Origin of the sequence: Streptomyces sp. NPDC001714 (assembly GCF_042892755.1) — a bacterium.
Lineage (GTDB): Bacteria > Actinomycetota > Actinomycetes > Streptomycetales > Streptomycetaceae > Streptomyces.
Window position 1 is genome coordinate 1 of record NZ_JBIAUL010000008.1, and the last position, 113566, is coordinate 113566.

A 113566-nucleotide genomic window follows, 5' to 3' on the forward strand; every position below is an offset into this window, starting at 1 on the left:
ACCCACACACCAACCGGCGAGCGGAAACCCACCACGACCCGGCCCCCACCGATGACATGCCCGCAACCGGTCCAGGGCGACCGGCACGACGAGGGTGCGGGCGAGTGGCGTGGAGGGGAGCTGGCTGATGATCTGGTTCAGCTCTCCGCCGGAGACGGCGCCGCCCAGGGTGGTCAGGACCGCGCTGGCGTCCCACTCCGCGGTGCGCGGCCGGGCGCCGGTGCGCTCGGCGACTCGGCGGTAGAACTCCTCGATGCCGAAACTCTCCGCCTGCGCCTGCTTGGCCTGGGCCAGTGCCTGTCCGAGCGGAGCGGGCAGCTGGGGAGGCAAGGTCGTCGACCTCACCCGGGCTGATGCGCTGGGCGAGCACGCTCAGCACCGCGTTGGTGACCTTCGCGGCTTCGTCCTGGCTGGCGTATTCGCCGAGCTCGCGTACGCGAGCGAGGATGTCGAAGGCGATGCCCTCTTCCCCGGTACCCAGATGGGGGGGGCAAGCCTGTCAGTTCCGCATGACAGGCAACGGCGGCTCGTCTGGGCGTGCGGATGGCCCCCGTCCGCCGCACTCCGGCGCCGGTGCGCTCCTCACGGGCGGGGCCGGCCCGGTGACCTCCACAGTCGCCGGGCGCAGCAGGTTCTCGCCCAGCCGGTAGCCGGGACGCAGGACCGCCGAGCACACCAGGCGGTCCGCGGCGGCGCAGACGTGGTGGGTGAGGGCGTCGTGGCAGGCGGGATCGAACGGATCGCCCACCTCACCGAACGAGGTGACGCCCAGCGAGCCGAGCTGCTCCTCGAGGCTGTCGGCGATGTCCTTCAGACCGGGCGTGAGCGGTTCGTTGGCGCACGCCCGGTCGACGGCGTCCAGCACCGGCAGCAGCGCCCTGAGCACGTTGGCTGCGGCGATCTCGCGCACGGCCAGGCGGTCCCGCCGCACCCGCTTGCGGTAGTTGTCGTACTCTGCCTTGACCCGCTGCAGGTCGGCGGTCCGCTCCTGGACCAGGCGCCGCAGCTGGTCCAGCTCGGTGCTGTGCGGGCCGCTCCTGGTCATCGTCAGCCAGCCTCCGGCTTGTCGTCATCAACGATCTCGGCGTCCACCACGTCGTCCTCGGCCGGATCACCGCTCCTGCCACCCGCGGAGGCTCCGGTCGGCTGCTCGGCCCGGGACTGCTGATACATGGCGGTGCCGATCTTCTGCGCGGCCTGGGCGGTGCGGTCGATGGCCTGCCGGATCGCGGCGGTGTCCTCGCCCCGCAGCTTCTCCTTCAGGTCGGCCAGCGCCGACTCGGTCTCGCTCTTCGCGTCCGCCGGGATCTTGTCGGGGTTGTCCTTCAGGAGCTTCTCGGTGGCGTAGACGAGCTGTTCACCCTGGTTGCGGGTCTCCGCCCCCTCACGCCGCTTGCGGTCTTCCTCGGCGTGCTGCTCCGCTTCCCGGACCATGCGGTCGATGTCGTCCTTGGGCAGCGCGGAGCCACCGGTGACGGTCATCTTCTGCTCCTTGCCGGTGCCCAGGTCCTTGGCGGAGACGTGCATGATTCCGTTGGCGTCGATGTCGAAGGTGACCTCGATCTGCGGCACGCCGCGCGGAGCGGGGGCGATGCCGGTCAGCTCGAACATGCCGAGCTTCTTGTTGTAGGCGGCGATCTCCCGTTCGCCCTGGTAGACCTGCACGGTCACCGAGGGCTGGTTGTCCTCGGCGGTGGTGAAGATCTCCGAGCGCTTCGTCGGGATGGTGGTGTTGCGCTCGATCAGCTTGGTCATGATGCCGCCCTTGGTCTCGATGCCCAGGGACAGCGGGGTGACGTCGAGCAGCAGGACGTCCTTGACCTCACCCTTGAGGACACCGGCCTGCAGGGAGGCGCCGACGGCGACGACCTCGTCGGGGTTGACGCCCTTGTGGGGGTCCTTGCCGGTCAGTTCCTTCACCAGCTCGGTGACGGCCGGCATCCGGGTCGAGCCGCCCACCAGGACCACGTGGTCGATGTCGGACACCTGGATCCCGGCGTCCTTGATCGCGTTGTGGAACGGCGCCTTGCATCGCTCCAGCAGATCGGCGGTCAGCTGCTGGAACTGGGCGCGGGTCAGCTTCTCGTCCAGGTGCAGCGGGCCCTCCGAGGAGGCCGTGATGTAGGGCAGGTTGATGGTCGTCTCGGTGGACGACGACAGCTCGACCTTCGCCTTCTCCGCCGCCTCCCGCAGCCGCTGCACGGCCATCTTGTCCTTGGACAGGTCCACGCCGTAGTGGTTCTTGAACTGCGTGACCAGGTGGTCGACGATCCGCTGATCCCAGTCGTCACCGCCCAGACGGGTGTCACCATTGGTGGCCTTGACCTCGATGACGCCCTCACCCATCTCCAGCAGCGACACGTCGAAGGTGCCGCCGCCCAGGTCGAAGACGAGGACCGTCTGGTCGTTCTCCTTGTCCAGGCCGTACGCCAGCGCCGCCGCCGTCGGCTCGTTGATGATCCGCAGGACGTTCAGGCCCGCGATCTCCCCGGCCTCCTTGGTGGCCTGCCGCTGGGCGTCGTCGAAGTACGCCGGCACGGTGACGACGGCGTCGGTGACGTCCTCGCCCAGGTACGCCTCCGCGTCCCGCTTCAGCTTCTGCAGCACGCGCGCGGAGATCTCCTGCGCGGTGTACCGCTTGCCGTCGATGTCTCCGTGCTCGGGGAACCGCCAGGCGTGGTCGCCCATGTGCCGCTTGACCGAGCGCGCGGTGCGCTCCACGTTCGTCACGGCCTGCCGCTTGGCCACCTCACCGACCAGCACCTCAGCGCTCTTGGCGAAGGCCACCACCGACGGGGTCGTCCGCGCGCCCTCGGTGTTGGTGATCACGGTGGGCTCGCCGCCCTCCAGGACCGAGACCACCGAGTTCGTCGTACCCAGGTCGATACCAACCGCACGTGCCATCTGAGCTCTCCTCCTCGTCCTCACCTCGTTCTTCGTCTCACCGGCCGGGAATCCACCGGACCGGCCCCGCACGGAGCGGCGGCTCGGGACGCACGTCCCCGAGCACCACCGCGTACCGCCGTACGGGCCGCGCCGGCACGGTAGGGGCAGCACCTCGATCGGGCGACGGCAGCATGCGCTCCAGGCGCTGGTCGTAGGCCGCCCGCAGGAGGGGATCGCGCAGCGTCTCGTACGCCGCCCGAACCTGGCCGAACCGTGCGGTGGTGTCCGCGTCCACTCGGGTGTCGGGGCGCAGTTCCCATACCCGCGCGCGGAAGGCCGAGGTGATCGCCGCGGCCGACGCCGAGGGCTGCACCCCCAGCAGCGCGTACAGGTCCGATTCTGGCTCCGGCGCCTGCACCTCCGGCCACCTCCTTGTCCATGCTGAGCCGCTTTTCCCTACTCTCTTGCCTACCTTTATGGGATAAAACTTGAGTCTTGCATTGTCAAGTCTGGGCGAGGTATGGGGGAGGTGGGGTCCGCTGCACTCCGGGACTGCGGAACGCTGAGCGGTGCAGTGGGCGAAGGAGTGGAAACAGAGATCAGGGCCCGTGGTTCGCCGGGGGGCTCGGGCAGGCACCGGGAAGCGGACAGCGGGGTACCTGGCCCATACCGAGGCCGACGGCCTCGACGCTCTGATGTCCGTGCGGACGCTGCTGGACCAGGACCAGGGGGAGCTACGCCTGGTATGCCCGCACAGGCGGACGGAGCGGCTGCTGCGCGGCGGCGGCGCTGCTTCCGACCTTCCCGTGTATCCCTCTCTCGACGCGGCTCTGTGGGCACCCCGGACCGTTCCCGCACACCGGATGGGAGGTGCAGTGCAGTGATCACCGAACTCGCGGTCGAACGTGTGGAGTTCACCTGCGGCTCGTGCCGGAACCGCTGGAGCGTCGACTACGACGTCCAGCGCTACCGAGACGCTCTCGACGCCGAGTGGGAGGTCTTCTATCGCGACAACACCGCCGTCGTCTCCCCGTACACGCCGCAGGGCGCACCGCCCTGCGAGCACTGCGGCCGCCGCCGGGTCGGACGCCTGGTGGCGCGCCGGCCCGTGCCGCTGCCCGGTGGCGCCGAGGCGCCCCGCAGCCGCGTCCCGGCCGCGGGCGGCCATCGCCCCGAGCGGCACACCGCACCGATGCTGCACGCCACCGGCCACCCGCAGCCGCAACCCGGCGCACGAGCAGCCCAGCCGTCCACGAAGCCGTCCAGGTGATCCGGACAGTGCGCACCTGTCCCGTGACGGCGGGCGCGCACTGTTGGTGGCAGGGACCTCGTACGGCGACCTCCTGGGCCCTTCGGCGGCCCGAAGGGCGGCACGATCGGCGCTCCCGTGTGAGCTGCGGCATTGCCGGTCCACGCGGTCGACCTCCACGATGACCGGACCAGACGAGGTCAAGGAGGGCAGCTCCTCATGGGTGATCATGTGCACGTGCGGCTCAGCCAGGGGCTGAGCGTGTCGGCCGAGGGGGAACTGATCGAGCACTCCCGCTGCCGGTGCGGGGCCACCTTCACCAAGGTGTTCGACGCGGACGGCGGGAATTCCGAGGGCCCGGCCCCGTCCTGATGCGCTCCCAGCGCCGCAGGCAGGTGGCCGGCAAGTGAGCCATGACTGCCTCCCCCGGTCTTCCGGGGCCGGCACGTGCCGTGCCCGTGGGAGCCAGGGACGGCGTCAGGGCCCCGGACTGGTGCCCGAGGCCCTTGAAGAGGGGAGTTGCGGTGGCGTCAGCTGCCCAGTTCCTTGCGGTCGCTGCCGCCGCTGATGGCGATCTTGCGGGGCTTGGCCTGCTCGGCGACCGGGATCCGCAGGCTCAGCACACCGGCCTCGTAGACGGCTTCGATCTTGTCGGCGTCGAGGGTCTCGCCGAGGAACAGCTGCCGGCTGAACGTCCCTGCGGGCCGCTCGGTGACCACCGTTTCGGTGTTCTCGCCGTACGCCGGCTTGCGTTCGGCCCTCACCGTCAGGACGTTGCGCTCGACATCGAGATCGATCGACTCCGCGTCCACGCCCGGCAGGTCCAGCTCCACGAAGAACGTGTCACCCTCACGCCAGGCGTCCAGCGGCATGCCCGCCGGGTGCGCGGCCGTACCCCAGACCCGCTCGACGAGCCGGTCAAGCTCGCGGAAGGGATCCGTACGCATCAGCATCTGTCATCCCTCCTTCACATCGTTCCTGTGTCCAATTCGCTCTGCTACTTCTGATATAGCACCACGCCGGAAAATTGCCAACCATCGGCTCAACTTTTCGGGCCGTTCTGAGCGGTGACCTGCCGCAGCCAGGCCGCGTCACCCTCCGGGTCGGCGGTGGACACGGCCAGGCGGGTATACGGGGCGTCGTGGGAGAAGGCCGTCACCACGAGCACCGGGCCCCGGGCGCGCAGGGCGGCGAAGTCCCGGCCTCGGACGCCGCAACCCCGGCCTGCCCGACCACGACACCTGGGAAGACCTCGACCGCTACCAGCGACTGCGGAGCGTCCTGAGCACCGACGACCACGCCACCGCGGCGTGAGTCGGGTGAGCGCGAGGCCGCGAGACACATCCTCAGCGCGGGCGAGGTTGCGGGGTGTCCCTCCACCCATCGCTGAGCTCCGCGCGGCTGCCCCGTCAAGACCGGACCCGGCGGCCGTGAAGATCAGCCGGCCCCGTCGTCAGTGGCTGCTTCGCAGCCCCGCACCGGTGTGCTCCTGCGGACTGGTGTCGCCGCCCGGGTGCCATTCGGCCAGGACGATGGTGGCATCGTCCTGCAGCCGGCCGTGGTGGTGGTCGAGGATGGCGTGGATCAGGCGGCGCAGGGCTTCGGGAGCGGGTTCGCCCGCGGCGAGCGCACGGGTGACGAAGTCGACGAGCTGATCCTCGCCGAAAGGCCGGCCGTCGGCGGATCGCGCCTCGGTGACGCCATCGGTGTGGATCAGGACGCGGTCGCCGGGCGCCAGCTGGGCCTGGCGCACGGTCCGCGAGGGCTGATAGCCCGGGCCCAGGCCGAGCGGCAGCTCGCCGTGGGCCTCCAGCGCTCCGGGCACGACGTGCCGGGCGCGGATCAGGAGCGGCGGCGGGTGACCGGCGTTGATCCAGGCCAGCCTCCCGGTATCGAGGTCCAGGTGTGCGAAGACGCCGGTCAGCAGGCCACCGGGCCGCCATCGGTGCAGGTCTGCGTCGATCCGGTCGGCGATGTCACTCAGGGTGCCGCCTGCGCGGCGGGTGGACCGGCAGCCGGCCAGAGCGACGGCGGAGGCCAGTCCCGCGGCCAGGTCGTGGCCCATGGCGTCGACCACGGTCAGGTGCAGACGCCCGTCGTCCAGCCCGTGGTCGAACGCGTCCCCGCCGACCTCGTAGGCGGGCTCCAGCGCCGCACTGGAGGTGACCCTGTCGGTGCCCAGGGTGCGCGGCGGCAAGAACGCCCAGACCATCTCCGCCGCGGTGGTCATCGGGCGCTGGCGGGAGATGCGGCTGAACAGGTCACTGAACCCGCTCTTGGAGACAACGGTCAGCGCCGCCACCGCGGCCAGCTGCCTGGCACCGTCCAGCAGAGCGGGGGTGAGCTCATCGGCGGTGACACGCAGTACGCCGATCCGTGCGATGCCGTCGACCAGAGGCAGCCACACCACCAGCGGCTGCCGCCGCGACAGCCGCAGCGACATGGTCCGGTACGCCCACCCGGCCACCGTCCCCTCGACCGACAGAGCGGTCCCCTCCTGGTCGTCGGGGCCGGGCAGGGGCACCAGCTGGTCCTCCTGCACATCCGCCAGGTAGACGACGGCCGACACCATCCCCAGCCGCTGGGCCACCTCGTCGACCAGCTGCGCAACCTGCAGCGGGGAGACGGTGTGCGAGCGCTCCAGAAACAGAGCCAACGCGGCCCCCGGTTCCTCCGCCATCACCCACCCGCCCTCTCGATCGCCGTCTCGGCCCCCTTGTCAAGTCTGAGACCGGTCGGCTCCGCGCGCCGCCCGCCCGAGTACGGCTTCGCCCATCTGCTCGACGTGTGCACCGCCCTCGCGCCCGATGCACTCCTCCAGGCATCCCCGTCCTGCTTCTGCAGCTGTGCTCCGTACGAAGCCTCCGCCACCAATGCCCACCGGGACCACGGCCTCGGCTGTCCGGCCCCCTTGCGAAGGAGCCGCATGACGACCACGACTGCCACCGCCGACTACTGGGAGCCGCTCTGGACCTCCCCTCCCCCGCCGGAACGCCGAGATCGATCACCTGCCGGCGACGGGTGCGGAACGGTTCTGGATCATTGTCCGGACCTCGCCGCCGTCATCAGCCGTCGGTGACATCCATGCGCGGCCGTCGGTAGGGCCGCACCGCGCGGCGCGCTATGGCGAAACGGTGCGTCTCCGACGGCCCGTCGTAGATCCGGAACGGCCGCACCTCCCTGAACAGACGGGCCAGCGGGGCGTCTGCGGCCGAGACGCCGAGGGCTCCGCAGATCTGCACCGCCCGGTCGACCACCCGGTTCACCGCCTCCGCCACGAAGGTCTTGGACACCGAGGTGAGCTGCGAAGCGTTGACGGAGCCGGTGTCCAACTCCCAGGCGGTGCGCAGGATCAGGGCGCGGCTGGCCTCGATGTCGATCTCGGAGTCGGCCAGCATCTGCTGGACCATGCCGAGGTCTCCCAGCGCCGAGCCGAACGCCATCCGGCTCCCCGCCCGCTCCAGCGCGACGTCCTGGGCGCGGCGGGCCGCTCCGAGCCAACGCATGCAGTGGGTCGTCCGGGCGGGTCCGAGCCGGACCTGGGCGCCTTCGAAACCGTGGTCCACCGCGCCCAGCACCTGCTCCTCCCCCACCACGCACCCGTCGAGGACGATCTCGCTGTGCCCGGCGAAGAGCGACTCGTCCAGGGTCTCGATGGTCCGGACGAGACGCATGCCGGGGGTGCCGGCGTCGACCAGGAACATGGTGGCGCCGCCCGGGTCGCCGGGGCTGCCGGAGGTCCGGGCCATCACGATGGCGAAGCCGGCGCCCCGGGCACCGGTGATGAACCACTTGCGCCCGTCGAGACGCCAGCCGCCGGGAACCCGTGTCGCGGTGGTCCGCAGGGAGCGGGGGTCGGCACCCGCTCCCGGAGCCGGTTCGGTCATGGCGAAGCAGGACCGTGTCGCGCCCGCGGCGAGCGGACGCAGATACGCCTCCTTCTGTTCTTCGGTGGCCACCTTCTCCAGCAGGTGCATGTTGCCCTCGTCCGGGGCCGCGCAGTTCAACGCCAGTGGTCCCAGCAGCGAGTAGCCCGCCGCTTCGAACACCACCGCCTGCCCGCGCAGGTCGAGCCCGTGTCCGCCCCAGCGCGTCGGTACGTGCGGAGCGAACACGCCCGCGTCACGGGCGGCCTTCTGCAGGCTCTCCCGCAGGGCCTCGGGGGCGTCGTGCACGGAACCGCCGCACTCGCGCTCAGCCGGAACGACCACGTCGTGCACGAACTCGGCGGTGGACTCGGCAAGTTGGGCGACATTCGGATCGACATCGAACTGGATGGGCACGAGACCTCCCGCCGACGGGCGTACGGGCATCGGCTCCCGTCGCGTCCTAGAAACTGTATAGCGTCTTCAGTATCTTGCCGGGAAGCACCCAGCGACGGGAAGCACCCGACCGACGGGAAGACGACGGGAGAAGCACCCATGAGCCCGACCGCGAGCACCGGCCCGTTCCGGATCGTCCGCCACCCCGACGGAGTCGTCGAGCTGAGGCTGGACGATCCGGGGCGGGGCAACGCCCTGGACCTGCGGACGGCCGAGGCACTGCGGGACACGGCCCGCGAGGTGGCCGGGGACCCGGGCGGCGCGGTCCTGCTGCGAGCGGCGGGCGGCACCTTCTGCGTAGGCGGTGACCTGCGAGCATTCGTCGGTCGCGGCGAGGAGACCGGCACCTACGTGCATGCCGTGGCGAGCGCGGCGCACGCCGCGGTGCTGACCCTGCACGAACTGCCCGTGCCGTTGGTCACCGCGGTGCGCGGCGCGGTCGCGGGCGGCGGAATCGGTCTCGCCCTCGTGGGCGACATCGTCCTGGCGGCCCGGTCCGCGCGGTTCCGGCTGGCGTACACGGCGATCGGGCTCACGCCGGACTGCGGGGCGTCCTGGTTCCTGCCACGCCTGGTCGGACCCCGCAGGGCGGCGGAGCTGATCCTGACCAATCGGGTCCTCACCGGCGACGACGCCGAACAGTGGGGCCTGGTCTCCAGATCCGTCGACGACCAGGAGCTGGACGACACGGCACACCGGACCGCGGCCGGTCTGGCCGCCGGCGCCACGGGCGCGCTGCGCGCCGCGAAGGGCCTGCTGCGGACCGACGCCGGCGACGAGCTGCGCCGCCACCTCGCCGAAGAGGCGGGGTCGATCGCCGCCCTGGCGGACGGCCGGGAGGCACAGGACCGCATGGCGTCGTTCCTCGCCGCGCGGGGCCGCCCGACGGCGGGCACCGGCCGCACCGAAGCCAGGGAATCGGAAAGTGTTTCTTGATTCCCTCTTCACTAACCTGCGCGCCGGGGCGTAACCTCCGGGCAACACAGAACCGAGGTACCGGTCACCACAGACCCAGGGAAAAGGTATGGCGATGCAATCTGCTGCCGTGGACCTTCCGGACGCGTCCGACGAACCCCTCACCGAAGCCGTCGTCGACCTCGTTCTGCGTGGCATGTGGCGCGGTAGGCCGGAGTCCGAGCACCGTCCGCTGGTCGACGCCGGGCTGGCGATGGTGAAGGGGCCGGTGGTGCTGCCGACCGAGCGGGCCAAGGCGGCCGCCGCGCAGGTCCTGCGGGTCCCCGCCGGCTCCGAGCAGGAGGAGCGGATCACCGCGGCGTACGAGGCGTTCCTGCCGGTCAACCGGAAGATCCGCGACGTGTGCACAGCATGGCAGTGCCGCCCGGACGGCACCGCCAACGACCACTCCGACGACGTCTACGACGCCGGGGTGCGGGAGTCGCTGGAGGACGTGCACGAGGCCATCCAGCCCGTGCTGCGCCGGCTGGACCGGGTACTCGCGGGCAGCGGACGGTATCTGACCGCCCTGGAGGACGCCCTCGACCGCTTCGACGAGGGCGCGGTGGAGTGGCTGGCCTCGCCACTGTGCGACTCGTACCACACCGTGTGGATGCGGCTGCACCAGGAGTTGCTGCTCGTGCTGGGGATCAGCCGGGCCGAGGACGAGGCCCGTGAAGAGGAACTGGTCACGGGGAGCCGGGGTTGAGCGTCACCGACCGCGGGGCGGGCCCGCTCGGACAGTCCGAGGCGTCCCTCGCACCCGCCGGGAACCCCGGCCGGATCCTGGTGCCCTACGGGCAGGGACGGATCCGGGGCCTTGATGCCGATGCTCTCGGCGCGCACGGCGCTGCGATGGACCGGCTGGTAGCCCTCGGCCTGCCGGTCGTGCCGGGGCTCACCGTGCCGGCCGGCGCCGCCACGTCGCTGTGCGAGGCCGACACCGCCGAAGCCGCCGTGGAGCTGGTCGAACAGCTCTCGGGACGGCGGATCGGGGACGCGGCCCGGCCGCTGCTGCTGCGCCTGTCGGCGAGCGCGCCGACCGAGATCGCCGGCCTGCCGCCCGACCTGGCCTGTCTCGGCATCGCCCCCGACCGTGCCGACGACCTGTGCGCCGTCATCGGTCGTGCGGACGCGCTGTACGAGGTGTGGGCCGCCACCGTGCGGATGATCGCCGAGTACGCCCTCGACGTGCCCGGAACGGTTCTCGACGACGCCCTCCTGGACACGCCCGGGCCGCGGGCGCGGGCGGAGCTGCTGCTGTCCCTGGTGGCGGAGCACGGCTCCCGGCCCTTCCCCGACGACCCGGCGCGGCAACTCGCGCTGGCCGCCCGGGCCCTCCTCGCCCGGTGGGACTCGCCGCGGGCGAGAAGGTCCCGCCGGACCCAGCACCTCCCCGCCGATCTGGCGCTCGCCCTGCATGTGCAGGCCCTGCGCATCGGCCCGGCCGACCACTCGGGCTACGGCACGGCGGTCAGCCGCGATCCCGAGAGCGGGCGACTCTCCCCCCGGGGATCCTTCTTCCGGGGGGTGCGCCGCAGCGCCCCGCCACCACACTCCGGTGAACCGCTGGACCGGCTCGCGGGCGGCACCGCGCTGCTCGAGCACTCCCTGCTCACCCTGGAGCGTCATCTGCGCGCGCCGGTGTCGGTCGAATTCGAGGTGCGCGACGACGAGATCTCCCTGCTCGCCGCCTCGGCGCAGCTCCGCCCGCCGCTTCGGGCGTCGGTGTGCCTGGCCGCGGACCTGGCCCGGGACGGGGCGCTCGGCCGTGCGGAGGCCGTGCAGCGGATCACTCCGGCGCAGGTGCAGGAACTGCTGCACCCCCGGCTCCGGTTGACCGGCGCGGAGGAACTCCTGGTGAAAGGGCTGCCCGCATCGCCGGGGGCGGCGAGCGGAACGGTCGTGCTGTCCAGTGAACGTGCCCTCGAACTGGCCGCGGACGGTGCTCAGGTCGTGCTCGTGGCTGCCGAGACGACCCCGGCGGACGTCCCCGGGATGCTGGCCTCGGTCGCCGTGCTGACCGGCAGCGGCGGTATCGCCTCGCATGCCGCCGTGGTGGCACGGGGCGCCGGCAAGCCCGCGGTGTGCGGTGCCGAGGGAATGCACGTCGACCCGGCCGAGGGGACGGTCCGCTTCGGGGAGCGGGTGGTGCGCGAGGGTGACCCGGTCTCGCTGGACGGCCGTACCGGCGCCGTCTACGCGGGGACGCTGAGCCTCGGTGTCACCGGACCGCCGGCCGAACTGTCCACCCTGCTGAAGTGGGCGGACGGCATGCGCCGGCTGGGCGTCCGGGTCAACGCCGACACGGCCGCCGAGGTGGAGACCGCCCTCGCCATGGGCGCGGAGGGTGTCGGCCTGTGCCGTACGGAACACCAGTTCCTCGGCGAACGGCTGCCACTGATCCGCCGGGTGCTCCTGGCCGCCGACCCGGCCGCCCGCGACGAGGCGCTGCTGGCGCTGGAGCGCGCCCAGCACGAGGACTTCCGGGCGCTGCTGGCGGCGGTCGGGAACCGCCCGGTGACCGTGCGCCTGCTGGACGCCCCGCTGCACGAGTTCCTGCCCGCTCCCGGGCAGGCCGTGGACCCGGCCGAGGAGCAGCGGGCCGCCACGCTGCGCGAGGCGAACCCGATGCTCGGGCTGCGCGGGGTACGCCTGGCGATGCTGCACGAGAGGCTCTACCCGGCGCAGGCCGAGGCGCTCTTCACCGCCTGGGCCGAGATCGCCGCCACCGGGGTCCGGCCGGAGCTGGAGGTGATGATCCCGCTCGTCAGCCTGCCGGAGGAGCTGGCCGCCGCGGCCGCGTACGTACGCGGTGCCGCCGCCGCGGTCGCCGCCCGCACCGGGGTGGAGGTCCCGTACCGGCTCGGCACGATGATCGAGACTCCGCGAGCCGCGCTGCTGGCCGGCGAACTCGCCGAGCACGCCGAGTTCTTCTCCTTCGGCACCAACGACCTCACTCAGCTCACCTACGGGTTCTCCCGGGACGACGTCGAGCGCCAGGTGCTCGCCTCGTACCAGGATCGCGGGTTCCTGACCGCCAGCCCGTTCGCCCGGCTCGACCCCCACGGGGTGGGTGCCCTGGTCGGCCTCGCCGCCGAGCGGGCAAGGGGCGTACGGCCCGGCATCAAGCTGGGTGTGTGCGGTGAGCACGGCGGGGATCCCGAGTCGATCGCCTTCTGCGACGACCTCGGTCTCGACTACGTCTCCTGTTCCGCACACCGCGTCCCGGTGGCCCGGATGGCGGCCGCGCACAGCGCCCTGCGGCAGCGGCGCGACGAGAGCGGGAGCACACGATGACGGACACCGTGACCGACGGCACGGCCCTGTCGGACACCGAGCTGGAGGACCTGCGCGAGACCGTTCGGTCGGTGTGCGCGGACGCCGGCGGCACCGCCGCGGTACGCCGGCTGTCCGAGCAGGCTCCCGGTATCGACGCTCGGTTGTGGGACGCCCTCGGCCGGCAGGTCGGCCTCGCGGCCCTCGGTCTGCCCGAGTCGGCGGGAGGCGTCGGCGGGCTCGCCGGGATCGCCGTCGTCTGCGAGGAACTGGGCAGGACCCTGGCTCCGGTGCCGCTGCTGTCCTCCACCGTGCTGGCCGGCCAGGTGCTGGCCGGCTGCGGTACGGCCGACAAGGCGCTGGCCGGGCTGGCCGGGGGAACCGTCCATGCCCTGGCGGTGGCCGCGCCCGACGGGACGTGGCGGGCCGACGCCGTGCCGGTGGCCGTCTCCTGGCAGGGCAGCGTCCCGGTTCTGGACGGCACCGCGCCCTTCGTGCTCGACGGCGCCGACGCCGAGACGCTGGTGGTGGCCGCGGCCGGGACCGACGGGGTGGACCTCTTCCTGGCCGACCCGCGCGGGCCGGGGGTCACGGTGCGCCGGGTGCCCACCCTGGATCTCAGCCGGGGCCAGGCGGTGGTCACCTTCCGTGGTGCCCGGGCGCGGGCGCTGACCGCCGGCGGCGAGGGGGCGGACATCGTCCGCCGCGCCCTGGACGTGGCCCTCGTGGCTCTGGCCGCCGAGCAACTGGGCGGCGCGCAGGCCGCCTTGGACATGGCAGTGGCCCATGTGCGCGACCGCACCCAGTTCGGCAGGGCGATCGGCGGTTTCCAGGCGGTCAAGCACGCCTGCGCCGACATGCTGCTGCAGGTCGAGGCCGCGCGGTCGGCCGTGGTGCGAGCGGTGCGGGCGGACGGCTCACCGGAGACGCTGGCCGAGGCGGCGGCAGTGGCCCAGGTGTGGTGCGGCGAGGCGTTCGTCTCCGTCGCCGCGGAGTGCGTACAGCTCCACGGCGGGATGGGCTTCACCTGGGAGCACGACGCGCACCTGTACTTCCGGCGCGCCCAGTCCGACGCGGTCCTGCTGGGCGGCGCCGCACACCATCGGGAACGGCTGGCCGGGCTGCTGGGCTGGTGACATGGAAAGGAGGGCGGAACATGACCACGAGGCTCATAGACGAGTCGCTGTTCGAGAACCGGGGGAAGCGGGCGAAGCGGCCGGACCGGGAGAACCGGGAGTTCGACGGCGGGGATCCACCGCGTCTCGTGGGCGCACGCTGCTCCGGGTGCGCCACCGTCGTCTTCCCCCTGCAGGACTCGTGCCCGCGGTGTTCGGGCGGGGTGATGTCCGCGCGGGTGCTGCCGGTGAGCGGGCGCGTGTGGTCGTGGACGCTCCAGGCGTTCCCGCCGAGACCGCCGTACCGGCCACCCGCCGGTGGCCACCGGCCGTACCTCGTGGGCTATGTGGATCTCGGTGAGGTGCTGGTCGAGACGCGGCTGGCGGTGTCCCGCGCGGAGATCCGGATCGGTCTGCCGGTCCGTCTCACCATGGTGCCCTCGTACCGGGACGAGGACGGCACCGAGGTGGTGACCTTCGCGTTCCGCCCGGAGCGGGAGGGGGAGCGATGAGCCGGCCCGACGACGTGTACGTGGTCGGATGCGGGATGCCTCCCTTCGGCCGCGACGAGAGCGTCAGCGCGATGGACATGGCCGAGCGCGCGGTCCGCGAGGCACTGGCCGACGCCGGTGTCGCCTGGGAGGACATCGGCTACGCGGCCGGCGGCTCCGACGTGTCCGGCAAGCCCGACACGCTGGTGGGCCGTCTGGGCCTGACCGGAGTGCCGTTCGTCAACGTGCAGAACGGCTGCGCCACCGGTGCCTCGACCGTGCTCGCGGTGGCCAACGCGCTGCGCGCGGGTCTGGCCTCCGTGGGCCTTGCGGTGGGGTTCGACAGGCACGAGCGGGGCGCGTTCCACGTCTCCGCGGCCCGCTACGGTCTGGGCGACTGGTACGCCGAGACCGGCATGATGCTCACGACCCAGTTCTTCGCGCTGAAGACCCAGCGGTACCTGTACGAGCACGGGGTCTCGGAGCGGGCGCTGGCGAGGGTCGCCGCGCGCGCCTTCCGCAACGGCTCGCAGCACCCCCTGGCCTGGCGGCGCAAGCCGTTGACCGAGCAGGAGATCCTGGACTCCGCCGAGGTCAGTCCCCCACTCACCCAGTACATGTTCTGTTCGCCCGGACAGGGCGCGGCGGCACTGGTGCTGGCGCTCGGCGACCGCGCGTTCGACCTGTGCGAGCGACCGGTCAGGCTGGCGGCGTCGGCCTTCCGGACCCGTCGGTTCGGTTCGTTCGAGGTGTTCTCGCCCTGGCTGCCGCCGGGACCGCACCGCAGCCCCAGCGTCGACGCCGCGGAGGCGGCCTTCCGCGCGGCGGGGGTGCGGCCCGCGGATGTGCAGGTCGCCCAGTTGCAGGACACGGACAGCGGCTCGGAGCTGATCCACCTGGCGGAGACCGGGCTGTGCGGCCACGGCGAGCAGGAAGAGCTGCTGGCCGCCGGGGCCACCGACCCCACGGGCCGGATACCGGTCAACACCGACGGCGGGTGCCTGGCCGGCGGGGAGCCCGTCGGCGCCTCCGGTCTGCGTCAGTTCCACGAGGTCGTACGGCAGTTGCAGGGCCGGGCGCCCGGTGTGCAGGTGCCGGGCGCTCCCCGGGTGGGCTTCACCCATGTGTACGGGGCGCCAGGGATCAGCGCGTGCTCGGTCCTGACGGTGTGAGAGGCGGCGGGCGAGCGATGAGGCAAGGCGGCAGAACCGCACTGGTGACCGGCGGGGCACGTGGAATCGGCCTGGAGATCGGGCGACAGCTCGCGGCGCGGGGCTGCGGGTCGTGGTCGGGGCGCGGCAACCGGAGGCGGCCGGGGAGGCGTGCCAGGCGCTGACGGACTCCGGCCGCCACCCCGCCTACCGGATCTCCAAGACGGCGCTCAACGACCTGACGCGTTTGCTCGCGGCCGAGCCGGCCGGCGCAGGTGTCCTGGTCAACGCCGCCGACCCCGGCTGGACCCGCAGCGGCACGGGCGGCCCGGCCGCCCCGCGCGAGCCGGAGGAGGGTGCGGACACGCCGGTCTGGCCGGCGACCCTTCCCGAGGGCGACGGGACGACGGGCGGCCTGTTCGCCGACCGCAGGCAACTGCCCCGGTGAACCGCCTCAGGCCGGTGACCCGGCCGACTTCGACGGCGTGGCCGGCTTCTCCGCGGCGACGATGCGCAGCGCCAGCGCCCTGACCGCCTCCAGCACGGACCGGGAAGGCAGCTGGGACAGCGGTCCGCCCTCCGCCCGGAGCGCGGTGACGAGCATGGTCGTGCTGATCAGCGTGCGGACCGCGAGCGCCTGTCCCGCGTGCCGGGCCTTCGCCGCCCGGGGGCTGCGCGTGGTCCCCTCGGGCAGGTAGTCGTAGCCACGCTGGATGTGCCGCTGCTCGAACTCGTCCCGCAGCACCTTGACGTTGCCGTTGGCGGAGGCGACCTGTACCTGGTACAGCCGGGCCTCGTCCGGGTTCTGCTCCACCCACTCCCACACGGCGTCGATGACACGGACCAGGCCCTCCGCGTCACCCGGCTCGGACTCCGGCCGCGCCGCCTCCACGACCGCGTTCAGCTGGTCGAAGACCCGGCGCATGGCGAGTTCGAGCAGCTCCTCCTTGCCGTCGAAGTGGTAGTAGACGGCCGTGGGCACCACCTGCGCCTCGTCCGCGATGTGCTGGATGCTGGTCTCCGCGAATCCGTTGCGCCCGAACACCCGCACGGCGGCGGTGATGATGTGCTGCCGACGAGACGGCCGGTGGGCGGGCTGCTTGCCGTTCTTCGTGGTGGCCATCTGCTCCCTGCCCGCTGCCGTGAGCCCGCGTCGGGGCCCTGATACTGACCACTATATCCAGTAACTCCGACCGCATGCCCGCGTAACTCATGCTGCACGTTGGCTTCCGAGGGGCCTTGGGCCCGGCATACTTGAGAACATGACGACTTCCGGGACCCGCGCCGCTCACCGCCCCTCGCGCAAGCAGTGGGTGATCGAGGCGGCCACGGAGTTGTTCGCCACACAGCCGCCGGACGAGGTGACGGTGGCCGACATCGCCGCCCGTGCGGAGATGACCTCGGCAGCGGTGTACTACCACTTCTCCTCCAAGGACCAGATCCTGGCGGAGGCCATGCGGGCGTTCGCCGCCGCACTGCGCGAGCAGCTGCGGGCGGTCACGGAGGCCCACGAGCCCGGATCGGACACTGGAGCGGCGATCACCGCGCTGCTGGCCTGGATGGGCGAGCACCGGTCGGCCGCCACCGTGTTCTTCGTGTCGTCGGCCGGCATGAGCCAGGACGCGGAGGCGCTGCGGCAGGAGAGCCGCACGGGGTTGCTGGAGGAGCTGGTGCGGTTGATCCGCAAGGCCCGTGAAAACGTCTCCGACGCCGAGGCGGCGGTGGTCGGCCTGGGCCTGCTGGCGCTCCTGGAGACCGCGGCGATCTCGCAGGTCCGGGGCGACGACGTCTACCGGTCGCTGGGGCACCGCTCCTTCGTCCGCGAGGTCGGCGATCTCGCCGAGCGGATCACCGACCCCACCGCATAGGCCTCGGATCACACCAGCAGGCGGAGGGGTTTGGCCAGCACCTCGCCGACCGTGCGCAGGTACTCGGCGGCGGGTGCCCCGTCGACGGCGCGGTGGTCGAAGGTGAGGCTGAGCGTGAGCACCCGTGTCCGCAGCGGCCGGTCGCCCACCCACTCGACACCGTCCCTGAGTCTGCCCACCCCGAGGATCGCGACATTGCCGGGGTTGATCACGGGGGTGAAGAAGTCGACGCCGTATCCGCCGAGCGAGGTGACGGTGAACGTGGCCCCTTCCAGCTGTGCGGGGGAGATCCGCCCCTCACGCGCGGCCTGGGCCAGGGATCTCGACCGGCGGGCGATCTCGGGCAGCGGCAGCGTCACGGCGTTCTCGATGACGGGGACCATGAGGCCGCCCGGCACGGCCACGGCGAAGCCCAGGTGGATGCCGTCGAGCAGATGGATGCCGTCGTCCCGCACCGTCGCATTGAGCAGCGGATGCTCCCGCAGGGCCAGGGCGGCGGCCTTCAGCAGGAAGTCGTTGACGCTGGGCACGGGCAGTTCGCCGTCGGCCCACTCCTCCTTGAGCCGGTCCCGCAGGGACACCACGGCGTCCATCCGCACCTCGTAGCCGTGCGTCAGCTGCGCCATCTCCTGGAGGCTGGCGTGCATCCGGCGGGCGATGGTGCCGCGCATGCCGGTGAGCGGAATGACCTGGCGGGATCGGGCGACGGTGGGTTCGGACGCCGGAGTGGCTCGCTCCAGATCGGCCCTGCGGATCCTGCCGCCCGGCCCGGTGCCGTTGATCCCGGAGAGGTCGATGCCCCGTTCCTTCGCCAGCTTGCGGACCAGCGGCGAGGAAGGGGTGCCGTCCGGCCGGACCGGTGCGGCGGGGTCGCCGGGGTCGCCGGGGTCGCCGGGGTCGCCGGGGTCGCCGGGGAGGGTCGCGAGGAACTCCTCCACGTCCTCGGAGACGATCCGGCCGCCCGGCCCCGTGCCGCGTACGGCGGTGAGGTCGAGGCCGGCGGCCGCGGCGACCCGCCGGGCGTTCGGGGAGGACAGCACCCGCCGGCCGGTGCCGTGCGGAGCAGGCGCCGCGCCGGCGTCGGCCTCGGGTGCGGGTGTCGGCGCACCCGCACCGCCGCCGGGGCCGGGCACGGCAGCCACCTTCGCACCACCACCGCCCGGGCCAGGCCCGGCAGTTGTCTGCGCACCCGCCCGGGACCCGGCGGGTGCCGGCGCGGGCGCCGCCCCCGGTGGCTGCTCGCCCTCGGCCAGCAGCCAGCCGATGAGCGCCCCGGCCGGCACCGTGGCCCCCGCCGGGACCGCCGGGTGGAACAGCCCTCCGGCCTCCGCCTCGACGTCCACGTCCACCTTGTCGGTGGCCAGCCGCAGCAGTGCGTCACCCTCCGCGACGGCCGTGCCGGTGGGCACCAGCCATTCGTCGATCGTGCCTTCCTGCATGGTGAGGCCGATCTTCGGCAGCAGAACCTCGACCGCCACGTCGGTCACGACCTTTCGAGGAGACGCCGGCAGCCCTGGGCGATGCGGGCGTGATCGGGCACGTACGCCTTCTCCAGGACGGGTGAGAAGGGGACCGGGGAGAAGGGGGCGCCGATGCGCAGCACCGGCGCGTCCAGGTAGTCGAAGACGGTGTCCTGGATCTGGGCGGCGATCTCCGCTCCGAGTCCGCCGAAGGTCACGGCCTCGTGCACCACGAGCACCCGGTTCGTGCGGCGGACGGAGGCGAACATCGTCTCGGTGTCCAGCGGCTGCACGGTGCGGGGGTCGATCACCTCGATCTCCACGCCCTCGGCGGCGAGTTCGTCGGCCGCCGCGAGGGCCTCCCCCACCATGCGGCCGAGGGCTATCACGGTGACGTCGGAGCCCTGCCGCGCGGTGTGCGCCTGGCCCAGCGGGATGCCGTAGATCTCCTCGGGCACCTCGCTCCTGCTGCCGAGCAGGACCTTGTTGAGCATCACGACGACCGGGTTGTCGTCGCGGATGGCCGAGACGGTCAGGCCCTTGGCGGTGTACGCGTCGCACGGCATCACCACCTTGAGGCCGGGCACGTGGGCCAGCCAGGCCTCCAGGCTCTGGCTGTGCTGTGCCGCGGCGCCGAGGCCCGCGCCGGAGGCGGTGGTGATGGTGAGCGGCACGGACAGCGCGCCGCCGAACATGTACTTCATCTTCGCCGCCTGGTTGACGATCTGGTCGAGGCAGACGCCGATGAAGTCCATGAACATCAGGTCGACGACGGGGCGCAGACCCCGGGCGGCGGCTCCCACGCCGAGGCCGACCAGAGCGGCCTCGGAGATCGGGGTGTCGATCATGCGGCGGGGGCCGAACTCGTCGAGGAGGTTGTCGAACATGCGGAACACTCCGCCGTATCCGGCCACGTCCTCGCCGGCGACGAAGACGTTCTCGTCCTCGCGCATGGCCTGCGCGAGACCCTCGTTGAAGGCCTTGACGTAGGTGAGTTCGCGCGTGGTGGCGGCCGCGGTGGCGGCCGGCGCTTCGGTGCTGGTGGTCATGGCGGTCATGGCGGTCATGGCGGTCATCCCGAGTAGACGTTGAGCAGCAGGTCGGCGGGGGCGGGCAGCGGGCTCGCCTCGGCGTACGCGATGGCCTCCGCGATCGCCTCGCGCGTGCGCCGCCATACGTCGTCCAGCTCCGCGCGGGTCGCGGTGCCGTCGGAGACCGCCCGGTCCTCGATCAGGTCGATGGGGTCGCGGGACTTCCACTCGGCGACCTCCTCGTCCGAGCGGTAGGGGTGTCGCAGGCCCTTGACGCCCTGATGGTCGAAGTACCGGTAGGTCTTGGCCTCGATCATCATCGGGCCGGCGCCGGACCGGGCCCGTTCGACGGCTTCGGTGGCGGCGCGGTGGACGCCGACCGCGTCCATGCCGTCGACGATCACGCTGGGCATGCCGTAGGCGGCGGCCCGGTCGGCGACATCGGTGAGCAGCATGTGCCCGGACTGCGGGGTGAACTCCGCATAGCCGTTGTTCTCGCAGACGAAGACCACGGGCAGGCCGAGGATCGCGGCCATGTTGGCGCCCTCGTGGAAGGCGCCGATGTTGGTGGCGCCGTCACCGAAGAAGGTCACGGCGACGCTGTCCTCGCCCTTGTAGCGGGCGGCGAAGGCGGCACCCACGGCGATCGGGACGCCGGCCCCGACGATGCCGTTGGCGCCGAGCATGCCGCGGGTGAGGTCGTTGATGTGCATGCTTCCGCCGCGGCCCAGGCAGGCGCCGGTGACCCGGCCGTACAGCTCGGCGTACATCTCGCGGAAGCCGACGCCCTTGGCCACGGCGTGCCCGTGGCCGCGGTGGGTGGAGGTGATCTGGTCGTCGTCGCGCAGAGCCGCCATCACGCCGGCGGCCACGGCTTCCTGGCCGACGTAGAGGTGGAGGAAGCCGGGCAGTCTGCCTGCCTCCATGAGCCTTCCCGCCTCGGTCTCGAACAGCCGGATGCGCACCATGCGCTCGTGCAGGTCCTTGATGACCTGGACGCTGACCTGCGCGGATTTCTTCGACGCCGTTGACGCTCGTTGAGCCATCGTCCGCCCCTTCGCCCGAGGGAGGTTGCCAAGCAATCGGACTTACTTGTACTGGTCTACAGTAACCAGCACGGGGCACCTTACTGAACAGCGTCTCTAATTACTATGCCCCGGAGCCGGGTTGCCGCCCCGCGCGTCCACCAACTCCACGGCATTGCCCTCCGGATCCGCCCAGAAGCTGATCCGCCGACCCCCGGCCCGGACGACGACCGGGTCCGACAAGGGCCGGGCACCCGCGGCCGCCAGCGCCGCCACCACCGGGTCCATGTCATCGAGATGGAAGGTGAGATACGACAGCCCCGGACGCCCCGCCGACCAGGGCGCCACATGCGCCGCCACCGGCTCCGACCGGGGAAGGACCAACTTGACGCACCCCCCGGAGGGCACCCGCAGCCAGACGACGACCAGCTCGCCGCCGAGCCCCGCCGGGCCGCCGACGGACTCCGGTACGCGTGAGCGGTGTTCGGCGCGACAGCCGATGACGTCGCGGTAGAAGCGCTCCATCAGCTCCAGATCCCGGACCACCACCCCCACCTCGAAGGGCCGCGTCATGACCATCACACCCACCCCCACGGGACACCGAGCGGCAACTTCGACACTTTCTATTGACAGAGCACACTAAGTCCTGTTGCAGTTTCGGACACAACCCAGCTGTCGCGTTCCGAAGCCGGTCACCGGCTCGCGGCTGGGAGGATTGTGAGGACATCGTGGTCCAGATCAGTTCGCCGACCTCGGCCCGCCCCGCCGCCCCCTCCGCCCCCGAATACTCGTCGTGGATCAGTCAGGACCGGTCCACCGACGCCGCGTCCGAGACGATGCGGCGGGAGGCGGCCGAACTCGTCGAGCGGGTGGTGACGCACTACCGCGACAACACCACGCACGAGGCCGACGGCCAGTGGACGGAACCCGTCGCCCACTACCTCGACGCCGACCGCTGGCAGCGCGAGACGGACGCCGTCCACCGGAGCGTCCCGCTGCCGCTCGCCATGTCCTGCGAGTTGCCCGGGCCGAACACCTACAAGGCGATCGACGTGCTCGGCATCCCCGTGCTCATCACCCGGGACCGGCAGGGCACCGTGCACGCGATGATCAACGCCTGCCGGCACCGGGGGGCGAAGCTCCTCGAACCCGGTTGCGGGGTGTCGAAGCGGCTCACCTGTCCTTACCACTCCTGGTCCTACGACCTGGCCGGGGAGCTGCGGGGCGTGTACGCCGAGAAGACCTTCGGTGAGGTCGCGCGCGAGGGCCGCAGCCTGGTCCGGCTCCCGGCCGGGGAGCGCGCGGGGATCGTGTTCGTCTCGCTGGACCCGGCGGCCGAGCCCGACCTGGACAGCTGGCTGGGCGATCTGCGGCCTCTGTTGGAGGGCCTCCGGCTGGCCGAGTGCCACCACTACTCCACCGGCGAGCTGACCAGTCCCAACTGGAAGGTCACCCTCGACGGGTATCTGGAGACGTACCACTTCGCCTCGCTGCACCCGAAGACGGTGTTCGAGACGAACCTCTCGAACATGATGGCCCACGACACCTGGGGCCCCCATCAGCGCATCGCACCGGCCCTGCGCCCCATCGCGCAGGCGGTCGACCTGCCGCCGGACCAGCGCGACCCCGGGGACTGCGTCGGCCCCATCTACTGGCTCTTCCCGGGCCTCGCGATCGCCGGCGGCTGGCGCCAGAAGATCGCCGTCTCCCTGGTACTCCCCCGCACGGCGACCGAGTCGGTGACCCAGCAGATCATCCTGCTGCGCGAACCGGCGGTCACCGAGGAGGAGCGCCGCGCCGCCGACCGGTTCGGCGAGTGGTTCCACGAGGTGGTCCGTGACGAGGACTACGCGACCACCTACGGAGTCCAGCAGGGTCTGAAGGCCCTCGACGGGACCGACTTCGTCTTCGGACGCAACGAGCCCGGGCTCCAGCACTTCCACCGCACCGTTCACGAGCACCTGGACCGAAGAGCCGCCAGGTGACGAACCAACAACCCTCGCAGGAGAACAAGATGGTGGCTACGGGCAGCCTCGACGGACGTGTCGCGGTGATCACGGGCAGCACGCGCAGCATCGGCCGCGCCATCGCCGAACAGTTCCTGGCCGACGGCGCCACGGTCGTCGTCAGCGGCCGGTCGGAGATCAAGGGCAAGCAAGCACTGGAGGAGATGGGCGCCGGGGACCGGGCCCTCTTCCACGCCTGCGACGCCGGCAAGCAGGAGGACATCGAGAGCCTCGCCGACTTCGCCGCCGAGCAGTTCGGGCGGCTCGACATCTGGGTCAACAACGCCGGCGGCTCCCAGGGCTTCGCACCGATCCACCAGCTCAGCGACGATGCCTGGAACCACGCCCTGGCCTTCAACCTCAACGCCTACTTCTACGGCACCCGCCGCGCCCTGCCGAAGATGCTCGCGGGCGGCTGGGGCCGGATCATCAACATCTCGTCCGTGGAGGGCAAGCAGGCCAACAAGCCCGCGATCAGCCACTACATCGCCAACAAGCACGCCATCCACGGCCTGACCAAAGCGACCGCCTTCGAGTACGGCACCCAGGGCGTCACCTGCAACGCCATCTGTCCCGGAGCCGTCGACACCGACCTGATGCGTGCCGCCGGGCCGGCCGCCGCCGAAGCCGAGGGCATCACCTACGAGGACTGGCTGGGCCGCTTCGCCGAGCACGCCGCCACGAAGAAGATCACCACCGTGGAGCAGATCGCGGCCGTCGCCTCGCTGCTGGCGAGCGAGGCCGGGGCGGGCATCACCGGCGCGCTGATCAGCGTCGACGGCGGAACGGCGCAGTGGTAGGCGAGAGATGGGCAGGGGCAGGCACGGGTACGGAAAGCAGGAGACCTCGGTCATGAAGAGCTGGATCACGGACTGGCAGCGCAGTGAGCGGCTGCCGCACTACACCCGGGCCAACGCCGGCGAGACCCTGCCGGACCCGGCCAGCCCGCTGGGCTGGACCCTGGTCTGGGGGCGCGGCCTCGTGGGCTGGCGGCACGGCTTCGTCGGGTTCGGCATCTACCGCGAGGAGGAGGTGGCCGGCTCCCGGCCGCCGTTCGTCGGCATGTTCGGCGGCCACTTCTACCTCAACCTGTCCCACATGCGGCTGTTCGGCATCCGGATGGGGCAGACGGCGGACCAGATCGACGCGGCCTTCGTCGGTCAGCGATCCGACACGCCGGTGTACGTCGCCCACCCGGACGACCAGGACGAGGAGCTGACCGGCAAGGCGGGCGCGACGCTCCAGCGGATGCTGGGCCAGGCCACGTTCCCCGAGGCCGATGCCGACCGGGAGCGGCTGCGCGCCCTGCGCCGCTCGCGGCCCGGTCTGACGCAGTTGTCCGACGCAGAACTGGTGGCGCACGCACGGTCGTTGCTGGACGAGGTGGAGACGACCTTCCAGCGGCACGTCGAGTCCTCGCTGCCCGCGTCCGTCGGACCCGCGATCCTCGGCCCGCTGTGCGCGAGCGTGAACCGCCCCGAGGCCATGCTCGACCTGATCGGCGGTCTCGGCGACGTCGACTCCGCCTCCCCCTCGACGGGGCTGTGGACGCTGTCCCGCCAGGTGGCGGCCTCGGCCGAGCTGAGCGCGCTGTTCGACCGGGGGCCGGCCGCGGTGGAGCAGGCGCTCGACACCGCGACCGGGGACGTGAAGGCGTTCCGTGACTCCTTCGAGGAGTTCCTGGCGGAGTCCGGCGACCGCGGCCCCAACGAGTGGGACATCCACGCGCTGTCCTGGGAGGCGGCACCCGTCCAGGCGCTGGCCCTGGTCGACCGGATCCGGCGCAGTCCCGACGACGACTCCCCGGCCGCCCGCCGCAGGCGGCTGACCGAGGGGCGTGAGCGGACGGCGCAGGAGATCCGGGCCGCGCTGCCCGAGGAGACGCGGGCCATGTTCGACGCCGGTGTGCACGCCTCCCAGGTGTGGATACCGGCCCGCGAGCGCACCAAGGCGAACTGCGTCACCGTCGTCAACGAGATCCGCATGGCCGTACGGGAACTCGGTCGCCGCGGTGTCGAAGCGGGACTCTTCGCCCGGCCCGAGGACGTGATGATGCTGCTGGACGCCGAACTCGACGACTATGTCGCCGACCCGGAGTCCTTCGGCCCCGTGATCGCGCGGCGGCTGGAGGAGTACGCGGGCCTGCACGACCTTCAGCCGCCGTTCTTCGTCGCCGACGACGCGCACACCGAGATCGACTCCTGGCCCCGACGCGCCGAGGAGCGGACCCCGGCGGCCGTCGGGGGCGATGTGCTCGGTGGTGTGGGCGGCAGCCACGGCACGTACACCGGCAGGGTGCGGGTGGTCACCGACCCGGCCTCGTGCGAGGCGCTGGAGCCCGGCGAGGTGCTGGTCGCGCCGATCACGGACGCGGCCTGGACCCCGCTGTTCCTGGTCGCCGGAGCGGCCGTCGTGGACGTGGGCGCGCTCAACAGCCACGCCGTGGTGGTCTGCCGTGAGCTGGGCATCCCGGCCGTGATCTCCGTCGAGAGCGGCACCCGACGGCTGCGGGACGGCATGGTGATCACGGTCGACGGCGACCGGGGCACCGTCACCGTGGACAGCGTGCCGGCCGCGCCCGGCGTCTGAGAACGCGTGGGCCCGCCGCTCCCCCTGACGGAGCGGCGGGCCCACGGCCATGACCACGAAAGGAACACGCCATGGCAGACAAGAGCGCAGCGGAAATCATCGTCGCCGGCTGGATGGACTACGAGCCCGGCGACCGCGACAGGATGCTGGAGCATCTGGTCGTCCTGGGACACCGGACCCGTGCGCAGGAGCCGGGCTGCCTGGACTACGCGATGACCGCGGACCCGGACAGTGAACGGCGGATCCGGGTGTACGAGCGGTGGGTCTCCCAGGAAGCCCTCGACGAGCACTTCGCCACCGCGCACATCAAGGACTTCCGGGCGGCGGCGGCCGGGCTGACGCGCGTCGGGGTCTGCTTGCAGGCCCACACCGTGGCCTCGTCACGAGCCATGCGCTGACTCTCCGAGCCGCACCAGCATCTTGCCGACGTTGCCGCCGCCGAGCAGGGACAGCAGCGCCCCCGCGGCGTTCTCCAGGCCGTCCACGACCGTCTCGCGCGCGGTGATCCGGCCCTCGGCGAGCCAGCGGGCGACCCGCTGCTCGAACTCCGGCCGCAGGTCGTCGTGGTCACGGACGATGTAGCCGCGCAGCGTCAGCCGCTTGAGGACCGCCTGGATCAGCTGGTTGATGTCGGTGGACCGCCGGTCGTCGCCGAACTGCGACATCATGCCGCACAGGGCGACCCGGCCTCCGGTGCGCAGCGCGTGCAACGCGGCCGCGAGCTGCTCACCGCCGACGTTGTCGAAGTACACGTCGATGCCTTCGGGGGCCAGGCGGGCCAGCGCGTCGCGCACCGGCTCGGCGCGGTAGTCCGCGGCGGCGTCGTAGCCGAACTCCTTCACCAGCAGGGCGCACTTGTCCGGCCCTCCGGCGGTACCGATGACGCGTCCCGCGCCCAGCAGGCGCGCGAACTGGCCGGCGGCGGTACCGACGGCCCCGGCGGCCGCCGACACGAACACGGTGTCCTCCGGGCTCAGCGCCGCGATCCGGGTCAGGCCCACGTACGCGGTGAACCCGGTCTGGCCGAGCAGGCCCAACCAGGTGGGCAGCGGCGCGAGCCGGGGATCGATACGCCCCGCGCCGTCGGTGCCCGCCGCGTCCAGCACGGCCCGCTCCCGCCAGCCGAGCTGATGGCGTACGTACGTGCCCGGGGGTACGGAGGCACAGCGGCTCTCCTCCACGACCCCGAGGGCACGGCCGTCGAGCGGCGCGCCCGGGGTGAAGTTGTGCGTGTAGTGCTTCTCGGTGCTCTCCAGGCGCCCGCGCATGGACGGGTCGACGCTCATGTAGAGGTTGCGCACGAGCAACTGCCCCTCCCCCAGGGGCGGCAACGGGCGTTCCTCGAGGGTGAAGTCGGCCGGGATCGGTTCGCCGTCGGGCCGGCGCACCAGGCAGACCACCCGGGTGGTACGGGGCGTCACCGGGTCACGCCTCCGGCTGCGGGGACGTACGTCGCTGGGCGAGGCGACCCACCCAGCCGGCCATCTGGAGGTCGGCGTGGCGCAGTTCGCCCGACTGCCACCGGGCCTGGAAGTCGAAGACGCCCTGCGCCCCCGTCGAGGGATCGGTCACCTCGACCAGTCCGTCCTCGGTGAGCCGGTACACGTGCCCGGTAAGGGGGTGGATCACTTGTCTGGCCATGGGGCCTCACTCCTGCACTCGGCGGCGCACGCCGCGCTTGGTCACGGTCACCGGGCCCTCGACCCGAAGCCGGCAGGCGAGCCGGGTCAGGCCGTCCACCGGCCTGCGCAGGGCCTCGATGCCCTCGCGTTCCAGCGGGCCCACCGGGGAACAGTTCTCGGCGCCCTCCTCCACCTGGACGAAGCAGGTACGGCAGGTGCCCTTGCCCCCGCAGACGGTGGGCCAGCGGTAGCCGAGTCGCCGGGCGGCGGTGAACAGGTCCTCGCCGTCGAGGACTTCGAGTTCGACGCCCAGGGGTCTGACGGCGACCCGGTGGGTCACTTCTCCATCCACTGGTCGAGCGTCCGGTTGAAGTGGCGGATGCGGCTCTCCTGGTAGTTGGCCAGGGTGATGCCCGGTTTACGCATCGCCTTCAGACCCTGCTGGACGTAGGGCAGGTTCTCGCAGTCCTGGTCGAAGACGGGTCCGAGCACACCCAGTTCGGGAATGTCGGCGAACAGCATGTCCTGCGGCACCCAGCGGATCTTCGCCGGAGGCGGCGTCTCGCCGGGCTGCTTCGGGGACGACATGAAGATGATCTCGGCGGTGCAGGAGTCGGGGTCGAGGCCGTTGGGCCGGAACCGGTAGATGATGTTCGACTTGGCGCCGCCCCAGGGGTTGAAGTTGGGGAACAGCAAGTAGTTGATGGCATCCAGCAGTTCGGTGTCCGGGGTCTGCGAGAAGTCCTGCTGCGAGGTGGCCGCCAGTTGGGCGCGCATCCGCTCGGCGAGGACCTGGCGGGCGGTGCCGCCGGGCGGGATCGCCGGCAGTTCGTCGCCCTCCTGCCTCACCAGGTCACGGCCCTGGGCGGCGGCGTAGAACGCGCGCGAGTCGTAGAAGGTCTCCAGGACGTCCTCCTCCGTGACGGAGTCCGCCACATGCGGGCTGGGAGCGCCCTGGATGTTGATCATCCGGTTCCAGTTCGGCTGGTCCGCCATGACGTCGTACTGCGAGTTGGCGTCGGCGAGCCACGGCAGCATCTGCGGGTGGGTGGCGATCACGTGGAAGGACTCGATGAACGCGTCCTGCGCGACCTTCCAGTTGCAGGGCAGCACCTTGGCGATGTGCAGCGACTTGTAGCGGTTCTCCAGCGGCCAGATGTAGTAGTCGTCGAAGGTGCCGCGGTAGCTGTCGAAGGACTCGGCGTACGGGTCCATGTTGACGAAGACGAAGCCGCGCCAGGTGGCCACCTGAGCCTCGGGAAGCGCGAACTTCTCCGGGGTGACGTGGGGGAAGTCCCAGGCGCACGGCGGGGTCCGCATGCTGCCGTCCAGGTTCCAGGCGAAGCCGTGGAACGAACAGCGGAACTCGCTGACGTTGCCGCCGCCGGTGCGCAGTTTGCGTCCGCGGTGCAGGCAGACGTTGACGAAGGCACGGATCTCGTCGGGGGCCGTGCGCACGACGATGAGGGAGTCGTCGCCGATCTCGTAGACCTCGTGGTCGCCGATCTCGGGAATCTCGCTCTCCAGGCAGGCGAACTGCCAGACGCGCCGCCAGACCTGCCGCATCTCGCGTTCGGCCCACTCACGGGAGGTGAAGCGGCCGGTGTCGATGTCCTCACTGCCCAGGTGGTCGTTGCGCTCGTACCTCAGGGCGGGGGGAACGGGACGGCTGTCCTGGTCGAGGTAGTCCTGGACGCTGGGCCCGGGGCACCGCGCAGTGGCCGGCTCCGACGTTTCGTCCATCATCTCTCCTCCGGCAGAAACTTTAGAGTGAGTGTAGTTACCGGCTACGGCCGGGAGCAACACTCGCGTCGGCGAACGAGCCCCACACCTTATTTTTTGCGGCGACCCTCTCCCCAAGCCCGCCAAGGCATGTCACACTCCGACCCACTTGAGGCTGTAGTGCGTCATAAGTTTCTCGACAGCTTCCCCTTCCGGACGGCGTCTGTCCGGCCCGGCCCCTGCCCTGCGGCGGTCCCGCCCCGGGGCGACACACCACGGGAGTGCTCAACGATGAGTTCCAGACCCCGTCGCGCGGTCCGCCGCGCCCTCACCGCGATCGTCCCCGTCACCGGCCTGCTCGCCCTGGCGGCGTGCGGCACCGGCACGACCCCGGCCGCCGGTTCCGCCAAGGCGGCGGCTTCGGACTCCCCCGGTCTGACCGCCGCCCGCAAGGCCGTGGAGAAGTACTCCGAGCACCCGGACCGGATCCCGGTCACCGAACCGGTCGGCAAGAAGATCCCCTCGGGCAAGAAGATCGACTTCATTCTGTGCGGGGTGCAGTCCTGCCAGGACCTGGCCGACTTCTTCACCGCGGGTGCCAAACAGCTCGGCTGGCAGGTCCGGCAGATCGCCACGCAGGGCACGCCGGAGTCCGTCCAGGCCGCCTACGAACAGGCGCTGCGCGACAAGCCGGACGCCGTCGTCTCCTCCGGATTCCCGCGCGCGGTGTACGCCAAGCAGCTCGCGCAGCTGAAGGCGGCGGGTGTCCCGGTCATCCAGTCGAACGCCGACGACGTGGTGGGCGACGGCATCTCCCTGCTCAAGAACGGGCCCCACGACGTCGCCGTCCAGGGCGAGATGCTCGCAGCCTGGGCGGTGTCCGACAGCGACGCCCAGGCCGACACCGTCTACTTCGACCTGCCCGCCTACACCATCCTCAAGCCCGTCAAGGACACGTTCGCGGCCAAGTACAGGGAGTGGTGCGAGGGCTGCGGGCTGGACACCGTCGACGTGCCGATCACCTCGATCGGCAAGGACATGCCGGACCGGGTGGTGTCGTACCTCCGCTCGCACCCGAAGGTGACCCACGTCGTCTTCTCACTGGGCCTGCTCAACGTGGGCGTCCCGGCCGCCTTGAAGACCGCCGGCATCACCGGCAAGCACATCGCCGTCAACGTCGGTGACGGGCAGAACTACCAGTACATCAAGAGCGGACTCAGCGACGCCGCGATGGCACTGAACTCGCACGAGGCCGCGTGGCTCCAGGTCGACGCGCTGGCCCGCCACTTCACCGGCCAGTCCATGGACGTGGACCAGAAGGCGGTGCTGCCCAACATGCTGATCACCAAGGACAACATCCCGAAGGCGCTGGGTGACTTCCCGCTCGTCGAGGACTACCAGGCGCAGTTCAAGGCGCTGTGGGGACTGAGTTGACCGGGCCGGTGCTCCGGGTGGCCGCCCTGTCGAAGAGATTCGGCGGCACCCGGGCACTCGAGGACGTCGATCTTGAGGTCTCGCCCGGCGAGATCCACGCCCTGATCGGGCCCAACGGCTCCGGCAAGTCCACCCTGATCAAGATCCTCGCCGGCTACCACCACGCGGAGCCGGGTGCGGTGGCCGAACTCGACGGTGAGCCCTTCGACCTCGGTCAGGTCGCGGCTTCCCGCCATGACCGGCTCCGCTTCGTCCACCAGGAGCTGGGCCTTGTGGGCGAGTTGAGCGCCATCGACAACCTCGCGCTGAGTCACGGCTTCGCCCGTACGGCCTTGGGCAACATCCGCTGGCCGGAAATGGAGCGGCGGACGAGCGCACTCGTCGAACGGTTCGGCCTCGGCATCGATGTGCGCCGGCCGCTGGCGACGGCGACCCCCGTCCAGCGCACGGTGGTGGCCATCGCCGCCGCGCTGCAAGGCTGGGAGGGCCACCGCGGTGTGCTGGTGCTCGACGAGCCCACCGCCGTGCTGCCACCCGGCGAGGTGGCCCGCCTCTTCGACATCGTGCGGGAGATCCGCGACGCCGGTGCCGGCGTGCTGTACGTCTCGCACCGGATGGACGAGATCTTCGCCCTCGCCGACCGGGTCACCGTGATCCGCGGCGGACGCCGGATCGCCACGCGCCCGGTCGCCGAGCTCACTCCCCGTTCGCTGGCGGAGCTGATGGCGGGCGAGGAGCTGGAGACCGGCCACCGTCCCGCGCCGCCTTCCGGCCTCGCCGACCCCGTGCTGGAGGTCCGCGACCTGCGGGCCGGGCCACTGCGGGGAATCGGCTTCGACCTGGCCGGGGGCGAGCGCCTGGGCATCACCGGTCTGGTCGGCTCCGGTCACGAGATCGTGCCGTATGCGGTGTGCGGGGCCCATGCCGGGCGGGTGAGCGGCAGACTGCGGCTGCCGGAACGCTCCGAGCGGTGGACCGAGGCGCGTGACGCCGGCCGTCTGGGCCTTCCCCTGGTCCCGGCGGACCGGGCGGGCGAGGGAGTGATCGGCGATTTCTCGGTCGGCGAGAACCTCACCCTGCCGCTCCTGGACCGGCTGCGCGCCCGGTCCGGGCGGCTGCGCCGACGCCGCGAGTCCGCCCTTGCGGACGACTGGATCCGGCGGGTCGACGTGCGTACGGCCGACCGCCGGCCGGCCGGCGCCAGGATCACCACACTGAGCGGTGGCAACCAGCAGAAGGTCGTCATGGCCCGCTGTCTGGCCCAACGCCCGCCGGTGCTGACCCTGTGCGAACCCACGGCGGGCGTGGACATCGCCACCCGCCTGCAGCTCTACGACCTGATAGCGCGTCAGGCCGAGGACGGCACGGGCGTCATCGTGTCCTCCTCCGACACGCAGGACCTGCTCACGCTGTGCACCCGCGTCCTGGTGGTGCGGGACGGCCGGATCGCACGGGAGATCAGCGGACGGGACATCACCGAGTCCGCGCTCGTGCACGCCATGGAAGGAACCGAGTGACATGAGCACTGGAAGGAACCGAGCGACATGACGTCCATCCCGACCCGGGCGGCCGAGCTCCCGCCGCCCGCACCGGAGAGACCGGCGGTGTCCGCACCGGGTACACCGATCCGACGGGCGGCGGCCGCCCTGTCGTTCCGGAACATCGGCGCCGTGTACGTGTGGCTGGTCATCGTCGTGCTCTTCTCCGTGTGGGCGCCGGACACGTTCCCGACCACCGTCACGGTCAAGCAGGTGCTGAACGGCAACGCCGTGGCAGGCCTGGTCGCACTCAGCGTCGTACCGCCGCTGGCCGCACGTGTCTTCGACCTCTCGATCGCCTACACCATGTCGCTCACCAGCGTGCTGACCGCCCACTTCATGGTCTCCGCCGGACTCGGGCCCGCCGCGGCCATCGCCCTGGCGATGACCGCCGCGCTGCTGATCGGAGTGGTCAACGGCATCGTGGTGGTGGTCCTGCGGGTCGACTCGTTCATCGCCACCCTGGCCACCGGCGCGCTGATCCAGTCGCTGATCACCATGGTCACCAACGACAGCTCGATCACCGGTGTACAGCTGCTCGCCACGCCGTTCGCGAACATCGCCCAGCTGGACGCGGGCGGCATCACCCTGCCCGTGCTGTATCTGCTGCTCGCCGCCCTCGCCATCTGGTTCGTGCTGGAACACACCGCCACCGGGCGCCGGTTGTACGCGACCGGTTTCAACGCCGACGCGGCCCGGCTGCAGGGGGTGCGCACCGACCGGCTGCGCTTTCTGACCCTGCTGGCGTCCGCCCTGCTCGCCGGTTTCGCCGGGGTCGTCTTCGCGTCCTCGGTCGGATCCGGATCGCCCACCGCGGGCACCCCGTACCTGCTGTCCGCCTACGCCGCCGCGTTCGTCGGGGCGACCCAGTTGCGCGCCGGCCGCTTCAACGCCTGGGGCACGGTCCTCGCGGTCCTCCTGCTCGGCACGGGCATCACGGGGCTCGGGCTCGCCACCAGCGCCCAGTGGGCCGCGAGCCTGTTCACCGGCTCGGTGCTCATCGTGGCGCTGGTCCTCACGGGTGGCCGGATCGCCCTGCCCACCGTTCTGCGCCGCCGGACGGTGACCCGTACGGATTCGGCTACCACCAAGGAGGTCCGGGGGTGAAGGCTGTTCAATACCTGCGGGTGGGTCACGCCCCCGAGGTCGTGGAGGTTCCGGTGCCCGAACCAGGCCCGGGGCAGGTGCTGTTGAAGGTGACGGCGGCAGGGCTCTGCCACTCCGATCTGGCCGTGATGGGCTGGCCCGAGGAGCAGTTCCCCTACGCCCTGCCGATGACACTCGGTCATGAGGGTGTCGGGACGGTGGCGGCGGTGGGCACCGGTGTCACCGCCGTGGCGGAGGGCGAGGCGGTGGCGGTGTACGGCCCGTGGGGCTGCGGCCGCTGCCACCAGTGCGCCGCGGGCAAGGAGAACTGCTGTCCGCACGCCGCCGGACTCGGCATCGTCCCGCCGGGGCTCGGCCGGCCCGGCGCCCTGGCGGAGTACATGCTCATCGACTCGCCCCGCCACCTGATTCCGCTGAACGGGGTCGACCCGGTGCAGGCCGCGCCCCTCACGGACGCCGGGCTGACGCCGTACCACGCGATCCGCAGGTCGCTGCCGAAGCTGCTGCCCGGGAGCACGGCGGTGGTGATCGGCGTCGGCGGTCTGGGACATCTGGCGCTGCAGCTGCTGCGGGCGCTCACCCCGGCCCGGGTGGTCGCCCTCGACCGAAGCACGGAGAAGCTGGAGCTGGCAGCCAAGGTGGGCGCACACGAGACGCTGCTCTCCGACGGCGAGGCGGCCGCGAGAATCCGCGAACTCACCGGCGGTACGGGAGCGGAGGTCGTCCTGGACTTCGTCGGAGCGGAGGCCACTTCGGCGGTCGCTTCCGCGTCGGTGGCGGTGGCGGGTGATGTCACGATCGTCGGCCTCGGCGGGGGCACGCTGGCCGTCGGCTTCGGGGGCGGGCTGCCTTTCGAGGTGTCGGCCTCCTTCCCCTACTGGGGCAGCCGGACGGAGCTCATGGAGGTCCTCGCACTCGCACGGCAGGGTGTCGTGTCCTCCCACGTCGAGACCTTCACCCTGGAGCAGACACCCGAGGCGTACGAGCGTCTGCACGCCGGGGAGATCAACGGCCGCGCGGTCGTACTGCCGCACGCCTGAGCCGCGAACCGCGAAGGGCCGGCGCCCGGAGCTCCTCGCTCAGGCGCCGGTCCTCTCCTCCGCCGGGTTGCGCACCCCCACCACCCGCTCGACGCAGCGCCGGAGCACGGTCAGGAACTCCGGCGTCTCCCACGGCCCCACGTCCACGCGCCCGGTGTCGGCCACGCCCAGGTCCTGCATGTCGTAGCGGCCCCGGCAGTGGCCGAGGGTGAAGTAGCAGACCTCGCCGAGGCCGTGCCTCTTGAGGTACAGCACAGGCCGGGGCGCGGTGTCGGAGGCCGCGGTGTCGCCCTCGGCGAAACCACGGCACGGCCCCGTGTACTCGGCGTGCAGCAGCACCTCGGGCTCCCCGTGCACCTCGCACACGTACAGCTCGTCGGTGACCGTGAACGGCGTGATCCCGGCGACCAGCGGATGGCCGGGCCGGGTCACCCGCACCTCGTACGGCTCGATCGGCGGGTGGGCGAGGAACTGACTGCCGAGTACCTGCGCCAGTTCCCCGAGGAGCCGTGGTGTCGTGAACACCCGCGGCCCACCACTCGTCGACGGCTCGATCACCGCGTTGGTGCCGTGCAGGGCGAGCCAGCGCCCGCCCCGCTCGACGAACCGTGCCAGTGCGGCCCGCTGCGCCGGGCGGGGCCGGACGTCGCAGGTGTAGGTGACCAGAAGGTCGGCCTTGTCGAGGGCGGCCACGCAGTCGTAGTCCTGGTACACCGTGGTGCGCACCCGCGGATGCTCGCCGAGCAGTTCCAGCAGCCGCAGCCGCGCGTGGTCGAAGTCGTGCCAGCGGCCGCCGCAGACCAGTACGGCGTCCAGGCGGCCGGCCGGGCCCGCCACGGCTCAGTACTGGACGCGGGTGAGCAGCCCGCCGTCCACCACGAGGTTGACCCCGACGCAGAAGGAGCCGGTCCGGCCAAGCAGGAACGCGACCGCCGCGGCCACGTCCTCCGCGGTGCCGTAGCGGCCGACGGGCAGCTTGGCGAGCACCTCCTCGTACACCTCCGGGCGGCTGGTGCGGATGGTCTCCCAGGCGCCGCCGGGGAAGTCGATCGGGCCGGGCGACACGGTGTTGACGCGGATGCCCTTCGGCGCGAGGGCGTGCGCGAGGGCCGAGGCGTGCTGGACGACGGCCGCCTTGAGCGCGGAGTACGAGTTCGCTCCGGCCGGGCGCGCCGTGTCGGAGGCGTTGGTGGTGCCGATGGCCACGACGGCGGCCCGGTCCGAGGCCTCCAGGTGCGGAAGGGCCGCCTCGACGAGTCCCGCGAACGGGATCAGGTCGCCGCGCAGACTGGCTTCCCACGACTCGGGGCCCTTCACGTTGCCCGCCGACACGTTGGACACCAGCAGGTCCAGGCCGCCGAGTTCACCGGCCGCACGCTCCACGAAGCCCGCGAGGGCGGCCGGGTCGGTGACGTCGACGGGTTCCGCGAACACCGTGGCCCCCTCGGCACGCAGTTCGGCGGCCGCCTTGGCCACCCCTTCCTCGCCCCGGGCGCACAGGGCCAGTGCGCAGCCCTCGGCCGCCAGGGTCGCGGCGATCGCCCGGCCGATGCCCCGGCTGGCACCGGTCACCAGCGCGTTCGCGCCTGTCAGTCCCAGATCCATCGATGTCACTCCTTCGTGATTGCCCGCTGCGACAGCCCTGTGTGACGGCCTGTGTGATGTGGTCTGTGTGACGTGGTTTGTGCGATGTGGTCTGTGCGGTGTGGTCTGTGTGATGGGCAGAGACGGTCCCGGTCGCTCAGTTGCCGGGAAGCTGTGAGAACGGCATCCGGTCCGCCCGCGGCTCCGGCGGCAGCTTCAGCACCCGTTCGCCGATCAGGTTGCGCTGGATCTGGTCGGTGCCTCCGGCCAGCCGGTAGCCCGGGGCGCCGAGGACATGCTGAGTCCAGGCGAAGGTGCCCGGTTCTCCGGTGTCGGCGCTGATCCGCGCTCCCAACAGCTCGGCGGCGACCTGTCCCGTGCGGGTGAGCAGTTCGGAGGCCATGAGTTTGGTCAACGACGCCTCGGGACCCGGCCGGCCGCCGGCGGCGCTCGTCCTCGCGACGCGGTCGACGGTCGCCGCGCGCAGGGCGGCGCGTACGTACAGGTCGGCGAGGCGCTGGCGGACCAGCGGGTCCTCGGTACGGCCGAGGGAGCGGGCGAGCGCGAGGACGTCCGCGAAGGTGCCGCCCTTGCGGCGGTTGCCGCCGCCGGAGGCGGTGCGCTCGAGGGCGAGGGTGGTGGTGGCGACCTCCCAGCCCTGGCCCGGCCGCCCGATCCGGAGCCGGTCCGGGACGCGTACGCCGCTGAGGAAGACCTCGTTGAAGGAGACACCGCCGCTCATCTGGCGGATGGGGCGCACCTCCACTCCGGTCGCGTCCATCGGTACCAGGAAGGCGGTGATGCCGGCCTGCTTGACGACGTCCGGGTCGGTGCGGGCGAGCAGCAGACCGTAGTCGGCGAACTGGGCGCCCGAGGTCCACACCTTCTGACCGTCTATCACCCAGTCTTCGCCCTCTCGCCGGGCACGGGTGCGCAGGGCCGCGAGGTCCGATCCGGCACCGGGCTCGCTGAAGAGCTGGCAGGCCAGCAGATCGGTGCGCAGGAACGCGCGTGCGTGCTCGCTACGCTGCTCCGCCGTTCCGAACAGGGCGACGGCCATCGCGACCAGGCGCACGGTGACGCTGATCAGTTCGGTGGAGGGCGGCACCTCGAAGGCGGACTCCTCCTGGGCGAAGACGGCCGCGTGGGCGGCGGTCAGACCGGCGCCGCCCTTGTCGGCGGGGAGGGTCAGCGCCTGGTAGCCGGCGTCGAAGCGGGCCCGCTGGTAGACGCGGCAGCGCTCCAGCAGCAGGCGTTCCTCGTCCTGGGGGAGGTTGTGGAACACGGCGAGGTCGGGGGCCTCACCGGCGGACTCCGGCGCCCCCACCGGTTCGAGCACGGTGGCCAGCCACTGCCGGACCTGCGTGCGCCATGCGTCCGGATCGGGCTGGGACATGGCTCCTCCTCGAACACTTACCAGATGACAGATTGAGTAACGGGAACAGGGGTGAGTGCCTCCCTGCCCGCTGAAACATGCGGGAACACCTTCGTCTGGGATCAGAGTGTTCCGCACTTTCTTGATAAACGCTACAGTCTCAGCATCTCCTCTCCCCGCGAATCGGGAGAGGTCCGAGGAGCCGCCGGAGGAGCCATGTCGCTGCTGCCACTCGACCGTCGCGCCCAGGAGACACCTGACGAGCCCGCCCTGGCGGACGACTTGGGCGTGCTGTCCTGGTCCGCTCTCGCCGACCAGGTGACGCGGGCGGCGGCCCGGCTGCTGGAGCTCGCGCCCGGTCCCGACGACCGCATCGCCGTCCTCGGCGACAACGCGATCCCCACGCTGGTGGCCCATCTGGCAGGCCTGCGAGCCGGTGTGGGGACCGTGGCCACGTCCCGGAACCTCACGTCGGGCGAGCTCGTCGACCAGATCATCGACGCGGGCGTGACGGGGATCATCGCCGGACCCGTCGGCGCGGGTGCCGCCCTCGACGCGGCCCGGGAACTGGGTCTGCCGGTCGTGACGCACGCGGCCCCGGAGACCGGGCACGCCTTCGACTGGGACCGGTGGCTGGCCTCCGCGCCCGCCGGGACCCCCCTCCGGACCGACCGGCCCGCCCGTCCTCCGCTCGTCTACACCTCGGGAACCACCGGACGGGCGCGCGGCACCGAGGTGCGCTGGGTGAGCGGCCCGGTCACCGACAGCTCCGCCTACCTCGCCTCGATGTCCGCCCGGCCCGGATTCCCGCCGGGACCGCACCTGGTGTGCGGCCCCCTGCAGCACAACGCGCCGCTCACCTCGCTGCGGCACCTGGCGGCCGGTCAGCCGGTGGTCGTCCTCGGCAGATACGACGCGGAGACGTTCCTCAGCCGGGTGCAGAAGTGGCGGGTCTCCTCGACGGTCATGGTGCCCACCCACTTCCAACGCCTGCTCGCCCTCCCGGACGAGGTCCGCGCCCGGTACGACGTCTCCAGCCTGCGGCAGGTGTCCCACACCGGCTCCGCGTGTCCGCCGGACGTGAAGCGAGCCATGATCGAGTGGTTCGGCCCGGTGCTGACCGAGTCGTACGGCGCGAGCGAAGCCGGAACCGTGGCCCGCATCAGCAGCGACGAGTGGCTGGCCCACCCGGGCTCGGTCGGGCGCGTCCGGCCTCCGTTCGAGGTCCTGGTCACCGATGACGACGGCCGGCGGCTGCCGCCCGGCGAACGCGGGTTGCTCGCCTTCCGGGCGCCCGACGGCCAAGGCGTCCGCTACCACGCGGATCCGGCCAAGACCGAGGCCGCCTATCTCTCCCCGGGTGTCTTCACACTCGGCGACATCGGCTACGTCGACGCGGACGGCTACATCTTCATCACGGACCGGGCCGCGGACGTCGTGGTCTCCGGCGGCGTGAACCTCTACCCGGCCGAGAGCGAGGCGGTCCTGCTGCAGCACCCTGCGGTCGGCGAGGTCGCGGTGATCGGCGTGCCCGACCCGGACTTCGGCGAGGCGCTGCGGGCGCTGGTCGTGGCGGCCGGGGACGAGCCGCAGGCCGACGAGCTGGACCGGTTCTGCCGCGAGCGCCTCGCCGCCTACAAGTGCCCGAAGTCCTACGAGTTCGTTCCCGAGCTCCCGCGCAACGCGATGGGCAAGCTCGACAAACGCGCCATGCGCCGCCCCTACTGGAGCTCGGAACGGACCATCGCCGGCTGAGCCGGCCCGCCCCCTCCCCTGTGTACGAAGGATCTCCATGACCGAACTCCTCCTCGTCCGGCACGGCCTCCCCGAGGCGGGCGTGTTCGACCCGGGGCTGTCGCCGGAGGGCGCCGCTCAGGCCGAGCGCCTCGCCGCCTGGCTCGGACCCGAGGACCTCGACGCCCTGTACGTCAGCCCGCTGCGGCGGGCCCGCGAGACGGTGGCGCCCCTGGAACGGCTCACCGGCATGACCGCTGCCGTCGTCGACGACCTGCGCGAGTGGGACACGGACGTGTCCCAGCCCTACACACCACCGGAGCAGATCGGCGCGGACGATCCCCGGGCGGCGGCGCTCGCCGAAGGACGCTACGAGGACTTCGTGCCCGATCTGGACTGGGACGCCTTTCGCGCTCGTGCCCTGCGGGCCATGGACACCATCCTCGACGCCCATCCCGGCGGGCGGGTCGTGGCCGTGTGCCACGGCGGCATCACCAACACCTACCTGGCGACGCTGCTCGGCCTGCCCACGATGTTCTGGTTCCACCCCGGCTACACGTCCGTCAGCCGGGTGCGGCGCATGCACGGCGGCCGGATCGTTCTGCACTCGGTGAACGAGACGGCCCACATGACCGCAGAGCGTGCCCTCGGCCCGGTCGCCTGACCGCGTCCCACACCCCAGGAGGTCCCGGTCATGCCCGGATCCGTCATCGTCGCCGGGGCCAGGACGCCCATCGGCAGGCTGATGGGCGCCCTGAGCACCCTGTCCGCTGTCGACCTCGGCGCCCACGCCATCGGCGCGGCCCTGGCCGCCGTCCGCCTGGACCCGGCGGACGTGCAAGCCGTCGTCATGGGTCATGTGGTGCAGGCCGGGGCCGGTCCCAACTCGGCACGGCAGGCCGCGGTCAGTGCCGACGTCCCCCTCTCCGTCCCCGCGAGCACCGTCAACAAGCTCTGCCCGTCCGGTCTGCACGCCATCGCCCTGGCCGACCTCATGATCGCCTCCGGCCGGCACGAGGTGGTCGTCGCCGGTGGCATGGAGTCGATGTCGGGCGCCCCGTACCTGCTGCGCGGAGCCCGCACCGGCTGGAAGTACGGCTCGGCCGCGGCGGAGGACGCCCTCGACCGCGATGCCCTGATCTGCGCCTTCGACGGCGTCTCCATGGGCGCGGCCACCGAGCGCTACCAGCAGCCGTTCGCCCTGACCCGGGAGGAACAGGACGAGTACAGCGCGCTGTCCCATCAGCGGGCCGCCCGCGCCCAGGAGTCGGGTGCCCTGTCCGAGGAGATCGCTCCCGTCACCGTGGCCGGACGCCGGGGCGAGACGGTGGTGGACACCGACGAGGGCGTACGGCCGGGAAGCACCGCCGAGAGCCTGGGGCGCCTCGGACCGGCCTTCTCGGGCGCGGGCACCATCACCGCGGGCAACTCGTCGCAGCTCTCCGACGGCGCCGCGGCCGTCGTGGTGATGAGCACGGAGCGCGCCCGGCGGGAGGGCCTGACCCCGCTCGCCGAGATCGGCGCCTACGGCACGGTCGCGGGCCCCGACCCCTCCCTGCTCGTCCAGCCGGCCGGCGCCGTCCGCGACGCCCTGTCCAGGGACGGCCGGCTGACGGCCGGCGACCTGGACCTGTTCGAGATCAACGAGGCGTTCGCCGCAGTCGCCCTGGCCTCCGTACGAGAGCTGGACATCCCCCTGGACAAGGTGAACGTCAACGGCGGTGCGATCGCGCTCGGGCATCCCGTCGGCATGACCGGAGCCCGGCTGGTGCTGACCCTCGCGGCGGAGTTGCGGCGGCGCGGAGGCGGCAGCGGAGCGGCGGCCCTGTGCGGAGGCGGCGGCCAGGGCGACGCGCTGCTGCTGCATGTCCCGGCGCAGGCCTGAACCCGGAGGCGAACCACCATGAACGACCAACTGCCCACGGTCGACACGACCCTCGTCGTGGCGACCCGCATCCTCGCCGCCGACGGCGTCGTCTCCCTCACCCTGCGCCGCCCCGACGGCGGGACGCTCCCCGCCTGGACACCGGGCGCCCATATCGACGTACTCCTGACCGGCGCCAACGGCGACGGCGCCGATCTGGTCCGTCAGTACTCCCTGTGCGGACACCCGGCCGAACGAGAGGCCTGGCAGATCGCCGTGCTGCGCGCGCCGCAGGGCCGCGGCGGCTCCGCGTACGTCCACGACCATCTGCGCGAGGGCGCCACCGTGCGGGTCCGCGGGCCGCGGAACAACTTCCCGCTGCGCCCCGCCGCACGCCATCTGTTCATCGCCGGCGGCGTCGGTATCACGCCCATCCTTCCGATGGTCGAGGCCGCCGAGGCCACGGGCGCCGACTGGCGTCTGCTGTACGGCGGCCGCACCCGGACCTCCATGGCGTTCCTGGACCGCCTCGCCCCGTACCCGGACCGCGTGCTCATCCGTCCGCAGGACGAGTACGGCCTGCTGGACCTCGCCGCCCACCTCGGCGTACCCGAGGAAGGCACCCTGGTGCACGCCTGCGGTCCCGAACCCCTGCTGCGGGCGGTGCAGGAGCAGTGCGCGGGCTGGCCGCCCGGCACGCTGGGCGTCGAACGGTTCGTCCCGGTGCGCACGGCCGAAACCGGCCCGACGGAGGCCTTCGAGCTGGAGCTCGCCCGATCCGGACTCACCCTCACCGTTCAGCCGGGCCGTTCGGTGCTCGAAACCGTCGAGGAGGCCGGTGTCGCGGTCGACTTCTCCTGCCGGGAAGGCACCTGCGGCACCTGCGAGACCGACGTACTCGACGGCAGGCCCGACCACCGCGACTCACTGCTGACCGAGGACGAACGCGCTGCCGGCGACACCATGCTCATCTGCGTCTCCCGCTCGCGCGACCCTCGCCTCGTCCTCGATCTGTGACGTCGATCGCCTCCCTCAAGGCTCCGGGACGCCGTCGGCGCTCTTGGCAGCGGCTCACCGGCGAGGACCTCCATGGAATTCCCGCAAGCCGTCCCGGCGTAGTCGGATGCGGCGTCATGGGCTTCCGGCATCGCCGAAGTCGCCGCTCGCGGCGGCATGGACGTCCGTGTCGCCGAATCCACACCGGACGCGGTCGAGGCGACCGGGCACCACAGCAGCACACGCAAGCGCATGAAGGAGGAAGCCAAAGGCCGCCGATACGGCAGAACACCCGCGCCCGGCCGGGAGCCGGAGGCGGGTGTCGGTCTGCCCTGCCCGTGAAACGGGACTCAGGGGGCAATGGTGTCCGAGGGGGGAGTTGACCGTCGACGACACGGCCGTGGTGGCGCAGGGCAAGCTCTGCTTCTGAAACCGACGTGCGCCAAGAAGCAGGGGTGTCGGGCAGTGACCGATCAGGTCAGGACGAGTTCCAGCACGGTGACCGAGAGCGGCGGCACGGTGCTGGTGAAGGACGCTGCCGCGCCGGTCACGGTGCTCGTCCTGGGCACCACCGTGTCGGGGTCCGCCAACGTGTTGGTCGTGGCGCGCGAGGGGCCGGTCAGGACCGTTGCGGTGGCACGCCTCTTGACCCCCTTCACCAGCCCCTTCAGCTCGACCGGCACGTTCACCTTCTCCGTCCCGGAGTTGACGACCGCCAGGTAGAGGCGGTTCCTGGAACGGGTGGCCACGGTGGCCAGACCGGGCAGCGCCCGCGCGGTGGCCGGCAGCACCGTGTTGCCGACCCTGCTCGTCAGCATGTGCTGTGCCCAGTAGCTGGGCGACACGTAGCTGGTCAGGTTGTCGTAGGCGATCAGGTTGGTGGCCCAGACGTTGTTCTCGACGTGGGAGAAGAGCGGCGCGTAGCACTCCATGAGGACCTGGTCCGAGTTGCGGATCAGCCCGGCCAGCCAAGCGGCGTCGCCGAGTGCCGCGTTGAGGTCGGGTGTGGGGCGGCCCTCCTGCGCGGCCCACTCTCCGACGAATACCTTGGTCGAATTGCGGTCCCGGTTGTCGTACTTGTGGGTGGAGGCCTGGGCAGCGGACGGCGCGAGGTAGTAGTGCTCGTCGATCAGGTCCGGGGTGCGGCTCGTCACGGACGTCGTGGCGATCAGCTTGAGATGCGGGTACTTCGCCTTGATCGCGTCGTAGAAGGCAGCGAACCGCTCGTTGTAGGACCCGGAGGAGTCGAACCAGTCCTCGTTGCCGATCTCCACGAACTCCAGCGGGAACGGCTCCGGATGTCCGTCGGCGGCACGTCGTGCGCCCCAGGCGCTGGTGACAGGACCGGTGACGTACTCGATCTCGTCGAGTGCGTCCTGGACGAACGGCCCCAGCGCGTCGCCGGTGACGTGTTCGCCCTTGAGCGAGTAGCCGGCGTAGACGGCGAGGACCGGCTGGGCGTGCATGTCCTCGACCCATTGCAGGTATTCGAGGAGTCCGAGGCCGTCCGTGGACCAGTAGCCCCAGGCGTCGTCCATGTGGCCGGGGCGCTCCCAGACCGGACCGATGGTGTTCTTCCAGTTGAACCGTGTCGCAACGGTGTTGCCTTCGACGAAGTTTCCGCCGGGGAAGCGCAGGAACTTCGGCTTCAGAGCGACCAGTTTGTCCATCAGGTCGATACGCAGGCCGTTGGGCCGGTTGTTGTACGTGGGCGGGAAGAGGGACACGTGCTGGAGCCACAGGGTCTCGCCCGCCGCCTCAGGGTCGGCCGTGGTGACGGTCAGCCGTGCGTCACCGACCACGGGGGTACGCGAACTGGTGCGCAGGGTCAACTCGAACGGGCGGCCTGGGAAGACGGTGCCGATGTGGGGCACGTGGGCGGATGCGTACACCGTCGTGCCGTCCGCCGACTCGATGGCCACCGTGAGCGGGCCGATGCGTCGCGACGCCTTGGCGAACAGACGGGCGGTGTAAGTGGTTCTGGGCCGCACGGGTATCCCCCAGAAGCCGTCGTTGGCGACACCGGCCCGGTTTCCAGCGCCGGTGCTGCTGGACAGCACCACCTTGAGGGAGCGGTCGAGTGCGGCGTTGAGCGGGGCGGCGGTGTCGAGGACGAGGGTCGTTCCGCCGACGGCGGACCAGTGGACGGGCGACGTGTCGTCGGCCATCATCGAGCGGTTCTGCACCAGCTCCGCGTAGATGCCGCCCTCGCCGGAGTGGTTGATGTCCTCGAACATCAGGCCCGGAAGGATCGGCGACACGGCATGCGCGGGGGTGCCGACGTCCACGCTCAGCAGCGGCGTCGTGGTCTCCACCGGGACGCCGGCCAGTGCCGCGATCTGGTCGGAGGTGAGGACGGACGGGAACATCCACACGTCGTCGATCAGGCCGTGCCACTGGTCGACCTGCCCACCGCCGTAGAGCGCACGGCCGATGGCGGTGTCGCCGCTGCCGGCCCAGCCCGCGGCGTAGGCGGTCTCCCCCTCCAGAACGCCGTTGACGTAGAGGCGAATGACACCGGCGGTCGGGTCGCTGACGCCGACCAGGTGGGTCCAGGTGCCGGTGGTGGGCGCTGAAGCGGCGGCCGCCACCGCGGCACTCTGAGTGGCGTCCGAGTCGAGCCGGGCGAAGGCGAAGGTGCCGGTGTCGTCGCGCAGTCCCAGGTAGAAGGCGCTGACGACCTTGCCGTCGATGCTGACGGCGGTCTGATAGCCGCCGAGTTGAGCGAGGTTGACCCAGGCGCCCACCGAGAACGCCTGGGAGGTGTCAAGGGCCGGCCCGGACGCCGTGGCGTTGCCGCCCGCCTTGAGGCTCAGGCTGTGGGTGCCGACCTTGCCGGTGTCCCAGCCGGCCGCGCCCTGGATCGCCGCGGTGCGACCGTTGCCGGAGGAGTCTGCGGCGGAGGTGCCGGAGCCTTCGTCGAAGGTCCAGTGGGCGGCTGCGGCGGGGAGGTCCGCGGCAGTGGCGCTCAGGGCTGTGCCGGTGAGTTCGGCGGCCCCGGCGGGACCGGCGGCGAAGGTCCCGGCGAGGGAGGCGGCGCCCAGGACGGTGAGGACAGTTCTGCGCGGCACTCCGGATTCTGCAGGCATGCGGCTCATTCCTTTGTGACAGACCGTTGCGTTGCGTACCGGCCGGAACAGGGCAGCCCGTCGAAGCCGCCAACCGACCTTGTTCGGTATCTCGTACAGCGATCGGTACTTCGAGCAGCAGTGATCTTAAGGTGTCGGCGAGGTCCGTCAATACCCCTCGTACGACTTGCCGGTACACGGGAGCTTGAAGCCGTCGACGCACTTCCCCGCTGCGTCGGAATTGCCGCTCATCGGCGACCTGCCGCGTCCGCCGACTCCTCAGCGGGCATTCACCTCGCAGCTCAACGACGGTAGCCCCCACAGCTCCAGCCTGCCGCTGACCAGGTCCGCCATGAACTGGGCCACCCCGCCCTCGTAGTGCCACCAGGCGCCGTTGCGTGAGGCAACCGTGACCGTCCACTCCTCCGGTCCTTCCCCACCGGTGCTCCACAGGAAGATGTCACCCTCGTTCGACGTCGACCACGGCAGCAGGCCGCCCGGCGCGGGATACGTGTGCAGGGGGACGGTCAGGTTGGCGTACCCGAGCCACTCGTCGATGATGTCAAGCTCCTCGCGTGCGCCCTTCAGCCAGAGATGCTCATGGCCGGGGTCAGGCCCGCCGAAGGCCATGAAGTTGCCGAGTTCGAACGCCGGAAACAACTCGCAGAGCAGCTTGTAGTCGGCGGGCAAGGCCAGACCCGAGTTCGCTTCCAGCCTTGTCCAGTCGAGGTCCAGTGGTACCGCGAAGCGGAGTGCGGCAAGGCCCGGCACAGCGCGCTCCAGCTCCGCAACCGCTTCAGCGGCCTCCGTCAGACGGCGGAGCGGCTTCTGAATACCGACGAGATCATCCACGGCATCAGACTGTCAGAGCAGCACCTCGTGCCCCGCAGACTTCCAGAACTCGGGGTCGAGAGAGCCTCGCCCTTGCCTCGAGATGCAGGGTGTACCTCGTCTCCAAGCACGGATGAGGCAGGGCGCGTGGAAGCGCCGCAGGTCGCCCATGGCATGGAAGGCCAGGCGCAGTTCGGCGTGGATGCGGAGCATGAAGTCCGCCAGTCGCGGTGATTCGGTCAGCCGTACGATGCCGTGGTGGAAATGCAGATCGGCGGTGGCGACATCGGGCCGGCGCTGCTCGGCTGCCGCCCGCTCGCCCTCCTCCACGGATGGGCGGATCTCCTCGATCACCCGGTCGGGGGCGCCGGCCACCTCCCGCACGGCCGCGCCCTCCACGAGTCGGCGCAGCCGGTACAGCTGTGCCACGTCGTCGCCGTCCAAGGTGCGTACGAATACGCCGCGGTTCAACTCGCGTACCAGCAGCCGCTCATGGGTCAGCAGTCGGAAGGCCTCACGCAAGGTGTCGCGGGACACGCCCCGGGCCGCCCCCACGACTTCCTCGGACAACCGTGTTCCGGGCGGGATATCACCCTCCGTCACTCGTCGGCGTAGCACACCGGCCACCCGCTCAGCGGTGCTGCCGCGACCGAGCTGGTCTCTGTCCCTCTCCAGTCCGGCAACCCCCGAGCCGAGTGCGCTTGTGCCCATCCGCCCTCCTCGACCGTCACCGGATCTGCTGAGTGCCTCGAATCCTCGTTGAACAAAACCTGCCCCCATCTGCCCAGTTGGGGATTCCAGGGGAGAGGGATGCCTACGTCCGCAGGAATGACCTCTTGTAGGATCGTTGAACAATCTCTACTTTGTGGAGTCGAAGCCTCGTGCGGTGGCTGCCGGGGACCATGCGGGTTGCGTGGAGGACGGAGACGGGCATGGGCACGGACGAAGAGGACGCCGTAGGGAGCCCGTCGGGCCCACGGCTCCCCACGGCAGGAGCGTTCATCCGACGGCTGGGTCCCGCTGCGGCAAGCGTCGGGGGCGCGTGCGGGTTGTGGGCGATCGTGCGCCTGATCGCGCGTACCTCCTTCTTCAGCCAGGCCGAGTGGATGGACCTCCTGGGCGTGCTGGTGCTCCTGGGTGCCTGCTTGCTTCCTGGCGTCTGCCGCTTGGGCCTGCGGTGGGTCCTGGGCGTGCTGTGTCTGCTGGCGGCTTTGGTCCTGCAGAGGTCCGAGCTGGACCAGCAGGAGTTGCACCAGCACGGGCGCACCGAACACGTCACGGTCCTGGGGGTCCAGGTAGCCGAGGACGGCATGAGCGGTGGGAGTACCGAGACCTACACCGTCTCCGTCCTCGACGGCCCACCGTTGGCCCCGATCCAGGGGGGCACCCTCGTCGGCTGGCACTGGGTGGTGGGTGGCACCTACATGGTGACCGTCGACACCCGGGGGTTGGCCCCGGCCGAGCGGGGAGGCGCTCCCGGCCCCGCGGTGGTCCAGCAGGTTCTCCAGGTCCCGCTCGTGCTCGGTCTGGCCTGGGCCCTGTGGCGAGGGGTGCATCTTCGCCTGCGCCGCAGCCGCCCGGCTGAGCCGCGCCTTGAGGGGCTGATGCGCTGATGGGGGGCGATGGCATGCATGGCTGGTCCGATGGCCGCGGCGTCGAGGGCGCTGACGCCGAATCCGCCGGTGCGGAGGCGAAGTTCCTCGATCCGGTGTTCCTGGTGCACGCCGACCCCGAGGCGGTGCTCGAACTGTTGGCCGCATCCACTGGGCCCGCCGGGCGGTTGGCGGCAGCGGTGTACCGGGCATCGGCGCATCTGCACCGCCAGGCGAGTCCGGGGGTGCGTCGGCAGATGCTGGCGCTGGACGCCGCCCGCTACGGGGCTCCGGGCCTGTCGGCGCGGCTCAGCGCCGTGCCGGTCGACGACGGTGCGGACAGACGATGGGAGGTGGCCTGGGCCACCGGCAGCACGGTCGACCACCGGTTCCGTCAGGCTCTGATCGGCCACACCGAGCGCGTGCGCGGGGTGGCGACGGGGATCGTCGGGGGGCGCCCGATCGCCGTCACCTGCAGCAGCTACGACCGCACGGTGCGGGTGTGGGACCTGGCTGCTGGGAATCCAGTCGGCGAACCCCTCACCGGCCTGGACGGCGAGGTCTGCGCGGTGGCGACGGCTGTGGTGCGGGACTGCCCGGTTGTCTTCGGAGGCAGCCGGGACGGGACCGTACGGCTCTGGGACCTGACCACCGGACGCCCCGTCAGCACACCCCTCACCGGCCACACCGCAGGCGTCACAGCGGTGGCGACGGTGGTGGCGGACGGGCGCCCGCTCGGCATGAGCAGCAGCCGGGACGGGACCGTGCGGGTGTGGGACCTGACCACCGGCCGGCCCGTCGGCAAGCCCCTCAGCGGCCGCGACGGCCCGGTGGAGGCGCTGGCGGCGGGGGTCGTGGACGGCCGCCCGGTCGCCGTCGCCGGCACCTGGGAGGGGACGGTGCGGGTGTGGGACCCGGCCACCGGCCGCCCGGTCGGCGAACCGCTCACCGGTCACAGCTCAGGGGTGCGGGCCCTGGCCACCGCGGTGGTGGACGGTCGTCCGGTGGCTGTCAGCGGCAGCCACGACGGGACCGTGCGGGTGTGGGACCTGACCACCGGGCGCCTGCGCGGCGAACCCCTCACCGGCGCCCCCGACGGGGTGCAGGCACTGGCCACCGGGACGGTGCAGGGCCGTCCTGTCGCGGTCGGCGGTGGCCAGGCCGGGATGGTGCGGGTGTGGGACCTGGCCACCGGCCGCCCCATCGGCAGACCGCTGGCCGGCCATGTCGACGGGGTGTGGGCGGCGGCCACCGCGGAGGTGAACGGTCGTCAGGTCGCTCTCACCGGTGGCAACGAGGACGGAGAAGTGCGCGTCTGGGACCTGTCACCCGGCAGCCCCGTCGGCGCCCCCCGCATCGGCCACACCGACCACGGGCGAGCCGTGGCCGAGGCGGTGGTGGACGGCCGCCCGGTCGCGGTCACCAGCAGCCGGGACGCGACCGTGCGGGTCTGGGACCTGGCCACCGGTCGGCCCGCCGCCGCACCCGTCACCGGCTCCCTCATCGTGGAGGCGCTGGCCACCGCCGTGGTGGACGACCGCACGGTCGTCCTCACCAGTGGCTGGGAAGGAACGGTGCGGGTGTGGGACCTGGCCACCGGCGCACCCTTGGGGCAACCCCTCGTCGGCCACACCGGGCCGGTGTGGTCACTGGCGACGGCGGTGCTGGCGGGGACCCCGGTGGCCGTCGCCGGCGGCCACGACGGAACGATCCGGGTGTGGGACCTGACCACCACCCGCCCCGTCAGCGAGCCCCTCACCGGCCACTACGGCCTGGTGGGGTCGGTGGCGACCGCAGTGGTGCGAGCTCGCCCGGTCGCGGTCTCCGGAAGTTGGGACACGACGGTGCGGGTCTGGGACCTGACCACCGGACGCCCGGTCGGCGATCCGCTCACCGGCCGCATCGGCTTGGTCCGCGCGATGGCGACGGCGGTGGCGACCGCGGTGGTGGACAGCGGCCCGGTCGCCGTCACCGGAAGCCGGGACGGGACGGTGCGAGTGTGGGACCTGACCACCGGGCGCCCCGTCGGCGCCCCCCTCATCAGCCACACCGAGGAGGTGCGGGCGGTGGCGACGGGAGTGGCGGACGGCCGTCCGATCGCCGCCAGCGGCAGCCGGAACGGGACCGTGCGGGTGTGGGACCTGACCACCGGGCGCCCCGTCGGCGCCCCCCTCATCAGCCACACCGAGGAGGTGCGGGCGGTGGCGACGGGAGTGGCGGACGGCCGTCCGATCGCCGCCAGCGGCAGCCGGAACGGGACCGTGCGGGTGTGGGACCTGACCACCGGCCGTCCGACCGGACATCCCTTGGTGTTCCCCGCGCCCGTCCATGCGGTGAAACTCACCCCGGACGGCCGACTGCTGGTGGGCTTCGGCTGGGAGGTCGCGGTCCTGACCCCGGTCACGCAGCCCCGCAGCGGGACGACGACCTGAACGCGATGCACCGTCGGACACATCGCCGCACCGCAGGTGCCCGAGCGTGAGCAGGGCCTGGCGGCCTGTGGACGGCCGTCACCATCGACTGCCGATCTCACGACGGCGCCGGCGCAGGTGACGCGCGAGGAGCCGCAGGGTCGAACTGGACAGGTCGATCCCGGACGGGCAGACAAGCACGGAAGCTCCTGGTGGACAACGGGTGATCTTGGTTGTGAACCCGTCTGCCAGGAGCTCCACTTCGTTGTACCGCCCTCCACGACCAACCCGGCGCCCCGGGAATCAGGCCGCGACGAGCTCCCGCTCGCGGTCCGGCGTCTTGACCTCGGGCTTGTTGTTCGGCAGCGAGAGCCGGAAGACCTTGCGCCACGCGGAGAACACCTGCTTGGGCAGCGGACCGGTGACGTACTCCAGCTCGTACTTCTCGAACAGCGCGCGCACCTTCACCGCGACCTCGGCGTACCGGTTGCTCGGCAGGTCCGGGAACAGGTGGTGCTCGATCTGGTGCGAGAGGTTGCCGGTCATGAAGTGCATGGCCCTGCTGCCGCTGATGTTCGCCGACCCCATCATCTGGCGCAGGTACCACTGGCCGCGCGTCTCGCCCTTGATCGACCGGCGCTCGAAGACCTGCACGCCCTCCGGGAAGTGCCCGCACATGATCACCGAGTGGGACCAGATGTTGCGGACCAGGTTCGCGGTGAACGTGGCCGCGAGCGTGGGGAGGAACGACGGACCCGACAACAGCGGGTGGATCACGTAGTCCTTGAGCACCTGCTTGCGGATCTTGCGGCCCACGGCCCTGGCCCGCGCGCGGAACTCCGGGTCCTTGCGGCGGCGCTTGCGCAGGTTCTTGCCGAGCTCCAGGTCGTACGCTGCGATGCCGTACTCGAAGAAGCAGGCGTTGATGAAGTTCCACAGCGGCTGGCCGAGGTGGAACGGGTGCCACTTCTGGTCCTCGTCGACGCGCATGATGCCGTAGCCGAGGTCGTTGTCCTTGCCGATCACGTTGGTGTACGTGTGGTGCAGCTCATTGTGGGAGTGCTTCCATTGGTCGGCGGGTGAGACGTGGTCCCACTCCCAGGTGGTGGAATGGATCTTCGGGTCGCGCATCCAGTCCCACTGGCCGTGCAGGACGTTGTGGCCGATCTCCATGTTGTCCATGATCTTCGCCACGGACAGCCCGGCGGTGCCGAGCAGCCACGCGGGCGGGAAGATCGAGAACAGCAGCACGCCCCTGCTGACCAGCTCCAGCTTGCGCTGCGCCGAGATGACCTTGCGGATGTAGGCGGCGTCCTTCTCGCCGCGGCCGGCGATCACCTCGTCGCGGATCGCGTCCAGCTCGCGGCCGAGCTCCTCGATCTGCTCCGCGGTCAGGTGGGCGGTGGGGTCGATGGCGGTCAAGGTGCTCCTACCGTTCGATGTCGCAGGGGCCCGCCGCGGCGGACACGCAGGTCTGGATGAGGACGCCCGGCTCGGCCTCGGTGATCTCGCCGGTACGCAGGTCGCGGACGGCGCCCGCCTTGAGCGGCGTGACACAGCCGAAGCAGATGCCCATGCGGCACCCGGAGGGCATGAGCACGCCGGCCTCCTCGCCGATGTCCAGCAACGGCGTGCCGCCGTCCGCGTCGACGGTCTTGCCGGTGGCGCTGAACGTGACCTCGCCGCCGTCGCCGGCGACGACGATGCTGGGGCGGAAGCGTTCGGTGTGCAGGCGCTCTCGGACTCCGTGCTCGGTCCAGTGCTCTTCGGCGGCGTCGAGCAGGCCCGCGGGCCCGCAAGCCCAGGTCTCGCGCTCGGCCCAGTCGGGCACGAGTTCGTCGAGACGGGCGATGTCGAGCATGCCGTCCGTGTCGGTGTGCACCTCGGTGAGCCGCAGCTTCTTGTCCGCGACCAGGTCGTGCAGTTCGCTGCGGAAGATCACGTCTTGTGGCTGTGGCGCGCAGTGGACCATGACGACGTCGTCGAACTCGGTGTCGCGCAGCATGCCCATCACAGGCGTGATGCCGCTGCCGGCCGTCAGGTAGAGCACCTTGGCGGGCTTGGCCTGCGGCAGCACGAAGTCACCGGTCGCCTGGTCGAGCTGGATCAGCGTGCCCGGTTTCGCCCCGCGGACCAGGTGGTTGCTGACCTTGCCGTCCGGGATCGCCTTCACGGTGATCGTGACGCGGCCGTCCTGGCGGTCCGTCGGCGAGGTGAGAGAGTAGGCACGCCACAGGCGCACCCCGTCGACATCGACCCCGATCCGCACGTACTGACCGGCCGTGTGGCCGCGCCAGCCCCGTCCCGGCCTGATCACTATGGTCGCGGCGTCACCCGTCTCGGGGAGCACGGCCTCGATGCGCCCACGCAGGTCAGCGCCCGCACGCAGCGGGCTGACCAGGTCGAGGTAGTCCGACGGCAGCAGCGGCGTCGTGACCATCTCCAGTAGTTTCCACGCCCTGCTGCGAAGGGCTGCACTCGTCATGACTCCAGCTTGCTGCGCCACAAGGCGTAAAGTCCTGACCGCAGGACGTAAATCTGGTCGGCTGAATTGTTCGCAGGGAACAAAAACGTGAGCCATGCAATCCGGAGGGCCAGCGAACTGACCCTGGACGAGACGACGGTCACCGCACTTCGGGCCGCGCTGAAGACCACCGCCGACGAGGTCGTCCAGGCGATCATCGACGAGGTCCCTCCCTACGCCAACGCACTGGCGGGCCACATGGGCGCCACCATCCGCCGAGCCGTCCGCACCGCCCTGGGGCACTACCTGGACCTGGCGAGCGGGAACGCCACAGGTGGCGACGCCGGTGACGCGGCCTACGAGCTGGGCCGCGGCGAGGTCCGGGACGGCCGTTCGATGGACGCCCTGCTCAGCGCCTACCGCGTCGGCGCCCGCGTGGCCTGGCGATGCCTGGCTGCGGGTGCCGTACCCGCAGGTCTGCCCGCCGCCGAGGTCGCCAAGTTCGCCGAACTGACCTTCGCCTACATCGACGAGCTCTCCGCCGCGAGCGCCGCGGGCCACGCCGACGAACTGGCCGCCCGGGGCAGGGCCCACGAGCGCCACCTGGAACACCTGGCCCGCGACCTCCTCGCCGGCGCGAGCCCGGACGTGCTGCTGGCTTCAGTTCAACGGGCCGGGTGGCAGCCTCCGGTTTCGCTGACCGCGGTCCTGCTGCCCGCCGCCCACGCCCGGCCCGCCTACCGCACGCTCGACCCGAGCACCCTCGTCCTCGACGATCTGCCGGACGCCACCGGTGTACTGCTCGTCCCCGATGCCGACCGACCGCATCTCCTGCGGCAGCTGACCGACCGCACCGCCGTGGTCGGCCCGGCCCGGCCGTGGACTCGTGCGTCCGCCTCGTACGCACGAGCCGTACGCGCGCGCTCCCTCTCCCCTGATATTCGCGACACCGAGGACCACCTGCCCGAGCTGGTGCTGAGCGCCGACGCGGACGCGTTCGCAGACCTGCGTGCCCGAGCCCTCGCACCGTTGCGGGCCTTGCCCGTCGCGACCGCACGGCGGCTGGAGGAGACGTTGCGGGCGTGGCTGCTGCACCAGGGCAGACGGGACGAGGTGGCGGCGGCGTTGTTCGTCCATCCCCAGACAGTCCGGTACCGGATGTCACAGCTGCGGGAGCTGTTTCCGGATCTCGCATCGCCACACCGGGTCCTTGAACTGACGCTGGCGGTCGGTCTCCGGGTCAGCTGACGCGCACGTCGACCGTCCACGACCGCATCCGCGAGCGGTCCAGGAATCGTGCCGTGTTCTCGGTGCCCACCGAACCGCTGATGAAGGGGAAAAGCCGGGCCGAAGGCACCGCAACGTCGAACGCCCGCCCCAGCCAGGAGCCGGAAGCGGGTGCCGATGTCCCCTGCCCTGAAACAGGGCGCTGTGGGGCAACTCTGTGTCCGAGGTCCGAGTTGAACCAAAAGCCCAACCGGTCGTGCTGCGGGCCGATCTTCAACTTCAGCGGGATGGTCGGGGAAACACGGGAGCGGTGGATGCCTTTGACTCCGCACCGCAGGATCGACCAGAACCATCCCTTCCGGACGACCGGATTGACCCGCGGGGCAGGACCACATGAGGGGCCGACCGCAGCCATCCCTTCGGCCCCTGCCCGAGGGGCGACGACCTCGTGAACAGGCAACGGCCTTCCGGTCCGTCACCGTGATCATGGGTACTGTCGTCGGCCTGACCTTCCTGTTCGGCTTCGGCAACGTATGGGCCCTGGCGACGCGCCTCGGCGTACCCGGCCTCGTCGCGCCACTGGTGGCACCCGCAGTCGACCTCTCAGTCCTCGACCTCCTCCTCGCCATCGGCTATCTCGCCGTGAAAGGCGCGCCCTCCGAACAACTACGCTCGGCACGCCGATTGCTGATTCTGTCCAGCCTGATGACCCTGGCCCTCAACATCTCGGACCCACTCCTGTCCGGCCAGACCGGCAAAGCCGCCTTCGACGCAGTGGGCCCCTTGCGACTTCGAGCTCCTGCCGAAACACGTCGAGCGCACCCGCGCCAAGATGAAACGCCTGGTCACCATAGGAATCCTCACCGAGGCCGAGCCCGGCACCTTCAGCAAGAAGCAGTAACCAAGTCCGGAACGGACATCAACTCACGAACCGCCCACTCAGTGGGGCGAGATGCTCGGTGAGGCTCCGTCCAGGCAGTGATCGTATGCAGCTTGCATGGAGGGATACGACGCGCTCAGAGCGATCCGACTGCCCGGAGCATCGTCTTCGCAGGCATATCCCCCTGGGCCCGAAGCTGTCTCGACGTGCAGCATTACTTCGTAGGAGGACATGTGCACGGTGCGATGTGCCCCCGCTGGGATGACTCCTAGGCTCTGCTCCTCCGCGCATTCGTTGTCCCCGTCGCCGGCACACCAGAAGACGCGCACTGGGTTCGATGTGCTGTTCACCAGAGCGATCGGATCGACGTTCTCGGGGTCGGTCGGATCAGGGTTGCAACTGGCGATAGCGAGTGCAGCCAAGCCCAGCAGGATCATGGTCGCAAAGCGGGCAACACGGCTGTTCAGCAGATCCACTTGCTCTCCGAGGGGGCGTCATATGACGCCCGCACCGTATCGCAAGACCGCCGCCCCGGGACCTCAGCTCGGGAAGCTTGGGTCTCCTAGCGACGGGTGCTGTGCTGACCTGCGGCGGAGTGGCATTGGAGTCCCGGTCACCCCAGGGCAACTTCCCGCTGTTCCCCGTGGCTCCCCGCAGGATCTGGCACGCGAATGGCACGGTCCCCTCGCCTCGAACGCCCCTTGGCGAGACGGACCCCTGGGTGTCTGAGCCTCAGCCAACGATGATCTACCAGCACTCCGATCACGACCGCCAACGGGAGGTCGCCGCCGGGCTCGACGGGATGGTGCGCGCCGAGCGTGCGAAGCACCACACCGACGGCCGTCCGCACCACACTCAGGAGTCCTCAGCGGGCTAATGGTGCGCTAGTGGTGCGGCACTCGCCCACAGGTCTAGACAACAAAGAACCCCCGGACCTCTGGCCTGAGGGTTCCGCATGGAGCGGGTGACGAGAATCGAACTCGCGCTCTCAGCTTGGGAAGCGACGGCGCTCACGTGGCCATGCCGCTTCTGACCTGCATGTATGTGCTTCAGGTGGGCTCGCGGCGGTATCGGATCGCACCGCTGTCGACCGTGGTTGTCCGCCCTTACGGGCACGCTGTGGGCACGGAGTCGCGGAGTGGACGAGAGCAACGCGTCTGTGGTGTCGCCACCACACGCCGAATGCATGGAGCCCCAGGGCGACGTAAGGGCGAGTTGCGACCGCACGGGTCACGGAGTGCCTGTCGCAGAAGGCCTGGCGGATTGCCCGGTGAGGTTCTCCGGCCGCAGGATCTTGTCCAGTTGGCCGGTACCGAGGAGGCCGGCCTCGGCGGCCAGGTCCTTGACGGAGCGGCCGGTGGCCAGGGCCTGGCGGGCGAGGGCGGTGGAGGCTGCGTAGCCGATGTGCGGGGCGAGTGCGGTGACCAGGCCGATGGAGCGGTGGACGCTGTCGTGGAGGTGTTCGCGGTTGGCGGTGATGCCGGGGACGCAGCGGGTGGCAAGGGTGTCGCAGGCCGCGCGGAGGTGGGTCAGGGAGCGCAACAGGCTGTAGGCGATGACGGGCTCGAAGGCGTTGAGCTGGAGCTGTCCGGCCTCGGCGGCCATGGTGACGGTCAGGTCGTTGCCGATGACCTCGAAGGCGACCTGGTTGACGACCTCGGGGATCACCGGGTTGACCTTGCCGGGCATGATCGACGAACCCGCCTGTACCGGGGGCAGGTTGATCTCGCCGAGCCCGGCGGTGGGGCCGGAGGAAGTCAGCCGCAGGTCGTTGCAGGTCTTGGAGAGTTTCACGGCGACTCGCTTGAGGACACCGGACAGTTGAACGAAGGCGCCGCAGTCCTGGGTGGCTTCGATGAAGTCGCCCGCGGGGCGGACCCCTTCGCCGCTGATGTCGGCGAGGTATGCGCAGGCGAGTTCGGCGTAGCGGGGGTGGCCGTTGATGCCGGTGCCGATGGCGGTGCCACCGAGATGGGACTCCAGCAGCAGGGCCGCGGCCTCGGTGAGGCGCCGACGGTCCTCCTCGATCATGACGGCGTACGTGGTGAACTCCTGGCCCAGTGTCATGGGTACGGCGTCCTGGAGCTGGGTGCGGCCCATCTTCAGTACGTCACTGAACTCGGCCGCCTTCTTCGTGAACGCCGTGGTCAGCGCCCCCAGGGAGGCGTCGAGCCGGCGCAGTGAGGCGACCAGGGCCAGGCGCACGGCGGTGGGGTAGACGTCGTTGGTGCTCTGGCCGAGGTTGACGTGGTCCAAGGGGTGGATCACGTCGTAGCAGCCGCGAGGGTGGCCGAGGATCTCCAGGGCCCGGTTGGCGATGACCTCGTTGGCGTTCATGTTCGTGGAGGTGCCGGCGCCGCCCTGGACGGGGTCGACGACGAACTCCTCGATGAGCCGCCCTGCGCGGATCTCCTCGCAGGCGCTGATGATCGCGCCGGCGAGGGCCGGGGGCAGCAGTCCAAGATCGCGGTTGGCTCGCACGGCCGCCTGCTTGACCGCCGCCAGTGCGGCGATCAGGTCGGGGAATTGGGCGATGGTCGACCCGGTGATCGTGAAGTTCTCCACGGCCCGCACGGTGTGCACGCCGTAGTAGGCGCCCAGGGGGACCTCCTTGTCCCCGATGAGGTCGTGCTCGATGCGGGTGGCCTGCGCCATGTGTTGCTCCTCGTTCTCGCGGCACCCCTTGACAGGCCACCGTCGCCGGCCTCAGTGTTACCGGCCAACACGCAGAACGCAATATATTGCATATGGCTGGAGTCTCATGGACACCGTTCACCCCCGCCCCACCGGCACAGACGCCTCCCCAACCCGCTGGCGGCGATGTCTGCGGATGCCGATCGGCATCCAGTCGGTCATCGCCGTAGGTCTCGGCGCCCTCATCGGAACCTTCGCCCCGTCCGCGGGCGAGCAGATGAAGATCCTCGGCGACGTGTTCCTGAATCTCGTGCAGGTCGTCGTCCTGCCCCTGGTCTTCCCGCTCATCGTGCTGGGCATCGCCCGCATGGAGTCGGTCAAGAAGGTCGGCCGGATCGCAGGCAAGGCGATCCTCTACTTCGAGGTCGTCACCACCGTGATCCTGCTGATCGCGGTCGGGCTGGCGAAGCTCGCGGGCATCGGCACGGGCGCCCCAATCCACGCGGCCGACGCCAAGGACCTCGCCGGCCTGAGCCAGGGCATCGACTTCCACGAACTGATCCTGCACGCCGTACCGAAGAACATCTTCGCCGCGTTCGGCGAGGGAAACCTGCTCGGCGCGATCGTCTTCGCCGTCCTCGTGGGCGTCGCGATGGCCGCGATCGGCGAGAAGTCCGAGCCCTTCGCGGGTGTGCTGGAGTCGGTCGCGGCGGTGATGTTCAAGGTCGTCGGGTACGTCATCCGCGTCGCGCCGCTGGGTGTGCTCGGCTTCATCTCGTACGACGTCGCGTACTACGGCTTCGGCAACCTGCGCAGCCTACTGGGCTTCATCGCGGTGGTCTACGCGGGGCTGGCCGTCGTCGTGGGTGTGCTGTTCCCGCTGATCGCCGCTGTCTACCGCATCCGCTACGTCGAACTGCTGAAGTCCGTCGCCGGTCTGGCCGGGATCGCCTTCGTCACCCGCAGCTCCGAATCGGTCCTGGCCCCGCTGATGGGCAAGCTCGAAGCCTTCGGCCTCAACCGTTCCACGACCTCCTTCGTGGTCCCCCTCGGCTACTCCTTCAACACCGACGGCTCGGTCCTCTACCAGGCCGCCGCCCTGGTCTTCCTCGCCAACGCCTATGGCGCCGACACCTCCCTGCCCGCCCTGCTCCTGATGGTCGGCGTGCTGGTGATCCTTTCCAAGGGCATGGCCGGCGTCGCCTCCGCCTCGATAGTCGTGCTCATCGCCGCCGGCAGCTCCCTCGGCCTGCCCGCCGAAGGCGTCGCCCTGCTGCTCGGCGTGGACTTCATCGTCGACATGGCCCGCACCGGCGTGAATGTCATCGGCAACTCCCTTGCCGCCGCGGTCGTCGACAGCTCCGAGAATCGGCGCGCGGCCAAGCGCGGCAGTCGCGAAACCACCCCGGCCAAGCCGGAGACCACGGTGCTGAAGAAGGAAGCCGCACAGTGACCACCAGGACCCGCACGGCCACCGACGAGATCATCGGCATCCTCGGCGGCATGGGCCCGGCAGCCACCGCTGACTTCTATGCCAAGCTCGTCGCGACCACACCCGGCACCAGTGACCAGGACCACCTCCGTACGGTCATCTGGTCCGACCCCACCATCCCCGACCGCACCGAGGCCCTGCTGCGCGACGGACCCGATCCCACCCCCTGGCTCCTGCACGGCAGCCACGTCCTGCGCGAGGCCGGTGCCACCGTGATCGCCATCCCCTGCAACACCGCCCACGCCTTCGTCCCGCGCATCGCCGACCACGTGGGCCTGCCCATCGTCCACATGATCGGCGAGGTGGCCCGGCACCTCACCACCCTGAGCCCCGGCGTCCACACCGTCGGACTGCTGGCCACCACCGGCACCGTCCGCACCGGCCTCTACCAGGAACGCCTGGAGAGCTTCGGTATCCGCCTCGTGCTCCCCGACGCCGCCGCCCAGGACACCGAGGTCATGACGGCCATCCAAGCGGTGAAGGCGGGCACCCACGACGACAGGACAACCGCGCTCCTGACCCGTGCCGCACGGCACCTGACACAACAGGGCGCGCAAGCAGTGATCGCCGGCTGCACCGAAATCCCTCTCGGCCTGTCCACCGACGCCGCGGACGTCCCCGTCGTCGACCCGGCGCTCGTCCTGGCCCAGGCTCTGGTCCGCCGGGCCAGGACTGAAGGCCAAGGGGGAGCAGGAGGACAGTAGGCCGACGACGAGCGATGTACTGTACGCAATATGTCACTTGACCGCCCTGTCTCTCGCCGACTCCTCAGCGACGAGGTCTTCGAGCGCCTCCGCGACTCCATCGTGCGCGGCGAACTCGTCCCCGGTGAGAAGGTCAAGGACGGTGACCTTGCCGAGCGCCTTGGCCTCAGCCGTACCCCGGTGCGCGAGGCCCTCGCCCGGCTCGCCGACATCGGCCTGGTCGAGGCCAAGCCCGGCGTCTACACCCGCATCACCACCCTCAACCGCCGCGACGTCGAAAAGACCCTCGCCGTCCTGCGCTCCCTCGACCAGCTCGCCATCGAGACAGCTGTCCCGGTCATGACCGAGCAGGACCTCGACCGCATGCGCGAGGCCAACCGCGACTTCGAACGGGCCGTCGCCGACAACGACACCACCGCGGCTCTTGCCGCAGACGACCGCTTCCATGCCGTCCCCATCGCGGCCGCGGACAACCCCGTGCTCAGCCGGATCGTCGAGCAGCTCCACCCGCAGATCCACCGCATCCTCTACCGCAAGTTCTCCACCCTGCTCGGCGGCCGCAACACCATCGAACACCACGACGAACTCATCACCGTCTGCGCAGGCGGCGACGCCCGAGCCGCCGCCGAACTCTCCGGCCACCACTGGTCCGAACTCGGCGGCCACATCAGGGAACTCTTCGACACCAACCAGTTCGCCGAAGCAGCGACCGGCTGAAGGGCGTGCATTCCGCCAACCGGTCCGCACAACGATGAACCCCCGATCCATGCTGTGGGCACACCTCCGGTCGAGGGCCCGGGCGGGCGCTCTCCGCGGCTGACGAATCACACACGCTCGGAAAGCGCGCATCGGCCAGAAGGGCGACATCGCAGGTGCGCACAGAGCGTGGCTCGCTGTCAGCCATGGAGCGACCGAATCCACCCGCCTCGTGGCGCCGGCGAATGTGCGTCGGTTCGGGGCCTGTCCGGCGCTCGGAGGCACGGCCGCACGGCGCCCTCCGCTCGCTCATTCGGCACCACCCAGGACGGTCATCGGTGTGACTCGGGTCGCGCGGCGGGCGGGGAGCAGGCCGGCCAGAGCGGTCAGGGCGGCCAAGGCGCCGAAGACCAGGACGAGTTGGGCTCCAGGCAGGACCAGAGGCGCGTTCGCCACGGTGATGCGGACGAGGAGCCAGGCGTACGGGACGCCGAGCGCGAGGCCGAGGGAGGCGCCGAGGACGCCGTACAGGCCGGCCTCCATGGTGATCGTGCGGCGCAGTGCTCCGCCGCCCAGGCCCAGCGCGCGCAACAGGCCGAACTCGCGAGCGCGTTCGATCGCGGTGAGGCTGGTGGTGGCGGTGACGCCGACGACCGCGATGAGGACGGTCAGGGCGACGAGGCCGAGCGCGGTGACGCCCATCGTCCGGATCTCGGCCCGGCTGTTGTCCCGGTCGTCCGCCAGGACGCTGATGTTGACGCCGTCCGGGTCCGGGACGTGCTCCCGTATCACGGTCTCCAGGGCCCGCCCGGCCTTGCCGCGGGCGGCGAGGCCGGACGTGGCGGCGTCGGCGAAGACGCCACTCGCGTTCTCGGCGGCGCCCATGCGGTTCAGGTCGGCGGGGACCACGAGGATGTCGGCCTGTCCCGGGCCGTCTTCGGGCAGCGTGGCGGCGACGGTCAGCCGGATGTTCCCCCGGCTCGAGGTGACGGTGAACGAGTCGCCCGCCCGCACGCCGAGTGCGTCGGCCACGGCGGACGCGACAACCGCGCTGCCGGGGCCCAGATCCGACAGGGACCCGCTGGCGGTGTCGATGTACCGGCCCGTGGGCAGGGCGTCCGGGTCCAGGTCCGACGCCTCGTACTGGACGCGCGGGTCCTCGGGACCGGCGGTGACCTGTACGGTCCGGTAGCCGGTGACGTGAGTGAGCTCGGGCAGTGCCGCGAACCGTCGTACGACGGCGGCGTCCAGGCCTTTGGCCTCGGACGTGACCCGGAAGTCGGCGGGGGAGTCGACGGCCTCGGTGCGCTGGTCGTAGCCGGTGAGACAGGCGACGGCGACCAGGGCGCCCGACACCAGGGCGACCCCGAGCGCGACGACGACGGAGACCGCCGCGGCCCGGCGCGGGGTGCCGCCGACGCCACTGACGGCGAGCCGGCCGGAGGCGCCGAGCCGACGCAGCGGCCAGCCGGTCACCGCCAGGACGGGGCGGACCAGCAGCGGGCCCAGAGTGACCAGCGCCAGAAAGGCCAGGCCCGCCGAGGCGACGGTGACCAGCATGCCGAGGCCCCGGTCGTAGTCCTGCGCGCCGGGCTCGGGGAGGTTGCGGAGCAGCAGGACAGCGAGTCCCATGGCCGCGGTGGCGAAGACGACGCCGACGGTGAGGCGTCCGGCACCGATCCGGTGTTCGCCCGCGACGGTGCTCGCACTGCGCAGGGCCTGCAACGGCGAGACCCGGGCCGCCGACAGGGCGGGCGCGAGGACCGCTCCCACGCTGACGAGCATGGTCCCTACGACGACCAGCGCGGCGTCCATGACGGGGAAGCCCGGCGCCGACAGTTCCTGTCCGGCGAGGACGCCGGCGGCCGTCGGGGCGAGATGCCCGGCGCCCAACGCCAGCAGTACCCCGATGGTGCCGGCGACCGCGCCGACCAAGGCGCCTTCGGCGGCGAGCGCGGCCACCACCCGGCGCTGCGGGGCGCCGATGGCGCGCAGCAGCGCCAACTGCCGCAGCCGCTGGGCGAAGACGATCCGGAAGGCGGAGGTGGCGACCAGGGCGGCGGCCCCAACGGCGACGGCCAGGAAGACGGAGATCAGCTGGAAGAGCTGACGGAGGTCCCCGCCGACGGCCTCGCGCTCCTCCGCGGCACGTACGGCGCCGCCGGTGACGAGCTTCGCCTTCGCCGAGGCCTTGTCGGCCCGGTCGAGGGCGGCGCGCACCTGTCTCGTCAACTCGACGTGCGAGACCCCGGACTTGGCGACGATGTCGATGTGCTCATAGCCCGGCAGGTCCGCGAAGGGGGCGATGAACGCGTCGGTGGTGTAGCCGCCGGACTGCTGCTCGGCGGTCGCGGTGCTCTTGACCACGCCGGTGACGGTGAAGGTGACCTTGACGGTCTTCTCCGCGTCCTTGGCGTCCGGGACCTTCAGGGTCGTCCGGGTGCCGGGGGCGAGCCCCAGTTCCGCGGCGGCCCGACGGTTGACGGCGAGTTCTCCGGCGCGGTCGGGGTAGCTGCCCTCGACCAGTTCGACCTGGGAGAGCGGGCCGGTGCCGGGATCGGAGCGGAGTTCCAGCCAGTGCTCGGACGGACCGGAGACCGGGGCGCCGGAGTTGACGCGGCCGACGGCCTCCGTCACACCCGGCAGCGCGCGGATCCGCTGCAGGGCCGTGGCGCTGATGTTGCTTTCGCCGGCCACGGCGACCAGGTCCACGGCTTTCGGGGTGCCGCGGAAGTTGTCGAGGGTGGTGTTCGTGGTGATCTGCTGGGCCATGATCGTGGCGAAGACCACGAACGCGGCCACCAGGACAGACAGTCCCGTCGTCACCAACCTGCCGGGGCGGCGCAGGAGTTCGGCGAGCTGCGAGCCGAGGACACTGGCCCGCCATGGGATGCCCCGCTGCCAGGGGGTGCTCATCAGGCTCATCAGGCGGCCCTCCCCAGATCCCGCAGGGCCCGCGTGATGTCAGCGCCGGACGCCGCGTCGACGTCGTCGACGATCCGGCCGTCGGCGAGGACCAGCACGCGGTCGGCGTGGGCGGCGGCGCGCGGGTCGTGCGTCACCATGACCACGGTCTGGCCCAGGTCGCGCACCGAGCGGCGCAGGAAGTCGAGGACCTCGGCGCCCGAGCGCGAGTCCAGGTTGCCGGTGGGCTCGTCGGCGAAGACCACGGCGGGCCGGGCGAGCAGCGCGCGGGCCAGGGCCACGCGCTGCTGCTGGCCGCCGGAGAGTTCGGACGGCCGGTGGGACATACGGTCTCCGATGCCGAGGACGCCGGCGAGGTGGTCGAGCAGTTCCCGGTCGAGGGGGCGGCCGGTCAGGGTGACGGGCAGGACGATATTCTCCAGCGCCGTCAGCTGGGGCAGCAGGTTGAAGGACTGGAAGACGAAGCCGACCTTGTCCCGCCGTACGCGGGTCAGCTCGCGGTCGGACATGCCCGTCAGCTCGTCGTCGCCCAGGAAGACCTGGCCCGAGGTGGCCGAGTCGAGCCCGGCCAGGCAGTGCATGAGCGTGGACTTGCCCGAGCCCGAGGGGCCGGCGATGGCCGTGAACCGCGCGCGGTCGAAGCCGACCGTCACCGAGTCCAGGGCCCTGATCTCCGCCTGCCCCTGCCGGTAGGTCTTGACCAGGTCGACGGCCGAGGCGATCCGGCCGGCGACGGCGCGGCCGGTCGTCGTGTGCGCGATGGCCATGACGTGAACTCCCTTTCGCCGGGCCGCGTCAGGAGTTCAGCGACGGGAACGCGAGCGTGACCTTGGCGTACGCGCAGTGGGAGTTGGCCTGGTCCGCGATGTGCAGCATGTCCTTCTTCGTCAGCTCCCCGGTCTCGCCCTTCGCCTTCGTGGTCACCCACCCTTCGTACTGGGCGATGTTGTAGCCGAGGTAGCCGTCCTTCATCTGCGTCCGGCGCAGCGTCGCCGTGTCCTTCTCCCACTTGTCGATGGCCTTCTTGTCGCCGATGGGCAGCTTCTGCGCCCCGTCGATGATCTGCTGGGCCAGCGCGCAGTCGGCCTTCGAGGCCTGGCTGGGCAGGTTGCGTTCGTGCCACCAGTGACCGCCCGCGATGCCGACGCCGGTGAGAACCACGAGGGCGACGGAGCCGATGACAATCGCCAGGCGGCGACGCGGGCGTGCGGAAACAGACATGGTGGCCTCCGAGGAATTCGATCCGATGCTTTTCGTCCGACGGTCTGCGTCCCGCTTTTTCGCGGACTGTTTCGCCGTTCGGTATGGATGAAATTCTCGAAGACCGGGCGGTCCGGCACATCGGATCGTGAACTGATCCGTGCGCCGCGGACCTGCGACCGGGGTGGGAGGCGGGGACTACGACCGTGGGCTGACAAGCCCCGAGTCGTAGGCGAAGATGACGGCCTGCACCCGGTCCCGCAGGTCCAGTTTGGCGAGGATCTTCCCGATGTGGGTCTTCACGGTGGCCTCCGCGATGAACAGCTCGGCCGCGATCTCGCCGTTGGACAGGCCCTCGGCGACCAGGCCGAGCACCTCCCTCTCACGCAGGGTCAGTTGCTCCAGTCGCTCGTCGGTGCGTTCCGTGGGCGCGAGCTTTCCCGCGAACCGGTCCAGCAGCTGGCGGGTGACGCGCGGCGACACGACGGACTCGCCGGCCGCCACCACCCGGATCGCCGCCACGACCTCTTCCGGCGGCGTGTTCTTCAGCAGGAAGCCGCTCGCCCCGGCCTGCAGCGCGGCGAAGGCGTCCTCGTCGGTGTCGAAGGTGGTGAGCACCAACACCCTGGGAGAACCGAGGAGTTCACCGAGCCGCCGGGTGGCCTCGACGCCGTCCATGACGGGCATACGGATGTCCATGATGACGACGTCGGCCCGGGTGCGGGCCAGCAGCGCGAGGGCGTCGGCGCCGTTCTCGGCCTCGCCGACGACCTCGATGTCGCCCTGCGCGGCCAGCACCATCGCGAACCCCGCCCGGATCAGCGGCTGGTCGTCCACGACGACGACCCGTATCGGCCCGCCGGGCCCGTCCGCGTCCGTCATACCGTCCGTCATGCCATTCCCAGTCCCCTCGCTCATCCAGCCGACATCCTCACCGAAGCCTCCTTGACGTTGACGGGGATCTCCGCGTCGACCTGCCATCCCGCGCCCAGCCGCGGCCCGGCGGCGAAGGTGCCGCCGGACACCTCCACCCGTTCGCGCATCCCCACCAGCCCGTTCCCGCCGCTCCCCCGGTCCGTCACGGCCTGCGAGCCGGTGAGCCTGCCCGCTCCGTCGTCGACCACGCCGATCCGTACGACGTCCTTCCCGAACCGCAGGGTGATCGAGACCCGGGCGCCGGGCCCGGCGTGCCGCAGCACGTTGGTCAGACTCTCCTGGACGATCCGCAGCACGGTCAGCCCGTCGGCCGTGGACAGCCCGCCCCGCTCGCCCTCGACGACCAGATCCACCTCCAGGCCCGCCGCGCGGGCCCGCTCGGCGACCGTCTCCAGATCGTCCAGCGACACCCGGCGCCGGGCGGCTTCCGTGTCCGCCGCCTCGTCCTGCCCGACCTGGGACCGCCCGGTGCGCAGCACCTTCACGATCCGGTGCATGTCCTCCAGCGCGTCCCGCCCGGTGTCGCCGATGGCCTTCAGCGCCGAAGTCGCCCTCTCCGGATCGGACTTGAGGACGTAACCGGCTCCGTCGGCCTGCAGGATCATCACGGCCAGACTGTGGGCCACCACATCGTGCAACTCTCGTGCGATCTCGGCCCGTTCCTCGGCGGCGGCGAGCTGCACCAGATGCTCGCGCTCCCGCTCGGCGGTGGCGGCCCGCTCCTCCAGGCTGGCGACGTACAGCCGGCGCGTGCGCAGCACCATGGCCGTCAGCCACAGGGCCGAGAAGACACCGCCGTAGAGGGCCAGGTTGGCCAGGTCCAGGTAGTGGTCCCGCGCGCCGGGCAGACCGAGCCCGGACTCCAGCACCACACCGAACAGCAGGATCGCCCCCGACGCCCAGATCTGCCAGGTCCGCCGGGCGTGGGTGACCACCGAGACCATCGCGATGAGCAGCGCCGCGTCGTAGGCCGCGGCGCCGGACGTCAGCGGATCGTCCGGGTACTCGGCCAGCACGTACTGCACCAGCGCCAGCCCGCCGACCACCGTCATCACGGTCATCGGCCGGCGCCGGCGGAACACCACGGCCAGCGCCATCGACCAGCCGACGGTCTGGTCGTAGGACATGTTGTAGCTGTTGGCCAGGCAGACCACCAGCACCGCGAGGGCGATGTCGTACGCCGTGTGGACCCACGGCGAGGCCAGTATCCGGCGCACCATGGGTCACAGGCTACGACACCGGGACGCGACAACAATTCGGCAATTCCCGGGCATCAGACAGGAGTTGCCCGACAACGGGGTCGCTGTACGATCTTCGCTCCTCGCCGGGACCATCGATTCCGGGGTAAAGAAATCCCCGATCCAGGGGGAAATCATGCGTAAATTCACGTCGGTTGTCGCCAGTGCCGTGCCGGCATTCGCCGGTCTGGCGACGGTGGTCGGCACCCCGGCCCAGGCGGCGACACAGGCGGAGTACGTGGCCCTGGGCGACTCGTACGCCTCCAGCGTCGGCGCGGGCACGTACGACGCGGCCAGCGGCGACTGCAAGCGCAGCCCGTCCGACTAACCGCACCAGTGGGTGGCCGCGAACCCCGAGTACAAGCTCAACGACGTGTCCTGCAGCGGCGCGACCATAGCCGACGTGCGCAACAACCAGCTCTCCGCGCTGAGCTCTTCCACCGTGCCCGGTGATCGACCTCGACGCCGCCAAGTGCACCTAATGAACGGCTTCGCCGACGCGCTGGCCGAGGGCACCAAGGCCGCCTCGATCAAGGAGCCCGTCTGCTTCGTCGACATGCGGGGGCAGTTCACCGGCCACGGTGCCTGCGGCTCCGACTCCTGGTTCAACGACCTGACCAACGCGTCCGCGCTCTTCCACCCGAACCTGGCGGGGTACACGAACGGCTACGCGGCCAAGTTCAAGGCCACCTGGGGCAAGTCCGCCGCGTGAGGTGAGGTCGGCGGGATCGCTGACGCCCTCGGCGCCGTCACCCCGCGTCCGCCGTCGCCAGACGCCGGCCACGGACGGTCTTGACGGCGCCCAGCGGGGCCATGACCAGGCAGCCGGACAGGAGGGCCGAGGACGAGGCCTTCAGCGTCGGCAGCCCGGGCCCGTTCAGCACCACCGGCGCCCATCGTAGGGCGGACACGACCAGCTGATGACCCGGCGCCGCGGTGACCACTGTCGGGATGGCCTGGACGAGGTCGGTGCCCTTACGAGATGGCTGGCCTGCTGTCACGGGTGGGCCCGCACAGCACAGGCATCACGGTAATCAGCAAGCCGGAGCCGACGGAGGTCGTCCCGACGATGACGCCCCGCCCACGAGCCCGATCAGCAGGGTCGGCAAGGGCGGCACCGGCGCACGGGCGTCCTCGGTGACCGTCCCGGCACGGCGCCTGTCGAACCGGAATACGGGGGAGCATCCCAGGGACGGCGAGCATCGAGCGAGCGAAGCACCACCGGACTCCCGCCCACACGCGCGGTATCCGCCCAGGTGGCAAGACTGCCGGTCACTCCGCCGATGCGCTGGTAGGCCTCGTGGGTTAGGAAGCCCTCGTGGCGTCTCTGCCACAGTTGACTCAACGCCACCTCCACCAAGGGGAGCACGGTGGCCGTCGCCTGGCCCGCGGCCGTACCTTCGGGGGTGGTGGTGAGCACGTCGGTGACGATGAACCCCGGCAGCCCGGGGGCGAAGTGCGCGCCTGCCTCGCGCGCGGGCAGCGTGACGATGTCGTGCAGTTCGTGCCTGCTGAGCACCGGCGGTACGTTGAGGAGTCCCGGCAGCGCCGCTTCCAGCAGCTGTGGAGCCACGGCGGCGAGCCGGGGGGAGAAGTCGTCACGCATGACGAGGAGCACGCTGAGTCGGTGGTGGTCCTCCAGCGCGTCGCGTGAGGAACTGTCGTTGTTCAGCATGATGAGCACGTTCGGAACGCCCATGGACGTCGCCCTGTCCGAGCTGTCCGTCGAGCTCTTCTTCCCTGCCGACGAGGCGACCGGGACGGCTCTACGCCGACGCGCCGAACTCGGCTGACACGTGCTGCAACGCGCCGGGAAACCCCGTGAACACGCGAGGGCCGGCTCAGGAGGGGTCGCCTCCCGAGCCGGCCCTTGATCGTCTTCGGCGGGCGATCAGAAGGAGACGGTGAAGCCGACCTGGTGGTACTGGCCGACGGTGTCCAGGACCTCGTCCTTGAGCGCGCCGAACTGGGAAACGAGGTCCGAGCTGCTGATAGCCGTGGGGCCGGCGGCGAGGCCGACCTGCGGGCTCAGACCGCCGGAGACGGTGTCGAGCTCGGCGTCGGAGATTTCAAGGGTCTGAACCTGGGGAGCGTAGTTCATGATGAAACTTCCCTTCGTATGGATGTTCCACAAGGGGGAGCGGCCAAGCTGGGGACAGACGCTGGGCAGCGACCGCAGCCCGCGCCATCCGTTTTTCCGGACGCCTTGGCGCGATCCCGGCGGCGCGAAGGATCAAATCACGGCGCCTGCCCGGCATGCAGTCGGTCGCCGCTCCCGGCAGGGCAGCTGAAACGGTCGGCCACTCATCCGTGCGCGCATGCACACGAATTGACGGCAGCTTCTCTACATGTAGAGCAGCACAGGAAACCGACAGCCATTGCCACGGCCCGCTCCGACCAGGACAACTCCGCATCAACAGGACTCGCCTGTGCCGCAGTTGCGCCTTCGCTGTGCAGATTCGGCTGCAGATTCGGTCATGTATGCATCCGCGCGCCCTTCAGCGCCTCGTCCACCGCGCTCCGCGGCCTGCACACACACGCCACCGCCGAAGCCCTCCCCGGCTGCCCCGGCGCCGGCACCTGGCAGGTCGACGAGCTGATCACCGACGGCGCCGGCCTCGACGGCCCCTGCGACCGCCAGATCGGCATGCGCCTCCCGTGCCCCCGGTTTCGCGCGACGGACCTGCCCTCCGGCCGCGTAGAGCAGACGACGGATTCGCCACGGAGGGGACGGAGGGGACTGCACAGTGACAGCGCGTGCACTCAAGGGGGCACTGAGGGGTGCCAGGGGTACGGCGATCGCGGCGGCGGCGATGGCCGTGCTGACCGCGTCGCAGGCGCCGAGGGCGGTCTCGGCCGAGGCCGTGGAGCCCGCGCGTGCGGCGGCTCCCGCCGGGCACGGCCTCAGCGTGTCCGGCGACACCCCGTACCGCCCCGGCCTTCCTCCGCTGCGGACGCGGAAGAAGGGCTCGGCACGGGGAGTGACGAACGGCGGTGCCCTGCCCGCGAGCGTGTTCGCCGCGTACCGGCGTGCCGAGGAGGAGCTGGCGCGCAGCGCGCCGCGCTGCGGACTGCGCTGGCAGCTGCTGGCCGCGATCGGCCAGGTGGAGTCCGGGCAGGCACGGGGCGGCCGGGTGACCCCGGACGGGACGACCGTGACGCCCATTCTCGGTCCGCGGCTGACCGGCGGCGCCTTCGCCGTCGTGGCGGACACCGACGGCGGTGCGTACGACGGGGACAGGCTGTACGACCGCGCGGTCGGCCCGATGCAGTTCATCCCGTCCACCTGGGCCCGCTGGGGAGCGGACGGCAACGGCGACGGACGGACCGACCCGGACAACGTCTACGATGCGGCGCTCGCCGCCGGCCGCTACCTGTGCGCGGGCGGCCGGGACCTGTCGAACCCCGCCGACCTGGACCGGGCGATCCTGGGCTACAACCACTCCGACGCCTATCTGCGCACCGTCAAGGCGTGGTACGCGTACTACCTGACCGGACACCGCGTGGTGCCGGACGCGTCCGGCGGATCCCGGTCGGACCGGCCGAAGCCCTCCCGCCCGAAGAACCCGAGGAGTCCGAAGCCGTCGGACGACCGGAAGCCGGGCCCTGGTCCTTCGCACACGCCGTCGGCCCCACCCGCCTCGCTCACCCCCAGCCCGTCCCCCAAGGCCGGCGTCCCCACGGAGTCCGGGCCGCCGCTGGTTCCCGTCCCCGAACCGACCCTCACGCTGCCCGGCGGCGGTGTGCTGCCCGACGCGGGGCCGCTGACCACCGGCAACGGCTGGAACACGATGGACGTCTCCCCCTCCACAACTGCCACTACTCGGGGGTAATGTCGCGACCCGCCGGAAGCACAGGCTCGGCGGGTGAGTGCGAAGGGGCCCTCATGGCGACGGACATGCCTGCGGACACAGCGGCCGCCGACGAGCGTTGGCTGCGCATGTGGAGCCAACGCGAGCAGCTGCTCAGGGTGGCCAGGCGGCGGTCCGTGAGCCAGGAGGACGCCGAGGACGCCGTTCACGAGGCGATGCTGCGGGCCGCGGAGCGCCCGGACCTCGACGACGAGCGGCTCGGCGCCTGGCTGACGACGGTGACGATGCGGCTGTGCGTCGACCGGCACCGGCAGGTCAACCGCGAGGCCGAGGTGGGCAGCCGCCCCACACTCGTCGCGCCGGGCCCGGTACCCGTCGAGGACGCGGTGTGCGACCGGGCCGAGGCGAAGTGGCTCGCCGTGCGCAGCGGCGAGCTGCCCGCCCGGCAGGCGGAGGCGCTGCGGCTGAAGTCGGAGGACCTGGACGTCGGCCAGGTCGCCGTGCGTATGGGGCTGAGCTACCGGACCGTCGAGTCCCTGCTGGCCCGCGCCCGGCGAACGCTGCGCGCCTCGCTGGCCGGGACGCTCGGGCTCGTGCTGTTCCTGCTGGGACGCGGCCGGCCGCACGCGGGCGGCAAGGCGCAGGCGGTGGCCATGGCCTCGACGGCGGCGACGCTGGTGGTGGCGGGCTTGGCGCTGCCGTACGCGCTGGGCGGGGGCGGGAAGGGGCCGGCGCCCCGGCCGGCGGTGTCCGCCGGTGCCGGGGCGATCCGGTCGGACAGCACGGCTCGGGCGCGGGTCCCGGGGACGCCCGAAGGCGCACGCAGGCCGGCGGGCCGCGTGCACCGGCCGGCCGCGTCCACTGCCGACGGGTCGTCGGCGAAGACATCCCTGCCATCCGTGCCGGCCCTGCCTGCCGTCCCGGCGGCCTCGCTTCCGAGCCTGTCGGTTCCCGCGGTCCCGCGGGTTCCGGACCTTCCGGTTGCGTCGGCCGTCCCCTCCCCGCCGTCGGTCGCGCCGGTCCCGGCCCCTGACGCCGTGCCGTCCGCCCCGCGCGTCGTGCCCACCGCGAGTACGCCTCCCGTGAAGCTGCCGTAGGGCCCGCGAAACCAGTCCGAAAAAAATCCGGGTCCGCCGCGACGGACGCCCCGCCCCTCCCCGTAGAGCAGTCGTCGGAGCTGTTCACGGGCGAGGGCACGGGCGAAGGGCGGGACCGGATGGGTGTCGAGATCTGTGTGGAAGGGCTGACCAAGTCCTTCGGTCACCAGGTCATCTGGCAGGACGTCTCACTGACGCTGCCCGCCGGGGAGGTCTCGGTCATGCTCGGCCCGTCCGGGACGGGCAAGTCGGTGTTCCTCAAGACGCTCGTCGGCCTGCTCAAGCCGGACCGCGGCTCGGTCACGGTGGCCGGGCGGGACATCACCACACTGCGTGAGCACGATCTGTACGAGGTGCGGAAGTTGTTCGGCGTGCTGTTCCAGGACGGCGCGCTGTTCGGCTCGATGAACCTGTACGACAACATCGCCTTCCCCCTGCACGAGCACACCCGCAAGTCGGAGAGCGAGATCCGCCGGATCGTGCTCGAGAAGATGGAGATGGTCGGGCTGCTCGGTGCCGAGGCCAAGCTGCCCGGCGAGATCTCCGGCGGTATGCGCAAACGCGCCGGGCTCGCCCGGGCGCTGGTCCTGGACCCGGAGATCATCCTCTTCGACGAGCCGGACTCCGGCCTCGACCCGGTGCGCGTGGCCTACCTCAACCAGCTCATCGTCGACCTCAACGCGCAGATCGACGCGACCTTCCTCATCGTCACCCACGACATCGCCTCCGCCCGCCAGGTCCCCGACAACATCGGGCTGTTGTTCCGGCGCGAGCTGGTGATGTTCGGGCCCCGCGAACAGCTGCTGACCAGCGACGAGCCCGTCGTCCGCCAGTTCCTGAACGGCCGGATGCAGGGGCCGATCGGCATGGCGGAGGAGAAGGACGCGGCCCAGGTCGAACAGGAACTCGCCCAGATCCAGGAACCCACCAGTCCTCCCGGCAGCAGGCCCCTGACCCCCCGCCTGCTGCCGGGCCCCGGCATCACCCGACCGCCCCGCTGGGAGGCGATCGCGACACGGGAGGCCGAGCTGCAGCGCAAGGAGGTGGCCGACGCATGAGCCTGTCCCCCACCGGTGCGCTGCGGCACTCGGGCAACCTGTTCGCGATGGCCCTGGACGTCGTCCGGACCCTGCCCAGACGGCCTTTCCAGGCAAGGGAGTTCATCCAGCAGGCGTGGTTCGTCGCGAGTGTCGCGATCCTGCCCACCGCCCTCGTGTCCATCCCCTTCGGCGCGGTCATCGCGCTCCAGATCGGCAGCCTGACCCGGCAGCTCGGCGCCCAGTCGTTCTCCGGGGCCGCGTCCGTGCTCGCGGTGCTGCGCGAGGCCTCGCCGATCGTCACGGCGCTGCTGATCGCGGGCGCGGGAGGCACGGCGATCTGCGCGGACCTCGGGGCGCGCAAGATCCGGGACGAGATCGACGCGATGCAGGTGCTCGGCATCGACCCGATCCACCGGCTGGTGGTGCCGCGCGTGCTGGCCTCGATGGTGGTGGCCGTGCTGCTCAACGGTCTGGTGTCGGTCGTCGGCGTCGCGGGCGGCTATTTCTTCAACGTCATCCTGCAGAACGGCACACCCGGCGCCTACCTGGCCTCCTTCACCACCCTCGCCCAGCTGGACGACCTGTGGGCGGCCGAGCTGAAGGCGCTGGTGTTCGGGGCGATCGCCGCGATCGTCGCCTCCTACAAGGGGCTGACCGCGCAGGGCGGGCCGAAGGGCGTGGGCGACGCGGTCAACCAGTCGGTCGTGATCACCTTCATGTTGCTGTTCGTGACCAACTTCGTGATGACCGCGGTGTACTTCCAGGTCGTCCCGCAGAGGGGTTAGCCAATGCGACTTCTCAGCCGTCCACTGGACGCTCTCGAAGAGCTCGGATCCCAGCTCTCCTTCTACGGGCGCTCACTGGCCTGGACGGGCCGCACCGTCCGCCGCTACAAGAAGGAGATCCTGCGGCTGCTCGCCGAGGTGAGCTTCGGCCGGGGCGCCCTCGCCGTCGTCGGCGGCACGGTCGGCGTGATCGCCTTCCTCTCCTTCTTCACCGGAACCGAGGTCGGCCTCCAGGGCTACGCGGCCCTCAACCAGCTCGGCACCTCCAACTTCGTCGCGTTCCTGTCGGCGTACTTCAACACCCGGGAGATCGCCCCGCTGGTGGCCGGACTCGCCCTGTCCGCGACGGTCGGCGCCGGGTTCACCGCGCAGCTCGGTGCGATGCGGATCAGCGAGGAGACCGACGCGCTGGAGGTGATGGGCGTCCCGTCGCTGCCGTTCCTGGTGACGACGCGGATGATCGCCGGCTTCGTCGCGGTGATCCCGCTGTACGTGATCGGGCTGTTGTCCTCGTACCTCGCCGCCCGCACCATCACGACCGGTTACTACGGGCAGTCGACGGGCACGTACGACCACTACTTCCACCAGTACCTGCCACCGGTAGACCTCTTCTGGTCCTTCGGCAAGGTGATCGTCTTCGCCGTCCTGATCATCCTGGTGCACTGCTACTACGGCTACCACGCGAGCGGCGGCCCGGCGGGCGTCGGCGTCGCGGTCGGCCGTGCGGTGCGGACCTCGATCGTCGCCATCAACGTCCTGGACTTCTTCCTGAGCCTCGCGATCTGGGGCGCCAACACGACCGTACGGATCGCGGGGTGAGGCCGATGAGAGCACTGAGACTCAGGTTGTACGGCGTCGCGTTCATCGCCGTGCTCGCGCTGCTGCTGTCGCTCGCCGTGGCCGTCTACGAGCAGGCGTTCACGCCGGTCGTGCGCATCACGCTGCAGGCCGACGCGCTCGGCAACCAGCTGGAGCCGCGCGCCGACGTCAAACTGCGCGGGCTGCTGGTCGGCGAGGTCCGGGCGGCGCACGCGGACGGGACGAAGGCCACGCTCGACATCGCGCTCAAGCCGGAGTACGTCGCGTACATCCCCTCGGACGTACACGCGCTACTGCTGCCCAAGACACTCTTCGGCGAGAAGTACGTCGATCTCGTGCCGCCCGCCGCCTCGGCGGCCCGGCCCATCCGCGCCGGGGACGTCATCACTCAGGACCGCACCACGGTCGGCATCGAGGTACAGCAGCTGATGAACGACCTGCTGCCGCTGCTGCGGACGGTCCAGCCGGGCGAACTCAACGCCACGCTCTCGGCGTTCGCCACCGCTCTGGAGGGCCGCGGCGACCGGATCGGCGACAACCTCGTCCGGGTCGAGGGCTATCTGCGCCGCCTCAACCCGCACATGCCCTCCCTCAAGGAGGACATCACACGGTTCGCGGACGTCGCCGAGGTGTACGGCGACGCCGCCCCCGACCTGATGCGGATCCTGCGCAACACGGTCACCACCAGCCGGACGATCGTCGAGAAGAGGGACCGGTTGGCCTCGGCTCTGCGCGCGACCGCCTCCGTGGCGGGCACGGCGAACGACTTCCTGTCCGAGAACGGTGACCGGTTGATCACCCTGGGCCGGGTCTCCCGCCCCACGCTGGAGCTGTTCGCCCGCTACTCCCCCGAGTACCCGTGCCTGTTCCAGGGCCTGGTCCGGCAGGAGAAGGCGTCGGAGGACGCGTTCCGGGGCGGCGAGATGCGGATCACCCTGGAGGTCGTCCGGCCGCAGGGGGCGTACCGGCCCGGTGAGGAGCCGGTGTACGGCGAACGGTCCGGTCCGAACTGCCGCGGCCTGCCGCATCCGCAGGTACCCGGGCCGAAGCCGCACCTCGACGACGGTACGTCGGCCGGAGGTTCCGGCGCCGGCGCCCTCCCCGGAGATGTCGGCGTGTCCGCCACCCGGGCCGAGCAGCGGGCCGTCGGCTCGCTCGTGGCCCCCGTCATGGGCGTCCCCGCGGACCAGGTGCCGCCCGTGGCGACCCTGCTGTTCGGGCCGCTCGCGCGCGGAACGGCGGTGAGTGTCGCATGAGCAGGTCAGGAGCCCGGCAGACCGCCGCCCCGCTGGTCAAGTTCAGCCTCTTCGCGCTGGTCACGATCGCGGCGACGGCGCTGCTCGCCGCCACCATCGTCAACGTCTCCTTCGCCCCCAAGGACACCTATCACGCGGTGTTCACCGACGTGACCGGGCTGGAGACCGGCGACGACATCCGGGTGGCCGGAGTGCGGGTGGGGGAGGTCGACGGTATCCGGATCAAGGACCGGACCCTGGCGGAGGTCACGTTCACCGTCAGCGCGGACCGGCCGCTGCTCGCCGGGACCCGTGCGGTCGTCCGCTACCGCAACCTGGTCGGGCAGCGGTACATCGCGCTCACCGAGGGCACGGGGGACGTCACCGCGCGGCTGCGGCCGGGCGGCACGATCCCGCTGTCCCGGACCCAGCCGGCGCTGGACCTCAACGCCCTGCTGAACGGCTTCAAGCCGCTGTTCGCCGCGCTCAGCCCGAGCGACGTCAACCAGCTGGCCACCGAGATCGTCCAGACCCTCCAGGGCGAGGGCGGCACGGTGAACAGCCTGCTCGCGCACACCGCCTCGCTCACCAGCACCCTCGCCGACCGCGACAAGCTGATCGGATCGGTGATCGACAACCTCAACTCCGTCCTGGAGACGCTCGACAAGCGCGGCTCCCGCTTCTCCGGGCTGCTCACGCAGCTGCGCCGGGTGGTCTCGGGGCTGTCCGCCGACCGCAAGCCCATCGGGGAGTCGCTGGTGAGCATCGGCGACCTCACGGACGTCACGTCGGGGCTGCTGAAGGACGCGCGTCCACCGCTGAAGGACGACATCGCCGGGCTCGGCGATCTCGCCGGAACGCTGAACAAGAACGAGAACACCGTGGAGGGCGTCCTGAAGCGGCTGCCGAACAAGCTCGACAAGCTGACGGGGACCGCCTCGTACGGCTCGTGGTTCAACTTCTACCTCTGCGACTTCGACGGCCGGATCGTGCTGCCGAAGACCAAGCAGGTGATCAGCCCGGAGCTGCACGTGGCGCAGGCGAGGTGCGGCGGATGAGCATGCGCATCAGGCGGCGCAAGGTCCGCCGCCCCGAGCCGCTGGTGAAGGTCCGCGTCCTGCCGCCGAAGCTGCCGCGACTCCCCAGACTGCTGCCGAAACGCAAACCCCGCCCCGAACCCCTCGTGAAAGTCCGGGTCCTGGCGCCCAAGCTGCCGCGACTCCCCAGACTGCTGCCCAAGCGCAAACCCCGCCCCGAACCCCTCCTGAAAGTCCGCGTCCTCCCGCCCAAGCTGCCGCGACTCCCCAGACTGCTGCCCAAACGCAAACCCCGCCCCGAACCCCTCCTGAAAGTCCGCGTCCTCCCGCCCAAGCTGCCCAGGATCCGGCTCAGGCGCCCACGCCTGAAGCCCTTCCGCGTGGGGGCACCTCCCACGCCTCTCAGGCAGTGGGGGAGCAATCCGGTCGTCGTAGGCGCCGTCGGCCTCACCGTCCTCGCGCTGCTCACCGTTGCCGCCTTCAACGCCGACAGCCTGCCGCTGATCGGCGGCGGCGACACCTACAGCGCGGCCTTCTCCGAGGCCGGCGGGCTCAAGCCGGGCGACGAGGTACGGATCGCCGGGGTCAAGGTCGGCAAGGTCGAGGGCGTCGACCTGGACGGCGACCACGTCAAGGTGACCTTCAAAGTGAAGGGCCATCCGGCGTTCGGTACCGACACGGGTGCGTCGATCCGTGTCAAGACGATCCTCGGCGCGAAGTACCTGGCCCTGTACCCGAAGGGGCCCGGCCAGTTGAGGCCGGGCCGCGAGATCCCGCTCCGGCGGACCGTGTCGGCGTACGACGTCGTCCAGGCCTTCAGTGACCTGACGACCACCACCGAGGAGATCGACACGGACCGGCTCGCGAAGGCACTGGACACGATCTCCGTCACCTTCCAGGACTCCCCCGAGGAGGTGCGGGCGTCGATCAAGGGGCTGTCGCGGATCTCCCGGACCGTCGCCGCCCGTGACCAGGCGCTGCGCGGGCTCCTCGACCATGCGAACGGAGTCACCAAGGTGCTGGCCGGTCACACGAAGGACTTCTCCGCGCTGGTGAAGGACGGTGACGCCCTGTTCAAGGAGATCGACGAGCGGCGTGCGGCGATCCACAAGCTGCTCAAGAGCTCCGCGCTGCTCGGCATCGAGCTGTCCGGCCTGGTCGACGACAACAGCAAGGAGATCGGGCCCGCGCTGAAGAACCTCAACACCTTCGTGACGATGCTCGAACGCAACCAGGCAAGCCTCGACCGCAGCGTCCAGCTCCTCGCCCCCTACGTACGGCTCTTCACCAACACCCTCGGCAACGGCCGCTGGTTCGACTCCTACATCCAGAACCTGGTCGCCGCCCCGGTCACGCCACGGACGGGAGGCACCCGATGACCCGCAGACTCCTGGCCCTGTTCACCGCGCTCGCGATCGTCATCGGCCTCGCCGTCGTCCTCTGGCCGGGCCCCGCCCCCGTCCGCGTCACGGCGTACTTCCCGCGCACCGTCGGCATCTACCCCGGCTCCGACGTCCGCGTCCTCGGCGTCCGCATCGGCGAGGTCAAGAAGATCACGCCGGAGGGCGACCGGGTACGGGTGGAGCTGGAATACGACCGGAGCCGCAAGGTCCCCGCCGACGCACAGGCCGCCATCATCAACTCCTCGGTGGTCAGCGACCGTTACGTGCAGCTGCTGCCGGTGTACCGCAAGGGCGCGGTGCTGCGGGACGGAGGCGTCATCCCCGAGTCCCGTACGGCCGTCCCCGTCGAGCTGGACCGGATCTTCGACAGCCTGCACACCACCGCCGAGGCACTCGGCCCGAACGGTGCCAACAAGAAGGGGGCGCTGTCCCGGCTGCTCGGGGTGAGCGCGGACAACCTCCAGGGGCAGGGCGAGAACCTCAACCAGACGGTGGAGGACCTGTCCCAGGCGGTCACCACGCTGTCCGACGGGCGGGGCGACCTGTTCGGGACCGTGCGGAACCTTCAGGTGTTCACGGCCGCGCTGGCGGCGGACGACACCAGCGTGCGGTCGTTCAACACCGACCTCGCGGACGTGGCCGGGCAGCTCGCCGGGGAGCGCAAGGATCTCGCGGCCGCGCTGAAGTACCTGGCCGCAGCACTCGGCGACGTGTCCGGCTTCGTGAAGGGCAACAAGAAGGCGCTGACCTCGGACGTGCAGGGCCTGGCCAAGGTCACCAAGGTCCTCGTCACCCAACGGCACGCTCTGGAGGAGCTGTTGACCGTCGCCCCCACGGGCCTGTCGAACCTGCAGAACGCCTACGACCCCGCCGCCGGCACCCTCGACACCCGCAACAACGCGCAGACCTCGCAGGATCCGTCCTCCGTTCTCTGCTCGATCCTGAAGACGACCGGCGACGACCACGACAACTGTGCCGGGCTGAAGAAGCTCTTCGACTCCCTGCCCGAGGTTCCGTCGGCCCCGCCGTCGACGGGCACGGTCGACAAGACCCTCGGCGGGATTCTGGGGGCACCGGCATGAGCGTGCAGCGCAAGGGGCGGGTGGCCGCCTGGGCGGCGGTCGGCTCGCTGCTGCTGACCGGCTGCGAGTTCAACGGCTGGTACGACGTTCCGCTCCCCGGCGGCGCCGCCTCGGACGGTCACGCCTACCACGTCACCGTCGACTTCCGGGACGTCCTGGACCTGGTGCCGCAGTCGGCGGTCAAGGTCAACAACGTCACCGTCGGCGCGGTGGAGAAGGTGGAACTGGACGGCTGGCACGCGCGGGTACGGCTGCGCATCGCCGACTCGGTGAAGCTGCCCGGCAACGCCGTCGCCGATCTGAGGCAGACCAGCATGCTCGGCGAGAAGTACGTCGCCCTGTCCGCACCGACCGGCACGCGACCCGTCGGACGGCTCCACGACGGCGACCGCATCCCGCTGTCCCGCAGCGGCCGCAACCCGGAGGTCGAGGAGGTGCTGTCGGCCCTGTCCGCGCTGCTCAACGGCGGCGGGGTGGCCCAGCTGAAGACGATCACCGTCGAGCTGAACAAGGCCCTAAGCGGCCGCGAGGACCGGGTCAGGTCCCTGCTGAAGCAACTCGACACGTTCCTCGGCGGCCTCGACGACCAGCGGGCGGAGATCGTGCGCGCGCTCAAGGGCGTCGACCGGCTGGCGAAGCGGCTGAAGGACGAGAAGAAGACGATCGCCCTGGCCGTCGACACCATTCCGCCCGCCCTGAAGGCCCTCGCCGACCAGCGCAAGGACCTGACGAAGATGCTCACCGCCCTGTCGGCACTCGGCAAGACCGGCACCAGGGTGGTGAACGCCTCCCACGACGACACCGTCGCCAACCTGAAGAAGCTCCAGCCCATCCTGCAACAGCTGAACAAGGCGGGCGACGACCTGCCCGACTCCCTTGAGCTCCTGACCACTTACCCGTTCCCGCGCAACGCGACGGACGCCGTCAAGGGCGACTACGTCAACCTCGAGATCACCGCCGACCTCGACCTGGCGGACCTGTACGGCAACGTCACCGGCAAGCCGGGCAACGGCGGGAAGTCCCCGGCACCCGGGACACCGCGTCTTCCCGTTGTCCCCACTCCCGCCCCTCTCCCGTCCGTCCCGTCCCTGCCGGGCACCCCGTCCGTGCCCCCCGTGCCCCCCGTGCCCCCCGTGCCCTCCGCGCCCGCCGTACCCTCGACGCCCTCCGACGGCAGCACCCTGCTGTGCCCGCCGGTGTGCACGGCTGCGTACGGCACCGGGGACGGCTCGCGTCGTCTCCCGCCGGGGGTCGATCTCGGCCTCGCCGAGCTGATGCTGAAGGGGATACTGCCGTGATCACACGTACGGTCAGGGCCCAGCTGCTCGCCTTCGCCACCGTCACCGCCCTCGGGGTGTCCTACGTCGGCGCCCGGTACACGGGCCTGGTGGACGACGTCCTGCACCGCGGCTACACCGTGCGCGCCGACTTCGTCGAGTCCGGGGGCGTCTTCCCCGGCGCCGAGGTCACCTACCGGGGCGTGCCGGTGGGCCGCGTGGGCGATCTGCGGCTGACCGGGTCCGGGGTCTCGGTGGCGCTGAAGATCGAGGACAGTGCCCCGAGGATCCCCGCCGACACGCTCGCGGTGGTCGCCGACCGTTCGGCGGTGGGCGAGCAGTACGTCGACCTCCAGCCGCGGCGCTCGGGCGGGCCGTACCTCATGGACGGCAGCCCGATCCCGCGCAGCCGCACCCGGACCCCACTGCCGGTCACCGACCTGGTCCTCAGCCTGGACCGGCTGGTCAACTCGGTCGGCAAGGACGATCTGCGGGTCACCGTGGACGAGTTGGGCAAGGCCTTCGCCGGCACCGGACCGAACCTGAGCCGGCTGGTGGACTCCGGCAACGCGCTGGTGGAGTCGGCGTCCGAGTCGCTCCCCCAGACGGTCTCGCTGATCGAGGACTCGCGGAAGGTGCTCAAGACCCAGGCCGACCAGGGCTCGGCCATCAAGTCGTTCTCCCGCGACCTGGCCACGCTCACCGAGCAGCTGAAGTCGAGCGACGGCGATCTGCGCAGGCTCATCGACAACACCGCGCCCGCAGCCCAGCAGTTGGACTCCCTGCTGAAGTCCACCCGCCCGCAGGTGCCGGTCCTGCTGGCCAACCTCATCAGCGGCGGCCAGATCACCCTGGCCCGGCTGCCCGGCGTCGAACAGGCCCTGGTCACACTCCCGCTCACGGTCGCGGGCAGCTACACGGTCATCCCCGGCGACGGCACCACCCACTTCGGGATGACCGTGAACGCCGACGACCCTCCCGCATGCACCCAGGGCTACGGCACCCAGCGGCGCGACCCCGCCGACACCAGCACGCGCCCGGCGAACACCGACGCGCGCTGCACGGTGCCGCGCGGCAGCAAGACCTCGGTGCGCGGAGCGCAGAACGCGCCCGGCGCGACGACGGGTCGGTACAGCGCCGGCCAGAGCGCGTTCGTGGCCCCGTACGACCCGGAGACCGGCACCGTGACCGGCCCGGACGCAACGCCCTTCGAGATCGGCTCGACGGGCGGGGAACAGACCGTGTTCGGAAAGGAGTCGTGGCAATGGCTGCTCGTGGGACCGATGGCATGAGAGGCGGACGCATGAGGCTGCTGTCGGCGGGGCTCGTCGCCGCGACCGTGCTGACGACCGTGCTGTGTGTCTGGCTGGGCCTGAAGCTGTCCGACCAGCGCGCGGCGGAACAGCGCCGTCAGGACATCCTGGCGGCGGCCCGCCAATCGGCGCTGAACTTCACCTCGCTCGACTACCGGCACTACGACCGGGACAGCGGCAATGTGCTGAAGGGCGCCACCGGCGAGTTCAAGAAGGAGTTCGCCGCGCAGACCGCACAGCTGACGAAGCTGGTTGCGCAGAACAAGTCGGTGTCCGAGGGACAGGTCCTGGACGCGGGCATCGTGCGGTCCGACGCGCGCTCGGCCCGGGTCCTGGTCGTGGCCGACAGCAAGGTCACCAACAGCGCCGCGCCCGAGGGGCAGGCGCGCACCTACCGGCTCCAGCTCGACCTCGCGCGCGTGGACGGCCGCTGGCTGACCTCCGACGTCGCGTTCGTGGGCTGACCCGGCCGTGAGGCCATCGATGAGAAGAGACACCATGGCGAACCCGACCTCTCGCACCGGCTCACCGGCCCGCCGCACCATGACCGCGGCCGCCCGCGCGGCAGCCAAGCGCGCCGGACGGCCCGCGCGCCCCGAGCACGGTGCCGGCCAGGAAGAACAGCCTCCCTCCGGGCGCACCCTGCTCATCGAGCCCCCGGCGAACGGCTGGGAGGACCCGCCGGAGCCCGAGTCGACCGAGTCGTCCGAGTCGTCCGAGGGGGAGCAGCCGGAGGACGGCGCGCCCCCGCGCAAGGCCGGGCGAAGCGTGCTCACCGCGGTGCTGGGCGTCGTCCTCGTGGCGGCCCTGGTCGCGGCCGCCGTACTCGGGTGGCAGTACCGGCAGGGGCGGCAGGCGGAACAGGCTCGCGGCGAGGCCCTCGCGGCCGCTCGGCAGGCGGCGCCGGTCGTGCTGTCGTACGACTACCGGCACCTGGACCGGGACTTCTCCCGGGCCCGCGCCCTGCTGACCGGGCACTTCCGCGACCAGTACGGCAAGACCACGAGGGCGGTGGTCGCGCCGACCGCGACGAAGTACCACGGCGTGGTGAAGGCGACCGTCGCCACACCCGCCGACGGCGGCGCCCCGGCGGTCTCCGTCGTGTCGGCCACACCGGACCGGGCCGTCGTCCTGCTCTTCGTCAACCAGGTCACCCGCAGCACCCAGGTTTCGGAGCCCCGGCTGGACCTGAACCGGGTGCGTATGACGCTCACCCGCACCTCCGACGGTTGGAAGGTGAGCGGCGTCGACGCCCTCTGACCGCGGTGCGTGGACGGGATCGACCGGTGGTACGGCGGGCTGCCACGGCCGCCGCGATGGCAGCCGCTGTAACCGGCCTGGCTGCCCGTCGATTGTGGACCGTACCGGTCAATGGCTACGGCCATTCGAATGGCATCGGGTCCCGCCATCCCCGCAGCTGCCATCCGCCCGGACAACCTCTTGCCGGTTACGACGAGTGTTCACTGGCGCAGGAGGATGCAGCGGTTATTCGAGTGGACAGGCGGGTGGCCCCTCGTTGGGTGACGGCTGCGGCAGTGCTGGTGGCGGCGGGAACGGCCTGCCTTGCCGAGACAGGACCGGCCGCGGCCGTCGACCATGACACCGTGGTCGACTGCGAGCACAACCCCAACGCCCTGCAGCTCGCCCTCATCAATCGACGCTGTCGAACAACTCGGGGAACTTGCCGTCCCGGTCCCGGATCAGGAACCGTGCCCGGCAGTCCGACTCCTCAAGGTCCATGACGAGATTCCTCGCGGCCTGTACCAGCCAGGAGGCGGTCGGGTGCGCGGTAGCACCCAGGACACGGATCCGGCGGGTCGCATGCTCGATCACCGCGAACACGTACAGCCGCGCCCCGGTCAGGGTGACCGTCTCGAAGAAGTCGCACGCCACAAGGGCGTCGGCCTGGGAACGCAGGAAACCTCCCCACGTGCTGGAACTCCGTTCGGAGGCGGGATCGATCCCGGCCGCCTTCAGGATCTGCCATATCGTGGAAGCAGCCCCCGTACGCCCAGGACGAGCAGTTCGCCATGCACCCTCCGGTAGCCCCGACCGGGATTCTCCCGGGCCAGACGCAGCACCAGGACACGGACGGAGCGCACGGTGCGGGGCCGGCCCGGGCGGCCCGGCCGGGAACGGGCCGCGTGCCGACGCGCGAGCAGGTCGCGGTGCCACCGCAGCACCGTATCGGGGCGCACCGGCAGCCGCACCTGGCGCAGCACACCACGCGGGAGACGGTGCAGCAGCGCGGCCGGGAACGCCCGGTCGCCCGGGGCGAACCGCGCTCTCTCCTTGCCGAGTTGGCGTTCCAGCACCATGAGCTGATGGCGCAGGGCGAGGATCTCGATGTCCTTGCCGTGGTCGCTCATAGGCAGCAGGCGCAGCCTCGCGAACCGTTCGTCACAGCGAGATACGTCAGTCGCAGCAGCACCGTCGGTCATGTTCCCGCAGTTCCCGGCACGCCGCCACATGGAGGCTGTCACTTCTGCAGGAATCGCCCTGGCGCAGGCCGTGACGGCTCTGCGGGCCGCTGCGCGTGACGTAGGGGTCGCCACGTACGCCGCTTCACGGCACCGCCTGAGGGACCTCCATGCCGCTGTTCCGCATAACACCGACCGTCGAATCCCCGGCCCCGATATCTACGATCCCTTCTGGGACGACCCTGTCAGTAGATACCTCATCCAGGCCAACTACCACCTGGCCGGCCTGCGAGGCATCGAGACGTCGCGACTCTGGGACATCGTTGAGGCGAGCTGGGAGGATCACGCTCACCAGGATGGCGAGTACACACTGAGCGAGGCTCACATCGCAGAGGCGATCGTGCGGTTCGAGCCGGGCATCAACTACGACCGCTTCCGCGCCTATATGCACGTGATGCGCGTGCATGCGACCGAGCGGAACTACGCGGAAGAACGTGAACCCTCTCTCCGGACTGAGCGCGAGGCTGCCGAGCGAGCTGAGCGCGAGGCTGCCATGCAGAAACTCAAGGCCGACCAGGAGGCACGAGCCCGGGCGCAGGAAGCGCGCGTCACTGCTGCCGCCGAGCGGAGTGCTAGGACCGGCCGAGCCGCCAAACCGCAGGATGTGTTCTACGTCGTGACTGGCACAGACCGGGTAACCGGCAAGTCGGGGGTCAAGTTCGGCATCAGCAACGGGGACGGAGAGGTCCGGCTGTCGCGGCACGCCCGCGACGGCTACAACACCCGACACCGGCTCTTCACCGGCCTCCCGAAGGGGGTCGCCCGAGAAGCGGAGAACGGGATGCTGGCGCGCCTCGAATGTGCAGGCCACAAGCCGCTGCACGGACGCGAATACTACCCGCAGGCCGCCCTTGGACTGATTCTGGACTCGCTCGATGGGGACCTGACCCCTGCAGCCGACTCCGTGGACAAGGAAGTCAAGGCATTGACCGGCTGACCGCACGCACCAACGGTGGATTGACCTCAACCGGGACGCCCGTTATCCGGAAATACCCGGGAGTTATCGGCAGGTTCGGCTATTCAAGCATGCGGAATAGGTCTCTCGACGGGCAGCTGATGCTGCCTCGACAAGGGCCGCGCGCTTCCCTGCACCAAGCAGGGAGACACACGCCACGATACTGCTTGACCAACTCGGTTACACCGGACGCGCACAGTGCACTGCTGTCATCCCCGTCTCCTCGGCCGTGGGCTGGCCCCACCCTTGCGGACTCTCACGCTCTCGTCCGCGCCGACCAGAACAGGAAACACGTTGCGCGCCTCACACCCGCTCAGGTCGAGCCGAGCGAGGGGCTCCGGGCAAGGTTGACGCCCAAAATTCCACCGCCAAAGACCCGCCGATTCGGGCAAGAAGACGGAGCCACTCAGTGGGAGAGTCGGGCTGGCGGTCCACCCTCAAGTAGAAGCCTTGACCGCGGACTTCATGGAATCGGTCCGAATCTGCAGGTGCGGCGCCGCCGCTCACGTTCTTGGGCATGGAGGCAGGACAGCGCAATCTCAGGAGATTCGCCAAATCCACAGACATCGGGACACACGAATGAGTGAAAAATACGGGGAGTGGCCACCCTCCCGTACTTCCCTATGCACTGCTGGAGACGACCCCTGCCCCGAAGGCGCCACCCCGTGCCTCTTGGCTCTCCTTCCGGGATCAGCTCTCGGGCTCACCCTGCTTGCTGTTGCCGGGAGGAAGCCGCCGACGCGCCCGCTCGCACTGTCTTTCCTGCAACAGCTCTTTGCGGTCACCCGAGTTCTGCGGCCAGACCTCCCGCACGAAGGCGATCCATCCGCAAAGGACGAGTCCGAGCGCAGCGACGACAGCACGGCACCCCACGGGGCACCGTCTGGAAGTTAGAACACGGTGACACGCCTTCCGACCTTGAGCGGCCGACGGGCAGTTCACCACCACACCACCGCAGGAAAAGACACCATGATCCCCTTCATACCCCTGCCTGCCGAAGCAAGCGGCTCTGCCGCAGGCAGGCCCCTGAGCGGCAGGAGGACCGTGCTGACGGAGGACTCGCAGCTACCACTCCACCTGGCCTCGCAACTCTGCCCAGGTATAGCTGTCCATACCGTCGTGAGGGCCGAACCTGGAGAGTTCCGAGCCTTCACCCCCCACAGCCACGAGGAGCGGTCGAATCCCCCCCTGGCCCGTGGACGGGGACTTCCAGACCACGACGAGCCACCCATGCCCAGGCACCTCGACCCGTCGGTCACCGAGGAGGAGATGATCCACCTCGGCCGCCACCCGGAGTTCGCTGGACCCGACCCACGGGCCCATGTCCGGATGACGATGCCGCAGGCGATAGGCATAGCTCAGGCAACCTGTGCCTCCGCCGAGCTCGATCATGCCGACCTGCCCTGGCTGGCCCACCGCCAGCCTCTCGGCTGGCAGATCACCGCCCGACGCACTCCCCCGACCTATGTACCGCCACTTCTCGCCGCAGCGCTCAATCAGTGCAGTATGCGTCTCCGTTCTCACGGATCCGGGACGCCAGACGAGCCAGACTGCGCCGACGCCTGCATCCAGATCGACGTCACCCGACACAAGGGTCATCAAGCGACGAGGCAACCAACCGGGCTGCGACACCGTGCCGTTGAGCACGCGTCGGACCACCCTCGGCAGAATGATCTCCATGCAACGGTCGATTCGGCATATGCGACGCAACTCCGCGCGAGTGGACATGTACACACGGTACCCAGCGGCGGAACCCACCACGACGGATGTCGCCCTCGTATCGCACTCGTCCAGGTGAAGTGCAGATAAGCACCGATTGCTGGCGGGCCGCGAGGGATGGCGACGAGCAGGACAAGGCCACCTGGCTGGAAGCCAAGGGCGCCGAAGAGCAGGCCGAGTCCGAAGCCTGGTCGCAGCAGTACCGAATGCCGCCCCTCGAAGGCCGCGAGCGCGCCGTCGCCTGGGGCATGCGCTGCCGCCACCAGGTCCTGGCTGCCGCGTACACCACTCTGGTCCTCGAAGGCGGAACCAGCGAGGCGGAGTGGGAAGAGATCGGGCAGGCGGCTCGTACGATCACCCGCGCCGGCTGGTGGATTGATCAACGCTCCTCGGAGACCGGCGACCTGACCGAGCTGCCCGAGGCGGCCACCGCGGCCAACCGGCCCACCGAGAACCCCCACTTCTGACGTCCGATGCCCCGCTTCAGCGGAGCACCGGCTCGCTCACCCTGCCGGTGATGCGGACATGACTGGTCCGCTTGCCGACCCCCACCGCGGCGAACCTGGCTTGGCCCCCCTACCTCACGACTTGGTCGCCGGAGTGGACCGCCCAAGGACACCATCGCCCTGCTGTACCGGGCACGGCTTCGGGTCTGGTGCACGATCGGGTGACATCTTGACCTGCCCCACGGTTTGGGTTCCAGCTGCGGTGGCTAACTGGCGGCGGGGATGGTGTCTTGTTCGGAGAGTAGTTCGTACTCGATCGGGGTGCGGTAGCCCAGTGCTGAGTGGCGCCGCTGTCGGTTGTGGAAGACCTCGATGACCCTGTTGCCCAGTTGGGTGAAGTCGGCGTGATCATAAAGCGTTTGCCGTCCACCATCGCGGTCACCGGCGGGTCTCCCGACCGCAAGGGGCGGCCGGAATGCGGTGTTGACCGGGCCGTCGCCGCGTACTGTCATGGTGTTCGCACGCATCCGAGCGTCCATGACGAGGAGCGCGACGTGACCGAGTGGCACAGCCGTCCGGCGTGGTGCCCCGCCACGCGCGCCCGGCGTGACCGAAACGGTACGGCCGTCCTCCCCTCTCTGCCCCGGGTCCGGTGACCGGCCGTGCCCTCGGGTGGAACGGCCGCGGACGGTGGTGGCCCCTTGCTGCCGCCATCAGTTCTGGGGTTGCGCGGGCTCGATGCGGCGGTGCTGGCCCGTGGGCGGCGGCTGCTGGCGCTCGCCGGTGACGCCCGGCACCGGGACGCGGCCGATGAGGCGCGGACGCTGGCGCTCCGGGCCGCCGCCGACTTCGAGAAGGGGGTACGGCTGACCGGCCGGCACGGCGCGCCGTCGGCCGTGCGCTGCCGCGCCCTCCTCGATCTGGCCGAGGCGCGGGCCGTAGCCGCGGGCGACACCGGTCATCCGGAGGTCCTGGACGCACTGCGTCAGGCGGTGGAGGCGGTCCGCGACCTGAGTCCGGCGTTACGTGTACCGACCCTGCGCCGGCTGGCCGAGGCGCATGCCGCGCGGTACCGGCACACCGCCGAGCTCACCGAACTCACGGCCGCCGACGAGGTGTTCACCCAGGCGGAGGCGCTGGTGGGGCGCGATGCCCCGGAGCGGGCGGAGCTGCTCGCGGGCCACGGCGAGGTGCTCGCCGCCCGGGCCGAGCGGGGCGCCGGCCTCGCGGTGGCCACTGATGCCGTACGGGTGCTGCGGTCGGCGCTGGCGCTGACGCCGGGCAGTGATCCGCATCTGGCCGACCGGCAGCTTCTGTTCGGCCGCGCCCTGCGTCATCATCACGGCGCGGGCGGTACGCAGACCGATCTGCACGAGGCCGAGTGGGTGCTGGCCCGCGCGGCACGCGGTGCGCCGGACGACCGCACGGCGGCACTGGCATGGTTGGAGCGCGGGGACGTACTGCTGCGGCTGGCCGGGCAGACGAAGGTGTCCAAGTGGCTGGACCGGGCATCCGAGTCGTATCACCACGCCGTACGGAGTGCGGACCGGGCCGGTGAGCCTTTGCTGGCCGCCCGGGCGTACCACCAGCGCGGGGTGGTGCTGGAGCGGACGGCGGGACCGGAGCACGCGCTGGAGTCGTACCGCGCGGCCTGGCCGCTGTGGCAGCGGGCCGGGGCGGCGCAGGAGCAGACTGCCCAGTTGACGTTCGAGCGCATGACCGCGCTCGGCGGAACGGACTGAAAGGGAGTGCGGAGTGGCGGAGTTGACCGAGCAGGACAGACTGGCGAACTCCCCGCTGCCCGACTTCAGTGGTGTCGATCTGGCCGCTCTCCGCACCCAGGTCGACCATCCCGTGCTGGGCGCCGTGCTGGCCACGCTACTAGCTCGGTCCTGTCATGCCGAAGGCGGTCTCGCGGCGTATCACGAGGACTCTCCCGGGGTAGAACGGTAGCGGCGAATCACGGCCATACCGGGGGAGTTGATGCCGTGCAGACAGCTTCGGACGACAGCTTACGAACCGCCAGAGACCGGGAGATCGCGCCCTGGCCGCACGCAGAACTGGACGTGGCGGCCCTCAGACGTGCGGGGCACCGGCCCTTCCCCTTCCGCCAGTTCGTCCTGAAGGTGCACAGCCGCTGCAATCTGGACTGCACCTATTGCGTAATCTACCAGGGCGAGGACGCCCGTTGGCGGGGCCGCCCGGCCCGGGTGGCGCCGGGGGTGATGCGGCAGACGGCGCTGCGGATAGCCGAGCACGCCGCCGTGCACGGTCTGTCGGAGGTGCGGATCGATCTGCACGGCGGGGAGCCGCTGCTGTCCGGCGCGGAGCCCGCCCTCGCCTACGTGGCCGCCGTCCGCGCGGCGCTGCCCGCCGAGGTCACGCTGCGGGCCACCGTGCAGAGCAACGGCACGCTGATCACCGACCGCACCCTGGACCGGCTGGCCGACGCGAACATCCGGGTCGGGCTCAGCCTGGACGGCGGCACCGCGCACCTGAACCGGCGCCGGGTCGACAAGGCCGGGCGGCCGTCCTGGCCGGCGGCGGAGCGGGCGGCGCGGCTGCTGGCCGACCGGCCGGAGATCTACGCCGGCATCCTGTGCGCCATCGACGTACGCAGCGATCCTGCCGAGGTGTACGAGTCCCTGGCCGAGCTGCGCCCGCCACGCCTGGATCTGCTGCTGCCGCACGCCAACTGGTCGAGCCCGCCGCCGGGCCTGCCGGCCCGCGCGCCGGGAGCCCGGACGGCCGTGCCGACGCCGTACGGCGACTGGCTTGCCACCGCGTTCGATCTGTGGTGGGACGGGGCGCCGGACGGTTCGCAGCCGCGGGTGCGGTTGTTCACGGAGGTCGTGGGGCTGCTGCTGGGGGTGCCCAGCACGACGGAGTCCGTGGGGTTGTCGCCGACCTGTGCGGTGGTGGTGCACACCGACGGCTCGGTGGAGCAGATCGACTCCCTGAACCTGGCGTACGACCGGGCCACCGCGACCGGCCTCGACGTGTTCGGGCACCGTTTCGACGAGGCGCTGGACCATCCGGGGATCGCCGCCCGGCAGCTCGGCATGGAGGGTCTCGCGGACGACTGCCGCGCCTGTCCGGTGGGCCGGGTGTGCGGCGGCGGGAACTACGGACACCGCTTCTCCCTGGGAAGCGGGTTCCGCCATCCGTCGGTCTACTGCGCCGACCTAGAGCGGCTCGTACGGCATGCGGCGGCGCGGCTGAGCGCGGTAATGCCACGAAACTGAACACATCGCATAAACTGCGCGCAAATCTAGTCAGAATTTTCACTTTTCATACATATCCCACTCCCGATGGCAAGGAGAGACGGTCGGATGACCGACAGGTCCAAGGGCGGCGCGTCCCACGAGCACTTCACGATCAGCTACGCGGGATTCAACCGGCCCTGGGCGACGTGGATCGCGCACCAGCTGGAGCAGCTGGGCCACGAGACGACGCTGCTGCGCTGGGACCCGCCGCTGCGGATGTCGCTCACCGACGCGCTGCGCAATCTGCTGCAGGCCCCCGGCCGCGTGCTGCTGGTGCTGGACGACTGGTACTTCTCGCTCGGCCCTCGGTCGGACACCGAGTGGACCGAGGCGCTGCACGAGGTGGTGCCGGCCCATCTGGACCGCTTCTCCGCGGTGAGCGTGGCGACCCGGGCGCTGCCCGCGACGGCCGCGCCGCTGCGCCCGGTCGACCTGCGGGACCTGGACTCGCGCGAGACCCGCCGCCGTATCCTGCGCCGACTGGACCTGGAGCCGTCCGCCGAGCCGGTCGCCCCTACCGGGGCACCCGCGCCGCGCTTCCCCAACGACCCGCCGTCGGTGTGGAACGTGCCGCGCCGCAACGTCCGCTTCACCGGCCGTGACGCGATCCTGGAGGAGCTGCACGCCCATTTCGAGCGCGGCGGCCGGGGCGGTGCCCGCTGTGCGCTGCGCGGGATCTCGGGTGTCGGCAAGAGCCAGATCGCCAACGAGTACTCGCACCGGTTCGGAAACGACTACGACATCGTGTGGTGGGTGGGGGCCCGCTTCCGCGCCCCGGCCCGTGAGCAGTTCGCCCAGCTGGCCCCGCGGCTGGAGCTGCCGGTCGGCACCGAGCTGGGTGAGCGCATCCGCGCGGTCCACGAGGCGCTGCGGACCGGACAGCCGTACAAGAGATGGCTGCTCGTCCTGGACTCCGCGGACGACATGGAGCAGATCGAGGACCTGCTCCCGGAGGGCAACGGCCATGTCCTGATCACCACGCTCACCCAGGACTGGGCAGCCTCCGGCAATGTCACCGAGATCGAGGTGCAGCCCTTCCGCCGACCCGAGTCCGTCGCGTACGTCCGCCGGCGCGCCCAGCGGCTGACCGACACCGAGGCCGACCAACTCGCCGACGCCGTCCAGGACCTGCCGCTGCTGCTCGCGCAGACGGCGGCCTGGCTGGATGCCAACGTGATGCCGGCGAAGGACTACATCTCGATGATCCGGCGCGGCGAGGCAAGCCAGATCGGCATCCGGATCTCCTCCGACTACCCGATGGGCTTCCAGACCAGCTGGTCGATAACTCTCAACACACTCCAGGAGAACAACCCGGAGGCCGTCGAACTGCTCCATCTGTTCGCCCTGTTCAACCCGGACGCCATCCCGGTCCGGCTGATGCAGGCCGCCCACCCGTCCGATCTCCCGGAGCATCTGTCGGCACTGGCCGGTGACCCGATCCGCTGGCACACCGCGCTGCGCCGCCTTTCGGAGTCCACCGCGGTCCGCCTCGACTACGTCGAGTCCTCGGGCCCCGAACCGGGGGTGGACCGCGTCTCGATGCACCGCCTGTACCACAGTTTCCTGCTGAGCACCCTCACCGAGGACCGCCGCGAGACCCTGTCGGCGATCGCCTGCTCCCTGCTGGCGGGTGCGGACCCGAGGCGCCCTGCCGACACCCGCGAATGGAGCCGGTACGCGGAACTCATCCCGCACCTGGAGACCGCGGGCGTCCTGGACAGCTCCGACCCGGTGGTACGTCAACTTGTCCTGAACTGTATCGAGTACATGCGGGTGCGGGGCGAGAACCGGGCCGCGCTGCGCTTGTGCGAGCAGGCGGTGGCGCGCTGGCGGGGCCGACTCGGTCCGGACGACCGCGACATGCTGATCCTGATCCATGACCATGCCAACATGTTGCGGCGCAGCGGCCGTTACCTGGAGGCGGAGGCCGTCGGCCGGGCCGTTCTCGACCAGCTCGCCGAGACCCGCTCGGACGACGACCCGGACCTGCTGCGGGCCAAGAACGGTCTGGGCGGCACCCTGGTGTCCCTGGGCCGCTACGACGAGGCGCACGGCATGTTCCAGGAGTGCGTCCAGGCGTACACCAGCACCGTGGGCGCCGACACCCCGCGCGCCCTGCAGGACCGCGGCAATCTCGCCGTGGTGACGAGTCTGCTGGGCCGGTACGAGGAGTCGCTGCGGCTGCACAGCGAAATCCTTCTGATCCGCGAGCAGCTGCTCACCCCGCATCACCATCTGACCCTGCGTTCGGGCATGTTCAACGCGTGGATGCTGCGTCTCCTGGGCCGCTACACCGAGGCGACCTCCCGGCAGGAGCTCAACGTCCGCGCTCACCGTCAGACCATGGACCGCTACACACCCCAAACCCTCTTCGCCGAACACAACTTGGCCCTGTGCATGCGGCGCAACGGCGATCTACTGAGCGCCGAGTCGCTGATGCGCAGCGTGGTGGAGCGATTCGTGCAGCGGCAAGGCCCGACCCACCCCGACGCGCTGCTGGTACAGGCCGACTTCGCGACCTTCAACCGGGAGCACGGGAACCTGGAACAGGCCCGTGAGATGGCGACCTCCGTCGCCGAGCAGTACGCCAGACTGGTCGGCCCGCATCATCCGTATGCCGTAGGCACGGCGGGCAATGTCGCGCTGGCCCTGTGGGAGTACGGGGAGCGCGACGAGGCGCTCAGAATCGCGGAACAGGCGCTCCTGGACATGCGCACCGCCGTCGGCCGGTCCCACCCCTGGGCTCTTGGCGCCGGTCTGAACGCGGGCGGCGCCCGCAGCCTCGCCGGGGACGAGGAGGGCGCCGCCGAGCTCACCCGCGAGGTCCTGGAGTCGGCCCGTACGCTCATGGGCGAGACGCACCCGCTGACCCTCTCCTGCAAGGCCGCACTCGCCTCCGACCTGCGGCTGCTGCGGCGCGGGCAGGAGGCGTCGAAGCTGGAGCACGAGGCGCTGCAGCAGCTGTCCGAGACGCTCGGCGCGCAGCATCCGCACACGCTCTCCGTCCGCCGCAGGGAGCGGCCCTACTGGGACTTCGAGCCGCTGCCGACCTGACCCGGCCCCCCCCGAGCTGATGGACAGCCAGACCCTGGCTGGTGCTGCGAACTTGGTATCCGCCGAAGGTGCGGCGCGGTCCATTTCCGAACCGCGTCGGCAGTAGGCTGGCCTGGGCCTGTGTCAAGAGGCCGGATCGGCCGTCCTGGAGAGGTGAACGTGCGCGGTACTGAAGGGGACAAAGCACCCTTGGGTGGAGAGCGTGGCCCGGGCGGGGCGCTGCCCGACTTCGCCGATCTCGACCTGCTGGCACTGTCCCGTGAGTCATCACATCCGGTGCTCGCGGCAGTCGCCACGAGTCTGCTGCCCCGGCTGCGGTGCGACAGGCCCGCGATGGCCTTCTACGAAGACAGTCCGTATCAGCTGTGACCGCCCGGTGGCCTCTTGAGACACTGGACGTTCCCGCGTTACGACGGTCTGGTGTACAGGCTCTGCCGTTCAGGCAGTTCGTACTGAAGGTCCACGGCCGCTGCAATCTGGCCTGCTTGTACTGCTACGTCTACGAGGGCGCCGACAGCAGTTGGCGGGACCGTCCCCGGCGCGTCCCGCCGGGCGTGATGCGGCGCACCGCGGCCCGGATCGCCGAGCATGCTGCCGCCCACCGACTGGACTCCCTGCAGATCAACCTGCACGGTGGCGAACCCCTGTTGGCCGGCGTCGACACCCTGGTCGGCTATGTCACCGCGGTGCGCAAGGCGGTCGGCCCGGGCTGCGCCGTGGACGCCAGCGTGCAGTCCAACGGCACACTGCTGACGGAGGACGCGGTGGGCCGACTGGCCGCCGCCGGGGTCCGGATCGGGGTGAGCCTGGACGGCGGCACCCCCCGGCTGAACCGGTGGCGCATCGACCACGCCGGGCGCTCCACCTGGGCAGCGACTTCGGCGGGACTCGCCGTGCTGCGCCGGCACCCGGAGGCGTACGCCGGAATCCTCGCGGTGATCGACCCGCACACCGACCCCGGCGAGGTCTACCGGTCGCTGACCGCCCTCGAACCTCCCTCCCTGGACCTGCTGCTGCCGCACGCCAACTGGGCGCACCCACCGCCCGCCGAGGGACCGCACCCTTATGGCTCCTGGCTTGCCCAGGTGTTCGACCTGTGGTTCGACACGCCCGTCCGGGCCGTGCCGATCCGGCTGTTCAGCGAGATCATCGGCCTGCTCCTCGGACTGCCCGGCCGGGCCGAAGCGGTGGGCAACTCCCCCGTGGTAGCGGTCGTGGTCGACACCGACGGCGCCATCGAGCAGGTCGACTCCCTGAAGACCGCGTACGCCGGTGCCCCCGCCACCGGCCGCGATGTCTTCCGGCACGCCTTCGACGACGTCCTGGACCATCCCGGCGTCGTCGCCCGGCAGTTGGGCGAGGCCGCCCTGTCACCGCGCTGCCGGGCGTGTCCGCTGGCCCAGGTGTGCGGCGGCGGCAACTACGCCCACCGGTACCGGGCCGACGGGGGCTTCCTCAACCCGTCCGTGTACTGCGCCGACCTGGAGTTCCTCATCCGGCACATCGCGCACCGGGTCCGCCGGGCCGCCGACCGCGCCGGTGCCGAGACAACAATCAACACACCTTGATTACAGGTCTGTTGACCACGGTCCAGAATGGGGAAGGAAAGCTCAGAGAGCCGGCTCGCTGGACGGGGGAAGTGCGCGATGGCGATCGTAAGAGGGGTGGCGACGGACGGCCGGGACGGGCCGATCTATGTCGAGGTCGACGGCGCTCCCGGGGGAACAGGCGGCCCGGACGACGTGTACCTGGGGATCGACACCCGCGGCAATCCGGCCGAGCGCGTGCTGGAGGTGGCCCGTGATGTGTACGCCGACGGTCTGGATCTCGCCCGGCGATGCGCCCGGCAGGCGGCGGACCGGTTCGCCGACCTTGGTGAGGGGCTCAAGCCCGACGAGGTGGAGCTCCAGCTCTCGATCAAGCTCGACGCCGAACTCGGCGCGGTGCTGGTGAAGTCGGGGGCGGAGGCACAGCTCCAGGTCACCTTCCGCTGGACCCCGGGCAGCGCGTCGTGACGGCTGGGAACGGCGCCGCTGAGATCCACATCCTGCCGTACAGCTATGTGGTGGGGCAGGCCGAGCTGAAGCTGGCGCTCGAACTGAACTACATCGCGCCCCGGATCGGGGGCGTACTCATCAGCGGGCAACGCGGCACCGCCAAGTCGACCGTGGTGCGGGCCTTCTCGCTGCTCACCCGCGGAGAGCTGCCGGTGACCCTGCCGATCAACGCCACGGACGACCGAGTGCTGGGCGGCTGGGAACTGGACGCGTTGATGCAGGGCGAGGCGCGTTCGCAGGCGGGGCTGCTGGAGGAGGCCGGCGAGAAGGGGATGCTGTACATCGACGAGGTCAATCTCCTGGACGACCACATCGTCAACATCATCCTCGACGTCGTCTCCACAGGGGTGCTGTCGGTGCAGCGCGAGGCCATTGACACCGTGCGCGGCGTCAGCTTCGGGCTGGTCGGCACGATGAACCCCGAGGAGGGCGGGCTCAGACCCCAGTTGCTCGACCGGTTCGGGCTGATGGTCGCCGTCTCCGAACTCGACGAGGAGGCACGGCGGGCGATGGTGCTGGCCGTGCTGCGGTTCGACGACGAGGCGGGCACGGCATCGCCCTGGCTGACCGACGGGCAGTCCGCGGACCAGGCTTTGCGCGAACAGCTGGACGCGGCACGGGAGTCGGTGAAGGACGTGCGGCTGAGCGACGACATCGCCAAGGTGTGCGCCGACGTCGCCACGCATCTGCGGGGCGTGGGGCATCGCGGCGAGGTGGTCACCGCGTGGGCCGCGCGGGCGCTGGCCGCGTTCGAGGGGGCGCCGGAGGTGACAGCCCAGCATGTCCGCAAGGTGGTGCCGTTGTCCCTCCGGCACCGACGACCCGAGGCCGCGCACGGAGGGCCCGTCGAGTGGACACCAGAGGAGTCGGAGCTGCTCGACAGGCTGCTGGGATGACGGTTGCCGTGCATGGGAGCCTCGCCGACCCCCGGCAGCGGCTCCTTCAGGTACTGGCGTGCTCCGCGCTGGGGCCCGGCCTTGACGGGGTGCTGCTCTTTGATCTGGAGCCCGAGATGGTGGCGCCGGTGACGGACGCATTCGCCCGGATCCTCGGAATACGGGACGGGCTTCCGGTACGGCGCACCATGCTCGGCTCGGTCACGGGCGACGACGAGCTGTGGCTGCGGCCGACGCTGCGGCACGAGGGCGACGGCATGAACTTCTCCCTCGCCCCGGGCCCCCTGGTCGACACCGGCGCCGACGCCTCGACGCTGGTCGTGGTCTCCGACCTGGTCCGCCTCAGCCTGCCCGGCATGCGAGCCGCGGTACAGCTCCTGGGCGCCGATGTCGCCGCCGTGGAACGCTCCGGCTTCCGCACTCGCTGGCGCCCTCGCGCCCGCTGGCTCGCCGCCTGCCGCCAGTCGGAGGTGGGCCGCCTCTCCCCCCACCTCCTGGACCGCTTTCCGATCCGCCTCAACGCCGCGGGCCTGACGCCAGAACGCCTCCTCGACGAGCTGACCGAGGTCGACGAGCCACGACTCCCGCACGATCACGCCCCCCGTGTCATCACCCTCAGCCTCGGTGAAATACCCGACAGCTGGAGGGACGTTCTCGCAGCGCCCGAACAAGCCATGTGTCCGTTGACCGAGGACGCCGCCGTGCGGGTCGTGGGACTGTTCGACGGCGACGGGAGCAGTCGGCGAGTCCTGGGGCTGGCCCGGTTGGCGCGGGCGTTGGCCGTGTTCGGTGGGGACGAGCGGTGTGCTGTCGACAGGGTCGACGAGGCCGCCCGGCTCATCGGTGTGGCCGCCAGGCCCATGCATCCGTCCGGTACGGGCGTGCTCGCGGACGGTGGGCCGGTCGGGTCCGGGGGTACTCCCGAGGGGCGCCCGCTGCCCGAGCCGCCGAAACCAGACCCGGTGCCCGACGAGGGCGGCTCGGCGGGACAGGTGCCCGGTGCCGCCGTGGCGCTGCCCGCCTCGCCCGCCGAGGCGCTGGACACCTTCGCCGCCGACGCCGGGGAAGGCGTCGGCTCGCCGTTCCCGGAGGACGACGCCCAGTTCCTGAGGGAGTTCGCGCCGCTGCGCATCCCCTGGCAGCGGCGGCCCGAGCCGAGCTCCGCGCGGGGCCCGGTGATCGGCGTACGACCCGCCAGCACCCTGCGCGACCTCGCATTCGTGGCCAGCGTCATCGAGGCCGCCAAGCATCAGAACCTACCCGCCCGCCGGGCCCTGCGGGCCGACGGCGACGGCCGGCTGATCGTCCTGCCCGGCGACTTCCGCAGCTACGCACGGCTGCCGGTGGCCGAGCGGATGCTGGTGCTGCTGCTCGATCACACCTGCCGCCGCGGCTGGGACTGGCAGTCCGCCCTGGCCCCGTACTTCCAGTGGGCCTACACCGGGCGGGCCACCATCTGTGTCGTCGAGGTCGGCGCCCTGGACGCGGTCCACGAGCTGCGGGCCGACCATTTCGTGGCGCGCAGCGTCCTCGACCCCCGGGTGGGACGCGCCCTGCACCGGCCCGCCGGACGCAGCAGCCCCCTCGCCCACGGGCTCGCGGTGACCGACCGGTTGCTGCGGCGGGCCTTCCAGCAGCGCTCCAATCTGGTCGAGGCGTGGCTGGTGGTGGTCACCGACGGCCGCGGGAACGTCCCGCTGGACACGGGGGCCGACGGGCGGGTGCCGGGGCCGGTGCGCCGTACGGGCATCGAGGACGCGCTGTCAGCGGCCGGGCGGATCGGCGCGATGGGCCGGATGCGGCTGCACTCCGTGGTCGTCGACGCGGCACGGCCGCCGTATCCAGATCTGACGTTCCAGCTCGCCGACGCGCTCGGCGGGGTGACCGTCGCCGGGCTCGGCACGCGGGAGGTGACCGATGCCCGATGAGCTGGCCGGTCCCCTCGGGCTCGGCGGGGCGATCCCGCTCGGGCCGGGCACGCCCGCGCGTTCTCCGCAGCCCGAGGCGCTGTCGCCGCCCCAGCCGACCGAGGTACCCGATCATGTGATCGAGCCCTCTGAGGTCTTGCAGCTGGCCCCCGAACCCGTAGATCCCGACCGGCAGTTGCCCACCGGGTTCGCCAAGCTCTCGGTGCAGCGCGCCTACGCCGACGGCCGGGAGGCGTTCTGGCTGATCGGGCACAGCGGCACCCAGACCATGCAGCTGGACTCCGCGTCCGCCCGGTTGCGCCCGGACGACCTCGCCCTGCACAATCTGCGGCGGGGCCGTCCGATCCCGCCCAGCGAGGTCCTGCTGGGGCTGGCCCGATGGTCCAGGACGCAGGAGGACCTGGTCGCCTGGATCAATGATCTGCGGGCCCAGCACGGCGCGGAGCTACAACTGGTGGTCTGGGACGACACCGACTACGACATCCCGTGGGAGCTCCTGCTGCTGCCGGACCGGCGGGATCGCGGGCTGATCGCGGGGATTCTGGGCGCCCTGGTGACCGTGGTGCGCTGGACCACCATCCGCCGGGCCGGGACCGCCCCGTTCGGTGAACCGGCCTCCTGCGCGGGGCACGTCCTCGGGTACTACGCCGATCGGATGCGCCGTGACCGCGAGGTGTTCGAGAACTATGTGCACCAGCCGCACGTCGGTACCCCGCGGACGTTCCTCACCGACCTCAGCCGCCGCAACCTCGGTGCCGGTCTGGTGTACATGGGGTGCCACGCCGAATACGGTGCGCATGCCCACGAGGTCAGGATCGACGCCCTCACCTGGAACCGGCTCGACCTGCATCCGATGTCCGCGCTCGAAGGCGGGAGCACGCTCGTGTGCCTCAACGCCTGCGACTCCGCCCGCTCGTTCCGCAATCTGGGGCAGGGTGAGGACGTCCTGCGGGGGTTCGCCGAGCTGTTTCTGCGCAAGGGAGCAGGCGGCTGTATCGCGGTGTCCGGGAAGGTGGGCGACGACATCGCCCACCTACTGGTCAGGGATCTGGTGGGGCGGGTATGCGCCGATCCTGAGCTGCCCGTCGCCGGCGCTCTGCGGGAGTTCCGGGCCGCCGCGGCGGTCCGGCTGCCCGATCCGGAGTCATGGGTGGATCGGCTCGGCGGCGACACCGAGAACGAGCGGGAAGTCCTGCTGGTCCTCTACAGCTTCATGTTCCTCTACTTCGGACACCCACGGACCACGCTCCAGCTGAAGGTGCGGGCCCGGGAGGAGGGCGCATGAACGGCGACGCCTCCTCGTTACTGGTCGAGCCGCTTGTCGGCTGGCCCCGCCGGGCCACGGCCGGGCAGAGCTACCTCGTCACCGTCGACCTCAACGGGCCGACGGGCGAAGACGCGTGGCCGTACGAGGAGGAGGAGTTCGACTTCGGTGTGGCCCTGGACGGCGCACCGTACTTCGTGTGCGAGGCGCTGAGCGAGCCCAGTGTGGTCCTGCACCGGTTCGGCGGGACGTACGGTCCGGCCCGTTTCGTGGTGACGGCGGGCACCGCTACCGGGCCCGGCACGATCTGGCTGACCATCACCAACCGCTGGGGGGTGCCCGTGCGTACGGTCGAGCTGCTCAGCCTGATCGTCCGGGAACCCGTGCCCACCGGACCCGGCCAGCTCGTGGTGCCCTCGACGCACGGCAACCTGACCACCGCCCCGGGCGGCGCCCGTCCGGACGTGCACCCCACGCCCCGCGCCCCGGACAGCCGGTCCGCCGAACACATCACCATCAGCTACGCCGGCACCGACCGCGCCTGGGCCACCTGGATCGGGCACCAGCTGGAGCGGCACGGCCGCCGTACCGAACTGCGGCGCTGGGACCCGGCGCCGGGCATGCCGCTGTCCGAGCTGCTCCACGACCTGCGGGACGATGCACCGGGACGCATCCTGCTGCTCCTCGACGAAGAGTACCTGCGGCTCGGCAATCGCACCGAGGACGAGTGGGCCGGGGCGCTGGGCGAGGTGGTCGCGGCGCATCTGGACCGGTTCGTGGCCGTCGATCTGTCCACCCGTACGCTGCCCGCCTCGGCCGCCATCCTCGGCCCGCCCGCCCTCAGGGACCTGGACCCGGAGGAGGCACTGCGCCGGCTGCTGACCGTGCTCGGTCTGGAGGGCACCGCGCCGGACGACGACGAGGACCTGCCGGTCGCGCCGCGTTTCCCGGACGCTCCGCCGGCCGTGTGGAACGTACCCAGCCGCAACTTCCGTTTCACCGGCCGTGATCCGATCCTGGAGGAGCTGCACGCCTGGTTCGAGCGCGGCGGCCGGGGCGGTGCCCGCTGTGCGCTGCGCGGGATCTCGGGCGTGGGCAAGAGCCAGATCGTCATCGAGTACGCGCACCGGTTCGCCAACGAGTACGACGTGGTGTGGTGGATCAGCGCGAGCTTCCGGGCCACCGCCCGCCAGCAGTTCGCCGACCTCGCCGACCTGTTGCAGCTGACCGACGCCCGGGCGCTGGGCGAGCGGGTGCGGGCGGTGCGGGAGGCGCTGCGCACGGGACGGCCGTACCGGCGTTGGTTGCTGATCGTGGACGGCGCGGACGACATGGAGCAGGTCGACGATCTGCTTCCGGAGGGCGGCGGCCATGTCGCGATCACCACCTTCACCCGCGGCTGGGCGGCCTCGGGCCAGGTCGCGGACGTCCAGGTGGACCGCTTCACCCGAGCGGAGAGCATCAGTTACGCCCGTCGGCACGTGGACCGGCTCACTGAGGAGGAGGCCGACCAGCTCGCCGAGGCGGTCGAAGACTTCCCGCTGCTGCTGACGCAGACCGCGGCCTGGCTGGAGGCCAACCGGGTGTCGGCCTCCGAGTACATCGCCCGGTTGAGGGGCGCCGACGCCGAGGACATTGGCATCCGGATCTCCTCCGACTACCCGATCGGCTTCCAGACCAGCTGGGCCATCACCTTGAACTCCCTGGAGCTGGACAACCCCAGGACGACGGAGCTGCTGCGCCTGTTCGCGATGTTCTCGGCCGGCTCGATCCCAGTACGACTGCTCCAGCGGGCCCGCCCCGGGGATCTGCCGCCGCACCTGGCCGAGCTGGCCGCTGATCCGGTGCGCTGGCAGAACGCGCTCGTCCGGCTGTCCGAATCCACCGCCGTACGCATGGACTATGTACAGGCGTCCAGCAGCGACGCCTACGTCGACAGCGTCGAGATGCACCGCCTGTACCACCGGTTCCTGCGGGGCACCCTCTCCCCCACCGACCGAGACGAACTGTCCGCGGTCGCCTGCCGTGTGCTGGTCTCGGCCGACCCGAGGGACCCGTCCAACGTCCGCACCTGGCCGACGTACTCCGGACTGCTGCCGCATCTGGGTCCCTCCGGCGCGCTGGAGAGCGCGGAGGACTCGGTGCGGGAACTCGTGCTGAACTGCATCGAGTATTTGCGGCTGCGGGACGAGGAGAGCACCGGTCTCACCCTGTGCGAACAGGCCCTGGCACGCTGGCGGGTGCGGCTGCCGCCGACCCATCCGTCCATGCTGGTGCTCATCCACCAGCACGCCAACATGCTGCGGCGGTGCGGCCGTTACCGAGAGGCGGAGGCCGTGGGGCGGGCCGTGGTCGAGCAGTTGGAGTACGAGCGGGCGGCCGACGACGCGGACCTGCTGCGGGCGAAGGGCGGGCTCGGCGGATCGCTCATGGCGCTGGGCCTGTTCGAGGAGGCGCACCAGCTCTTCGACGAGGTGTGGCGGGTGTATGAGGCCCAGGATGGGCCGGAGGCACCCCGCACCCAGCGTTCGCTGCACAACCTCGGGGTCGCCCTCGGACTGCTTGGCCGATATCCGGAGGCGGTGGCCGTCCACCGTGAACTGCTGTCCCTGCGCCAGCGGCTGCTCCCGAACCATCCGCTGACCCTGCTCAGCGGGCTCACCTGTGCCCGTTCGATGCGGCTCGTCGGCCGGCACGAGGAGGCCGCCGCGCTGCAGGAGAACAACGCACGGCTGCACCGCGGAACCATGGGCGAGCACCACCCCCAGACGCTGGCCGCCCTGCACAACCAGGCGCTGTGCCTGCTTCGCGTCGGAGACACCCCGGCCGCCCGCGACCTGCTGCGCAGCCTGATGGATCGGTGTCGGCAGCTTCAGGGCGCGAAGCATCCGATGACGTTGATGGTCCAGGCCGACTACGCGTCCCTGCTCCGCGCCCACGGCGATCCGGGCGCAGCAGCCGTCCTGACCCAGCAGGTCCACGAGGACTACCGGCACCAGCTCGGTGACGACCACCCGAGTACCGCGGGCGTGCTGGGCAATCTGGGGCTGGCACACTGGCGGCTGGACAACACCCACGACGAGGCCGATCGGCGGATCAGGCAGGCGTGGGGCGGCATGCGAGCCGCACTGGGCGCCAACCACCCATGGACTCTGGGCTGTGCCCTCAACCTGGCCGCAGTGCACCATCTTTCGGGCCGCCAGGACGAGGCATCCGCGCTGCGCGAGGACACCCTGTTACGGGCCCGGCAGGTCCTCGACGAAGGGCATCCGCTGCGGCGGTCCTGCGAACGGGCGCTGACATCGGCGGCCGGTGACCCTCCCGGCTGGGACTTCGAGCCGCAGCCCATCTGAGCAGCCCGGCCGGGCCCACCTGGGGCTGCAGTGCACGGAGGGCGGCCCCGTCGAGGTCACCGTCCAGTGGCTCGAGGGTGTTTCCCAAACAGCGATTCAGGATGAAGGCCGATGCGCTTCTGACGCTGAGCGATGCGGGAGTTCTGTTCAGAGCGCCCAACCCGGTGGCCCGCGAATCGTCGATCACCAACGACTACAGACGAGACCTGCGTACCGCCCCAGGGGCGCGGACTCGGCAACCGACGACCGCGGTAGCGGAGCGGACGGGTAACCGTCGCCGACTACCTCATCGACACCTCCGCCGTCGCCCGCCTCCTGCTCCGCCAGAACACGGCCGAATGGGACGACAGGATCGGCGCGGGCCTCGTAGCGATCTGCGACCTCACCGAGCTTGAAGTCCTCTACTCGGACCGTTCGACCGCGGACCGCACCCGCTTGAAGGCCGCACTCGACGCCCGCTACGCCTGGTGCCCCATGCCGGACGGCGTCTATCGCCGCTCCCGCACCGTCCAGGAGCAAATGACCGCCAAGGAGGAGCACCGCAGCGCAGGCCCCGTCGATCTCCCGGTGGCCGCTGCCGCGGAAGAAGCGGAACTCACCCCGATCAAGGTGCGCGTGCGGCCTGACCTCACACCACCGCAAAGACACGAGCGTTCTCCCTTCTACCTGCCGTGAGCACCGCCCGCATATCTCCCGGGTTATATCACCCACGAAATGTGCCGTCCGCCCAGCGACGCGGAAGGCTGCTCCCCGCACACCTCTCGTTGTGCACTGGCACCACCGAAGCCGACACAAGCCGAGCACGGGAAAGGAGAGGGTCATGCCGACTCCCCGGCGCACCAAGGGCGATCACCTGATCTACGCCGACGTCGTCGACTCCAAGAGCAAGACGGGGGTCTGGATGGGCGAGCGCGACGCCTTCCAGGCCATGCAGGCCGAGATCCTGGAGGCGTTGAAGGACAACACGGACTGGGTGCCCGTCGAGAACGCGATCATGGTGGTCAGCACCGAGCCCGCCGGCATCACGGTCATCGCCGCGAACCCCACCCTTCCGGGCGTGATCGTCCTCGCGGACGGCGGCTCCCCGGAGGCCTCGGCACAGCTGCAGGCCACGGGGGAGGAACTCGTCCGCAAGCTGATGGACAAGCGCGGGACCCTGGAAGAGGAAGCCGCGTAACACCAGTGGCCTCCTCGCAGCTTCTGTGGGGGAAGTACATCCGGTACGACCGGGACGGCGAGGTCGCCCTCCTCGACCCGGTCACGCTGGACAGCGTGTACCTCGACCGCGGGGAGGTCACCGCGGGTCCGACGATTCGGCAGGTTCGGCGAGCATCGCATCAGCCGCCAAGGAGCCGCAGGTCCAAGGCTGTCACCAGTCTCCTTGCCGGATCCGCTCGTCGGACACGATCCCGTAGACGTACCGCCCAGAAGGTTCGGGGCATCGTGGAACCTCCGACGGCCCCGCGATCGGCCATGCCTCCAGCGCTGACCTGATCTCGTGCCACTGCACGTTGCGCCGGCTCTCGACGATGACCATGGTGTAGCGGTTGGTCCGGTAGGTGAAGGGCTTGCCGGTCTTCGTGTAGAAGACCTCTCCCTGGTGCTCCTCGATCCGAGGCCTCGCCGTCTCCATGTTGGGACCGACCGGCACCCGCTCGGGGGAGGTGGCGGTGGCACTTGATGCCCTGCCCACCGGAGCCGTTCCTCCGGCGTTGGCTCCCGGCTACTCCGATGCCAGGATGCGCTCCCTCGCACGGTGGTCGACGTGACTGCCAGCTCTGTGCCGTCCGGCAGCACCCCACGGCCAGGCTCTCGATAAGGCTCCGCAATCGTGATGTCACGCCGCTCATAGCCGAGCCTGTTGGCAGCTGATTCCAGGGTGCCCATCTGAGTGTTCCCGACGTACGACCACTGGTCCTCGCTCGCATCGTCCGAGAACTCCACGACGCCAACAAGGTAGACCCCGTCCTCGTTAGGGTCGCCGAAGAGCTGCCGCAAGCGGTCGGGTCCAAAGTCGCCTGTCATCTATCCGTCCACCCCTGCATTGCCGCTATCGGATTCTCCGTTGATCAACGCGATCACAGTCTCCTTGGCTTGCGGCTGAGTCGCGTGCTGTGCCATCCGTGACCCGATCACGGCCACCCTGCTGAGCACCTCGGCGGCTTCCTTGAGTGTGGTTGAGGGCGGCAGCACGAAGCGCGCGCCAAACTCGACCTCACCGCTGAGCTTGGCCTGCCCCTCGCCATAGCCATTGCCGAGGAACGCTGGAGCGCCGAGTTCCTTGAGCCGAGCCACGCCATCCTTCTCCCACTGCAACGTCTTGCGCGGCGGATGGGGTCTCCACGGAATCCAGTCCTCTTGGGCGAGGTACTCCTGCCAGAGCAGCGCCAGGTAATCCCAGTCGTAGGCCTTGGAGGAGGTGACTTGCTGCTGCACGAGGAAGAAGCGAACGTCGACCCCACGAAGCCCGCTGCCCCCGGCGAGCTTGCCAACGTCCTGCGTCGGCAAGCTCTCCGTGGCTTCCCAGCGGACGGTGTAACCGCTGCCCGAAATCGGGGCGTCCACGATCGCGACGTACAGGCCACCGGAGCCGATCTCCTGGATGGACTTCGATGAGCCGCCGGGCAAGGTGACGTTGTCGTACATATAGGCAGCACGAAGCCGGAGGGCGAGGTAGAGGTCGATACCGTCGATCTGATTCCAGACGGTGTCGCCATCCACCTCCGGCACCTGGGACTCGATGTGGCTCGCCCAGGCTGTGGCGGTCGTCGCGGCCCACGGCATCGGGGACGAGGTGAAGGGAGCGATGAGCTCCTCCCAGGTGAGGTTCTGCCAGCCCTGGGCATGGGTGGTGTCGAGGCGGATGCGCCGAAGCGAGACCGTCACGAACTGACAGTCGTTTCGGTCCTCCTCGGCGACGTATTTGTAGTACCGCTCCAGCTGTTCACTTCCGAGGCCAGCAAGCAGCTTCACTTCGACGACAGCGACAACCTGACCGTTCGCCTCCACCACCAGGTCGGGTCGATCCGATGCCTTCCGGTCCCGCGGCTTCGAGACCTCCCGACGAATCTGGAGCGGGCCAAAAGCCTCGATCCCGAGAACGGAGCGGGTGATCGCCTGGTCGGCATTCATGAGGGTGGCGAGCAGATCGCTCCACGCGTTCTCGCTGTTGATCGAGAGCAGGAAGCGAAGGTCCGGGAGACTGCTCACTCGCTGTCCTCTCCCAGCTCCGCATCGATGTTGAGCACGCGGATCCCGGACTGCGACTGCGCGAGAAGCACCGCGGCGTTCTCGGCAAGGCGACGGGCGGACTTGAGCCGCAGGTCCAGCTTGACATCGTCACCCCAGCGGACTGACGTTGCGATGGCGAATTCGATCGAACCACCGGACTCCAAGTGGCCGACGATCTCCTTGTGGATGCGGCGGCTGGTGCGCTGACGAGAGCGATCCGTCTTGGCGTTGCGGTAGTTGCTGGCTCGCCTGGCCAGCTCCACGGACTCCCCGATGTAGAGCACACGGATGCCGTCGTCGTCCACACCGAAATCGTAGCGGTAGAGCCCTGGCACTCGCGGGAGTCCGGGAAACCTCGGCAGGCTGGCTTCGTCCAGCGTGATCGGGCCGGCGCTCAGCCACGAGAACGCAACACGGACGTCGAGCGCCTCCAGTTCCTTGAGCTGGGACGCGTCGAAAGACCCACGACGAGACGCGCCGGTCAGCCGCGGGCCCGAGCCGCTCTCGGTGGCCGAGGATCCGGCACCGATCAAGAACCCGAGGTTCTGCAGCCACCGCCGAGAGTCATGCGACTGAAACCGGCTGCGCTTGGCACCTGTCGAAAGGGAAATGACCTGCTTGACCGGCCAACGCACACCATCTACTTCGACCCAGTACTCGCGGATCTCCTCGGGCACGTGACCAGCAAGACGCCCACGAACAAGCGTGGGCGTCAGCTCGAAGGATTCGCCATCGAGGGTGAACTGCATGGAATGGAGGTTAGCCTCGATCGTTCACGAGTCCTCGTCAGTTCGCTGACGGGGACTCTGTGCGTGTGGGGTGCGGCCTCTCCGGGGGTGGGGCAGACTGACGCCCCGGTTGTCGCGTGGGGTGGGCGCCGGGTTCCACTCCCGGGGTGGTCGTGTGGGTTGTTAGGACGGTCGAATTGGCTGGTCAGCCGGTGTTCGGGAGGGTCTGGAGCCGGTTCATGACGCTGGTGATCACTGGCGTCCATGGCCATCGGGTTTCGGCGGGCTGCACTTCGTCATACGGCAGATACCCACGTGACTTGTCACAACAGCCACTACGGCCACGGGAGCCGGGACAGCCTGGTGGACAAGTCGTTGAACAAACCAGCCAGAAGCAATCAAACATCACCACCAAGCCAGCTCGTCACAAGATCACGCCAAACGAAATCGCCTTTCAGGATCCCTTCCTCGTCGCCGGCGTGAACCCGGGATCGGTCAGCAGCGAGATCTCGTAGCCGCCTTCGCCCGAGATTAGCGAGTCACTGTCCCAGTGCAGCTCAACCTCGTCCAAGCCCTTGTTCCGAACGAGCCAGTCGTAGTTCTTCAGCGCGATGATCGTCTCTTCGGTCGTGGGCCCGAGGCTACTGGGCGTGGCAAGGCACTGTGGGGGTTCGCCAGGAACTGCATCCGCCGCTTTCGGGTCCACGTTGCGATGGACGCCGCTTGCCACCTCACGCGGCGATCGCAGACCTCATACCGAGACCGACGGAACCCATGATCTGCCCCAGGCCAGAGGCGTCCCCGCTCCTCCTGCGTTAGGGACTTTTCAGGGACTTTCAGCTCTGTCTGAGGGACTTCCGAGGAACTTTCCGTCGCCTAACGCGGCAAGCCGTTGAAAGATCGGAAAGGGCCTCCGTCCCAGCTCAGAGGCCCTTTCCCAAGCAAAACCGCAGGTGGCGGCAGACGAGTCGGGCTGTACGCCGGGTTCTGTCCCCCACAGCTCCGACACGAAAGGTGCTTCCGCGGCGCCGACCGATGCGGCTCCTCCTGGACAGCGTGTTCCGACGCAGCTCTTGGCGCAGTCTGGGGCTCTCTCAGCCTATGCACGGACCGCGTCGAAGCCTGAGCACCTCGGGTCCATTCCGTGACTGCGGAGTGTCCCGATGTTCACTCCTTCGGGTCAACCGTCCCTGGTCTTCGTGCACGGTGCCCTCTGTGCGGGCATCGCCTCGATAGGGGGTGGCTCGGCGACCGACAGGAGGCGTCGAACATGGCAGCGCAAAAGGCCGCCCGCCCAACGCCAGGCCCGTCGGCGGGCTACGGGCTCCTGACCCGGTGGGCTCACGATTCCACCCTGCACGCTGTCCCCACCGACTGCCCGCACATGGGTGGCCTGCGGTTCGCGTTCTACGGACGAGTCTCCACCGAGGACCACCAGGACCCGGCCACATCACAAGCCTGGCAACTGCTGGGCGCCCAGGCACTGGCGTCCGGGCACGGGCGGATCGTCGCCGAGTACTTCGACGTCGGCCGCAGCCGGACCGTACCCTGGGCCCGCAGGCCGCAATCAGCCGCGCTGCTCGCCGCGATGGCCGCCCCGGACAGGGACTTCGACGCGGTCATCGTCGGCTCCAGCGAACGCGCCTTCTACGGCAACCAGTTCGCCGCCATGGCCCCGCTCTTCGAGCATTACGGGGTGGAGGTGTGGGTGCCGGAACTGGGCGGCGCCTTCGACCCGCAGATCGCCGGCCAGGAAGAACTCATGATCCTCCTCGGCATCCTCTCCAAACGGGAGATCGCCCGCGCCCGCATCCGGGTCCGCAGCGCGATGACCGTGCAGACCCGCGACCAGGGCCGCTACCTCGGCGGCCGACCTCCATACGGATACCGGCTCGCCGACGCAGGCCCGCACCCCAACCGCACCCTCGGCCGCCGCGGTGTACGCATCCAACGCCTGGACATCGACCCTGAGTGCGGGCCCGTCGTGTCCTGGATCTTCACCCAACGCCTAGCCGGACACAGCGTCGCCCGCATCACCCGCGCCCTCAACGATGCCGGCATACCCAGCCCGTCCGCCGCCGACCCAGACCGCAACCCACACCCGACCAGCCGGCGGTGGGTCCTCACCACGGTGCGCTCCATCCTGGCCAACCCCCGCTACACCGGCCACCAGGTCTGGAACCGTCAGCGCACCGACCACGACCTCATCGACCCCGCCAACACCAGCCTCGGCCACCGCGACGTTATGCGCTGGAACGCCCCCACCGACTGGATCATCTCAACGACACCGGCACACCCGGCACTGGTCAGCGAGGCCGACTTCGTCTCCGTCCAGCACACTCGCGCCGCCCGACTCACGGCACCGGGACGGACCTATACCCTGGCGGGACTACTGCGCTGCGGAATATGCGGGCGCCGGATGGAGTCCCACTGGACCCACCGCCCCGCCTACCGCTGCCGGCACGGCCACTCCAGCGCCGTCCCGCCCCTCCCCCACCGGACACCCAACGCCTACGTCCGCGAAGACCACGTCCTGCCCCACCTGCCCGCACTGGTCATCCGCCTCACCGACCACGCGGCCGAGCTGAACGGACCGGCAGCTCCACCGACATCGGCCGCCGCGGTCGAGTACCTCCGCGCCGAGTCGATATCCATGATCTTCGACCCGCCCACCCGGACCCTGACCGCGGACACCCCACGAGGAGAAAGGATCGCCATCCGCTGACCGGCACGGCAGCAGCACATGCAAGCGCCGCAAGCGCACAAAGGAGGAAGTCACAAGCCTGCCGAGACGACAGAACACCCGCGCCCGGCGGGAAGCCGGAGGCGGGTGCCAGTCTACCCTGCCCGTGAAACGGGGCTCAGGGGGCAATGGTGTGTCCGAGTCCGAGTTGAACCAAAAGCCCAACCGGTCGTGCTGCGGGCCGATCTTCAACTTCAGCGGAGTGGTCGGGGAGACACCGGAGCGGACGAGGCCCTTGAGTCCGCACCGCAGGATCGACCAGAACCATTCCTCCCGGACGACCGGATTGACCCGCAGGGCAGGGCCACATGAGGAGCCGGCCGCAGCCGCCGCTTCGGACCTTGCCCGAGGAACGACGATCTCATGAACAGGCAACGGCCTTCCGTTCCGTCACCGTGATCATGGGTACCGTTGTCGGCCTGACGTTCCTGTTCGGCTTCGGCAACGTATGGGCCTTGGCCACACGCCTCGGCGTACCCGCCCTCGTCGCACCACTGGTCGCACCTGCGGTCGACCTCTCAGTCCTCGGCCTCCTCCTCGGTATCCGCTATCTCGCCATGGAGGGCGCGCCCTCCGAGCAGCTACGCCCGGCACGCCGGTTGCTGATTCTGTCCAGCCTGATGACCCTGGCTCTCAACGTCACGGACCCACTCCTGTCCGGCCAGACCGGCAAAGCCGCCTTCGACGCCGTGGGCCCCTTGCTGCTGATCGGCTGGGCGGAAGTGGGCCCCGGCCTGCTCCAGGCGATGAATGGCATGGCAGAACAGGACGGCGCGCACTCGACGGCGACGCAGGGGCCACCAGACCAAGAGGCGGTGCAGTACGAGCCACGACCGATACGGACCGCACACGACGCCCTCCTGGAAAGGGCCCGACGAGAGGATGCCGAACACTGGGAACTACACCGCCGACCGATCTCCGCCGAGACTCTACGCAAGCGCCTCCATATCGGTGCAGCACGGTCCAGAACCCTGGTGGCCACACTCCGCGATGACAGGACAGAAGGCTTGAACGTTGAGCCCTATCCCAGCGTCAGAACGAGCCGGGTACCTGAGTGGGAGCAGACATGGCCGCGTTAAAGAGCGGTTCGTTCTCCTCGTGAGACTTTTTTGTTCGAGGATTGGGCGTCGCGTCAGTTCGGGGTGTACTTGCGGGTGAGTCTGCGGCTTATGAAGTCGATCATCGCGACGTGGACTATGCCTACGGAGCGTAGGGCGTGCCTCGAGTACTCTCGGGCGAGGCGACGGCGGAGCTGAGTCACGAAAGGTCCTCTCGACTCCACTCAACTCGAGACAGTCCGGAGCCTCAACCAGACCCGGAGCGGTTGAGTGAAGCGTGCGGGCTGGATTGTTGACTCCAACCCTGATAAATCGTCTTGTCATGGCCATGGACATGATTGAACTGCACAGTATCAATCGTTGGGAGGCGTCCTTCCTGCGCGAGGAGGTGGGCGGCTACTTCACCCACGGCGTCGAGTTCGCGCCGGGCGCGACAGTACTCGACGTGGGCGCCAATATCGGTGTGTTCTCGGCGGCCGTCTATGAGCGGCTGGACGGGGATGTGCGGATCTACGCCTTCGAGCCGATGCCGCCACTCCACGCGACGCTCGAACGCAATGCTCGCGAGTTTTTCAACGGACGTCTGACGGCGCTCCCCTACGGTCTGGCGTCCCGTGACGACGAGCTCGATTTCAGCTACGTTCCGGCCGCCACGATCTTCTCGTCCTCTTTGCGGGACCAGGGGAACATCGAGGCTGAGCGGCGGCGGGTCACCGCCACCGTAGTCGAGATGATCCGCCAGGGCGGCCTGGGACCGGTCCTGCGCCGCGTACCCGCTCCTGTCCTCAGCTTTCTCGTCGGCCGCAAGCTGCGGGTGATGCGGCGGCTTGAGACGCACCGGGTGAAGGTCAGGCCCCTGTCATCAGTGCTCGACGAGCAGGGCATCGACCACATCGACCTGCTCAAGGTCGATGTGGAAGGCGCCGAACTCGATGTGCTCAGAGGCATCGAGGAACGGCATTGGCCGCTGGTCCGGCAGGCTGTCGTCGAGGTGGAGCGCTGGCAGCAGAACCGCGACACAGTCTGCGAGGTCTTCCTCACACACGGCTTCACGGTCAGCGCGGAGCAGGACCCGGTGCAGCAGGCCGCCGACATCGGCATGGTGTTCGCGGTCAGGCCCTCACCACGCGCAGCACCGGGTACTCGATGACCATGACGTACGCGGGTAGTGCGGCTACGGGAAGTGACATCAGTCGCTGACATTCGGAATGTCACCGCCCCTTGTCACCTCCGCGCGATCAAGAGGCCGTGCCATGCTCGGCCGCAGAAGGGCTGGCCTTCGCTCCGCGGGCATCACCCTGTCGGGGCACAGGCTGCGCCGCTGGACCGTACAGGGGACCGCGATGGCTGACAAGCGTCCTGCCTGGGCACGCCGGATGGTGGAAGAGCGCGCGGCGCCGAACTGGTCGCACGCCGACGCGGTGCGCGCCACGATGGCCCGTCTCTCCGAGGACCAGGCCGTCAGCGAGCAGGACCTGCTGCACCATCGGCATCCGACTGCCGACCAGCGGCACACATCCGGCCCCGGCTGGCAAACAGGACTATGAACGAGGCTTGACGTGGGTCATCAAGCCGCTTCACAGCCTCTTTCGGCAATGGGTGACGACGACAGAGGCGAGACGTGGGGCGTCGATCGCGTGGTGAGTTGAGCCGCCGAGCGGTGTACCGCCTTCATCGTGACAGGTTGAAGGCCGGTTTCGTAGGACGAAGAGCACGGCTCAGCAGCCTTGTCCGGCCACTCCTGCGGCTCTCAGAATCGCCGTCATGGATCACACCGACAAGGTCGATCAGGATGCGGTGCTACGGGCACGCACGATGTTGCTTGGAACAGGCAGACCGAGCGTCCGCCAACAAGTCGAGGCGTACCGAGTGCTTTCGGCGGCGAGTCCGCTTACGTACTTGCCGAAGCTGACTCAGGCACTGCTCTCCCATGGCTACGCGCCAGAGGTCCGAGACCGGCCGGAGGTGCGACTGGCACGCCACGCCGAGGCCGCTGCCACGGCACGGCGCATCGACTCGGGGGAGCCCAAAAAGACCGAGTTGCTCGTCCGTGCTCTGTCCGCGTACCGGTACGAGCTGTATGCCGCCGGACGAAGGGCTGAGGGCTTCGCGATATGTGAGGAGATGGCCGAGGCCGGGCGATGGGGTTTTGCGCACGGACAAGTACCAAGTCCTCTGTACGGACACTGGCAGCTGGCCACCGTGCTGGCCGAGGACGGCAATCACCAGCTGTCCGCAGAGCTCTGCGGACAGCTGGTCCAGGCAGCTCGCTCAGAAGGCTCGGCGCAGGTCGATTTCTGGACCATGGTGGCATGGGCAGCCGAGCTGGATGCGGCTGGATGTCACGACACGGCTCTGACGGCCTTCGCGAACATCGTGGATGCCAGCCGTGCCGAAGTCGATGAGGGCAACTCGCCGCTGGCCATCCTGACGTGGCAACTGGTCCGACACGCCGGAATGCTGGACGCCGCCGGCCGACGCGTCGAGGCAGGCAGGGCCCGACAAGACGCCTTGGCCCGTCTGTCCGAGCTGGACAGGACGGGGGAACGCAAGAGCTGGAGCAACATCCTGTCATGGTGGACCACTCTGTACGCTCTGTCCGGCCAGCCGACAGAGCCCATCGCGCTCCCGGGTGCGCCCACGCCTGCGTTCGGCTTCCCGCTCCATGACTGGTCACCCGACATCAAACGGGAATACTTCGACAGCCTGCCCATCCTCGAAGAACAGGTCGCCGGTCTGAGAGAGACGGCCAGGACCGAACCCCGCGAACACCTTCCCGCCCTGGTAGCCCTGCACCGGAGGCTCACCATTCGCTCAGCCCTTCACCGGGAGAACCGCAGCCACCGCATCCTGAAGCCACTCCGCCCAATCTTTGATAAGAACGTGACACTCGCGCGCCGCTTGGCCGACACGGCAGCCACGGAGCAGAGCCGGGAGGCACTGGGACAGGCGTTGACGGACCGTTCCATGTTCCTCCTCGCCGCCCACCAGTACGGCGAGGCCTACGACGACTACCGCGAGGTCGTCGATCTGCTGGGTTGACACATCACGTGATCAGCGTGCGGCAAAGACGTGATCAGAGAAATGGTCTACGAACGCGCCTTGACATGGGTCTTGCTGTCATGCCGTCAGTCTTCGGACGAGGCTCGGATGGTATGCGTCCGGAAGCGTACGTTGCGCGGCGGGTCTGTACTGATCGGCACCAAGTAGCGTCACTCGCGTGGACTTTCATCTCAATCATGCGCCCGAGAGGCTGACGCGGCGGGCCCGATATTTTGTCCTCGCTCACGGCATCAAGGTCGACGTGCCGCGGGTGAGCCGGCACAGGGAGCAGTGGCTTGCGCTCGGGATTCCATCTGCGGAGATCGACCGGGTGACGGCGTATCAGGAGCATTGGGGTGGTCTCGTCCTGCCTCCCGCTCCCCACTACGACGGTGGACCCAAGTACCTGGACACCGACGTTCCGGAAGGTTCACATGCTGAAGGATGGTGGTTCGAAGCGGGGCCCCAGCGGACCGCGGTTCCGTACTCGTTCATGATCGGCCCCGGGGGTGAGTTCGGCATACACGGCGATCGATGGACACCTCTGCACCAGACCGTCGAAGGGTGGGTGGAGTCCGTTGCACTGGCTCACCATGCATCGATGTGGGCGAAGCAGGTCACCAGGGTCACCGGCGATGACATCGACGCACTCGACCTGGACACGTTCGAGCCGGTGAAGGAGGTGACAGGGCTGGCGGACACCTGG

At 70.4% G+C, this 113566-nt stretch carries 107 protein-coding genes and 3 pseudogenes (1 of these 110 cut by a window edge); 67 read left to right on the top strand and 43 right to left on the bottom strand.

Annotation, left to right across the window (positions count from 1 at the left end; all coding sequences use genetic code 11):
* Window positions 1–108: 108 nt before the first annotated feature.
* The 4 genes and pseudogenes from ACFY0P_RS21795 to ACFY0P_RS21810 form a co-directional block, all read right to left on the bottom strand.
* A pseudogene (locus ACFY0P_RS21795) lies at window positions 109–460 on the bottom strand (DUF2267 domain-containing protein); the annotation flags it as partial.
* Window positions 461–499: 39 nt separating this feature from the next.
* Window positions 500–1045, bottom strand: a complete 546-nt coding sequence (grpE, locus tag ACFY0P_RS21800; protein ID WP_388915424.1) for a nucleotide exchange factor GrpE — start codon at window positions 1043–1045, stop codon at window positions 500–502.
* Between the two features lie 2 nt (window positions 1046–1047).
* Window positions 1048–2904, bottom strand: a complete 1857-nt coding sequence (gene dnaK / locus ACFY0P_RS21805) for a molecular chaperone DnaK (protein ID WP_388915427.1) — start codon at window positions 2902–2904, stop codon at window positions 1048–1050.
* A 37-nt stretch (window positions 2905–2941) separates the two neighbouring features.
* Window positions 2942–3304 (bottom strand): DnaJ domain-containing protein, encoded by a 363-nt coding sequence (locus tag ACFY0P_RS21810; protein WP_388915430.1) that lies wholly within the window; start codon window positions 3302–3304, stop codon window positions 2942–2944.
* A 190-nt stretch (window positions 3305–3494) separates the two neighbouring features.
* On the opposite strand from ACFY0P_RS21810, the gene ACFY0P_RS21815 reads away from it, so the two are divergent.
* The 3 genes from ACFY0P_RS21815 to ACFY0P_RS21825 all read left to right on the top strand — a co-directional run bounded on the left by ACFY0P_RS21815 (window position 3495) and on the right by ACFY0P_RS21825 (window position 4507).
* Window positions 3495–3770: an STAS domain-containing protein gene (locus ACFY0P_RS21815; protein ID WP_388915433.1), complete on the top strand. Its 276-nt coding sequence runs from the start codon at window positions 3495–3497 to the stop codon at window positions 3768–3770.
* On the top strand, window positions 3767–4156 hold the full coding sequence (locus tag ACFY0P_RS21820; protein ID WP_388915436.1) for a hypothetical protein: 390 nt from the start codon (window positions 3767–3769) through the stop codon (window positions 4154–4156). The genes ACFY0P_RS21815 and ACFY0P_RS21820 overlap by 4 nt, the downstream gene beginning before the upstream one ends.
* A gap of 198 nt (window positions 4157–4354) precedes the next feature.
* A complete protein-coding gene (locus ACFY0P_RS21825) occupies window positions 4355–4507 on the top strand; it encodes a hypothetical protein (RefSeq protein ID WP_388915439.1) in 153 nt (50 codons plus the stop codon).
* A 158-nt stretch (window positions 4508–4665) separates the two neighbouring features.
* On the opposite strand, the gene ACFY0P_RS21830 is transcribed toward ACFY0P_RS21825, so the two are convergent.
* The 3 genes from ACFY0P_RS21830 to ACFY0P_RS21840 form a co-directional block, all read right to left on the bottom strand.
* Window positions 4666–5088 (bottom strand): Hsp20/alpha crystallin family protein, encoded by a 423-nt coding sequence (locus ACFY0P_RS21830; protein WP_388915442.1) that lies wholly within the window; start codon window positions 5086–5088, stop codon window positions 4666–4668.
* Window positions 5089–5588: 500 nt separating this feature from the next.
* Window positions 5589–6791: a PP2C family protein-serine/threonine phosphatase gene (locus ACFY0P_RS21835; protein ID WP_388915445.1), complete on the bottom strand. Its 1203-nt coding sequence runs from the start codon at window positions 6789–6791 to the stop codon at window positions 5589–5591.
* A 409-nt stretch (window positions 6792–7200) separates the two neighbouring features.
* On the bottom strand, window positions 7201–8418 hold the full coding sequence (locus ACFY0P_RS21840) for an acyl-CoA dehydrogenase family protein (protein ID WP_388915448.1): 1218 nt from the start codon (window positions 8416–8418) through the stop codon (window positions 7201–7203).
* A 138-nt stretch (window positions 8419–8556) separates the two neighbouring features.
* Between ACFY0P_RS21840 and ACFY0P_RS21845 the strand changes: the two genes are divergently transcribed.
* The 7 genes from ACFY0P_RS21845 (at window position 8557) to ACFY0P_RS21875 (ending at window position 15895) form a co-directional block, all read left to right on the top strand.
* Window positions 8557–9393: an enoyl-CoA hydratase/isomerase family protein gene (locus tag ACFY0P_RS21845; protein ID WP_388915450.1), complete on the top strand. Its 837-nt coding sequence runs from the start codon at window positions 8557–8559 to the stop codon at window positions 9391–9393.
* Window positions 9394–9481: 88 nt separating this feature from the next.
* Window positions 9482–10120, top strand: a complete 639-nt coding sequence (locus ACFY0P_RS21850; protein ID WP_388915453.1) for a hypothetical protein — start codon at window positions 9482–9484, stop codon at window positions 10118–10120.
* Window positions 10117–12711, top strand: a complete 2595-nt coding sequence (locus tag ACFY0P_RS21855) for a putative PEP-binding protein (protein WP_388915456.1) — start codon at window positions 10117–10119, stop codon at window positions 12709–12711. Before ACFY0P_RS21850 ends, ACFY0P_RS21855 begins: the two co-directional genes overlap by 4 nt.
* On the top strand, window positions 12708–13826 hold the full coding sequence (locus tag ACFY0P_RS21860) for an acyl-CoA dehydrogenase family protein (RefSeq protein WP_388915459.1): 1119 nt from the start codon (window positions 12708–12710) through the stop codon (window positions 13824–13826). Before ACFY0P_RS21855 ends, ACFY0P_RS21860 begins: the two co-directional genes overlap by 4 nt.
* A gap of 20 nt (window positions 13827–13846) precedes the next feature.
* Entirely contained in the window at window positions 13847–14317 is a 471-nt protein-coding gene (locus tag ACFY0P_RS21865) for a Zn-ribbon domain-containing OB-fold protein (protein ID WP_388915462.1), read from the top strand.
* Window positions 14314–15468 (top strand): thiolase family protein, encoded by a 1155-nt coding sequence (locus tag ACFY0P_RS21870; protein WP_388915465.1) that lies wholly within the window; start codon window positions 14314–14316, stop codon window positions 15466–15468. Before ACFY0P_RS21865 ends, ACFY0P_RS21870 begins: the two co-directional genes overlap by 4 nt.
* 112 nt (window positions 15469–15580) lie before the next feature.
* The gene (locus ACFY0P_RS21875; protein ID WP_388915468.1) at window positions 15581–15895 is read left to right on the top strand and encodes a hypothetical protein; all 315 of its coding nucleotides are present in this window, start codon (window positions 15581–15583) and stop codon (window positions 15893–15895) included.
* 6 nt (window positions 15896–15901) lie between these two features.
* Here the strand turns inward: ACFY0P_RS21875 and ACFY0P_RS21880 are convergent, their stop codons facing one another.
* The gene (locus ACFY0P_RS21880) at window positions 15902–16570 is read right to left on the bottom strand and encodes a TetR/AcrR family transcriptional regulator (protein ID WP_388915471.1); all 669 of its coding nucleotides are present in this window, start codon (window positions 16568–16570) and stop codon (window positions 15902–15904) included.
* Between the two features lie 139 nt (window positions 16571–16709).
* On the opposite strand from ACFY0P_RS21880, the gene ACFY0P_RS21885 reads away from it, so the two are divergent.
* The gene (locus ACFY0P_RS21885; protein WP_388915473.1) at window positions 16710–17315 is read left to right on the top strand and encodes a TetR/AcrR family transcriptional regulator; all 606 of its coding nucleotides are present in this window, start codon (window positions 16710–16712) and stop codon (window positions 17313–17315) included.
* An 8-nt stretch (window positions 17316–17323) separates the two neighbouring features.
* On the opposite strand, the gene ACFY0P_RS21890 is transcribed toward ACFY0P_RS21885, so the two are convergent.
* The 4 genes from ACFY0P_RS21890 to ACFY0P_RS21905 form a co-directional block, all read right to left on the bottom strand.
* A complete protein-coding gene (locus tag ACFY0P_RS21890; RefSeq protein WP_388915476.1) occupies window positions 17324–18793 on the bottom strand; it encodes a 2-oxo acid dehydrogenase subunit E2 in 1470 nt (489 codons plus the stop codon).
* A 5-nt stretch (window positions 18794–18798) separates the two neighbouring features.
* Window positions 18799–19842, bottom strand: a complete 1044-nt coding sequence (locus ACFY0P_RS21895) for an alpha-ketoacid dehydrogenase subunit beta (protein ID WP_388915479.1) — start codon at window positions 19840–19842, stop codon at window positions 18799–18801.
* Between the two features lie 5 nt (window positions 19843–19847).
* Window positions 19848–20852 (bottom strand): thiamine pyrophosphate-dependent dehydrogenase E1 component subunit alpha, encoded by a 1005-nt coding sequence (locus tag ACFY0P_RS21900; RefSeq protein ID WP_388915482.1) that lies wholly within the window; start codon window positions 20850–20852, stop codon window positions 19848–19850.
* Between the two features lie 96 nt (window positions 20853–20948).
* Window positions 20949–21404, bottom strand: coding sequence for a VOC family protein (locus ACFY0P_RS21905; RefSeq protein WP_388915484.1), 456 nt, complete (start codon window positions 21402–21404; stop codon window positions 20949–20951).
* 155 nt (window positions 21405–21559) lie between these two features.
* On the opposite strand from ACFY0P_RS21905, the gene ACFY0P_RS21910 reads away from it, so the two are divergent.
* The 4 genes from ACFY0P_RS21910 (at window position 21560) to ACFY0P_RS21925 (ending at window position 25824) form a co-directional block, all read left to right on the top strand.
* Window positions 21560–22816, top strand: coding sequence for an aromatic ring-hydroxylating dioxygenase subunit alpha (locus ACFY0P_RS21910; protein WP_388915487.1), 1257 nt, complete (start codon window positions 21560–21562; stop codon window positions 22814–22816).
* Window positions 22813–23637 (top strand): SDR family NAD(P)-dependent oxidoreductase, encoded by an 825-nt coding sequence (locus ACFY0P_RS21915; RefSeq protein WP_388915490.1) that lies wholly within the window; start codon window positions 22813–22815, stop codon window positions 23635–23637. Before ACFY0P_RS21910 ends, ACFY0P_RS21915 begins: the two co-directional genes overlap by 4 nt.
* Before the next feature lie 52 nt (window positions 23638–23689).
* The gene (locus ACFY0P_RS21920) at window positions 23690–25426 is read left to right on the top strand and encodes a PEP-utilizing enzyme (protein ID WP_388915493.1); all 1737 of its coding nucleotides are present in this window, start codon (window positions 23690–23692) and stop codon (window positions 25424–25426) included.
* Window positions 25427–25497: 71 nt separating this feature from the next.
* Entirely contained in the window at window positions 25498–25824 is a 327-nt protein-coding gene (locus tag ACFY0P_RS21925) for a putative quinol monooxygenase (RefSeq protein ID WP_388915496.1), read from the top strand.
* Here the strand turns inward: ACFY0P_RS21925 and ACFY0P_RS21930 are convergent.
* From ACFY0P_RS21930 to ACFY0P_RS21945, 4 genes are read right to left on the bottom strand one after another with little or no spacing between them, the layout of a single operon-like run.
* A complete protein-coding gene (locus tag ACFY0P_RS21930; RefSeq protein WP_388915499.1) occupies window positions 25807–26847 on the bottom strand; it encodes an NADP-dependent oxidoreductase in 1041 nt (346 codons plus the stop codon). The genes ACFY0P_RS21925 and ACFY0P_RS21930 overlap by 18 nt on opposite strands.
* Window positions 26848–26851: 4 nt before the next feature.
* The gene (locus tag ACFY0P_RS21935) at window positions 26852–27067 is read right to left on the bottom strand and encodes a transposase (RefSeq protein ID WP_388915502.1); all 216 of its coding nucleotides are present in this window, start codon (window positions 27065–27067) and stop codon (window positions 26852–26854) included.
* Window positions 27068–27073: 6 nt separating this feature from the next.
* Window positions 27074–27400, bottom strand: coding sequence for a 2Fe-2S iron-sulfur cluster-binding protein (locus tag ACFY0P_RS21940; protein ID WP_388915505.1), 327 nt, complete (start codon window positions 27398–27400; stop codon window positions 27074–27076).
* A complete protein-coding gene (locus ACFY0P_RS21945) occupies window positions 27385–28794 on the bottom strand; it encodes an SRPBCC family protein (RefSeq protein ID WP_388915508.1) in 1410 nt (469 codons plus the stop codon). Before ACFY0P_RS21945 ends, ACFY0P_RS21940 begins: the two co-directional genes overlap by 16 nt.
* A gap of 267 nt (window positions 28795–29061) precedes the next feature.
* Between ACFY0P_RS21945 and ACFY0P_RS21950 the strand changes: the two genes are divergently transcribed.
* Genes ACFY0P_RS21950 through ACFY0P_RS21965 form a run of 4 tightly spaced genes read left to right on the top strand, consistent with a single transcriptional unit; the run spans window position 29062 to window position 33889 of the window.
* Window positions 29062–30204, top strand: coding sequence for a substrate-binding domain-containing protein (locus ACFY0P_RS21950; RefSeq protein ID WP_388915511.1), 1143 nt, complete (start codon window positions 29062–29064; stop codon window positions 30202–30204).
* On the top strand, window positions 30189–31721 hold the full coding sequence (locus tag ACFY0P_RS21955; protein ID WP_388915514.1) for a sugar ABC transporter ATP-binding protein: 1533 nt from the start codon (window positions 30189–30191) through the stop codon (window positions 31719–31721). The genes ACFY0P_RS21950 and ACFY0P_RS21955 overlap by 16 nt, the downstream gene beginning before the upstream one ends.
* Before the next feature lie 27 nt (window positions 31722–31748).
* The gene (locus ACFY0P_RS21960; protein ID WP_388915516.1) at window positions 31749–32849 is read left to right on the top strand and encodes an ABC transporter permease; all 1101 of its coding nucleotides are present in this window, start codon (window positions 31749–31751) and stop codon (window positions 32847–32849) included.
* Window positions 32846–33889 carry an NAD(P)-dependent alcohol dehydrogenase gene (locus ACFY0P_RS21965; protein WP_388915519.1) on the top strand — a complete coding sequence of 348 codons (1044 nt, stop codon included), beginning with the start codon at window positions 32846–32848 and terminating at the stop codon, window positions 33887–33889. The genes ACFY0P_RS21960 and ACFY0P_RS21965 overlap by 4 nt, the downstream gene beginning before the upstream one ends.
* Before the next feature lie 39 nt (window positions 33890–33928).
* Here ACFY0P_RS21965 and ACFY0P_RS21970 read toward each other — a convergent pair whose 3' ends face one another.
* The 3 genes from ACFY0P_RS21970 to ACFY0P_RS21980 all read right to left on the bottom strand — a co-directional run bounded on the left by ACFY0P_RS21970 (window position 33929) and on the right by ACFY0P_RS21980 (window position 36869).
* Window positions 33929–34726, bottom strand: a complete 798-nt coding sequence (locus tag ACFY0P_RS21970) for a ThuA domain-containing protein (RefSeq protein WP_388915522.1) — start codon at window positions 34724–34726, stop codon at window positions 33929–33931.
* A 3-nt stretch (window positions 34727–34729) separates the two neighbouring features.
* Window positions 34730–35494, bottom strand: coding sequence for an SDR family NAD(P)-dependent oxidoreductase (locus ACFY0P_RS21975; protein ID WP_388915526.1), 765 nt, complete (start codon window positions 35492–35494; stop codon window positions 34730–34732).
* A 136-nt stretch (window positions 35495–35630) separates the two neighbouring features.
* Window positions 35631–36869 carry an acyl-CoA dehydrogenase family protein gene (locus tag ACFY0P_RS21980; protein WP_388915529.1) on the bottom strand — a complete coding sequence of 413 codons (1239 nt, stop codon included), beginning with the start codon at window positions 36867–36869 and terminating at the stop codon, window positions 35631–35633.
* Window positions 36870–37064: 195 nt separating this feature from the next.
* Here ACFY0P_RS21980 and ACFY0P_RS21985 point away from each other — a divergent pair, with 195 nt between their 5' ends.
* Genes ACFY0P_RS21985 through ACFY0P_RS22000 form a run of 4 tightly spaced genes read left to right on the top strand, consistent with a single transcriptional unit; the run spans window position 37065 to window position 41463 of the window.
* A complete protein-coding gene (locus ACFY0P_RS21985) occupies window positions 37065–38603 on the top strand; it encodes an AMP-binding protein (RefSeq protein WP_388915532.1) in 1539 nt (512 codons plus the stop codon).
* A 37-nt stretch (window positions 38604–38640) separates the two neighbouring features.
* The gene (locus ACFY0P_RS21990; protein WP_388915536.1) at window positions 38641–39246 is read left to right on the top strand and encodes a histidine phosphatase family protein; all 606 of its coding nucleotides are present in this window, start codon (window positions 38641–38643) and stop codon (window positions 39244–39246) included.
* 30 nt (window positions 39247–39276) lie between these two features.
* Entirely contained in the window at window positions 39277–40467 is a 1191-nt protein-coding gene (locus tag ACFY0P_RS21995) for an acetyl-CoA C-acyltransferase (RefSeq protein WP_388915538.1), read from the top strand.
* Between the two features lie 18 nt (window positions 40468–40485).
* On the top strand, window positions 40486–41463 hold the full coding sequence (locus ACFY0P_RS22000) for a PDR/VanB family oxidoreductase (protein WP_388915541.1): 978 nt from the start codon (window positions 40486–40488) through the stop codon (window positions 41461–41463).
* Between the two features lie 452 nt (window positions 41464–41915).
* Here the strand turns inward: ACFY0P_RS22000 and ACFY0P_RS22005 are convergent, their stop codons facing one another.
* From ACFY0P_RS22005 to ACFY0P_RS22015, 3 genes are all read right to left on the bottom strand, one after another.
* A complete protein-coding gene (locus ACFY0P_RS22005; protein ID WP_388915543.1) occupies window positions 41916–44531 on the bottom strand; it encodes a LamG-like jellyroll fold domain-containing protein in 2616 nt (871 codons plus the stop codon).
* Window positions 44532–44789: 258 nt separating this feature from the next.
* Entirely contained in the window at window positions 44790–45362 is a 573-nt protein-coding gene (locus ACFY0P_RS22010) for an SMI1/KNR4 family protein (RefSeq protein ID WP_388915546.1), read from the bottom strand.
* A gap of 12 nt (window positions 45363–45374) precedes the next feature.
* The gene (locus tag ACFY0P_RS22015; RefSeq protein WP_388915549.1) at window positions 45375–46052 is read right to left on the bottom strand and encodes a GntR family transcriptional regulator; all 678 of its coding nucleotides are present in this window, start codon (window positions 46050–46052) and stop codon (window positions 45375–45377) included.
* 221 nt (window positions 46053–46273) lie between these two features.
* Here ACFY0P_RS22015 and ACFY0P_RS22020 point away from each other — a divergent pair, with 221 nt between their 5' ends.
* Window positions 46274–46954, top strand: a complete 681-nt coding sequence (locus ACFY0P_RS22020) for a hypothetical protein (RefSeq protein WP_388915553.1) — start codon at window positions 46274–46276, stop codon at window positions 46952–46954.
* 14 nt (window positions 46955–46968) lie between these two features.
* Window positions 46969–49365 carry a WD40 repeat domain-containing protein gene (locus ACFY0P_RS22025; protein ID WP_388915556.1) on the top strand — a complete coding sequence of 799 codons (2397 nt, stop codon included), beginning with the start codon at window positions 46969–46971 and terminating at the stop codon, window positions 49363–49365.
* 81 nt (window positions 49366–49446) lie between these two features.
* Here ACFY0P_RS22025 and ACFY0P_RS22030 read toward each other — a convergent pair.
* From ACFY0P_RS22030 to ACFY0P_RS22040, 3 genes and pseudogenes are all read right to left on the bottom strand, one after another.
* Window positions 49447–49545: pseudogene (locus ACFY0P_RS22030) on the bottom strand (IS5/IS1182 family transposase); the annotation flags it as partial.
* 102 nt (window positions 49546–49647) lie between these two features.
* Entirely contained in the window at window positions 49648–50766 is a 1119-nt protein-coding gene (locus ACFY0P_RS22035) for a fatty acid desaturase family protein (protein ID WP_388915559.1), read from the bottom strand.
* Window positions 50767–50773: 7 nt separating this feature from the next.
* Complete coding sequence (locus ACFY0P_RS22040) at window positions 50774–51829, bottom strand: ferredoxin reductase (RefSeq protein WP_388915561.1); 1056 nt, start codon at window positions 51827–51829, stop codon at window positions 50774–50776.
* 87 nt (window positions 51830–51916) lie between these two features.
* Between ACFY0P_RS22040 and ACFY0P_RS22045 the strand changes: the two genes are divergently transcribed.
* A complete protein-coding gene (locus tag ACFY0P_RS22045; RefSeq protein ID WP_388915564.1) occupies window positions 51917–53056 on the top strand; it encodes a PucR family transcriptional regulator in 1140 nt (379 codons plus the stop codon).
* A gap of 465 nt (window positions 53057–53521) precedes the next feature.
* Window positions 53522–53998, top strand: a complete 477-nt coding sequence (locus ACFY0P_RS22050) for a hypothetical protein (RefSeq protein WP_388915567.1) — start codon at window positions 53522–53524, stop codon at window positions 53996–53998.
* On the opposite strand, the gene ACFY0P_RS22055 is transcribed toward ACFY0P_RS22050, so the two are convergent.
* Complete coding sequence (locus ACFY0P_RS22055; RefSeq protein ID WP_388915570.1) at window positions 53975–54391, bottom strand: hypothetical protein; 417 nt, start codon at window positions 54389–54391, stop codon at window positions 53975–53977. The genes ACFY0P_RS22050 and ACFY0P_RS22055 overlap by 24 nt on opposite strands.
* 245 nt (window positions 54392–54636) lie before the next feature.
* Here ACFY0P_RS22055 and ACFY0P_RS22060 point away from each other — a divergent pair, with 245 nt between their 5' ends.
* Window positions 54637–54792 (top strand): hypothetical protein, encoded by a 156-nt coding sequence (locus ACFY0P_RS22060; protein ID WP_388915572.1) that lies wholly within the window; start codon window positions 54637–54639, stop codon window positions 54790–54792.
* Between the two features lie 353 nt (window positions 54793–55145).
* Here the strand turns inward: ACFY0P_RS22060 and ACFY0P_RS22065 are convergent, their stop codons facing one another.
* The gene (locus ACFY0P_RS22065) at window positions 55146–56570 is read right to left on the bottom strand and encodes an aspartate ammonia-lyase (protein ID WP_388915575.1); all 1425 of its coding nucleotides are present in this window, start codon (window positions 56568–56570) and stop codon (window positions 55146–55148) included.
* Window positions 56571–56745: 175 nt separating this feature from the next.
* On the opposite strand from ACFY0P_RS22065, the gene ACFY0P_RS22070 reads away from it, so the two are divergent.
* From ACFY0P_RS22070 to ACFY0P_RS22080, 3 genes are read left to right on the top strand one after another with little or no spacing between them, the layout of a single operon-like run.
* Window positions 56746–58002 carry a dicarboxylate/amino acid:cation symporter gene (locus tag ACFY0P_RS22070; RefSeq protein WP_388915578.1) on the top strand — a complete coding sequence of 419 codons (1257 nt, stop codon included), beginning with the start codon at window positions 56746–56748 and terminating at the stop codon, window positions 58000–58002.
* Window positions 57999–58745, top strand: a complete 747-nt coding sequence (locus ACFY0P_RS22075) for an aspartate/glutamate racemase family protein (protein WP_388915581.1) — start codon at window positions 57999–58001, stop codon at window positions 58743–58745. The genes ACFY0P_RS22070 and ACFY0P_RS22075 overlap by 4 nt, the downstream gene beginning before the upstream one ends.
* Before the next feature lie 30 nt (window positions 58746–58775).
* Window positions 58776–59462 (top strand): GntR family transcriptional regulator, encoded by a 687-nt coding sequence (locus ACFY0P_RS22080; protein WP_316770481.1) that lies wholly within the window; start codon window positions 58776–58778, stop codon window positions 59460–59462.
* Between the two features lie 288 nt (window positions 59463–59750).
* On the opposite strand, the gene ACFY0P_RS22085 is transcribed toward ACFY0P_RS22080, so the two are convergent.
* From ACFY0P_RS22085 to ACFY0P_RS22105, 5 genes are all read right to left on the bottom strand, one after another.
* On the bottom strand, window positions 59751–62366 hold the full coding sequence (locus ACFY0P_RS22085; RefSeq protein ID WP_388915584.1) for an FtsX-like permease family protein: 2616 nt from the start codon (window positions 62364–62366) through the stop codon (window positions 59751–59753).
* The gene (locus ACFY0P_RS22090) at window positions 62366–63133 is read right to left on the bottom strand and encodes an ABC transporter ATP-binding protein (protein ID WP_388915588.1); all 768 of its coding nucleotides are present in this window, start codon (window positions 63131–63133) and stop codon (window positions 62366–62368) included. Before ACFY0P_RS22090 ends, ACFY0P_RS22085 begins: the two co-directional genes overlap by 1 nt.
* A gap of 28 nt (window positions 63134–63161) precedes the next feature.
* Window positions 63162–63587 carry a hypothetical protein gene (locus ACFY0P_RS22095; RefSeq protein ID WP_388915591.1) on the bottom strand — a complete coding sequence of 142 codons (426 nt, stop codon included), beginning with the start codon at window positions 63585–63587 and terminating at the stop codon, window positions 63162–63164.
* Between the two features lie 177 nt (window positions 63588–63764).
* Window positions 63765–64460, bottom strand: coding sequence for a response regulator (locus ACFY0P_RS22100; protein WP_388915594.1), 696 nt, complete (start codon window positions 64458–64460; stop codon window positions 63765–63767).
* A gap of 20 nt (window positions 64461–64480) precedes the next feature.
* Window positions 64481–65722 carry a sensor histidine kinase gene (locus tag ACFY0P_RS22105; protein WP_388915597.1) on the bottom strand — a complete coding sequence of 414 codons (1242 nt, stop codon included), beginning with the start codon at window positions 65720–65722 and terminating at the stop codon, window positions 64481–64483.
* A gap of 154 nt (window positions 65723–65876) precedes the next feature.
* Here ACFY0P_RS22105 and ACFY0P_RS22110 point away from each other — a divergent pair, with 154 nt between their 5' ends.
* Window positions 65877–66068, top strand: a complete 192-nt coding sequence (locus tag ACFY0P_RS22110) for a hypothetical protein (protein ID WP_388915600.1) — start codon at window positions 65877–65879, stop codon at window positions 66066–66068.
* Between the two features lie 12 nt (window positions 66069–66080).
* A complete protein-coding gene (locus tag ACFY0P_RS22115; RefSeq protein ID WP_388915603.1) occupies window positions 66081–66452 on the top strand; it encodes a hypothetical protein in 372 nt (123 codons plus the stop codon).
* Between the two features lie 37 nt (window positions 66453–66489).
* Here ACFY0P_RS22115 and ACFY0P_RS22120 read toward each other — a convergent pair whose 3' ends face one another.
* The 3 genes from ACFY0P_RS22120 to ACFY0P_RS22130 form a co-directional block, all read right to left on the bottom strand.
* The gene (locus tag ACFY0P_RS22120) at window positions 66490–66651 is read right to left on the bottom strand and encodes a hypothetical protein (protein ID WP_388915606.1); all 162 of its coding nucleotides are present in this window, start codon (window positions 66649–66651) and stop codon (window positions 66490–66492) included.
* 182 nt (window positions 66652–66833) lie between these two features.
* A complete protein-coding gene (locus ACFY0P_RS22125; protein ID WP_388915609.1) occupies window positions 66834–67415 on the bottom strand; it encodes a hypothetical protein in 582 nt (193 codons plus the stop codon).
* 216 nt (window positions 67416–67631) lie between these two features.
* The gene (locus ACFY0P_RS22130) at window positions 67632–67841 is read right to left on the bottom strand and encodes a hypothetical protein (RefSeq protein ID WP_316770457.1); all 210 of its coding nucleotides are present in this window, start codon (window positions 67839–67841) and stop codon (window positions 67632–67634) included.
* A gap of 712 nt (window positions 67842–68553) precedes the next feature.
* Here ACFY0P_RS22130 and ACFY0P_RS22135 point away from each other — a divergent pair.
* From ACFY0P_RS22135 to ACFY0P_RS22195, 13 genes are all read left to right on the top strand, one after another.
* Complete coding sequence (locus ACFY0P_RS22135; protein ID WP_388916371.1) at window positions 68554–69573, top strand: lytic murein transglycosylase; 1020 nt, start codon at window positions 68554–68556, stop codon at window positions 69571–69573.
* Window positions 69574–69638: 65 nt separating this feature from the next.
* A complete protein-coding gene (locus ACFY0P_RS22140; protein ID WP_388915612.1) occupies window positions 69639–70649 on the top strand; it encodes a sigma-70 family RNA polymerase sigma factor in 1011 nt (336 codons plus the stop codon).
* A gap of 119 nt (window positions 70650–70768) precedes the next feature.
* Window positions 70769–71707 carry an ABC transporter ATP-binding protein gene (locus ACFY0P_RS22145; protein WP_388915614.1) on the top strand — a complete coding sequence of 313 codons (939 nt, stop codon included), beginning with the start codon at window positions 70769–70771 and terminating at the stop codon, window positions 71705–71707.
* A complete protein-coding gene (locus tag ACFY0P_RS22150; protein WP_388915617.1) occupies window positions 71704–72474 on the top strand; it encodes an MlaE family ABC transporter permease in 771 nt (256 codons plus the stop codon). Before ACFY0P_RS22145 ends, ACFY0P_RS22150 begins: the two co-directional genes overlap by 4 nt.
* Before the next feature lie 3 nt (window positions 72475–72477).
* Window positions 72478–73293, top strand: a complete 816-nt coding sequence (locus ACFY0P_RS22155) for an MlaE family ABC transporter permease (protein WP_388915620.1) — start codon at window positions 72478–72480, stop codon at window positions 73291–73293.
* A 5-nt stretch (window positions 73294–73298) separates the two neighbouring features.
* Entirely contained in the window at window positions 73299–74549 is a 1251-nt protein-coding gene (locus tag ACFY0P_RS22160) for an MCE family protein (RefSeq protein ID WP_388915622.1), read from the top strand.
* Window positions 74546–75586, top strand: coding sequence for an MCE family protein (locus ACFY0P_RS22165; RefSeq protein WP_388915624.1), 1041 nt, complete (start codon window positions 74546–74548; stop codon window positions 75584–75586). Before ACFY0P_RS22160 ends, ACFY0P_RS22165 begins: the two co-directional genes overlap by 4 nt.
* A gap of 359 nt (window positions 75587–75945) precedes the next feature.
* Entirely contained in the window at window positions 75946–76944 is a 999-nt protein-coding gene (locus tag ACFY0P_RS22170) for an MCE family protein (protein ID WP_388916374.1), read from the top strand.
* Window positions 76941–78050 (top strand): MCE family protein, encoded by a 1110-nt coding sequence (locus tag ACFY0P_RS22175; RefSeq protein ID WP_388915626.1) that lies wholly within the window; start codon window positions 76941–76943, stop codon window positions 78048–78050. The genes ACFY0P_RS22170 and ACFY0P_RS22175 overlap by 4 nt, the downstream gene beginning before the upstream one ends.
* A complete protein-coding gene (locus ACFY0P_RS22180; protein WP_388915628.1) occupies window positions 78047–79348 on the top strand; it encodes an MCE family protein in 1302 nt (433 codons plus the stop codon). The genes ACFY0P_RS22175 and ACFY0P_RS22180 overlap by 4 nt, the downstream gene beginning before the upstream one ends.
* On the top strand, window positions 79345–80619 hold the full coding sequence (locus ACFY0P_RS22185) for an MCE family protein (RefSeq protein WP_388915630.1): 1275 nt from the start codon (window positions 79345–79347) through the stop codon (window positions 80617–80619). The genes ACFY0P_RS22180 and ACFY0P_RS22185 overlap by 4 nt, the downstream gene beginning before the upstream one ends.
* An 11-nt stretch (window positions 80620–80630) precedes the next feature.
* Window positions 80631–81104, top strand: coding sequence for a hypothetical protein (locus ACFY0P_RS22190; RefSeq protein ID WP_351498028.1), 474 nt, complete (start codon window positions 80631–80633; stop codon window positions 81102–81104).
* A gap of 34 nt (window positions 81105–81138) precedes the next feature.
* A complete protein-coding gene (locus ACFY0P_RS22195) occupies window positions 81139–81900 on the top strand; it encodes a hypothetical protein (protein WP_388915632.1) in 762 nt (253 codons plus the stop codon).
* Window positions 81901–82290: 390 nt separating this feature from the next.
* On the opposite strand, the gene ACFY0P_RS22200 is transcribed toward ACFY0P_RS22195, so the two are convergent.
* Window positions 82291–82533, bottom strand: a complete 243-nt coding sequence (locus ACFY0P_RS22200; RefSeq protein ID WP_388915634.1) for a hypothetical protein — start codon at window positions 82531–82533, stop codon at window positions 82291–82293.
* Window positions 82534–82613: 80 nt separating this feature from the next.
* On the bottom strand, window positions 82614–83009 hold the full coding sequence (locus ACFY0P_RS22205) for a hypothetical protein (RefSeq protein WP_388915635.1): 396 nt from the start codon (window positions 83007–83009) through the stop codon (window positions 82614–82616).
* A 70-nt stretch (window positions 83010–83079) separates the two neighbouring features.
* Between ACFY0P_RS22205 and ACFY0P_RS22210 the strand changes: the two genes are divergently transcribed.
* Entirely contained in the window at window positions 83080–84057 is a 978-nt protein-coding gene (locus ACFY0P_RS22210; RefSeq protein WP_388915638.1) for a hypothetical protein, read from the top strand.
* Window positions 84058–85140: 1083 nt separating this feature from the next.
* Here ACFY0P_RS22210 and ACFY0P_RS22215 read toward each other — a convergent pair.
* Complete coding sequence (locus ACFY0P_RS22215; RefSeq protein ID WP_388915641.1) at window positions 85141–85755, bottom strand: hypothetical protein; 615 nt, start codon at window positions 85753–85755, stop codon at window positions 85141–85143.
* Window positions 85756–85874: 119 nt separating this feature from the next.
* On the opposite strand from ACFY0P_RS22215, the gene ACFY0P_RS22220 reads away from it, so the two are divergent.
* Window positions 85875–86261 carry a hypothetical protein gene (locus ACFY0P_RS22220; protein ID WP_388915644.1) on the top strand — a complete coding sequence of 129 codons (387 nt, stop codon included), beginning with the start codon at window positions 85875–85877 and terminating at the stop codon, window positions 86259–86261.
* 245 nt (window positions 86262–86506) lie between these two features.
* Here ACFY0P_RS22220 and ACFY0P_RS22225 read toward each other — a convergent pair whose 3' ends face one another.
* Window positions 86507–86767: a hypothetical protein gene (locus tag ACFY0P_RS22225; RefSeq protein ID WP_388915647.1), complete on the bottom strand. Its 261-nt coding sequence runs from the start codon at window positions 86765–86767 to the stop codon at window positions 86507–86509.
* Window positions 86768–86965: 198 nt separating this feature from the next.
* Between ACFY0P_RS22225 and ACFY0P_RS22230 the strand changes: the two genes are divergently transcribed.
* From ACFY0P_RS22230 to ACFY0P_RS22290, 13 genes and pseudogenes are all read left to right on the top strand, one after another.
* Window positions 86966–87982, top strand: coding sequence for a hypothetical protein (locus ACFY0P_RS22230; protein ID WP_388915650.1), 1017 nt, complete (start codon window positions 86966–86968; stop codon window positions 87980–87982).
* 13 nt (window positions 87983–87995) lie between these two features.
* Window positions 87996–88193: a YxD-tail cyclophane-containing RiPP peptide gene (locus ACFY0P_RS22235; RefSeq protein WP_388915653.1), complete on the top strand. Its 198-nt coding sequence runs from the start codon at window positions 87996–87998 to the stop codon at window positions 88191–88193.
* Between the two features lie 35 nt (window positions 88194–88228).
* Complete coding sequence (locus ACFY0P_RS22240; RefSeq protein ID WP_388915656.1) at window positions 88229–89485, top strand: FxsB family cyclophane-forming radical SAM/SPASM peptide maturase; 1257 nt, start codon at window positions 88229–88231, stop codon at window positions 89483–89485.
* An 87-nt stretch (window positions 89486–89572) separates the two neighbouring features.
* Complete coding sequence (gene fxsT / locus ACFY0P_RS22245; RefSeq protein WP_388915659.1) at window positions 89573–92560, top strand: FxSxx-COOH system tetratricopeptide repeat protein; 2988 nt, start codon at window positions 89573–89575, stop codon at window positions 92558–92560.
* 189 nt (window positions 92561–92749) lie between these two features.
* Window positions 92750–92929, top strand: a complete 180-nt coding sequence (locus ACFY0P_RS22250; protein WP_388915662.1) for a YxD-tail cyclophane-containing RiPP peptide — start codon at window positions 92750–92752, stop codon at window positions 92927–92929.
* Window positions 92930–92991: 62 nt separating this feature from the next.
* Window positions 92992–94128 carry an FxsB family cyclophane-forming radical SAM/SPASM peptide maturase gene (locus tag ACFY0P_RS22255; RefSeq protein WP_388916377.1) on the top strand — a complete coding sequence of 379 codons (1137 nt, stop codon included), beginning with the start codon at window positions 92992–92994 and terminating at the stop codon, window positions 94126–94128.
* Between the two features lie 78 nt (window positions 94129–94206).
* Window positions 94207–94575, top strand: coding sequence for a CU044_2847 family protein (locus ACFY0P_RS22260; protein ID WP_388915665.1), 369 nt, complete (start codon window positions 94207–94209; stop codon window positions 94573–94575).
* Complete coding sequence (locus ACFY0P_RS22265; protein WP_388915668.1) at window positions 94572–95513, top strand: AAA family ATPase; 942 nt, start codon at window positions 94572–94574, stop codon at window positions 95511–95513. The genes ACFY0P_RS22260 and ACFY0P_RS22265 overlap by 4 nt, the downstream gene beginning before the upstream one ends.
* Window positions 95510–97441 (top strand): magnesium chelatase, encoded by a 1932-nt coding sequence (locus tag ACFY0P_RS22270; RefSeq protein ID WP_388915671.1) that lies wholly within the window; start codon window positions 95510–95512, stop codon window positions 97439–97441. Before ACFY0P_RS22265 ends, ACFY0P_RS22270 begins: the two co-directional genes overlap by 4 nt.
* Entirely contained in the window at window positions 97431–98726 is a 1296-nt protein-coding gene (locus ACFY0P_RS22275) for a CHAT domain-containing protein (protein ID WP_388915674.1), read from the top strand. The genes ACFY0P_RS22270 and ACFY0P_RS22275 overlap by 11 nt, the downstream gene beginning before the upstream one ends.
* Window positions 98723–102058 carry an FxSxx-COOH system tetratricopeptide repeat protein gene (gene fxsT, locus ACFY0P_RS22280; protein WP_388915677.1) on the top strand — a complete coding sequence of 1112 codons (3336 nt, stop codon included), beginning with the start codon at window positions 98723–98725 and terminating at the stop codon, window positions 102056–102058. The genes ACFY0P_RS22275 and fxsT (ACFY0P_RS22280) overlap by 4 nt, the downstream gene beginning before the upstream one ends.
* Before the next feature lie 288 nt (window positions 102059–102346).
* A pseudogene (locus tag ACFY0P_RS22285) lies at window positions 102347–102658 on the top strand (VapC toxin family PIN domain ribonuclease); the annotation flags it as partial.
* 220 nt (window positions 102659–102878) lie between these two features.
* On the top strand, window positions 102879–103235 hold the full coding sequence (locus tag ACFY0P_RS22290; RefSeq protein ID WP_388915679.1) for a hypothetical protein: 357 nt from the start codon (window positions 102879–102881) through the stop codon (window positions 103233–103235).
* A 192-nt stretch (window positions 103236–103427) separates the two neighbouring features.
* On the opposite strand, the gene ACFY0P_RS22295 is transcribed toward ACFY0P_RS22290, so the two are convergent.
* From ACFY0P_RS22295 to ACFY0P_RS22310, 4 genes are all read right to left on the bottom strand, one after another.
* On the bottom strand, window positions 103428–103751 hold the full coding sequence (locus ACFY0P_RS22295; RefSeq protein ID WP_388915681.1) for a hypothetical protein: 324 nt from the start codon (window positions 103749–103751) through the stop codon (window positions 103428–103430).
* Between the two features lie 332 nt (window positions 103752–104083).
* Window positions 104084–105268, bottom strand: coding sequence for a PD-(D/E)XK nuclease family protein (locus tag ACFY0P_RS22300; protein ID WP_388915684.1), 1185 nt, complete (start codon window positions 105266–105268; stop codon window positions 104084–104086).
* Complete coding sequence (locus ACFY0P_RS22305) at window positions 105265–106038, bottom strand: hypothetical protein (protein ID WP_388915687.1); 774 nt, start codon at window positions 106036–106038, stop codon at window positions 105265–105267. The genes ACFY0P_RS22300 and ACFY0P_RS22305 overlap by 4 nt, the downstream gene beginning before the upstream one ends.
* A 433-nt stretch (window positions 106039–106471) precedes the next feature.
* On the bottom strand, window positions 106472–106723 hold the full coding sequence (locus ACFY0P_RS22310; protein ID WP_388915690.1) for a hypothetical protein: 252 nt from the start codon (window positions 106721–106723) through the stop codon (window positions 106472–106474).
* A 564-nt stretch (window positions 106724–107287) separates the two neighbouring features.
* Between ACFY0P_RS22310 and ACFY0P_RS22315 the strand changes: the two genes are divergently transcribed.
* The 6 genes from ACFY0P_RS22315 to ACFY0P_RS22340 all read left to right on the top strand — a co-directional run.
* Complete coding sequence (locus tag ACFY0P_RS22315; RefSeq protein ID WP_388915693.1) at window positions 107288–108742, top strand: recombinase family protein; 1455 nt, start codon at window positions 107288–107290, stop codon at window positions 108740–108742.
* 359 nt (window positions 108743–109101) lie between these two features.
* Window positions 109102–109839 carry a SpdA protein gene (locus ACFY0P_RS22320; RefSeq protein WP_388915696.1) on the top strand — a complete coding sequence of 246 codons (738 nt, stop codon included), beginning with the start codon at window positions 109102–109104 and terminating at the stop codon, window positions 109837–109839.
* A gap of 301 nt (window positions 109840–110140) precedes the next feature.
* Window positions 110141–110968 (top strand): FkbM family methyltransferase, encoded by an 828-nt coding sequence (locus ACFY0P_RS22325; RefSeq protein ID WP_388915699.1) that lies wholly within the window; start codon window positions 110141–110143, stop codon window positions 110966–110968.
* A 193-nt stretch (window positions 110969–111161) separates the two neighbouring features.
* Window positions 111162–111365, top strand: a complete 204-nt coding sequence (locus ACFY0P_RS22330; RefSeq protein WP_388915702.1) for a hypothetical protein — start codon at window positions 111162–111164, stop codon at window positions 111363–111365.
* A 217-nt stretch (window positions 111366–111582) separates the two neighbouring features.
* Window positions 111583–112860, top strand: a complete 1278-nt coding sequence (locus ACFY0P_RS22335) for a hypothetical protein (RefSeq protein ID WP_388915705.1) — start codon at window positions 111583–111585, stop codon at window positions 112858–112860.
* Window positions 112861–113038: 178 nt separating this feature from the next.
* A protein-coding gene (locus ACFY0P_RS22340; RefSeq protein ID WP_388915708.1) for a hypothetical protein crosses the window boundary here: on the top strand, window positions 113039–113566 show its 5' portion. It continues 153 nt past the right edge of the window; the window shows 528 of its 681 coding nt (coding positions 1–528); its start codon is at window positions 113039–113041; its stop codon lies off the right edge, out of view.

Coding starts and splice junctions, on each gene's coding strand:
- ACFY0P_RS21985 (WP_388915532.1), top strand. CDS start 37,065: ATGTCGCTGCTGCCACTCGACCGTCGCGCCCAGGAGACACCTGACGAG.
- ACFY0P_RS21995 (WP_388915538.1), top strand. CDS start 39,277: ATGCCCGGATCCGTCATCGTCGCCGGGGCCAGGACGCCCATCGGCAGG.
- ACFY0P_RS21825 (WP_388915439.1), top strand. CDS start 4,355: ATGGGTGATCATGTGCACGTGCGGCTCAGCCAGGGGCTGAGCGTGTCG.
- ACFY0P_RS21950 (WP_388915511.1), top strand. CDS start 29,062: ATGAGTTCCAGACCCCGTCGCGCGGTCCGCCGCGCCCTCACCGCGATC.
- ACFY0P_RS21990 (WP_388915536.1), top strand. CDS start 38,641: ATGACCGAACTCCTCCTCGTCCGGCACGGCCTCCCCGAGGCGGGCGTG.
- ACFY0P_RS22090 (WP_388915588.1), bottom strand. CDS start 63,133: ATGGCCATCGCGCACACGACGACCGGCCGCGCCGTCGCCGGCCGGATC.
- ACFY0P_RS22000 (WP_388915541.1), top strand. CDS start 40,486: ATGAACGACCAACTGCCCACGGTCGACACGACCCTCGTCGTGGCGACC.
- ACFY0P_RS21925 (WP_388915496.1), top strand. CDS start 25,498: ATGGCAGACAAGAGCGCAGCGGAAATCATCGTCGCCGGCTGGATGGAC.
- ACFY0P_RS22290 (WP_388915679.1), top strand. CDS start 102,879: ATGCCGACTCCCCGGCGCACCAAGGGCGATCACCTGATCTACGCCGAC.
- ACFY0P_RS21880 (WP_388915471.1), bottom strand. CDS start 16,570: ATGGCCACCACGAAGAACGGCAAGCAGCCCGCCCACCGGCCGTCTCGT.
- ACFY0P_RS22005 (WP_388915543.1), bottom strand. CDS start 44,531: ATGCCTGCAGAATCCGGAGTGCCGCGCAGAACTGTCCTCACCGTCCTG.
- ACFY0P_RS22260 (WP_388915665.1), top strand. CDS start 94,207: ATGGCGATCGTAAGAGGGGTGGCGACGGACGGCCGGGACGGGCCGATC.
- ACFY0P_RS22100 (WP_388915594.1), bottom strand. CDS start 64,460: ATGACGGACGGTATGACGGACGCGGACGGGCCCGGCGGGCCGATACGG.
- ACFY0P_RS22195 (WP_388915632.1), top strand. CDS start 81,139: ATGGCGAACCCGACCTCTCGCACCGGCTCACCGGCCCGCCGCACCATG.
- ACFY0P_RS21935 (WP_388915502.1), bottom strand. CDS start 27,067: ATGGCCAGACAAGTGATCCACCCCCTTACCGGGCACGTGTACCGGCTC.
- ACFY0P_RS21865 (WP_388915462.1), top strand. CDS start 13,847: ATGACCACGAGGCTCATAGACGAGTCGCTGTTCGAGAACCGGGGGAAG.
- ACFY0P_RS21870 (WP_388915465.1), top strand. CDS start 14,314: ATGAGCCGGCCCGACGACGTGTACGTGGTCGGATGCGGGATGCCTCCC.
- ACFY0P_RS22065 (WP_388915575.1), bottom strand. CDS start 56,570: ATGGCGCAGGCCACCCGCATCGAGCACGACCTCATCGGGGACAAGGAG.
- ACFY0P_RS22095 (WP_388915591.1), bottom strand. CDS start 63,587: ATGTCTGTTTCCGCACGCCCGCGTCGCCGCCTGGCGATTGTCATCGGC.
- ACFY0P_RS22070 (WP_388915578.1), top strand. CDS start 56,746: ATGCCGATCGGCATCCAGTCGGTCATCGCCGTAGGTCTCGGCGCCCTC.
- ACFY0P_RS22130 (WP_316770457.1), bottom strand. CDS start 67,841: ATGAACTACGCTCCCCAGGTTCAGACCCTTGAAATCTCCGACGCCGAG.
- ACFY0P_RS21900 (WP_388915482.1), bottom strand. CDS start 20,852: ATGGCTCAACGAGCGTCAACGGCGTCGAAGAAATCCGCGCAGGTCAGC.
- ACFY0P_RS21960 (WP_388915516.1), top strand. CDS start 31,749: ATGACGTCCATCCCGACCCGGGCGGCCGAGCTCCCGCCGCCCGCACCG.
- ACFY0P_RS22215 (WP_388915641.1), bottom strand. CDS start 85,755: ATGGAGATCATTCTGCCGAGGGTGGTCCGACGCGTGCTCAACGGCACG.
- ACFY0P_RS22085 (WP_388915584.1), bottom strand. CDS start 62,366: ATGAGCCTGATGAGCACCCCCTGGCAGCGGGGCATCCCATGGCGGGCC.
- ACFY0P_RS22175 (WP_388915626.1), top strand. CDS start 76,941: ATGACCCGCAGACTCCTGGCCCTGTTCACCGCGCTCGCGATCGTCATC.
- fxsT (WP_388915659.1), top strand. CDS start 89,573: ATGACCGACAGGTCCAAGGGCGGCGCGTCCCACGAGCACTTCACGATC.
- ACFY0P_RS21945 (WP_388915508.1), bottom strand. CDS start 28,794: ATGATGGACGAAACGTCGGAGCCGGCCACTGCGCGGTGCCCCGGGCCC.
- ACFY0P_RS21920 (WP_388915493.1), top strand. CDS start 23,690: ATGAAGAGCTGGATCACGGACTGGCAGCGCAGTGAGCGGCTGCCGCAC.
- ACFY0P_RS22015 (WP_388915549.1), bottom strand. CDS start 46,052: ATGGGCACAAGCGCACTCGGCTCGGGGGTTGCCGGACTGGAGAGGGAC.
- ACFY0P_RS21850 (WP_388915453.1), top strand. CDS start 9,482: ATGGCGATGCAATCTGCTGCCGTGGACCTTCCGGACGCGTCCGACGAA.
- ACFY0P_RS22080 (WP_316770481.1), top strand. CDS start 58,776: ATGTCACTTGACCGCCCTGTCTCTCGCCGACTCCTCAGCGACGAGGTC.
- ACFY0P_RS22125 (WP_388915609.1), bottom strand. CDS start 67,415: ATGCTGAACAACGACAGTTCCTCACGCGACGCGCTGGAGGACCACCAC.
- ACFY0P_RS21980 (WP_388915529.1), bottom strand. CDS start 36,869: ATGTCCCAGCCCGATCCGGACGCATGGCGCACGCAGGTCCGGCAGTGG.
- ACFY0P_RS22150 (WP_388915617.1), top strand. CDS start 71,704: ATGAGCCTGTCCCCCACCGGTGCGCTGCGGCACTCGGGCAACCTGTTC.
- ACFY0P_RS22050 (WP_388915567.1), top strand. CDS start 53,522: ATGGGTACTGTCGTCGGCCTGACCTTCCTGTTCGGCTTCGGCAACGTA.
- ACFY0P_RS21885 (WP_388915473.1), top strand. CDS start 16,710: ATGACGACTTCCGGGACCCGCGCCGCTCACCGCCCCTCGCGCAAGCAG.
- ACFY0P_RS22110 (WP_388915600.1), top strand. CDS start 65,877: ATGCGTAAATTCACGTCGGTTGTCGCCAGTGCCGTGCCGGCATTCGCC.
- ACFY0P_RS22190 (WP_351498028.1), top strand. CDS start 80,631: ATGAGGCTGCTGTCGGCGGGGCTCGTCGCCGCGACCGTGCTGACGACC.
- ACFY0P_RS22145 (WP_388915614.1), top strand. CDS start 70,769: ATGGGTGTCGAGATCTGTGTGGAAGGGCTGACCAAGTCCTTCGGTCAC.
- fxsT (WP_388915677.1), top strand. CDS start 98,723: ATGAACGGCGACGCCTCCTCGTTACTGGTCGAGCCGCTTGTCGGCTGG.
- ACFY0P_RS22335 (WP_388915705.1), top strand. CDS start 111,583: ATGGATCACACCGACAAGGTCGATCAGGATGCGGTGCTACGGGCACGC.
- ACFY0P_RS21860 (WP_388915459.1), top strand. CDS start 12,708: ATGACGGACACCGTGACCGACGGCACGGCCCTGTCGGACACCGAGCTG.
- ACFY0P_RS22210 (WP_388915638.1), top strand. CDS start 83,080: ATGTTCCCGCAGTTCCCGGCACGCCGCCACATGGAGGCTGTCACTTCT.
- grpE (WP_388915424.1), bottom strand. CDS start 1,045: ATGACCAGGAGCGGCCCGCACAGCACCGAGCTGGACCAGCTGCGGCGC.
- ACFY0P_RS22155 (WP_388915620.1), top strand. CDS start 72,478: ATGCGACTTCTCAGCCGTCCACTGGACGCTCTCGAAGAGCTCGGATCC.
- ACFY0P_RS21905 (WP_388915484.1), bottom strand. CDS start 21,404: ATGACGCGGCCCTTCGAGGTGGGGGTGGTGGTCCGGGATCTGGAGCTG.
- ACFY0P_RS22105 (WP_388915597.1), bottom strand. CDS start 65,722: ATGGTGCGCCGGATACTGGCCTCGCCGTGGGTCCACACGGCGTACGAC.
- ACFY0P_RS22180 (WP_388915628.1), top strand. CDS start 78,047: ATGAGCGTGCAGCGCAAGGGGCGGGTGGCCGCCTGGGCGGCGGTCGGC.
- ACFY0P_RS22160 (WP_388915622.1), top strand. CDS start 73,299: ATGAGAGCACTGAGACTCAGGTTGTACGGCGTCGCGTTCATCGCCGTG.
- ACFY0P_RS22165 (WP_388915624.1), top strand. CDS start 74,546: ATGAGCAGGTCAGGAGCCCGGCAGACCGCCGCCCCGCTGGTCAAGTTC.
- ACFY0P_RS21975 (WP_388915526.1), bottom strand. CDS start 35,494: ATGGATCTGGGACTGACAGGCGCGAACGCGCTGGTGACCGGTGCCAGC.
- ACFY0P_RS22205 (WP_388915635.1), bottom strand. CDS start 83,009: ATGAGCGACCACGGCAAGGACATCGAGATCCTCGCCCTGCGCCATCAG.
- ACFY0P_RS22225 (WP_388915647.1), bottom strand. CDS start 86,767: ATGCGTGCGAACACCATGACAGTACGCGGCGACGGCCCGGTCAACACC.
- ACFY0P_RS21845 (WP_388915450.1), top strand. CDS start 8,557: ATGAGCCCGACCGCGAGCACCGGCCCGTTCCGGATCGTCCGCCACCCC.
- ACFY0P_RS22270 (WP_388915671.1), top strand. CDS start 95,510: ATGACGGTTGCCGTGCATGGGAGCCTCGCCGACCCCCGGCAGCGGCTC.
- ACFY0P_RS21830 (WP_388915442.1), bottom strand. CDS start 5,088: ATGCTGATGCGTACGGATCCCTTCCGCGAGCTTGACCGGCTCGTCGAG.
- ACFY0P_RS22275 (WP_388915674.1), top strand. CDS start 97,431: ATGCCCGATGAGCTGGCCGGTCCCCTCGGGCTCGGCGGGGCGATCCCG.
- ACFY0P_RS22135 (WP_388916371.1), top strand. CDS start 68,554: ATGGCCGTGCTGACCGCGTCGCAGGCGCCGAGGGCGGTCTCGGCCGAG.
- ACFY0P_RS22025 (WP_388915556.1), top strand. CDS start 46,969: ATGCATGGCTGGTCCGATGGCCGCGGCGTCGAGGGCGCTGACGCCGAA.
- ACFY0P_RS22330 (WP_388915702.1), top strand. CDS start 111,162: ATGGCTGACAAGCGTCCTGCCTGGGCACGCCGGATGGTGGAAGAGCGC.
- ACFY0P_RS21895 (WP_388915479.1), bottom strand. CDS start 19,842: ATGACCGCCATGACCGCCATGACCACCAGCACCGAAGCGCCGGCCGCC.
- ACFY0P_RS22040 (WP_388915561.1), bottom strand. CDS start 51,829: ATGACGAGTGCAGCCCTTCGCAGCAGGGCGTGGAAACTACTGGAGATG.
- ACFY0P_RS22325 (WP_388915699.1), top strand. CDS start 110,141: ATGGCCATGGACATGATTGAACTGCACAGTATCAATCGTTGGGAGGCG.
- dnaK (WP_388915427.1), bottom strand. CDS start 2,904: ATGGCACGTGCGGTTGGTATCGACCTGGGTACGACGAACTCGGTGGTC.
- ACFY0P_RS22315 (WP_388915693.1), top strand. CDS start 107,288: ATGGCAGCGCAAAAGGCCGCCCGCCCAACGCCAGGCCCGTCGGCGGGC.
- ACFY0P_RS22305 (WP_388915687.1), bottom strand. CDS start 106,038: ATGCAGTTCACCCTCGATGGCGAATCCTTCGAGCTGACGCCCACGCTT.
- ACFY0P_RS22020 (WP_388915553.1), top strand. CDS start 46,274: ATGGGCACGGACGAAGAGGACGCCGTAGGGAGCCCGTCGGGCCCACGG.
- ACFY0P_RS22140 (WP_388915612.1), top strand. CDS start 69,639: ATGCCTGCGGACACAGCGGCCGCCGACGAGCGTTGGCTGCGCATGTGG.